General features: G+C 72.3%; 96 protein-coding genes and 2 pseudogenes (2 of these 98 running past the window's edge). 58 read left to right on the forward strand and 40 right to left on the reverse strand.

Going from position 1 to position 115,343, the window contains the following annotated elements; genetic code table 11:
- A protein-coding gene (locus ABT154_RS01050; RefSeq protein WP_351852004.1) for an aminotransferase-like domain-containing protein crosses the window boundary here: on the reverse strand, positions 1-43 show its 5' portion. Its footprint begins 1,313 nt before the window's first position; the window shows 43 of its 1,356 coding nt (coding positions 1-43); it begins with the start codon at positions 41-43; the stop codon falls past the left edge of the window.
- A gap of 109 nt (positions 44-152) precedes the next feature.
- Between ABT154_RS01050 and ABT154_RS01055 the strand changes: the two genes are divergently transcribed.
- The 8 genes from ABT154_RS01055 (at position 153) to ABT154_RS01090 (ending at position 8,009) form a co-directional block, all read left to right on the forward strand.
- Positions 153-974: an alpha/beta fold hydrolase gene (locus ABT154_RS01055; protein WP_351851225.1), complete on the forward strand. Its 822-nt coding sequence runs from the start codon at positions 153-155 to the stop codon at positions 972-974.
- Between the two features lie 37 nt (positions 975-1,011).
- On the forward strand, positions 1,012-1,446 hold the full coding sequence (locus tag ABT154_RS01060; RefSeq protein WP_351851226.1) for a DUF7144 family membrane protein: 435 nt from the start codon (positions 1,012-1,014) through the stop codon (positions 1,444-1,446).
- Positions 1,447-1,458: 12 nt separating this feature from the next.
- Entirely contained in the window at positions 1,459-1,890 is a 432-nt protein-coding gene (locus tag ABT154_RS01065; RefSeq protein WP_351851229.1) for a hypothetical protein, read from the forward strand.
- Between the two features lie 34 nt (positions 1,891-1,924).
- Complete coding sequence (locus ABT154_RS01070) at positions 1,925-2,908, forward strand: endonuclease/exonuclease/phosphatase family protein (protein ID WP_502969423.1); 984 nt, start codon at positions 1,925-1,927, stop codon at positions 2,906-2,908.
- Positions 2,909-2,926: 18 nt separating this feature from the next.
- Positions 2,927-3,163, forward strand: coding sequence for a DUF2630 family protein (locus ABT154_RS01075; RefSeq protein WP_317876651.1), 237 nt, complete (start codon positions 2,927-2,929; stop codon positions 3,161-3,163).
- Between the two features lie 131 nt (positions 3,164-3,294).
- The gene (locus ABT154_RS01080; protein ID WP_351851235.1) at positions 3,295-5,256 is read left to right on the forward strand and encodes an FUSC family protein; all 1,962 of its coding nucleotides are present in this window, start codon (positions 3,295-3,297) and stop codon (positions 5,254-5,256) included.
- Positions 5,257-5,452: 196 nt separating this feature from the next.
- On the forward strand, positions 5,453-6,928 hold the full coding sequence (locus ABT154_RS01085) for an APC family permease (protein ID WP_351851238.1): 1,476 nt from the start codon (positions 5,453-5,455) through the stop codon (positions 6,926-6,928).
- Between the two features lie 91 nt (positions 6,929-7,019).
- Positions 7,020-8,009 (forward strand): hypothetical protein, encoded by a 990-nt coding sequence (locus tag ABT154_RS01090; RefSeq protein WP_351851240.1) that lies wholly within the window; start codon positions 7,020-7,022, stop codon positions 8,007-8,009.
- Between the two features lie 65 nt (positions 8,010-8,074).
- On the opposite strand, the gene ABT154_RS01095 is transcribed toward ABT154_RS01090, so the two are convergent.
- On the reverse strand, positions 8,075-10,141 hold the full coding sequence (locus tag ABT154_RS01095; RefSeq protein ID WP_351851243.1) for a PhoX family protein: 2,067 nt from the start codon (positions 10,139-10,141) through the stop codon (positions 8,075-8,077).
- A 946-nt stretch (positions 10,142-11,087) separates the two neighbouring features.
- Between ABT154_RS01095 and ABT154_RS01100 the strand changes: the two genes are divergently transcribed.
- The gene (locus tag ABT154_RS01100; RefSeq protein WP_351851245.1) at positions 11,088-12,326 is read left to right on the forward strand and encodes a VWA domain-containing protein; all 1,239 of its coding nucleotides are present in this window, start codon (positions 11,088-11,090) and stop codon (positions 12,324-12,326) included.
- Here the strand turns inward: ABT154_RS01100 and ABT154_RS01105 are convergent.
- Positions 12,323-13,426, reverse strand: coding sequence for a sensor histidine kinase (locus ABT154_RS01105; protein ID WP_351851248.1), 1,104 nt, complete (start codon positions 13,424-13,426; stop codon positions 12,323-12,325). The two genes, ABT154_RS01100 and ABT154_RS01105, sit on opposite strands and share 4 nt — an antisense overlap.
- Positions 13,423-14,079, reverse strand: a complete 657-nt coding sequence (locus tag ABT154_RS01110; protein ID WP_351851251.1) for a response regulator transcription factor — start codon at positions 14,077-14,079, stop codon at positions 13,423-13,425. The genes ABT154_RS01105 and ABT154_RS01110 overlap by 4 nt, the downstream gene beginning before the upstream one ends.
- Before the next feature lie 88 nt (positions 14,080-14,167).
- Between ABT154_RS01110 and metG the strand changes: the two genes are divergently transcribed.
- Positions 14,168-15,772: a methionine--tRNA ligase gene (gene metG / locus ABT154_RS01115; protein ID WP_351851254.1), complete on the forward strand. Its 1,605-nt coding sequence runs from the start codon at positions 14,168-14,170 to the stop codon at positions 15,770-15,772.
- Between the two features lie 133 nt (positions 15,773-15,905).
- On the opposite strand, the gene ABT154_RS01120 is transcribed toward metG, so the two are convergent.
- Complete coding sequence (locus ABT154_RS01120; RefSeq protein WP_351851257.1) at positions 15,906-16,553, reverse strand: Uma2 family endonuclease; 648 nt, start codon at positions 16,551-16,553, stop codon at positions 15,906-15,908.
- A 117-nt stretch (positions 16,554-16,670) separates the two neighbouring features.
- Here ABT154_RS01120 and ABT154_RS01125 point away from each other — a divergent pair, with 117 nt between their 5' ends.
- On the forward strand, positions 16,671-17,480 hold the full coding sequence (locus ABT154_RS01125) for an alpha/beta fold hydrolase (RefSeq protein ID WP_351851259.1): 810 nt from the start codon (positions 16,671-16,673) through the stop codon (positions 17,478-17,480).
- Positions 17,481-17,513: 33 nt separating this feature from the next.
- Positions 17,514-18,362: a helix-turn-helix domain-containing protein gene (locus tag ABT154_RS01130; RefSeq protein WP_351851261.1), complete on the forward strand. Its 849-nt coding sequence runs from the start codon at positions 17,514-17,516 to the stop codon at positions 18,360-18,362.
- A 64-nt stretch (positions 18,363-18,426) separates the two neighbouring features.
- Here the strand turns inward: ABT154_RS01130 and ABT154_RS01135 are convergent, their stop codons facing one another.
- Together ABT154_RS01135 and ABT154_RS01140 are read right to left on the reverse strand one after the other, a co-directional pair.
- Positions 18,427-18,687 (reverse strand): DUF397 domain-containing protein, encoded by a 261-nt coding sequence (locus tag ABT154_RS01135; protein WP_351851264.1) that lies wholly within the window; start codon positions 18,685-18,687, stop codon positions 18,427-18,429.
- Positions 18,684-19,559: a helix-turn-helix domain-containing protein gene (locus tag ABT154_RS01140; RefSeq protein WP_351851266.1), complete on the reverse strand. Its 876-nt coding sequence runs from the start codon at positions 19,557-19,559 to the stop codon at positions 18,684-18,686. Before ABT154_RS01140 ends, ABT154_RS01135 begins: the two co-directional genes overlap by 4 nt.
- A 152-nt stretch (positions 19,560-19,711) precedes the next feature.
- Between ABT154_RS01140 and ABT154_RS01145 the strand changes: the two genes are divergently transcribed.
- The 6 genes and pseudogenes from ABT154_RS01145 to ABT154_RS01170 all read left to right on the forward strand — a co-directional run bounded on the left by ABT154_RS01145 (position 19,712) and on the right by ABT154_RS01170 (position 25,007).
- Positions 19,712-20,143 carry an ATP-binding protein gene (locus ABT154_RS01145; protein WP_351851269.1) on the forward strand — a complete coding sequence of 144 codons (432 nt, stop codon included), beginning with the start codon at positions 19,712-19,714 and terminating at the stop codon, positions 20,141-20,143.
- Positions 20,144-20,434: 291 nt separating this feature from the next.
- Positions 20,435-21,478 carry a helix-turn-helix domain-containing protein gene (locus ABT154_RS01150; RefSeq protein ID WP_351851272.1) on the forward strand — a complete coding sequence of 348 codons (1,044 nt, stop codon included), beginning with the start codon at positions 20,435-20,437 and terminating at the stop codon, positions 21,476-21,478.
- A gap of 38 nt (positions 21,479-21,516) precedes the next feature.
- Positions 21,517-22,412, forward strand: a pseudogene (locus ABT154_RS01155) (RpnC/YadD family protein).
- A gap of 61 nt (positions 22,413-22,473) precedes the next feature.
- Positions 22,474-22,983 carry a hypothetical protein gene (locus tag ABT154_RS01160; RefSeq protein ID WP_351851274.1) on the forward strand — a complete coding sequence of 170 codons (510 nt, stop codon included), beginning with the start codon at positions 22,474-22,476 and terminating at the stop codon, positions 22,981-22,983.
- 165 nt (positions 22,984-23,148) lie between these two features.
- Positions 23,149-24,669, forward strand: a pseudogene (locus tag ABT154_RS01165) (polymorphic toxin type 30 domain-containing protein); the annotation flags it as partial.
- 17 nt (positions 24,670-24,686) lie between these two features.
- Positions 24,687-25,007 (forward strand): hypothetical protein, encoded by a 321-nt coding sequence (locus tag ABT154_RS01170; protein WP_351851277.1) that lies wholly within the window; start codon positions 24,687-24,689, stop codon positions 25,005-25,007.
- A 62-nt stretch (positions 25,008-25,069) separates the two neighbouring features.
- Here ABT154_RS01170 and aspS read toward each other — a convergent pair whose 3' ends face one another.
- A complete protein-coding gene (gene aspS / locus ABT154_RS01175) occupies positions 25,070-26,896 on the reverse strand; it encodes an aspartate--tRNA ligase (RefSeq protein ID WP_351851280.1) in 1,827 nt (608 codons plus the stop codon).
- 170 nt (positions 26,897-27,066) lie between these two features.
- Here aspS and ABT154_RS01180 point away from each other — a divergent pair, with 170 nt between their 5' ends.
- Positions 27,067-29,187 (forward strand): SpoIIE family protein phosphatase, encoded by a 2,121-nt coding sequence (locus ABT154_RS01180; RefSeq protein ID WP_351851282.1) that lies wholly within the window; start codon positions 27,067-27,069, stop codon positions 29,185-29,187.
- Between the two features lie 316 nt (positions 29,188-29,503).
- A complete protein-coding gene (locus ABT154_RS01185; protein ID WP_351851284.1) occupies positions 29,504-30,322 on the forward strand; it encodes an oxygen-binding di-iron domain-containing protein in 819 nt (272 codons plus the stop codon).
- A 21-nt stretch (positions 30,323-30,343) separates the two neighbouring features.
- Here ABT154_RS01185 and ABT154_RS01190 read toward each other — a convergent pair whose 3' ends face one another.
- The 3 genes from ABT154_RS01190 to ABT154_RS01200 form a co-directional block, all read right to left on the reverse strand.
- The gene (locus tag ABT154_RS01190; protein WP_351851287.1) at positions 30,344-31,423 is read right to left on the reverse strand and encodes an AI-2E family transporter; all 1,080 of its coding nucleotides are present in this window, start codon (positions 31,421-31,423) and stop codon (positions 30,344-30,346) included.
- A gap of 252 nt (positions 31,424-31,675) precedes the next feature.
- The gene (locus ABT154_RS01195; RefSeq protein WP_351851289.1) at positions 31,676-32,638 is read right to left on the reverse strand and encodes a pirin family protein; all 963 of its coding nucleotides are present in this window, start codon (positions 32,636-32,638) and stop codon (positions 31,676-31,678) included.
- Between the two features lie 137 nt (positions 32,639-32,775).
- Positions 32,776-33,318 (reverse strand): SseB family protein, encoded by a 543-nt coding sequence (locus ABT154_RS01200; protein ID WP_351851292.1) that lies wholly within the window; start codon positions 33,316-33,318, stop codon positions 32,776-32,778.
- A 143-nt stretch (positions 33,319-33,461) separates the two neighbouring features.
- Between ABT154_RS01200 and ABT154_RS01205 the strand changes: the two genes are divergently transcribed.
- The 3 genes from ABT154_RS01205 (at position 33,462) to ABT154_RS01215 (ending at position 37,324) form a co-directional block, all read left to right on the forward strand.
- Positions 33,462-35,291 carry an acyl-CoA dehydrogenase gene (locus ABT154_RS01205; RefSeq protein ID WP_351851295.1) on the forward strand — a complete coding sequence of 610 codons (1,830 nt, stop codon included), beginning with the start codon at positions 33,462-33,464 and terminating at the stop codon, positions 35,289-35,291.
- Positions 35,292-35,607: 316 nt separating this feature from the next.
- Positions 35,608-36,915 carry a M18 family aminopeptidase gene (locus ABT154_RS01210; RefSeq protein ID WP_351851298.1) on the forward strand — a complete coding sequence of 436 codons (1,308 nt, stop codon included), beginning with the start codon at positions 35,608-35,610 and terminating at the stop codon, positions 36,913-36,915.
- Positions 36,916-36,979: 64 nt separating this feature from the next.
- Positions 36,980-37,324 (forward strand): hypothetical protein, encoded by a 345-nt coding sequence (locus ABT154_RS01215; protein WP_351851300.1) that lies wholly within the window; start codon positions 36,980-36,982, stop codon positions 37,322-37,324.
- 287 nt (positions 37,325-37,611) lie between these two features.
- Here the strand turns inward: ABT154_RS01215 and ABT154_RS01220 are convergent, their stop codons facing one another.
- Complete coding sequence (locus ABT154_RS01220) at positions 37,612-39,420, reverse strand: NHL domain-containing thioredoxin family protein (RefSeq protein WP_351851302.1); 1,809 nt, start codon at positions 39,418-39,420, stop codon at positions 37,612-37,614.
- A 142-nt stretch (positions 39,421-39,562) separates the two neighbouring features.
- Here ABT154_RS01220 and ABT154_RS01225 point away from each other — a divergent pair, with 142 nt between their 5' ends.
- The 3 genes from ABT154_RS01225 to ABT154_RS01235 are packed head-to-tail and all read left to right on the forward strand — an operon-like array spanning position 39,563 to position 42,441.
- Positions 39,563-41,164 (forward strand): hypothetical protein, encoded by a 1,602-nt coding sequence (locus ABT154_RS01225; protein WP_351851304.1) that lies wholly within the window; start codon positions 39,563-39,565, stop codon positions 41,162-41,164.
- 2 nt (positions 41,165-41,166) lie between these two features.
- Entirely contained in the window at positions 41,167-41,916 is a 750-nt protein-coding gene (locus ABT154_RS01230; protein ID WP_351851306.1) for a bestrophin-like domain, read from the forward strand.
- Positions 41,917-41,946: 30 nt separating this feature from the next.
- A complete protein-coding gene (locus ABT154_RS01235; protein ID WP_351851308.1) occupies positions 41,947-42,441 on the forward strand; it encodes an LURP-one-related/scramblase family protein in 495 nt (164 codons plus the stop codon).
- Positions 42,442-42,458: 17 nt separating this feature from the next.
- Here the strand turns inward: ABT154_RS01235 and ABT154_RS01240 are convergent, their stop codons facing one another.
- Positions 42,459-43,703, reverse strand: coding sequence for a trans-sulfuration enzyme family protein (locus ABT154_RS01240; protein ID WP_351851310.1), 1,245 nt, complete (start codon positions 43,701-43,703; stop codon positions 42,459-42,461).
- A 63-nt stretch (positions 43,704-43,766) separates the two neighbouring features.
- Here ABT154_RS01240 and ABT154_RS01245 point away from each other — a divergent pair, with 63 nt between their 5' ends.
- Both ABT154_RS01245 and ABT154_RS01250 read left to right on the forward strand, forming a co-directional pair.
- Positions 43,767-45,320: an aminotransferase-like domain-containing protein gene (locus ABT154_RS01245; protein WP_351851313.1), complete on the forward strand. Its 1,554-nt coding sequence runs from the start codon at positions 43,767-43,769 to the stop codon at positions 45,318-45,320.
- A 60-nt stretch (positions 45,321-45,380) separates the two neighbouring features.
- Entirely contained in the window at positions 45,381-45,989 is a 609-nt protein-coding gene (locus tag ABT154_RS01250; RefSeq protein WP_351851316.1) for a hypothetical protein, read from the forward strand.
- A gap of 141 nt (positions 45,990-46,130) precedes the next feature.
- Here ABT154_RS01250 and ABT154_RS01255 read toward each other — a convergent pair whose 3' ends face one another.
- A complete protein-coding gene (locus ABT154_RS01255) occupies positions 46,131-46,937 on the reverse strand; it encodes a carbon-nitrogen family hydrolase (RefSeq protein ID WP_351851319.1) in 807 nt (268 codons plus the stop codon).
- Between the two features lie 155 nt (positions 46,938-47,092).
- Between ABT154_RS01255 and ABT154_RS01260 the strand changes: the two genes are divergently transcribed.
- Complete coding sequence (locus tag ABT154_RS01260) at positions 47,093-47,920, forward strand: maleylpyruvate isomerase family mycothiol-dependent enzyme (RefSeq protein ID WP_351851321.1); 828 nt, start codon at positions 47,093-47,095, stop codon at positions 47,918-47,920.
- A 20-nt stretch (positions 47,921-47,940) separates the two neighbouring features.
- Here the strand turns inward: ABT154_RS01260 and ABT154_RS01265 are convergent, their stop codons facing one another.
- From ABT154_RS01265 to pdhA (ABT154_RS01290), 6 genes are all read right to left on the reverse strand, one after another.
- Positions 47,941-49,266, reverse strand: a complete 1,326-nt coding sequence (locus ABT154_RS01265; protein WP_351852007.1) for an MFS transporter — start codon at positions 49,264-49,266, stop codon at positions 47,941-47,943.
- A gap of 74 nt (positions 49,267-49,340) precedes the next feature.
- Positions 49,341-50,015, reverse strand: a complete 675-nt coding sequence (locus tag ABT154_RS01270; protein ID WP_351851324.1) for a GntR family transcriptional regulator — start codon at positions 50,013-50,015, stop codon at positions 49,341-49,343.
- A gap of 64 nt (positions 50,016-50,079) precedes the next feature.
- Positions 50,080-50,604: a hypothetical protein gene (locus tag ABT154_RS01275; RefSeq protein ID WP_351851327.1), complete on the reverse strand. Its 525-nt coding sequence runs from the start codon at positions 50,602-50,604 to the stop codon at positions 50,080-50,082.
- Positions 50,605-50,703: 99 nt separating this feature from the next.
- Positions 50,704-52,167, reverse strand: coding sequence for a dihydrolipoamide acetyltransferase family protein (locus ABT154_RS01280; RefSeq protein WP_351852010.1), 1,464 nt, complete (start codon positions 52,165-52,167; stop codon positions 50,704-50,706).
- A gap of 31 nt (positions 52,168-52,198) precedes the next feature.
- Positions 52,199-53,179, reverse strand: coding sequence for an alpha-ketoacid dehydrogenase subunit beta (locus ABT154_RS01285; protein WP_351851328.1), 981 nt, complete (start codon positions 53,177-53,179; stop codon positions 52,199-52,201).
- Positions 53,180-53,181: 2 nt separating this feature from the next.
- Positions 53,182-54,375, reverse strand: a complete 1,194-nt coding sequence (gene pdhA, locus ABT154_RS01290; protein WP_351851331.1) for a pyruvate dehydrogenase (acetyl-transferring) E1 component subunit alpha — start codon at positions 54,373-54,375, stop codon at positions 53,182-53,184.
- Positions 54,376-54,719: 344 nt separating this feature from the next.
- Here pdhA (ABT154_RS01290) and ABT154_RS01295 point away from each other — a divergent pair, with 344 nt between their 5' ends.
- The 3 genes from ABT154_RS01295 to ABT154_RS01305 all read left to right on the forward strand — a co-directional run bounded on the left by ABT154_RS01295 (position 54,720) and on the right by ABT154_RS01305 (position 57,160).
- Positions 54,720-55,379 carry a response regulator gene (locus tag ABT154_RS01295; RefSeq protein WP_351851334.1) on the forward strand — a complete coding sequence of 220 codons (660 nt, stop codon included), beginning with the start codon at positions 54,720-54,722 and terminating at the stop codon, positions 55,377-55,379.
- Positions 55,380-55,513: 134 nt separating this feature from the next.
- Positions 55,514-55,966, forward strand: coding sequence for a pyridoxamine 5'-phosphate oxidase family protein (locus ABT154_RS01300; RefSeq protein ID WP_351851337.1), 453 nt, complete (start codon positions 55,514-55,516; stop codon positions 55,964-55,966).
- A 171-nt stretch (positions 55,967-56,137) separates the two neighbouring features.
- Positions 56,138-57,160 (forward strand): phosphotransferase, encoded by a 1,023-nt coding sequence (locus ABT154_RS01305; protein ID WP_351851340.1) that lies wholly within the window; start codon positions 56,138-56,140, stop codon positions 57,158-57,160.
- Between the two features lie 57 nt (positions 57,161-57,217).
- Here the strand turns inward: ABT154_RS01305 and ABT154_RS01310 are convergent, their stop codons facing one another.
- Entirely contained in the window at positions 57,218-58,834 is a 1,617-nt protein-coding gene (locus ABT154_RS01310) for a protein kinase domain-containing protein (RefSeq protein ID WP_351851342.1), read from the reverse strand.
- 299 nt (positions 58,835-59,133) lie between these two features.
- On the opposite strand from ABT154_RS01310, the gene ABT154_RS01315 reads away from it, so the two are divergent.
- The 6 genes from ABT154_RS01315 (at position 59,134) to ABT154_RS01340 (ending at position 67,093) form a co-directional block, all read left to right on the forward strand.
- Complete coding sequence (locus ABT154_RS01315) at positions 59,134-60,792, forward strand: protein kinase domain-containing protein (protein WP_351851345.1); 1,659 nt, start codon at positions 59,134-59,136, stop codon at positions 60,790-60,792.
- Positions 60,793-60,954: 162 nt separating this feature from the next.
- Positions 60,955-61,905, forward strand: coding sequence for a hypothetical protein (locus tag ABT154_RS01320; protein ID WP_351851347.1), 951 nt, complete (start codon positions 60,955-60,957; stop codon positions 61,903-61,905).
- A 95-nt stretch (positions 61,906-62,000) separates the two neighbouring features.
- Complete coding sequence (locus ABT154_RS01325) at positions 62,001-62,753, forward strand: PadR family transcriptional regulator (protein ID WP_351851350.1); 753 nt, start codon at positions 62,001-62,003, stop codon at positions 62,751-62,753.
- 101 nt (positions 62,754-62,854) lie between these two features.
- A complete protein-coding gene (locus ABT154_RS01330; protein WP_317878666.1) occupies positions 62,855-63,589 on the forward strand; it encodes an ABC transporter ATP-binding protein in 735 nt (244 codons plus the stop codon).
- A complete protein-coding gene (locus tag ABT154_RS01335) occupies positions 63,586-66,447 on the forward strand; it encodes an FtsX-like permease family protein (RefSeq protein ID WP_351851354.1) in 2,862 nt (953 codons plus the stop codon). Before ABT154_RS01330 ends, ABT154_RS01335 begins: the two co-directional genes overlap by 4 nt.
- Before the next feature lie 97 nt (positions 66,448-66,544).
- Positions 66,545-67,093 carry a bacterial proteasome activator family protein gene (locus ABT154_RS01340; protein ID WP_332435396.1) on the forward strand — a complete coding sequence of 183 codons (549 nt, stop codon included), beginning with the start codon at positions 66,545-66,547 and terminating at the stop codon, positions 67,091-67,093.
- A gap of 76 nt (positions 67,094-67,169) precedes the next feature.
- Here the strand turns inward: ABT154_RS01340 and ABT154_RS01345 are convergent, their stop codons facing one another.
- The 7 genes from ABT154_RS01345 to pdhA (ABT154_RS01375) form a co-directional block, all read right to left on the reverse strand.
- Entirely contained in the window at positions 67,170-68,156 is a 987-nt protein-coding gene (locus tag ABT154_RS01345) for an NAD(P)H-quinone oxidoreductase (protein WP_351851357.1), read from the reverse strand.
- A 51-nt stretch (positions 68,157-68,207) separates the two neighbouring features.
- Entirely contained in the window at positions 68,208-69,269 is a 1,062-nt protein-coding gene (locus ABT154_RS01350) for a potassium channel family protein (protein ID WP_502969424.1), read from the reverse strand.
- 20 nt (positions 69,270-69,289) lie between these two features.
- Entirely contained in the window at positions 69,290-70,768 is a 1,479-nt protein-coding gene (locus tag ABT154_RS01355) for a molybdopterin molybdotransferase MoeA (RefSeq protein ID WP_502969425.1), read from the reverse strand.
- Positions 70,738-71,592 (reverse strand): NTP transferase domain-containing protein, encoded by an 855-nt coding sequence (locus tag ABT154_RS01360; protein WP_351851365.1) that lies wholly within the window; start codon positions 71,590-71,592, stop codon positions 70,738-70,740. The genes ABT154_RS01355 and ABT154_RS01360 overlap by 31 nt, the downstream gene beginning before the upstream one ends.
- Before the next feature lie 103 nt (positions 71,593-71,695).
- A complete protein-coding gene (locus tag ABT154_RS01365) occupies positions 71,696-73,138 on the reverse strand; it encodes a dihydrolipoamide acetyltransferase family protein (RefSeq protein WP_351851368.1) in 1,443 nt (480 codons plus the stop codon).
- On the reverse strand, positions 73,138-74,184 hold the full coding sequence (locus ABT154_RS01370) for an alpha-ketoacid dehydrogenase subunit beta (RefSeq protein ID WP_351851371.1): 1,047 nt from the start codon (positions 74,182-74,184) through the stop codon (positions 73,138-73,140). Before ABT154_RS01370 ends, ABT154_RS01365 begins: the two co-directional genes overlap by 1 nt.
- Positions 74,184-75,344 (reverse strand): pyruvate dehydrogenase (acetyl-transferring) E1 component subunit alpha, encoded by a 1,161-nt coding sequence (gene pdhA / locus ABT154_RS01375; RefSeq protein WP_317878663.1) that lies wholly within the window; start codon positions 75,342-75,344, stop codon positions 74,184-74,186. The genes ABT154_RS01370 and pdhA (ABT154_RS01375) overlap by 1 nt, the downstream gene beginning before the upstream one ends.
- 177 nt (positions 75,345-75,521) lie before the next feature.
- Between pdhA (ABT154_RS01375) and ABT154_RS01380 the strand changes: the two genes are divergently transcribed.
- Positions 75,522-76,124, forward strand: coding sequence for an Lrp/AsnC family transcriptional regulator (locus ABT154_RS01380; RefSeq protein ID WP_351851375.1), 603 nt, complete (start codon positions 75,522-75,524; stop codon positions 76,122-76,124).
- A 191-nt stretch (positions 76,125-76,315) separates the two neighbouring features.
- On the opposite strand, the gene ABT154_RS01385 is transcribed toward ABT154_RS01380, so the two are convergent.
- Together ABT154_RS01385 and ABT154_RS01390 are read right to left on the reverse strand one after the other, a co-directional pair.
- Positions 76,316-76,909, reverse strand: a complete 594-nt coding sequence (locus ABT154_RS01385; protein ID WP_351851378.1) for a TetR/AcrR family transcriptional regulator — start codon at positions 76,907-76,909, stop codon at positions 76,316-76,318.
- Complete coding sequence (locus tag ABT154_RS01390; protein WP_351851381.1) at positions 76,906-78,555, reverse strand: 3-hydroxyacyl-CoA dehydrogenase; 1,650 nt, start codon at positions 78,553-78,555, stop codon at positions 76,906-76,908. The genes ABT154_RS01385 and ABT154_RS01390 overlap by 4 nt, the downstream gene beginning before the upstream one ends.
- Positions 78,556-78,678: 123 nt before the next feature.
- Between ABT154_RS01390 and paaN the strand changes: the two genes are divergently transcribed.
- The gene (paaN, locus tag ABT154_RS01395) at positions 78,679-80,376 is read left to right on the forward strand and encodes a phenylacetic acid degradation protein PaaN (protein WP_351851384.1); all 1,698 of its coding nucleotides are present in this window, start codon (positions 78,679-78,681) and stop codon (positions 80,374-80,376) included.
- A gap of 40 nt (positions 80,377-80,416) precedes the next feature.
- Here the strand turns inward: paaN and ABT154_RS01400 are convergent, their stop codons facing one another.
- From ABT154_RS01400 to ABT154_RS01410, 3 genes are read right to left on the reverse strand one after another with little or no spacing between them, the layout of a single operon-like run.
- Positions 80,417-81,094: a TrmH family RNA methyltransferase gene (locus ABT154_RS01400; RefSeq protein WP_351851387.1), complete on the reverse strand. Its 678-nt coding sequence runs from the start codon at positions 81,092-81,094 to the stop codon at positions 80,417-80,419.
- Positions 81,091-82,377 (reverse strand): HTTM domain-containing protein, encoded by a 1,287-nt coding sequence (locus ABT154_RS01405; RefSeq protein WP_502969415.1) that lies wholly within the window; start codon positions 82,375-82,377, stop codon positions 81,091-81,093. The genes ABT154_RS01400 and ABT154_RS01405 overlap by 4 nt, the downstream gene beginning before the upstream one ends.
- Positions 82,374-83,162, reverse strand: coding sequence for a DUF5819 family protein (locus ABT154_RS01410; protein WP_351851389.1), 789 nt, complete (start codon positions 83,160-83,162; stop codon positions 82,374-82,376). Before ABT154_RS01410 ends, ABT154_RS01405 begins: the two co-directional genes overlap by 4 nt.
- Before the next feature lie 112 nt (positions 83,163-83,274).
- On the opposite strand from ABT154_RS01410, the gene paaA reads away from it, so the two are divergent.
- From paaA to ABT154_RS01440, 6 genes are all read left to right on the forward strand, one after another.
- On the forward strand, positions 83,275-84,297 hold the full coding sequence (gene paaA, locus ABT154_RS01415; protein ID WP_351851392.1) for a 1,2-phenylacetyl-CoA epoxidase subunit PaaA: 1,023 nt from the start codon (positions 83,275-83,277) through the stop codon (positions 84,295-84,297).
- Positions 84,294-84,581, forward strand: coding sequence for a 1,2-phenylacetyl-CoA epoxidase subunit PaaB (gene paaB, locus ABT154_RS01420; RefSeq protein ID WP_024760355.1), 288 nt, complete (start codon positions 84,294-84,296; stop codon positions 84,579-84,581). The genes paaA and paaB overlap by 4 nt, the downstream gene beginning before the upstream one ends.
- Entirely contained in the window at positions 84,578-85,345 is a 768-nt protein-coding gene (gene paaC, locus ABT154_RS01425) for a 1,2-phenylacetyl-CoA epoxidase subunit PaaC (protein WP_351851394.1), read from the forward strand. The genes paaB and paaC overlap by 4 nt, the downstream gene beginning before the upstream one ends.
- Positions 85,339-85,836 carry a 1,2-phenylacetyl-CoA epoxidase subunit PaaD gene (gene paaD / locus ABT154_RS01430; RefSeq protein ID WP_351851396.1) on the forward strand — a complete coding sequence of 166 codons (498 nt, stop codon included), beginning with the start codon at positions 85,339-85,341 and terminating at the stop codon, positions 85,834-85,836. The genes paaC and paaD overlap by 7 nt, the downstream gene beginning before the upstream one ends.
- A complete protein-coding gene (locus ABT154_RS01435; protein ID WP_351851399.1) occupies positions 85,837-86,940 on the forward strand; it encodes a 2Fe-2S iron-sulfur cluster-binding protein in 1,104 nt (367 codons plus the stop codon).
- A 95-nt stretch (positions 86,941-87,035) separates the two neighbouring features.
- The gene (locus ABT154_RS01440; protein ID WP_351852015.1) at positions 87,036-88,169 is read left to right on the forward strand and encodes an acyl-CoA dehydrogenase family protein; all 1,134 of its coding nucleotides are present in this window, start codon (positions 87,036-87,038) and stop codon (positions 88,167-88,169) included.
- Between the two features lie 31 nt (positions 88,170-88,200).
- On the opposite strand, the gene ABT154_RS01445 is transcribed toward ABT154_RS01440, so the two are convergent.
- From ABT154_RS01445 to ABT154_RS01460, 4 genes are all read right to left on the reverse strand, one after another.
- A complete protein-coding gene (locus ABT154_RS01445) occupies positions 88,201-88,545 on the reverse strand; it encodes a rhodanese-like domain-containing protein (protein ID WP_351851401.1) in 345 nt (114 codons plus the stop codon).
- 56 nt (positions 88,546-88,601) lie between these two features.
- A complete protein-coding gene (locus tag ABT154_RS01450) occupies positions 88,602-89,387 on the reverse strand; it encodes a hypothetical protein (RefSeq protein ID WP_351852018.1) in 786 nt (261 codons plus the stop codon).
- Between the two features lie 403 nt (positions 89,388-89,790).
- Positions 89,791-91,296 (reverse strand): DUF2252 domain-containing protein, encoded by a 1,506-nt coding sequence (locus tag ABT154_RS01455; RefSeq protein WP_351851403.1) that lies wholly within the window; start codon positions 91,294-91,296, stop codon positions 89,791-89,793.
- 127 nt (positions 91,297-91,423) lie between these two features.
- Entirely contained in the window at positions 91,424-92,536 is a 1,113-nt protein-coding gene (locus tag ABT154_RS01460) for an ABC-2 transporter permease (protein WP_351851405.1), read from the reverse strand.
- A 104-nt stretch (positions 92,537-92,640) separates the two neighbouring features.
- Here ABT154_RS01460 and ABT154_RS01465 point away from each other — a divergent pair, with 104 nt between their 5' ends.
- A complete protein-coding gene (locus ABT154_RS01465) occupies positions 92,641-93,201 on the forward strand; it encodes a MarR family winged helix-turn-helix transcriptional regulator (RefSeq protein WP_351851408.1) in 561 nt (186 codons plus the stop codon).
- A gap of 42 nt (positions 93,202-93,243) precedes the next feature.
- Here ABT154_RS01465 and ABT154_RS01470 read toward each other — a convergent pair whose 3' ends face one another.
- Complete coding sequence (locus tag ABT154_RS01470) at positions 93,244-93,903, reverse strand: response regulator transcription factor (protein ID WP_351851411.1); 660 nt, start codon at positions 93,901-93,903, stop codon at positions 93,244-93,246.
- Between the two features lie 37 nt (positions 93,904-93,940).
- Entirely contained in the window at positions 93,941-95,692 is a 1,752-nt protein-coding gene (locus ABT154_RS01475; protein WP_351851413.1) for a sensor histidine kinase, read from the reverse strand.
- A gap of 370 nt (positions 95,693-96,062) precedes the next feature.
- Here ABT154_RS01475 and ABT154_RS01480 point away from each other — a divergent pair, with 370 nt between their 5' ends.
- Positions 96,063-99,368 carry a right-handed parallel beta-helix repeat-containing protein gene (locus ABT154_RS01480; RefSeq protein ID WP_351851415.1) on the forward strand — a complete coding sequence of 1,102 codons (3,306 nt, stop codon included), beginning with the start codon at positions 96,063-96,065 and terminating at the stop codon, positions 99,366-99,368.
- A 150-nt stretch (positions 99,369-99,518) separates the two neighbouring features.
- Positions 99,519-100,739 carry a S8 family serine peptidase gene (locus tag ABT154_RS01485; protein ID WP_351851417.1) on the forward strand — a complete coding sequence of 407 codons (1,221 nt, stop codon included), beginning with the start codon at positions 99,519-99,521 and terminating at the stop codon, positions 100,737-100,739.
- A gap of 37 nt (positions 100,740-100,776) precedes the next feature.
- On the opposite strand, the gene eccCa is transcribed toward ABT154_RS01485, so the two are convergent.
- Positions 100,777-104,889: a type VII secretion protein EccCa gene (gene eccCa, locus ABT154_RS01490; protein WP_351851420.1), complete on the reverse strand. Its 4,113-nt coding sequence runs from the start codon at positions 104,887-104,889 to the stop codon at positions 100,777-100,779.
- 259 nt (positions 104,890-105,148) lie between these two features.
- Between eccCa and eccD the strand changes: the two genes are divergently transcribed.
- The 9 genes from eccD to ABT154_RS01535 form a co-directional block, all read left to right on the forward strand.
- Positions 105,149-106,555, forward strand: coding sequence for a type VII secretion integral membrane protein EccD (gene eccD, locus ABT154_RS01495; RefSeq protein WP_351851422.1), 1,407 nt, complete (start codon positions 105,149-105,151; stop codon positions 106,553-106,555).
- Between the two features lie 15 nt (positions 106,556-106,570).
- Positions 106,571-108,103 (forward strand): type VII secretion protein EccB, encoded by a 1,533-nt coding sequence (gene eccB, locus ABT154_RS01500; RefSeq protein WP_351851425.1) that lies wholly within the window; start codon positions 106,571-106,573, stop codon positions 108,101-108,103.
- A gap of 254 nt (positions 108,104-108,357) precedes the next feature.
- Positions 108,358-108,717 (forward strand): hypothetical protein, encoded by a 360-nt coding sequence (locus ABT154_RS01505; RefSeq protein WP_351851427.1) that lies wholly within the window; start codon positions 108,358-108,360, stop codon positions 108,715-108,717.
- A 49-nt stretch (positions 108,718-108,766) separates the two neighbouring features.
- Positions 108,767-109,096, forward strand: a complete 330-nt coding sequence (locus tag ABT154_RS01510) for a WXG100 family type VII secretion target (RefSeq protein WP_056565278.1) — start codon at positions 108,767-108,769, stop codon at positions 109,094-109,096.
- A gap of 107 nt (positions 109,097-109,203) precedes the next feature.
- Positions 109,204-109,677: a type VII secretion system-associated protein gene (locus tag ABT154_RS01515; protein ID WP_351851430.1), complete on the forward strand. Its 474-nt coding sequence runs from the start codon at positions 109,204-109,206 to the stop codon at positions 109,675-109,677.
- A gap of 96 nt (positions 109,678-109,773) precedes the next feature.
- Positions 109,774-112,710, forward strand: a complete 2,937-nt coding sequence (locus ABT154_RS01520; RefSeq protein WP_351851432.1) for an AAWKG family protein — start codon at positions 109,774-109,776, stop codon at positions 112,708-112,710.
- 124 nt (positions 112,711-112,834) lie between these two features.
- Positions 112,835-113,335 (forward strand): YbaB/EbfC family nucleoid-associated protein, encoded by a 501-nt coding sequence (locus ABT154_RS01525; protein ID WP_351851434.1) that lies wholly within the window; start codon positions 112,835-112,837, stop codon positions 113,333-113,335.
- Entirely contained in the window at positions 113,332-113,652 is a 321-nt protein-coding gene (locus ABT154_RS01530; protein WP_351851436.1) for a hypothetical protein, read from the forward strand. The genes ABT154_RS01525 and ABT154_RS01530 overlap by 4 nt, the downstream gene beginning before the upstream one ends.
- A gap of 6 nt (positions 113,653-113,658) precedes the next feature.
- Positions 113,659-115,343 carry the 5' end (the start) of a WXG100-like domain-containing protein gene (locus ABT154_RS01535; protein WP_351851439.1) on the forward strand. The gene runs 11,929 nt beyond the window's last position, so the window shows 1,685 of its 13,614 coding nt (coding positions 1-1,685); it begins with the start codon at positions 113,659-113,661; its stop codon lies off the right edge, out of view.

Raw genomic sequence — 115,343 nt, forward strand, 5'->3', positions numbered from 1 at the left:
CGGCCGCCTCGACCCGGTCGGCGATCCTCCGGTACTCCTCCACCACGCACCCCTCTCCCTCGCACCGAGATCCCCGATGACCGAGATCCGTCATTGCACCGAGAGCAAAGATCTTATTGCACCGAGCAGTTGCGGCTGCCTAGCCTGCGGTCATGTTCACCGCCCGCACCGCCGACGCCGAGACCGCCTACGAGGACCGGGGCGAGGGCCCCGCCCTGCTCCTCGTCCACGGCCACCCCTTCGACCACACCATGTGGCAGCCGCAGACCGACCGCTTCTCCCGCACCCACCGGGTGATCGCCCCCGACCTGCGCGGCTACGGCCGCACGCCCCTCGGCGCGAAGCCGGAGGCGGCCACCCCCGACCGCACCCTCCTCGGGGACTTCGCCGAGGACCTCGTCGCCCTCCTCGACGAGCTGGACATCGACGAGTGCGTCCTCGCCGGACTCTCCATGGGCGGCCAGATCGCCATGGAGCTGTACCGCAGCCACCCCGGGCGCGTCCGTGGCCTCGTCCTCGCCGACACCTTCCCCGCCGCCGAGACCGAGGGCGGCAGGACCGCCCGCAACGCCATGGCCGACCGGCTGCTCGCCGGCGGCGCGGAGGCCATGCGGGAGTACGCCGACGAGGTACTGGACCGGATGGTCGCCCCGTACAACACCCACGCCGCCCCGCACGTCCACCGCATGATGCGCTCCACCGACCCGGCCGGCGCCGCCGCCGCCCTGCGCGGCCGGGCCGAACGCCCCGACTACCGCGAGCTGCTCACCACCGTCGCCGTGCCCGCGCTCGTCGTCGTCGGCCGGGACGACTCCTACACCCCCGTCACGGACGCCGAGGACATGCACGCGCTGCTCCCCGACTCCACGCTCGCCGTGATCGAGCGGGCCGCGCACCTGCCCAACCTGGAGCGGCCGGAGGAGTTCAACGATGTACTGGAGCGCTATCTCCACTCACTCGTCCGGCCCAACTGAAAGTTCGCAACCGTACGAACGCTCCGACGATGGGGGCATGAGCCAGAACACGGCACCACCGCGCAAACCGGCCCCCTCCACCTCCGGCGCCTGGGCCTCCGGCGGCACCCTCTTCGCCGGTGTCCTCATGCTCGTCACCGGCTGCATGGACGTCTTCCAGGGCATCGCCGGCATCGCCAAGGACGACGTCTACACCCGCATCGGCGACTACGTCTTCAAGTTCAACCTCACCACCTGGGGATGGATCCACCTGATCCTCGGCGTCGTGGTCGCCATCGCGGGCTTCGGCATCCTCAGGGGCGCCGAGTGGGGCCGGATCGCCGGTATCTGCCTCGCCTCCCTGAACCTCCTCGTCCAGTTCCTCTTCCTGCCGTACCAGCCCTGGTGGGCGCTCTTCTCGATGGCCATCTCGGTGTTCGTGATCTGGGCCCTGGCCACCGACGAGGCGTACGGCCCCGACAAGAAGTACTGAGGGGGCGGCCCCATGAGACGCCTCGCGGGCATCGCCCTGGGACTCACCGCCACCACGGCGCTCGCCCTCACCGGATGCGACCAGGTCAAGCAGAAGACGGGCGACGTCATCTCCTCCGCCACGGCCGCCGCCGCGTCGGCCGCCCAGGAGAAGATGAAGGAGGTCAAGGACGGGGTGAACGCCACCGGCGACGTCACCGCCGGACCGACCAGCACCGACGGCGACCGCACGGTCGCCCGGATCACCGCCACCAACCCCCAGGACAAGGAAGCCTCCTACACCGTCCTGGTCACCTTCCGGGACACCCAGGGGAACTTCCTCGACTCGGTCGTCCTGAACATCGACGGCGTCCCCGCCGGAAAGTCCAAGACCGGTACCGCCCGCAGCAACCGCACCCTCTCCGGCGATACCAAGGCGGAGATCGGACAGGCCCTGCGACACTGACGGCGTGGACCGAGCCCCCGCCGCCGAGCGCGTGATGAGCCCCGCCCCACCCCGCCCCACGCCGCCCCTCCGACCCAGGCGCCGCGTCACCGTCTGGGTCGCCGGGCTGCTCCTGGCCGCACCGGCGGTGCTCACCGCCTGCCGCCTGCTGGACACCGACGCGGTGACCCCGGTCCCCCAACTGCTCTCCTTCCTCCCCTGGTTCGCGGTCCCCGCCGCCCTCGGGCTGCTGCTCGCCACCCTCGCCCGCCGGCGGATCCTCGCGGCGGTCGCCGCCGTGGTCCTCGCGGCCACCGTCTGGACGGTGCTGCCGTACGGGCCCGACCGCACCACCGCACGCGGCCCGGTGGTGGCCAGGCTCCGGGTCCTCGCCTCGAACGTCGAGTTCAGCGGGGCGACCGGCTCGCTCGTCACCGCCGTCCGGCGGGAGCGGCCCCAGCTCGTGTTCGTCTCGGAGTGCGACCGCGCCTGCGGGCGCGCCGTCACCCGGGCCTTCGCCGCCGAACTCCCCCACTACGCCTCCGTCGAGGAGGACGGCTCGGCCGGCTCCGTGATCCTCAGCGCCTACCCGCTCCGCGACTGGCACATGATCCCGGCGACCATGGGCATGCCGGGCGCCACGGCGGAGATCGGCGGCCGGACCGTACGGCTCCAGCTCGCGCACCCGATGCCGCCGCTGCCGGGACAGGTGCACCTGTGGAAGCGGGAACTGGGACGGGTACGGGACGCCACCGCGCCCGACGGCCCCCAGATCGTCGCCGGGGACTTCAACGCCTCCCAGGACCACGCCGCCTTCCGCGCCGTCCTCGACGGCGGCGGGCTCCACGACGCGGCCCGTCTCTCGGGCGCGAGCCGCACCCCCAGCTGGCCCATGGAGGGCCCCCTCCCGCCGTACGTCCAGATCGACCACGTCCTGGTCACCGACGACTTCACCGTCAGGGGCACCCGCTTCCTCGACCTCGCGGGCACGGACCACCGGGCGCTCCTGGCCGATCTCGACCTGCACGCCGGGCGCTGATCGGCCACGCTTGAGGACATGGACAACGAGGAGATCCTTGACGACATCGGCGCCCTCGTCGAAGAGGAACGCGCCCTGAGACAGCGCACGGGCGGCCTCCTCCCCGAGGAACGGGCCCGCCTCTCCGACCTGGAGGTCCGCCTGGACCAGTGCTGGGACCTGCTGCGCCAGCGACGCGCGAAAGCAGAGTTCGGCGAGGACCCGGACACGGCGGCGGTCCGCCCGGCGACGGAGGTCGAGTCCTACCGCAACTGAGCCGCCGTGACCGAACCGCCGCGAAGGGAAGCGCCGCGACGGACCGGTGCCGGAAGTGCGGGCGGCCGGGCCACGACGGACCCGGCAGCCGCGCCCCGTCTCCCCCCTCCACCGGCCAGTACGTTAGGGACATGGCACGACCCGCAGGCCCCGGTACCGTTCGGCTCAATCCGCCCGCCTGGCTCACCGCCGGGCTCCGGCCCGCCCCCGCGCCGATCCCCCGGGCCGCCGTCCTCCGCGCGTCCGTCGCCCTGTCCACACCGCTCGCCGTCGGCCTCGCCGCCGGACAGCCCGCCTACGGCGCCCTCGTCTCCATGGGCGCCCTCTCCGGGGTCATCGGCGACACCGCCGACGCCTACCGGATGCGGATCCTCAACATCGCCGTGCCGCAGCTCTTCGGGGCCGTCGGCGTCACCCTCGGCACCCTCGTCTTCGGTCAGGGCTGGCTCACCGTCGGCGTCCTCACCCTCGTCGCGCTGGTCTCCGGGATGATCTCCTCGATCGGCGCCGTCGCCTCCGTCTCCGGGCTGCTCCTGCTCCTCAACGCCGTCGTCGGCGCCGGACTCCCCATGCCCGACCCCTGGTGGAAGGCGCCCCTGCTCCTCACCCTCGGCGGGCTCTTCGTCCTCCTCCTCACCCTGCTCGGCTGGCCGCTGCGCCGCGCCGCCCCCGAACGCGCCGCCGTCGCCGCCACCTACCGGGCCGTCGCCGAGCTGTACGAGGCCACCGGGACCGCCGCGTACGACGAGAAGCGGCACGCCGTCACCGCCTCCCTCAACCAGTCCTACGACCTCGTCCTCGCCCGCCGCGCCCGCCAGCACGGCCGCGCGCCCTCCCTGGTCCGGCTGCTCGCCCAGCTCAACGTCGTCATCCCGCTCGTCGAGGCCGCCCCCGCCGCCCAACTGCGCGCCCAGCTCTACGGCCCGCTGCCGCCCTCGGTCGCGGCGGCCGTCCGGGAGCTCGCCGACGCCGTCGAGGAAGGCCGCACCGGGGACCCCGTACTGGAGCTGCCGACCCCCGAACGTCCCGCCGAGAAGGCCGTCGACCACGCCCTGCGGTACGCCGCCGCCGTCGTCCACAAACCCGAGCCCGACCCCTACAACGTGGACGACCGCCTCGGCCGCCCCGCCGCGCTCCGGGTCCGCGCCCGCCGCACCTCCCGCGCCGTCCTGCTCTCCGAGGCCTCCTGGCGGTACGGACTCCGCCTCGCCCTCTGCGTCGGCCTCGCCCAGGCACTGGTCTCGCTGATCGCCGTACCCCGTTCGTACTGGGTCGCGCTGACCGTCACCTTCGTCATGAAGCCCGACTTCGGCTCGGTGTTCTCCCGCGCCGTGCTCCGCGCCCTCGGCACCGCCGCGGGGCTCCTCCTCGCCGCCCTGGTCCTCGCCGAAGTCCCCCGCGGCTGGTGGGACGTGCCCGTGATGTGCGTGCTCGCCGCCCTCATCCCGGCCTTCTCCGCGAAGGGGTACGCCTTCCAGACCGCGGCCATCACCCCGGTCATCCTGCTGCTCTCCGACACCCTCAACCAGCAGGGCTTCGACCTGGTCATGCCCCGCCTGTACGACTCCCTCATCGGCTGCGGCATCGCCCTGATCGCCGGCTATCTGCTCTGGCCCGAGTCCTGGCACACCCGCGTCGGGGACCGGCTCGCGGACGCCGTCGCCGACACCGCCGCCTATGTGGCCAGGGCCTTCGCCGGAGACCCCGCCGACCAGAGCGGACGGCTCCGGGCCCGACGGAAGCTCTACCGGGACCTGTCCACCGTCCGCAGCGAGTTCCAGCGCGCCCTGACCGAACCACCGCCCACCGGCCCCCGCGCCGCCGCCTGGTGGCCACTGGTCGTCGCCGTCGAACGGATCGTGGACGCCACCACCGCCGCCCGCATCCGCGTCGACCACGGCGCACCCGCCCCCGACCCGGCGGAGGTCGGCGCCGTCGAGCGGGAGCTGCGCGAACTCGGCGACGGACTCCGCGGCGCCGACACCCTCGTGGAGGTCCGCACCGAGCTGCCCGGCGACGAGAACGGAGTCCTCGCACCGCTCCGTCAGGAGGTCCGCGCCGCACGCGCCATCGCCGGTCCCGACCTGCGGTAAACCTTCCCCGGGGGGCGTACGGGAGGACTTACCGGCGGTCACTGAACGGAACCCTCCCCACCGCCGTTACCGCGGCCCACCCGGGCGACTACGATGCGCTCGATTCACCCTGATCCGTGCCGACCGCCGCCCGGCAACCGGCCCGGCGGACGGGCCACTTCGCCCTGCCTCACCCCCGCGCCCCGAGGACCCCGCCATGCGCACCACGACGAACAGAGGGCTCCAGCCCAATGTGCTCGGTACCTTCGACACGATCGTCATGGCCGTCGCCGGCAGCGCGCCCGCCTACTCGCTCGCCGCGACCACCGCCGTCCTCTTCGGCGCCGTCGGCCTCGCGGGGCCCGCCGCACTGCTCTACTGCGCGATACCGATGCTCGGCATCGGTATCGCCTACGCCCGCCTCGGGCGGATCGACGTCAACGCCGGGGCCGGCTACTCCTGGGTGGGCCGCACCCTCCACCCCTTCCTCGGCTTCCTCTCCGGCTGGGCGCTCGTCTTCGCCGCCACCGTCTTCATGGTGGCAGGATCGCTGCCCGCCGGATCGCTCACGCTCTCCCTGATCGACCCGGAGCTGGCGGAGCACACCCCGCTCGCGGCGGCCGTCGGCGCCGGCTGGTTCCTGATGATGCTGCTGGTCGTCCTGGGCGGCGCCCGGCTCACCGTCCGGGCCCAACTGATCATGTCCGGCGCCGAGATGCTGATCCTCGTCGGCTTCGTCCTCGCCGCCGTGGCCCACCGGGGCCGGGCCACCGCCTTCGACTGGTCCTGGTTCGGGATCGACGGCTTCGACGGCAGCCACGGCTTCGCCGCCGGGGCCCTCATCGCCGCCTTCTACTACTGGGGCTGGGACGTCACCAGCAACCTCAGCGAGGAGACCCGCGACAGCCGGCGCACCGCCGGGCTCGCCGCGCTCATCGGCGTCGGCTTCGTCTTCCTCCTCTTCGAGGCCTTCACCGTCGCCGTGAACGTGCTGCTCACCGCCGAGGAGATCCGTACCGCCGGACCCAACGTCCTCGCCGTACTCGGCCAGGAGATCTGGCCCGGCGTCGGCGGGAAACTCCTGGTCGTCGCCGTCGTCCTGTCCACCGTCGCCACCCTGGAGACCACCCTCCTCCAGGTCACCCGCTCGCTCTTCGCGATGGGCCGCGACCGGACCCTGCCCGCCGCGCTCGGCCTGGTGCACCGCCGCTGGAACACTCCCTGGGTCGCCGTCGTCACCGTCGGCGGCGCCGCCCTCGTCATGTTCGGCGCCGCGGCTGCCGCCGGGTCCGTGCAGCAGATCCTCAGGGACGCCGTCTCCGCGATCGGACTCCAGATCGCCTTCTACTACGGCCTCGCCGGCATCGCCGCCGTCGTCGCGTACAAGTCGCTCCTCTTCCGCTCCGTTCGGAACCTGCTGCTCGGCGGCGTCTGGCCACTGCTCGGCTCCGCGTTCATGCTGTGGGCCTTCGTCCAATCGCTCGGCGAACTCTCCACGACCGCCCTCACCATCGGCCTCGGCGGCCTGCTCCTCGGCGTCGTCCCGCTGATCGTGTACTGGCGGAAGGGCAGCGACTACTACCGCCCGGCCCGGCTGGACGCGGTCGCCGCGATGGCGGCGGCGGAGGGCTCGGGCCCGGCCACGCGCGCGCGTTCGGCGACACGGGACAAGAACTACGCGACGGACTTCTGACGACCACCCGCCCCCGACCCCCGGACAGCGCGGACAGCACGGACAGCGCGACTCGACTTCTGACGGCAGCCGACCCCGAAGGAGGCCCCCGATGGCCGTACGCCGCCGCTCCACGCGCCCGGCGCGTCCGGGGCGCTTCGCGACCGACTTCGACCCGGACTTCGGGGACCGCGCGCTGACCGACGCCCGCCACGACATCGTCATCGGCCGCTGGCAGGGCGTACGGGACCTGCTCGCCGCCACCGGGGACCGCTGGGCGCGCCGCACCCACCGGCTGCGGCTGCTCTCGCACGCCGCCGCGGGCAGTTCCACCGTGGAGACGTGGCGGGCCGCCGAACCCCGCAACCCCGACGCGGCCGTGCTGCGGGCGGCGACCGAGGTGGTACGGGTCTTCGACGCGGCCATCGCGGCCGGCCGGGGCGCGGCGATCGACCGCGGCCGGATCGACGCCGCCGTCGACGCCTGCCGGGGCGCGGCGGAGGCGGCGCCCGCCGACCCGATGCCGTGGGTGTCGCTGCTCTCGGTCGCGCGCCTCTACGAGGGCGGGGTGGCGCGCCGTGAACTGCGGCAGTGGTTCGACGAGTTGCGGCGCAGGGACCCGTACAACACCGAGGGTCACATCCAGGTGCTGCGCTACTGGTCGGCACGGTGGCACGGGACGCACGGCAGCATGTACGACTTCGCCCGCGACGCGGCGGGCGTGGCGCCGCCCGGCTCCTCGCTGCCGGTGCTCGTGCAGGTGGCGCGGGTGGAGGAGTACCGGTACATCGCGGACGGCGCGCTCGGACGCGGCCCGGTGCGCGGCTTCGACCAGCACTGGAAGCACGAGCTGGCGGTGACCGAACTGCGGCGCACCCACGCGCGCTGGATCGGCGGCCGGGAGCCGGGGGCCCCGGTGACACCGGAGGAGGTCGGAGACATCAACTTCCTCGCGCACGCGGCGTGTTACGCGGGCCAGCTGGAGATCGCGCGGGAGCTGATGGGGATGCTGGGAACGCGGGCCGCGTGGGTGCCGTGGGCGTACACGGGGGACCCGGAGGAGCAGTTCGTACGGTTCAGGGAGGGCCTGGGGGTGGAGTGAGGCCCGGGGGCCGCCGGTGCGGCCCGGGGGTGGAGTGAGGCTCTCCACCCCCGGGCGCTGCCGGATCAGACGCCGATGTCCTCGCCGTCCGTACGCCAGACCGCGACGACCGACGGGCGGACGATGCGGCCGGGTCCGTCGGGCCAGACCGAGGCGGGCTTCTCGACGGAGGCGCCGTCGATCTCGCCCGGGTGCTGCACGGCGACCAGGACGCGGCGGTCCTGGACGATCGGGCCGCAGGTCTCGGCGCCGGTCGGGACGGTCAGGAACTGCTTGAGCTCACCGCGCCGCTCGCCGCGGGTGGCGACACCGAACAGGCCGTCGTGCGAGCCGAGCTGGTTGCCGTCCGTGGAGATCCACAGGTTGCCGTGCGGGTCGAAGGCGACGTTGTCCGGGCAGGAGATCGGGGAGACCTTCTCCTTGGGGAAGCCGGCGAAGTAGGTGGCCGGGTCGTTCGGGTCGCCCGCGACGAGGAAGAGCCGCCAGGCGAAACCGTCCGAGGACGGGTCGTCCCAGTGCTCGGCCAGTTCGAGGATCTGCCCGTGCTTGTTGAGGTTGCGCGGGTTGGCCTCGTCCGCGGGGGCCTTGCCGGCCTTGCCGCGGTCGGAGTTGTTGGTGAGCGCGACGTAGACGCGGCCCGAACGGGGGCTCGGCTCGACGTCCTCGGGGCGGTCCATCTTCGTGGCCCCGACCTTGTCACCGGCGAGGCGGGTGAAGACGTACACCTCCTCGGCGGTCATGCCGGGGACGTGCGAGACGGCGCCGTCGGGGCCGGCCGTGGCGAGCGGGAGCCACACGCCTGAGCCGTCGAACTCGCCGTCGTTCGGGAGCTTGCCGGTGCCGTCGATCTCGGCGGCCGGGGAGTCGCCGGTGAGCTTGGCGACGTACAGCGTGCCCTCGTCGAGCAGCGTGAGGTTGTGCTCGTGGGCGGACCGCGAGCCGCCCTTCCTCATCCGCTTGCCCGACACGAACTTGTAGAAGTAGTCGAAGCGCTCGTCGTCGCCCATGTAGACGACCGGACGGCCGTCCTCGGTGAGCCGGGGCTGCGCGGCCTCGTGCTTGAAGCGGCCGAGCGCGGTGCGCTTGCGGGGGGTGGAGTCGGGGTCGTACGGGTCGAGCTCGACGACCCAGCCGAAGCGGTGCGCCTCGTTCGGCTCCTGCTTCAGGTCGAAGCGCTTGTCGAAGCGCTCCCACTTGCGCTCGGTGGCGCCGGTGCCGATGCCGTAGCGCTTGTCGGTGGCGCTGGAGCCGTTGGCGAAGTACTGGTTGAAGTTCTCCTCGCCGTGGAGGGTGGTGCCCCACGGAGTGGTGCCGCCGGCGCAGTTGTTGAGCGTGCCGAGGACCTTGCGGCCGGTCGGGTCGGCGGAGGTCTTCAGCAGGGCGCTGCCCGCCGCGGGCCCGGTGACCTCGAACTCGCTCGTCGTGTGCAGACGGCGGTTGAGGTGGTGGCGGGTGACCGGCGTCAGCTTGCCGGTGCGGCGCTCCTCCTGGACGACGACGACCGAGAGGCCGTGCGCGGCCCAGGCGGTCTCGACCTGCTCGCGGGTCGGGTTCGCGGGGTCGTAGCCGCGGAACATCAGGACCTCGTCGGTGTACTCGTGGTTGGCCACGAGCACCTGACGGCCGTGCTCCCCGCGCAGCGGCAGCAGAGAGAGGAAGTCGTTGTTGTAACCGAACTGGCCGGCCTGGGCCTTCGCCGACTGCTTCTCGGAGTCGAAGGCGGGGGCGCCGCGCAGGATGGGCTCGCCCCAGCGGATGACGACGTTCTGGGAGTAGCCGGCGGGCACGGTGACCTGGTCGGCGTTGTTGGGCGCGACGGGGGCGAAGCGGAGGCCGCGGGCGCCGTCGGTCTTGCCGTTGCCGTGGCCGGGCTTCGGGGAGTGGGCCTCGGCGGCGGGGGCGTTGCCGAGGGTGAGGGCCCCGCCGGCGGCGGAGGCGACCGTCACGACGGCGGCGGCGCGGAGGGCGGAACGGCGCGAGAGGACACCGGCTATGACGTCGCCGACGTACTCGTTGTCGCTGGTGTTGGGCACCTCGTGGAAGCAGGCGTCACCACAGCGGTAGCGGCAGGTGAGAGCGGAACGGCCGCCTCCGTGGGGGTTGGTGCTCAGCAGCGGCAACAGTTTGCGCACTTCGTCCTCCTCCGGCGCACACTGCGCCGACATGGTGTCGGGATGGCTTCGGCCGCGACGCTATGTGCGCACCTCTGCACAGGGACGGCGACGGAGTGAACGCCGAATGAATGCACGGCATCCGTGGGCGACCGGGTCACCGAGGAGGGAGGGGGTGGCCGCTAACCTTACGTGTCCGCCCTGGCCAGGGATGAAAGTCCCGAAACGCCCAGCACGGACATTCACACGCACCCCACTCATGCGAAAGGGTTCGCTCATGGGTATTCGGAGCATGCTGCGCAAGGTGTTCGGCCGAGACCGCGAGGACTCCCCGGCGACCTCCGTCCCGTCCCAGACGCGTGAGACCACGTCCCCGGAACCCCCGGAGGCCGCGGAATCGGCGGCCCGCCGGGCGGCGGACGACCTGGTGGCGGCGTCGTTCGACAACCCGCAGATCCCTCGGGCGCGGGCGGGAGCGGTTGCGCCTGCGGAGGCGCCTGCGGCTGGGGCTGAGGTTGTTGCGGCTGAGGCGGAGGCGCCTGCGGCCGAGACGGAGGCTGTTGCCGTCGAGGCGGAGGCGCCTGCGGCCGAGACGGAGGCTGTTGACGCTGACGCGGAGACGCCTGCCGTTGTGGCTGAGGTTGCCGCTGAGACGGAGGCTGTTGACGCTGACGCGGAGACGCCCGCGGCCGAGGCTGAGGTTGCCGCTGAGGCGGAAGCGCCTGCGGCCGAGACGGAGGCTGTTGACGCTGACGCGGAGACGCCCGCGGCCGAGGCTGAGGTTGCCGCTGACGCGGAGACGCCTGCGGCCGAGACGGAGGCTGTTGCCGCTGAGGCGGAGGAGACGCCTGCGGAGGCGGTTGCCGTTGAGGCGGAGGTCGTTGCCGCTGACGCGGAGACGCCTGCCGCCGACGCGGAGGTTGCCGCTGAGGCCGACGCGCCTTCGGAGCCGTCGGTTACGGAGCCGGTGGAGGCGCCGGTTACGGATGCGGCGGAGCCGGAGGCCGAGGCGTCGGTGGTGACGCCGGAGGCCGAGGCCGCCACGGCGGAGACGCCGGACGCCACTGGCGCTGTGGCGGAGGAGCCGGCCACCGAGCCCGAGGCCGCCGAGGCGGCGGAAGCCGCGACGGCTGCCGTCACGGACGCGCCCGCGTCCGAACCCGCTCCGGAGGAGCAGGAGGAGGAGGAGGCGGCGGCGGAGCCCGCCGCCGAGGCCGCCGAGGCCGCCGACACGACGGTGACGCCGCAGGCGGACGCCGTCGCGGACGACGCGACCGACGTCGAAGCCGCTCCGGAGGAGCAGGACATCGCCCCCGCCGCCGTCGCGGCGGAGCCCGAGGCCGAGCCGGAGGCCGAGGCCGCCGCCACCGAGCCGGAGGCCGAGACGCAGCCCGAGGCTCAGGAGGCCGCCGAGGCCCCGGCCGAGCCCGAGCCGCTGGCCGCCGAGGCCGACGCCGAGACGCAGCCCGAGGCCCCGGCCGACACCGAGCCGGAAGCCGAGCCGCTGGCCGCCGAGGCCCCGGCCGACTCCGAGCCGGAGGCCGAGGCACAGCCCGAGCCGCTGGCCGCCGAGGCCCCGGCCGCCCACCTCTCCGACGCCCACGACGCCGCTGGTGCGCAGCTCCGGGCGCAGGGGCTGGGTGGGAGTCGGGCCGCCGTGTACCTGGTGGTCGACCGTTCCGGGTCGATGCGCGGGTACTTCAAGGACGGCTCCGTGCAGCGGCTCGCCGAGCAGGTCACCGCGCTCGCGGCGCACCTCGACGAGGACGCCACCGTCACGACCGTGTTCTTCTCCACGGACATCGACGGCACGGTCGAGCTGACCCCGGCCACCCTCACGCCCACCCGCATCGAGGAGGTCAACGCCACCCTCGGCAGGCTGGGCCGTACCAACTACCACCGCGCCGTGGAGGAGGTCCTCGCCCACCACGGGAAGGCGGACCCGGCCCGCCCCGCGCTGGTCGTGTTCCAGACGGACGGCGCGCCGGAGTCGAAGACGGCCGCCACGCAGGCCCTGGCCGAGGCGGCGGAGCGCCCGCTGCACTGGCGGTTCGTGGCCTGGGGCGAGGAGGACAACAAGGCCTTCGACTTCGTCCGGAAGCTCGACGGCACCCCTCGTACCGGCACGTACTTCGCGGGTGCGACCCCCGTGGAGACGGAGCACGCCGCGTTCTACCGGGGCCTGCTCGCCGGCCTGGAGCTCTAGGAACGGGAGGCGGTGGCGGTGACCGGCAGGGTCACCGCCACCGCCAGCCCGCCGCCCTCCGCCGCGCCGCGCGCCACGGCCCGTACCCCACCCCCGTGCGCGACGGCGATCGACCGCACGATGGAGAGTCCGAGCCCCGCGCCGGGCCCCGTGCGGTCCCGGCCCTCGCCCCGCCGGAAGGGCTCGAAGAGCGCTTCGACCTGGTCGGCGGGGACGACCGGCCCGGTGTTGACCACGGTCAGCACCCCGCCGTCGACCCGTACGTCCACGGTCCCGCCGGGCACGTTGTACGCGACCGCGTTCGCGACGAGGTTCCGTACGAGCTGCCCGAGCAGCACCCGGCTCCCCCGGACGACCCCGCCGCCGTCGATCACGCACGCGCGCGCGTACTCCTCCGTGACGACCTCTCCCAGCCGTACGTCGTCCCGCTCCGCGAGCCCCCGTTCGCTGCGGGCGAGGAGCAGCAGCCCGTCGATGAGGCGTTCGCTGCGCCGGTTGGCGTCGAGGAGCACCTGCCGTACGTCGCAGTCCTCGTCGAGGCCCACCTGGATCGCGACGCGCTGGGTGGCGAGCGGGGTGCGCAGCTCGTGGGAGGCGTTGGCGATGAAGCGGCGCTGGCTGTCGAAGGCGGTCTCCAGACGGCCGAGGAGCGCGTCGATGGTGTCGCCGAGTTCCTTGAGCTCGTCGTCGGGCCCGCGTACGGCGATCCGGTCGTGCAGGGTGCGCTCGGAGAGGCGGCGCGCGCGGGCGGTCATCTCGTGGACGGGCCTCAGCACGCGCCCGGCGGTCCACCAGCCGACGACGACGGCGCAGCAGGCCATGACGAGCAGTGCGAGCCCGGACCAGATGAGCATCTGTTCGCCGGCGGCGCGGCTGATGTCGTCGCCCAGCCGGTACGCCTCCACGACGGCGGCGCCGTTCGCCGCCCCGTTCGCGCGGGCCACGATCGCGTCGGTCTCGTCGTCCGTACCGGCGAGGACGAGCAGGTTCACCACGAGCAGCAGCACCGTGCCGAGCACCAGGAAGGCACCCCCGTAGACGAGTGCGATCCGCGTGCGGATGGTGGACCCGGAGCCCAGATATCCCTGGTCCGGCGTCACAGCTGGTACCCCACGCCCTGCACGGTCCGGATCAGCCCCGGCTCGCCGATCTTCGCGCGGAGTTTGCTCATGCAGACGCGGACGGCGCCGGTGAAGGGGTCGGTGTGGGCGTCCCAGGCGCGGTCGAGGAGGGTTTCGGCGGAGACGGCCGCGCCTTCGGCCTCCAGGAGGATCTGGAGGACGGAGAACTCCTTCGGGGAGAGGTCGAGGTCCTGCCCGTCGCGGGTGGCGGTCCGCCGGACGGTGTCGACGCGGAGCCCGTACCGCTCCAGGAGCGGGGGCAGCGGCGGGCGGGCGGAGCGCCGGCGCAGGGCCCGGACGCGGGAGACCAGCTCGGGGAACTCGAAGGGCTTGCCGAGGTAGTCGTCGGCGCCGAGGTCGAGGCCGTCGACCCGGTCCTCGACGGAGGTGGCGGCGGTCAGCATGAGGATCCGCGTACGGGATCCGGCGGCGACGAGCCGGCGGGCGACGTCGTCGCCGTGGACGCGCGGCAGGTCGCGGTCGAGGACGAGCACGTCGTACGGATGGAGGGCCAGGTGGTCCAGGGCGGCGTCGCCGCTGTGGACGGTGTCGACGGCGAATCCGGCCCGCCGCAGGCCGGTGGCGACGAGCGCGGCGAGGTCCCGCTCGTCCTCGGCTACCAGTACGCGCATGGGTCCATCCTCCCCACCTGGTCCCCGCCGCCGGCCCCGGGGTTTATCGATGTGAGTGGATCTTCGTACGACGGTTAGGATTTCGACCATGGCGGCCACTGGATCCGAGAAGCAGGGGGCGAAGGCGTTCTACGTCACGACCCCCATTTACTACGTCAACGACGCTCCTCACCTGGGCCACGCCTATACGACCGTCGCAGGCGACGTGCTCACGCGCTGGCACCGTCAGCGCGGCGAGAAGGTGTGGTTCCTCACCGGCACGGACGAGCACGGTCAGAAGATCATGCGTACGGCCGAGGCGAACGACGTCACGCCCCAGGCCTGGTGCGACAAGCTCGTGGAAGAGGCGTGGAAGCCCCTCTGGGAGCACCTGAACATCGCGAACGACGACTTCATCCGTACGACGCAGAAGCGCCACACGGATCGCGTCCAGGAGTTCGTGCAGGACCTGTACGACAAGGACGAGATCTACAAGGGCGGGTACGAAGGCCCGTACTGCGTGGGCTGTGAGGAGTACAAGCTCCCCGGCGACCTCATCGAGGCCGAGGACGGCACGAAGCTGTGCGCCGTCCACAAGAAGCCGGTGGAGATCCTCAAGGAGGAGAACTACTTCTTCAAGCTGAGCGAGTACGGCCCGAAGCTCCTGGAGTTCTACGAGGCGAACCCGGGCTTCATCCAGCCGGAGTCGGCCCGCAACGAGGTCGTGAACTTCGTCAAGCAGGGTCTTGAGGACCTTTCGATCTCCCGCTCGACCTTCGACTGGGGCGTCCCGGTGCCGTGGGACGAGAAGCACGTCATCTACGTGTGGATCGACGCGCTGCTCAACTACGCGACGGCCGTCGGCTACAACGAGAACCCGGCGAAGTTCGACGAGACCTTCCCGGCGAACGTCCACCTCATCGGCAAGGACATCCTGCGCTTCCACGCGGTGATCTGGCCGGCGATGCTGATGGCGCAGGGCCTGCCGGTCCCCGGCCGGGTCGCGGCCAACGGCTGGCTGATGGTCGGCGGCGAGAAGATGTCGAAGTCGAACCTGACCGGCATCAAGCCGCAGGACCTGACCTCGCACTTCGGCGTGGACGCGTACCGCTGGTACTTCCTGCGGGCGATCGCCTTCGGCCAGGACGGCTCGTTCTCGTGGGAGGACTTCTCCGCCCGCTACACCTCCGAGCTGGCCAACGACTACGGCAACCTCGCCTCGCGCGTGGCGGCCATGGTCGGCAAGTACTTCGGCGGCGAGCTGCCGGCCTCGGCGGCCGACGGCGACGCGGAGAAGGCGATCCAGGACGGCCTGGCCAAGGCGGCCCTGACGGCCGACGCGAAGATCGGCGAGGAGCTGGACTTCCAGGCCGGCATCCTGGCGATCTTCGACTTCGTGAAGCAGGTCAACGGCTACATCACGGAGCAGGAGCCGTGGAAGGTGGCCAAGGACGAGTCGGAGGAGGGCCGGGCCCGCCTGGCGACGATCCTCTACACGGCCGCCGAGTCCCTCCGCGCGGTCGCGGTGCTGCTGAACCCGATCATGCCGGAGACCTCGCAGGCTCTCTGGGAGTCCCTGGGCGCCGAACCGTCCCTGGGCGCCCTGGCGGCCCAGCCGGTCCAGACCTCGGCGACGTGGGGCCGGCTCCCGGCGGGCGCGACGGTGACGAAGGGCGCGGTGCTGTTCCCCCGCCTGGAGGAGAAGAAGGACTGACGTACGGCCTCTCGCGTACGAAGAAGGCCGCCGCCCCCGGTACGACTCCGGGGCGGCGGCCTTCTCCGTACGGTCGTCACCAGGTGTGACGGCCCGCGCGGATGAACTCCCGTGCCCCCCGTTCTCCAGGACCTCAGTGAACCCAGTTCTTCAGCGGCTCCGTGTCCAGCTCCATCCCCACCGGCTCCGGCAGCGACACCGTCTTGCCGAAGGAAACGGTCGCCACCATCTCGTACCGGTCCCCGTCCGGCTGCGAATGGACCTTGACCTCACCCATGGTCCTGTCGATCAGCAGGTACACGGGGATACCGGTCTCGGCGTAGGCCCGCGGCTTCTCGACGCGGTCGCGGTGGCCGGTGTCGGAGTCGCCGGAGGTGACTTCGACGACCATCAGGACACCGTCGGCACTCGCCCACTCACCTTGGCCGACGAACGTGCCGCTCGGTGCGAGACAGCCGTCGGGACGGGCGTTGCCCTTGCGGTACTTCTCGATCCTCAGGCCCTGATCGGGGTAGAGCCACCAGTCCGTGTCAGCCTGAATGCACAGTCGAGTCAGCCACTCGATGATCCGCCCGTGGTCGCCGTCCGGCACTGCCTTCTCCCAGATCGTCCCGTCGATGAACTCAAGGCGCAGAGATTCGTCCACGCGTTCGCCGGCACGAGCGAGCTCTTCGAACCCCTCCTGGGTCAGAACGCTCACGGCAGACTCCTCCCGGATCGGTGGTGCCTTCCACGGTACGGGTTTCCCGGCCCGCGTGGCCGGGTTCGTCGCTGTCGCCATGCCAGACACGCTGGCATATGCCAGCGTCCTGGGATCGGGGAATTCTCGTGCTTCGCCCGCGCGGGTGACGACATTCGTACAAGACCGAAGGTCGGCACCCCCCACATCATCACTCGCATGAATGCGTACGACGTAGAGCACGCACAGGGAATGCATGTGGTCCACGACGGCCCCCGGCAGGCGTCACCGCTGCTGCTCATCCACGGATCGGGGGCCTCCGGTGCCTCCTGGAGCCCGGTCGTCCCGGCACTCGCCGGCCGCCATCACGTCCTCCGGGTCGATCTCCCCGGCTGCGGCCAGTCACCGCCCGCGGCCTCCTCCGACGTGCCCGAGCAGGCGGTCCGGGTAGCGGCACACCTCGACCGCCTCGGCCTCGGCCCCCTCACCGTGGCCGGACACTCCAGTGGCGGCTACGTCGCCACCGCGCTCGCCGAACAGCGCCCCGACCTGGTGCGGTCGATCGCGCTGATCAGCACCGGCCCGAGCCTCGGCGCGCTGCTCCCGCAGCCGCTCGTCCTTCGCGTCCTGCTGGGCCCGCCGCTTGGCCCTCTCCTGTGGCCGAGGCGTTCGGACGCGATGATCCGCAAAGGGCTCAGGGCGACGGCCGCGCGTCCGGTGGACATCCCGGACGACATGGTCGCCGAGATGCGGGGCACCACGTACCGCGCGTTCAGGACGGCGCTGCGCCGGAGCACGGAGTACCTCGCCGAGCGGAGCGTGCCCGAGCGTCTCACCTCCCTCGACCTGCCCGTACTGGCCGTCTTCGGCGCCGCCGACCCCCGATGGGAGCCGTCGTCGGTGCACCAGTACGACGTCGTGCCGAACGCGCGGGTCGAGCAACTGCCCGGCGTCGGGCACCTGCCCATGCTCGAAGCTCCCGAGGCGACCGGCAGACTGCTCCTCGACTTCGCGGCGGCAGACCGCTGACGTACCACCCTCGACGAGGCCTAGGCTGGGCACATGCTGCCGACAGGGGCACCACTCGACTGGTCGCTCGTGGACATCGCCGTCCCCCGCCCGTCAGGTCGACTCCCGGGGATCAGCATGGCCGGGTTCAGTCACCGCGCTCCGGAATCCGTGGACATCGCGATGGTCGCGCATCCCTCCGTCACCCTGCTCATCGACCTGAGCGGAGGGGAAGGCCTGGTCCACCGCACCCATGGCCGGGAAGTCCTCGGCAGCGCCGTCGTCGGCCTCCTGCCCGGCGGTCTCCGGGCAGGAGGCCGAGCGAGCGAGTGCCTCCAGATCCGGCTGGATCCGGCCGCGGCGGCCGAGGTGCTCGGGATGACGACCGAGCTCACCGGGGACGTGGTGTCCCTCGCGGACATCTGGAGCCGCGACGCCGCACGAACCGAGGACAGGCTGCGCGCCGCCGCGTCATGGGACGAACGGTTCACGATCGCGGCGGACCTCCTCGCCCGACGGCTGGGCACCCGCCGGCCGGTCGCCCCGGAGGTCGCCTTCGCCTGGCGGCAGATGCGCACCAGCCAGGGGCTGGCACGGGTCGAAAGCCTTGCGGACGAGGTCGGCTGGAGCCGGAAGCACCTGTCGGCCCGCTTCCGTTCCCAACTCGGCATCACACCCAAACGCGCCGCACAACTGGTGCGGTTCGACCATGCCGCGCGCCTTCTCGCGGCGGGTCACGCCGTCGCAGGCGTCGCCGCCGAGAGCGGCTACGCCGACCAGTCCCACCTTCACCGCGAGGTCAGGTCGTTCACCGGGCTCACTCCCACGGCGGTGGCCGCCGCACCGTGGCTGGCGATCGACGACATCGCGTGGCCGGCCTCGTCGCCGCCGCGGTTCCTGTGACGGGTGGCGGACCCGTCCCCGCCCTTCGCTGAACAGCCTGCCCCCGACCGACCGCCTCCCGCTCTCAGTTGCGGACGGCGTACGAGACGAAGCCCGCCCAGGCGGTGGGCGTGAGCGCGAGCTGGGGGCCGCCGACGCACTTGGAGTCGCGGACGTGGACGGTGCCCGGGGCGGTGGCGATCTCGATGCAGGAGTCGCCCTCGTTGCCGTCGCTGCTCTTGCGCCAGGCGACCTCGATGCAGGACTCGCCGTTGTTGCCGCTGCTGTAGCTGCTCTTGAACCATGCCAGTTCGGAGGCGTCCCCGGCGGAGATGTTGCGGATCATGTCTCTCCCAGCAATTGCTCGATGAGGGCGAACGACTCCCGTGGAGGGAGTGCCTGCGCTCGGATGGTGCCATATTGCAGCTCAAGGATGCGGAGCTGTTTCGGGTCGGAGACAGGCCGACCGTTGAACGCGCCCTCGGAGCGTCCCACCGCCGTACCGTCCGCGAACTTCAGCAGCTCGATCCTGCCGTCCAGACCGGAATGGACCTCGCTGTGCGTCGGCATCACCTGAAGCGTGACGTGACGCATGCGGCCCACCACCAGAAGGCGTTCGAGCTGGCTCCGCCACACCATTGTGCCCCCGAGGGGGCGCCTCAGCGCAGCCTCTTCCAGCACGAAACCGAGCGCGGGTGCGGGGTCCCGCTCAAAGATGGACTGCCGCGACACACGACCGGCCACCATCCGCTCCACATCACTCTGCGAGTACGGAGGTTGTGCCGCCTCGATGGCGGCTCGGGCGTGCTCCGGGGTCTGCAACAGCCCGTGGATGCTGTTGCACTCGTACACCCCGATCTCAACCGCCCGCTCCTCCATCTTCGCCAAGGCCCGCACCTTCTTCGGGTACCGGACCTTCGCCACGTCCTCCTTCATCGCCGAGATCAGCCCACCCGCCCCAAGCACCTCGTCCGCCTTGTCCAGGAACTCGGGACGGGGAATCCGCTTCCCGCCCTCGATCTTGTAGACCATGTCCTCGCCGTAGCCTGTGGCCGTCCCGAGCTCGGCGGCCCGCATCCCCACCGCTTCTCTCCTCAGCCGCAACTGCCGCCCCACGGTGGCGACGACGGCCACACCCCAGTCATCATCCGGGTCGGCCTCCCACCCCGGCTCGTCCGCTTCGGTCTTGAGCCGCTGCGCCCCGCCGTCCACCGACATACCCGCACCCTTCCCTCGCCCCTCAGTGGCGCGACACCTCCCCCGGAAGCACTCTGGACAGCCCGGACAGCAGTGGACAAGCCCCGGACAGTCACCCTACGCATCGGCATCGTCACTATTCACGGTAAGCGAGGACGGCCACGCTCGGTGACGTGAATCTGAAGAGCACCACCCAAGTACCAGTACCGGGCCACGACTTCCGGGTACTGCTGTCGCCCACCCCGCGCGGCGCGCGGCTCGCCCGGCTCCTCGCCGTCGAGTGGATGCGGGATCACGAGGTGCCGTACGGCGTGACGGAGGCGGCCACGCAACTCGTCGCCGAACTCGCCACGAACGCGGCGACGCACGGCCGGGTGGCCGGCCGGAGCTTCCGGCTCGCGCTCCTCGACCGGGAGGGGGTTCTGCGGATCGAGGTCACCGACACCCGGGGCGAGCGACTGCCGCGAGCCCAACCGGCCTCCTCCGAGGGCGAGTCCGGGCGCGGGCTGCTCCTGGTCGAGGTGCTGGCCGACCGCTGGGGCGTCGAACTGGGACCCGTACCGGGGAAGACCGTATGGGCGGAACTCGATCTTCCGCGCCCCTGACCTGCGAAAACGACTCAGGCACCGGATTCCAGGAACGTGGACTTCGGTGAGGTGGACGGTCTCCCAAGACAACAACGAAAGAGAAAGAAACCCACCAAGCCCCACCCCTCCCCCCGCTCGGGCAGGCACTCACTCACTCGGGTGAAAAACACCAACACAGCTGGCTTTTGGGTGGGTTGCCTGTCTTACGCTCCGCCTGACTGGCATATGCCCACAGACATACGTCGGCCCTCGCCGGGACGGCAATCCCAAAAGGCGAGGGCCTGACCACCAAGGAATCAGCACTTCCCGATGGATACCCAGCACACTAACGCGCACCCGTACGCCCCGTCCCGTAACGACGGGAAACTTCGCCCTTCTCGGCGAGCCGGAACGGCCACGCGCTGCGGCGGCGTCACCCACGACAACGCCCGCCACACCACCCGCTTCACGGTGATCGGCAACCACCTCGCGCAGCACGCCGAGCTGTCGCTGCTGGCCATCGGCCTGGCCGTGCACATCCAGTCGCTCCCCAGCGGCGCCGCCATCGGCATCCGAAGCATCGCCGCCCGCTTCCCCGAGGGGACGACGCGGATCGCCGCCGGCCTGCGCGAGCTGGAGGTCCACGGCTATCTGCGCCGTACTCGTGAACGCACCGAGGACGGGCACATCGTCACCCGCACGGTGTCCTGCAACCAGCCGGGCCGGACCGGCGCCATGGAGGACGAGCCCGCCACAACGGACGACGAGCCCTGCCCCATGGACGACTGGACCACCGCCGCGAACGACGAGCCCCACCTCACCGACGACCCGATGCCCCCGGCGCAGCCGAAGTCCCGGACGCAGCCGACGCCCCCGGCGCGACCGACGCAGCCGACATCCCCGGCGCAGCCCAATCAGCCCGCACAACCCCAGCGGCCCGCACAGCCCCAGCGGCCCGCCCGTCAGGAGAACAAGCCGCCGCGACGCGCCCTGCCCGCCGTACCGCAGCCCTCGTATCCCTACCCCGACCTGCTCCAGACCGCCCTCGGGGTCCTTTCCGGCCTCCGCCGTACGGACCCCCGGCTCCTGATCTCCGCCACGGACGCCGAACACCTCGTCCCGGGCGTCGCCGCCTGGCTGGAGCGGGACCTCACCCCCGAGGCCGTACACCGCGCCCTGACCGCAGACCTCCCCCGGGACCCCCTGCGTCGCCCGGCCGCCCTCCTGGCCCACCGCCTGGACGCCCGGCTCCCGCCCCTGCCGCCGTTCCGCCCGGAGAAGCCGACGCCGACCCACCCCCTCCAGAACTGCGACACCTGCGACCGCGCCCACCGCGCCCCCGAACCCGGAGCCTGCGGCAGCTGCCGCAGCTGACCAACCCCCGGACCCGGCCCAGCACCCCTAGGAACCCCATGGTCAACCCACCACATGAAGCGATGCACCACATCTTCCGACACGACCTCCACCTCTTCAGCCGCCTGAAAGACGTGCTGGAGCTCCCGCTCCCGGCCGTCGTCGAGGCGGTCGTCCTACCCAACGACCTCACCGAGACGAGGCCCGTCGAGCGCCGCGTCGACACCCTCCTGCGGCTCGACAGCGCCAAGGACGGCTCCCTCCTCCTCGCCATCGAGGCGCAGGGCAAGAAGGACCCGGCCAAGCCGGCGAGCTGGGCGTACTACGTCTCGTACCTGTGGACGAAGTACGGACTGCCGACCGCCCCGCTTGTCGCCTGCCAGGACCGCGCCACGGCGGAATGGGCCGCACGGCCCGTGGCCAGCGGACCGCCTACATGCCCACCCTCAGCATCCGGCCGATCGTCGTGGGCCCGCACAACATGCCCGTCATCACCGACCCGGCCAAGGCCGCCGAGGACCTGGGGTCGGCCGCCCTGGCGGCCATCACACACGCAAGCGATCCGGACATCGGCGCCATCCTGAAAGCACTGTCCACCGCGCTGCAGGACGTTCCCGAGAACGTCGCCGACCCGATCATCGAATTCACCGCACAGGGGCTGGGCAAGCGTCCGGCCCAAGACATCTGGAGGACTCTGGTGGCCGTGGACCTCTCCTTCTACAAGTCGTACCTCTCCGAAGAGCTCCGGGAGGAAGGCCGCTCCAAGGGCAAGGCCGAAGGACGCGCCCAGGCCAGCGCCGACGCCATACTGGTCGTCCTGGAGCAGCGCGGCCTCGACGTGCCGGACGCCGTCCGCGCCCGCGTCACCGGCTGCGACGACCCCGAGCTGCTGCACCGCTGGCTCACTCGTGCCGTCACGGCGGCCTCCGCCGAGGACATCTTCACGGACGAGTAGTCCCCGCCACACATGCCGAAGGGGCCCGGACCGTATTGATCGACAAGCTGGAGAACTGGCCGTGACCGGCGCCGAATTCCTCGCCTCGTTCATCACCACCGGAGAGCTGCATGGCCTCCGCATCGGCTCGACGCTCGACGGGGTCGACCGGGCATTCCGTCATCCCTTCGTCGATGTCCTCGGCGAGGAAAGGGCGTGGCTGCGGCGGGACTACGGACTCGTCGAGTTCGCCTTCAACCCGGAGCCGGAGCCGGAGTGGGTCATGGCCACCGCGACGATCCAGCTGCACCGCCTCGCATCCGACGACGGCCTGGCTCGGGCCTGGGCAGGGAGCATGGGCGTCGAGTTTCCCCGGTACACCTCCTGGGAGGAGTTGCGCGACAAGCTCTCCCGGACGCAAGGCGTCCCCGAACTGAAGATCACCGACCAGGGTGGATTCCTCCAGTACCGGGCCGCCTCCTCGAACGTCTCCGTGCTCGTCGTGGACGCTGAGGACGAGGAGCGCGGATACCGCGTCGGCAACGGCGACGTGTGGAGTCTCGATCTGTGGGCGCCGTTCCGGGCGGGCTGATGAGAAGGGCACCCGGACGGCAGAAAGCGAAAGGGCCCGGAACCTTCGTCAGGTTCCGGGCCCCTCTCAGTCAGCCGTAAGGCTTAGCGTGCCGCGTCCGGGTGGACCGACTCCGTCACCGGGCGGTCCTCCGACGGCTTCGGGGCCGACTTCTCGACCGGCTTTCGGCGAACGGGGCGGACGACGCCGGGCGGTACGCCGAGCACGTGGTCGTACGACGCGGCGGGCCGCCGTACGGAACTGACGTCCTCGGGCCGGACACTTTCCTTCACCCACGACGCCCTGGGCCATGAAACCACCCGTCACGTATCCGATTTCGCCGTCTTGAGCTCCTCGTTCGACGCGATGGGCCGCGTCACCGCGCAGGAGGTCAGCGCCGGTTCGGGTCGCCGCCTTCAGCACCGGGCGTACACCTATCGCGCGGACGGCGGACTCATCGGCGTCACCGACGCGCTCTCCGGCACACGCCGCTTCGACCTGGACGTGGCGGGACGGGTGACGGCGGTCCACGCCGACGACTGGACCGAGCGGTACGCCTACGACGACGCCGGCAACCAGACGGAGGCCTTCTGGCCGTCCACGCACCCGGCCCAGTCCTCGACGGGCACACGCGCCTACGAGGGCACACGCATCACCAGCGCGGGGTCCGTCCGCTACGAACACGACGGCCAGGGCCGCATGGTCCTACGCCAGAAGACCCGCCTCTCCCGCAAACCCGACACCTGGCGCTACGAGTGGGACGCGGAAGACCGCCTGACGTCGGTGACGACGCCGGACGGCACGGTGTGGCGGTACGCGTATGACCCCCTGGGCCGCCGCACATCGAAGCAGTCCCCGCTGGAGACAGTCCACTTCACCTGGGACGGGGCCACGCTCTGCGAGCAGACGACTGAGGACATCACCCTCACCTGGGACCACGCGGGCCTGCGCCCCCTGGCCCAGACGGAACGCCGCACGGACACGGACTCCACCGACGAGCGCTTCTTCGCCATCGTCACCGACCTGATCGGGACCCCGACGGAACTCGTCGACGAGTCGGGCGACGTGGCCTGGCGCACCCGGACCACCCTCTGGGGCACCACCACGTGGATCCGCGACGCCACCGCCTACACCCCGCTCCGCTTCCCGGGCCAGTACTTCGACCCCGAAACGGGCCTTCACTACAACTACTTCCGCTATTACGACCCGGAATGCGCCCGCTACCTCTCCCCGGACCCCTTGGGCCTCGCCCCGGCCCCCAACCCGGCGACCTACGTCCACAATCCGCATACGTGGGGTGACCCTGTTGGGCTTGCGCCGGAGGGGTGTCCCTCCCGCGTGGACGGCGGCGGGTGGGATCTGCGGGATCGAAATCCGCTGGACATCGTTCCGGACGGCGCCGAAATGCGCCATTTGACCCCAGATGCCAATGGCGGGGCTCAAAAGGGTGTCGAGTACAAGTGGACAGACCCTGTTACGGGAAACGTTGCCCGACTTCGCGTGCACGACGCTGACGGAACCGCACCCCCCGGATCCAACGCCGCCAACGGTGATGTGTACCGGATCTCGATCGGCGGCCGATACCAGGACGAGTCAGGAACGCTCTATCATCGCAATGTTCACAAACCGGCGAGTCCCCATTACGACCCCGATGCCGCGAACGACACACATATCCCGTGGCCAAGCGCCTATCCACTGCCCTATTGACCCGAGAGGTGATCTCCATGCAGATTTCCGCTCCTCAACTCCTTGAATTCGTACGGAACATCGCGGCCCCCGATCCAAAGGTCCGAGAATTGGCGGCGGACCAGGTGACTGACCTGGTATCCAGCTATTCGCTGGCTGACGGGCGAATCCTTACTGGTGTGCTCGCCGCAGCCGCAGTGTGTGAAAGCGACCCCGGCGCGTTGGAAGCCCAGTTGAACGCGATCATCCAGCTCGGTTCGCTGGCCGAGCCGGAAATGGTTGCGATCCTGCGAACCCTCGACGTCGAGAAGCTTCCCGGAGGGCTCGGCGAATACGTGACGGACATCCTCGAAGGCTGAGAAAACTGAAGGGGCCCGGAACCTTCGTCAGGTTCCGGGCCCCTCTCAGCCAGCCGTGAGGCTTAGCGTGCCGCGTCCGGGTGGACCGACTCCGTCACCGGGCGGTCCTCCGACGGCTTCGGGGCCGTCTTCTCGACCGGCTTGCGGAGCTGGATGTTCAGTTCGCGCAGGCGGGACTCGTCGAGTTCCGTCGGGGCGCCCATCAGGAGGTCCTGGGCGTTGCCGTTGAGCGGGAAGGCGATCGTCTCGCGGATGTTGGGCTCGTCCGCGAGGAGCATCACGATGCGGTCGACGCCCGGGGCGATGCCGCCGTGCGGCGGGGCGCCGTACTCGAAGGCGCGGAGCATGCCCGCGAACTCGTGCTCGACCGTCTCGCGCGAGTAGCCCGCGATCTCGAAGGCCTTGAACATGATCTCGGGCTCGTGGTTCCGGATCGCGCCCGAGGACAGCTCGATGCCGTTGCAGACGATGTCGTACTGCCAGCCGAGGACGTCCAGCGGGTCCTGGGTCTCCAGGGCCTCAAGGCCGCCCTGCGGCATCGAGAAGGGGTTGTGCGAGAAGTCGATCTTGCCGGTCTCCTCGTCCTTCTCGTACATCGGGAAGTCGACGATCCACGCGAAGCGGAAGACGTTCTCCTCGAACTGGCCGGCGCGCTTGGCGGCCTCGACCCGGACCGGGCCCATGATCTTGGAGACCTCGTCGAACTCGCCCGCGCCGAAGAAGATCGCGTGGCCGGGCTCCAGACCGAGGCGCTCGGTCAGGACCTTGACGTTCTCCTCGGTGAGGAACTTGGCGATGGGGCCGGTCAGGGCGTTCCCTTCGCCGACGCGGACCCAGGCCAGGCCCTTCGCGCCGAGGGAGACCGCGAAGTCGCCCAGCTGGTCGAAGAACTTGCGCGGCTGCTCGCCCGTGTTCGGGACGGCGAGCGCGCGGACGTGCTTGCCGGCGAAGGCCTTGAACTCCGAGTTCTCGAAGACGTCGGAGATGTCGACGAGTTCGAGGGCGGTGCGCAGGTCGGGCTTGTCGTTGCCGTACTTGAGCATCGACTCGCGGAACGGGATCCGCGGGAACGGGGACGTGACGTGGCGTCCGTTGCCGAACTCCTCGAAGATCTCCGTCATCAGCTTCTCGATCGGCTGGAAGACGTCTTCCTGCTCGACGAAGCTCATCTCGACGTCGAGCTGGTAGAACTCGCCCGGCGAGCGGTCCGCACGGGCGTCCTCGTCGCGGAAGCAGGGCGCGATCTGGAAGTACCGGTCGAAGCCGGAGATCATCAGCAGCTGCTTGAACTGCTGCGGCGCCTGCGGCAGCGCGTAGAACTTGCCCGGGTTCAGACGGGACGGGACGACGAAGTCGCGGGCGCCCTCGGGGGAGGTCGCGGCGAGGATCGGCGTCGCCATCTCGTTGAAGCCGAGGGCCACCATCTTGGAGCGGATGGAGGCGATGACGGCGGACCGCAGCATGATGTTGCGGTGCATGCGCTCGCGGCGCAGGTCGAGGAAGCGGTACTCCAGGCGCCGCTCCTCGTTGACGCCGTCGTCGGCGTTGATGGTGAAGGGGATCTGCTTCGCGGCGCCCAGGACCTCGACCTCGGCGGCCTCGATCTCGATCTCGCCGGTCGACAGCTCGGGGTTGACGTTCTCCGCGCCACGCGAGACGACCTTGCCGTCGACGCGGACGACGGTCTCCTTCGTCAGCTTGTCGAGGACCTCCGCGGCGGCGGTGCCGGGCCGGGCGACGAGCTGCGTGATGCCGTAGTGGTCGCGCAGATCGATGAAGAGGATGCCGCCCAGGTCGCGCCGATTGTGCAGCCAGCCGCTGAGCCGGACGTCGGTGCCGACGTCAGAGGCGCGGAGCTCGCCGCAGGTGTGGGACCTGTACCGATGCATCGTCGTTTCATCCAGTCTTAGGGATCTTGGGGTCGGCGGCTGCCTTGTGGCCCCTGTCACGGATGTCACAGGACACGAGGGCAGACCCACCCAGAGTACCGGCCGGGCCAAGATCGCTTTTCGAATACTCTCAGTGGCGATCTGGTGTCCGATATTCATAAAGTGGGGCAATGCGCACCGAGGACGTCCTGGCCGCGATCGCGACCGGCCTGTGGCGCTGGGACAACGCGTCCGGGATCGTCTCGCTCGACGCCGAGGCCGCCCGGCTGCTCGGGCTGCCCGCCGACTCCGTCCAGCTCACCGAGGCGGCCGTACGGTCCCGTTTCCACCCGGTCGACTGGAACGAGATCGACGGCGTCGTCAACCTCGCCGTCGCCGAGGGCACCCTCGCCGAGGCCCGGCTGCGGATCATGGACGAGCACGGGCGGGTGATCCGTACCGTACGGAGCCGGTCGAAGCCGCTCATCGAGGGCACGGACTACCTGCTGGTCGGCACCCTCCAGGAGGTCGCCGAGCAGCAGCCGGGGACCGCCGCCCGCACCCCCGTCACCGGCGACTGGCGCCGCTCCCGCGAGGCGTTCCTGCTCGACGCGGGACGCGCGCTCGCCGAGGCGCGCTCGACGGCCGAGGTGCTGCGCGTCGCGGCCTCGCTGTCGATGCCCGGCTTCTCCCCCGACGGGCTCGCCGTCTTCGGCGTGGCGGGCGACCGGCTGACGGTCATCGGCCACCACGGGCACAGCGAGGGCGACGAGGGCCCCTTCTCGTCGATGTCCCTGGACACCGACTACCCGGCGGCGGAGGTCGCCCGCACGGGCCGCGCGATCTACCTCCCGACCCCCGACGAGTACCTGCGCCGCTTCCCGGTGACCTGGCCGCTCGCCCAGCGGTTCGGGCGCCGCTCCTGGGCCTTCGTGCCGCTGGTCGTCGCCGGGCGGACCATGGGCGCCTGGATGGCCGCCTTCAAGCACCCGGTGGCGTTCACCCCCGACGAGCGGTCGGTCCTGACGACGGTGGCCCGGATGCTCGCCCAGGCCCTGGCACGCGCGGGCGTGGCCGAGTCCGAGCGCGAGCTGTCCCTCGGCCTCCAGCGGACGATGATGCCGGTCCTCGGGCCCGGCATCCCAGGCATCCAGGTCGCCGCCCGGTACGTGCCCACCGGCGGCGGGCTCCAGGTCGGCGGCGACTGGTACGACATGATCCGGCTGCCCGGCGGCACCTCCCGGACCGGTGGGCACGGCTCCGGCCGCATCGCACTCGTCATCGGGGACGTCCAGGGGCACGACGTACGGGCCGCGGGCCTGATGGGGCAGCTGCGGATCGCCCTGCGCGCGTACGCCTCCGAGGGGCACCGACCCGACGCGGTCCTCGCCCGCGCCTCCCGCTTCCTCTACGGGATCACCGACGGCGACGACGGCGAGGGCGACGCCGGTCCGCGCTTCGCGACCTGCCTCTACCTGGAGGTCGACCTGGAGACCGGGACGGTCGACATCGCCCGTGCCGGGCATCCGGACCCGGCGGTACGGATGAACGACGGAACGGTTCTTCTGAGGCCCACCGCCGGCGGCCTGCCCCTCGGCATCGACCCCGACACCGACTACCCCACCACCCGGCTCACCCTTGACCCCGGCGAGACCCTGATGATCTGCACCGACGGTCTCCTGGAGACCGGCGGGCACGACCTGGACAGCGGCTGGGAGCGGGTCCGCGCGCTCCTGGAGTCCCACGACGGCCAGGACCTGGAACAGCTCGCCGACGGGCTCGTCGAGGCCGTCCACGGGCCGGGCTCGCACCACACGACCGGGCCGCTCGCCGACCGCCGCGAGGACGACATCGCCGTCCTGCTGCTCTCCCGCCGCCCCGCCGGAGCGCTGCCGGAGGCCCCGCGCCGCACCCTGATGACGATCGCCCAGGCCGAACCGGAGCGGATCGCCGAGGCGCGGGAGCAGGTGCGGCAGCTGCTGCACGACTGGGCGGACGGGGAGCAGCTCGACTCGGCCGTCCTCATGGTCTCCGAGATGGTCACCAACGTCCTCGTCCACACGGACGGCGACGCGCTCCTCATCGCCGAGGTGGCCTGCGCGGAGAAGTCCCGGCGGCTGCGCGTCGAGGTCTCCGACACCAGCGACGAGCTGCCGCACAAGCGGCACCCGGGCGAGATGGCGTCGAGCGGGCGCGGTCTCGTCCTGATGGAGATGCTGGCCGACGCGTGGGGCGTCGACCCGCGCGGCGAGGGCAAGGCGATCTGGTTCGAACTGAACGAACCGGAGTCGGGACGGGGCTGCTGCGGGTAGCCCTGGCGGGCGGCGGGGCGGGACCTCGGCCGGGCGGGACCCGTACGGCGTCGGTCGCCGCCGGTCCGTGAGCAGCGAGCGGGACCGCACGCCCCCGGTCACTCCCGGTCCGTGAGCAGCGAGCGGGACCGCACGCCCCCGGTCGCCGCCGAACCGGGGGCACGCGCGCGTCGGCGGCTCCGAACGGCATGGCACCCGCCCGTGGTTCCCCCGCCCGTCGGCGGCTCCCGCCCGCCCTTGGTTCCCCCGCGCGGGCCTCACCCGTACGGCGCAGACTGGTGTCGTACGGCCGCCCAGGGGGACCACGGAGTTCGCCATGGACATCCACAAGGTCGGCAGCGACACCACCGTGCTGGCCGACAGCCTCGAAGTGCCCGGGATCGGGCACGTCCCGGCCAACGCGTACGTCCTCACCGCCGCCGAACCCGTCGTCGTCGACACCGGGCTCTCCCTGGCCGACCGGAACTTCGTCGACACCCTCCGCTCCGTCGTCGAACCCGCCGACATCCTCTGGATCTGGCTCACCCACCCCGACCGCGACCACACCGGCGGCATCTTCGACCTGCTCGTGGCCGCGCCCCGGGCGAAGGTCGTCACCACCTTCATCGGCGCCGGGATCATGACCACGGAACGCCCGCTGCCGATGGACCGGGTGTACTTCCTCAACCCCGGCCAGTCCCTCGACGTGGGCGACCGCGAGCTCCACGCCTTCAGGCCCCCGCTGTTCGACAACCCCGCCACGGTCGGCTTCTACGACGACAAGTCCCGGATCTGCTTCAGCTCCGACTGCTTCGGCGGGCCCATGCCGACCGCCGAACTCGCGGAGAGCGGCCACGCGAACGACCTCAAGCCCGAGGAACTGCGGCAGGCCCAGCTGCTGTGGGCGAGCGTGGACAGCCCGTGGGTGCAGATGGTGGACCCGGCCAAGTACCGGGCGACGATCGACCCGCTGCGGGAGATGGCCCCGGAGATCGTGCTCTCCAGCCATCTGCCGCCCGCCGTACAGATGACGGCCTCGATGATCGACACGATCACGATGGCCCCGCACTCGGACCCCTTCGTCGGTCCCGACCAGGCCGCCCTGGAACAGATGCTGGCCTCCTTCGAACCGGGCGGGCAGCCGGCGGCGACCTGAGAGGGCCCGAAGGACGGAAGCTCACCCGCCCGGCGCGGCGTCCGGCCCCTCCGCGCCTCCCCTCGGCGCGTACCGCCTCCGCAGCTCGCTGAGGACCCCCGTCGCCGCGGCCGTCAGCGGTACGGCGAGCAGCATCCCCAGGATGCCCGCGACGGACGCCCCCGCCGTGATCGCCAGCAGCACCGCCGCCGGGTGCATCTGCACGGTCCGGCTCTGCACCATCGGCTGGAGCACGTTCCCCTCGATGACCTGGACGGCCAGGACGATGCCGAGCACCCACAGGGCGATGACGAAGCCCCGGTCGGCGAGGGCGACCAGGACGGCGATGGCCCCGGAGAGGAAGGCGCCGAGGTACGGGATGTAGGCGGTGACGAAGACCAGCGCGGCGAGCCCCACCGCGCCGGGCACGTCGAGGACGACGAGCCCGATGCCGATGAGGACGGCGTCGACGAAGGCGACGAGGGTGGTGCCGCGCATGAAGCCCTCGACGGCCTCGAAGGCGCGGCGGGCCATCGCCTCGGTCATGTCGCCGGTGGCGCGGGGGGCGAGCGAGCGCAGGGCACCCGCGGCCCGGTCGGAGTCCTTCAGGAAGAAGAAGATGAGGAGCAGCGCGAGGGCGGCGGTGGTGAGCATCTGGCCGACGACGCTGATGCCGCTGATGACCCCGGAGGCGGCGGTGCCGCCGAACTTCTCCAGGAGGCTCTTGGCGTTCTTGGCCAGGTCGTCGAGGGAGGTCCCGGCCGCGCCGAAGTGCTTGGCGATGTCGTTGGCGGCCTGCCGCAGCGAGTCGATGATCTGGTCGCCGGTGTCGATGAGCGCGGCGACGACGATGTACGTGGCTCCGCCGACGACGACGAGTACGGCGACGACGGTGAGCGCGGCGGCGAGCGACTTGCGGACCTTCATCAGGAGCAGGCGCCGGTAGAGCGGCCCGAGGAGGGCGGTGCCGAGGATCGCGAGCAGGACGGGGGTGACGGCCGTCTTGAAGACGATGCAGAGCCAGATGAAGACGGCGACGACCCCGGCGGCCAGCAGGAAGACGACGCACCAGGCGGCGAACCGGCGGGCGGGTTCGGGAAGGAGCGCTCTCGTCGTCTGCACCCGACCACCGGACCACGCCCGTCGGCGTGTCGTCGCGCGCTGACGGCCGTACGGGTGACGGGCCGTCAGCACGACAGGGCTCGCGCATACGGGTACGGGTACGGGGCAGAGCTCGCGCCCCGCCCCGTACCCGTACTGGGACCCGTACTGGAACCCGTACTGGAACCCGTACTGGGACCCGTACTGGGACCCGTACTGGAACCCGTACTGGAACCCGTGCCCGTGCCCCAGCTGGGACCCGTACGGTCTCCCCTACTCGCCCATCCCGTGCACCGCCGGGATCGTCCCCAGCCGGCCCGCCTGGAAGTCCTCGAAGGCCTGGCGGAGTTCGGCCTGGGTGTTCATGACGAACGGGCCGTAGTGGGCCATCGGCTCGCGGATCGGCTGGCCGCCGAGGAGGGCGATCTCCAGGTCGGGGGTGTTCCCGTCCTGCTTCTCGTCGGCGCGGATGGTGAGGGAGCCGCCCTTGCCGAAGACGGCGGTCTGGCCCATGTGGACCGGTCGCCGTTCGACGCCGACGCTGCCGCGCCCGGCGAGCACGTACGCGAGGCCGTTGAAGTCCTCGCGCCACGGCAGGGTGATCTCGGCGCCCGGCCGCAGGGTCGCGTGGAGCATCGTGATCGGGGTGTGGGTGATGCCGGGACCCTCGTGCCCGTCCAGCTCTCCGGCGATGACGCGGAGCAGCGCGCCGCCGTCGGGGGAGGTGAGCAGCTGGACCTGGCCGCCGCGGATGTCCTGGTAGCGGGGGGCCATCATCTTGTCGGCGGCGGGCAGGTTCACCCACAGCTGGAGGCCGTGGAAGAGGCCGCCGCTGACGACGAGGGACTCCGGCGGGGCCTCGATGTGGAGGAGGCCGGCACCGGCGGTCATCCACTGGGTGTCGCCGTTGGTGATGGTGCCGCCGCCGCCGTTGGAGTCCTGGTGGTCGAAGACGCCGTCGATGATGTAGGTGACGGTCTCGAAGCCCCGGTGGGGGTGCCAGGGGGTGCCCTTGGGCTCGCCCGGCGCGTACTCCACCTCACCCATCTGGTCCATCATGATGAACGGGTCGAGGTACTGGTAGTTGATCCCGGCGAACGCGCGGCGTACCGGGAAGCCTTCGCCCTCGAACCCCGAGGGTGCCGTGGTGACGGCGAGCACGGGACGCGGGACGGCGTCGGCCGGAGCCGCGACGCGCGGCAGGGTGAGCGGGTTCTCGACAGTCACGGCGGGCATGACGGGACCTCCTAGTGCGGCGGCCTGATTCGACCTCGTGGCGTCCACTTTAGTTGAACAGTGAACTTCTTGCCACCCAGAACGCGGAACGCCCGGGAGGAATTCCTCCCGGGCGCTCTCCCTGTCTCCAGGCTGCGTCAGCCGTACATCCGCCGCATCGCGAAATCGACCATCTGCTCCACGGCCTTCGCGTCGAAGACCATCCGGTGGTCACCCTCCATGTCGAGCACGAAGCCGTAGCCGGTGGGCAGCAGGTCGATCACCTCGGCGCCGGTGATGACGAAGTACTTCGACTCCTTGCCCGCGTACCGCCGCAGCTCCTTGAGCGAGGTGAACATCGGGATGACCGGCTGCTGGGTGTTGTGCAGCGCCAGGAAGCCGGGGTTGTCGCCGCGCGGGCAGTAGACCTTGGAGGTCGCGAAGATCTGCTGGAAGTCCTCGGGCGCGAGCGTGCCCGTGGTGAAGGCGCGCACGGCGTCGGCGAGGGAGGGCGGCGAGGGCTCCGGGTAGAGCGGGGGCTGCTGCCCGTAACCGCCCTGCATGCCGTCCTGCATGCCGGCACCCGGCATCCCACCGGGCATCCCACCGGGCATTCCAGCCTGCATACCGCCCGGCATCCCGCCCTGCTGGGGCGGCGCGTACTGCTGCTGGGCACCCGGATTCTGCTCGTAGCCGTACATGGACCATGAGCCTACTGCGTCACAGATGGCCCGAGAGGGGTTGCTCTTATTACCGGTGGGTAGCATCATCGGAGAGAACGCTTTGCTACTTGCTGGTACGTGTACGAGGAACCTGCCTCCCCGAGCCTTACGGAGCCGTCGCCATGGGGCACTACAAGTCGAATCTCCGCGACATCGAGTTCAACCTCTTCGAGGTCCTCGGCCGCGACAAGGTGTACGGCTCCGGGCCGTTCGAGGAGATGGACGTCGAGACCGCCAAGAGCATCCTCGACGAGATCCGCCGTCTCGCCGAGAACGAGCTCGCGGAGTCCTTCGCCGACGCCGACCGCAACCCGCCGGTCTTCGACCCGGAGACCAACACCGCCCCGCTCCCGGCCACCTTCAAGAAGTCGTACAACGCCTTCATGGAGTCCGAGTACTGGCGCCTCGGCATCCCCGAGGAGATCGGCGGCACCGTCTCCCCGCGCTCCCTGATCTGGGCGTACGCGGAGCTGCTCCTCGGCGCGAACCCGGCCATCTGGATGTACTCCTCCGGCCCGGCCTTCGCCGGCATCCTCTACAACGAGGGCAACGACGCGCAGAAGAAGGTCGCGCGGATCGCCGTCGAGCGCCGCTGGGGCTCCACGATGGTCCTGACCGAGCCCGACGCCGGCTCGGACGTCGGCGCCGGCCGCACCAAGGCCACCCAGCAGGAGGACGGCTCCTGGCACATCGAGGGCGTGAAGCGCTTCATCACGTCCGGTGAGCACGACATGGAGGAGAACATCCTCCACTACGTCCTCGCCCGCCCCGAGGGTGCCGGCCCCGGCACCAAGGGCCTCTCCCTCTTCCTCGTCCCGAAGTACGAGTTCGACTGGGAGACCGGCGAGCTGGGCGAGCGCAACGGCGTCTACGCCACCAACGTCGAGCACAAGATGGGCCTCAAGGCCTCCAACACGTGCGAGATGACCTTCGGCGACCAGCACCCCGCCAAGGGCTGGCTGATCGGCGACAAGCACGACGGCATCCGCCAGATGTTCCTCATCATCGAGTTCGCCCGCATGATGGTCGGCACGAAGGCGATCTCCACCCTCTCCACGGGCTACCTCAACGCCCTGGAGTACGCCAAGGAGCGCGTCCAGGGCACCGACCTGGCCAACTTCATGGACAAGGCCGCGCCCAAGGTCACCATCACCCACCACCCCGACGTCCGCCGCTCGCTGATGACGCAGAAGGCGTACGCCGAGGGCATGCGCACCCTCGTCCTCTACACGGCCTCCGTGCAGGACGAGATCGCGGTCAAGGAAGCGGCCGGCGAGGACGCCAAGGCGCTGCACGGCCTGAACGACCTGCTGCTCCCGATCGTCAAGGGCTACGGCTCCGAGAAGGGCTACGAGCAGCTCGCGCAGTCGCTCCAGACCTTCGGCGGCTCCGGGTTCCTCCAGGAGTACCCGATCGAGCAGTACATCCGCGACGCCAAGATCGACACCCTCTACGAGGGCACCACGGCCATCCAGGGCCAGGACTTCTTCTTCCGCAAGATCGTCCGCGACCAGGGCGCGTCCCTGAACGCCCTCGCCGAGGAGATCAAGAAGTTCCTCGCGGTCGGCACCGGCGGCGAGGACCTGGCCGGCGCCCGCGACGCGCTCGCCAAGGCCGCGGTCGACCTGGAGGGCATCGTCGGCGTCATGCTGACCGACCTCACCGCGACCGGCGAGGACGTCAAGAACATCTACAAGGTGGGCCTCAACACCACCCGCCTGCTCCTCGCCTCCGGCGACGTCGTCGTCGGCTACCTGCTGATCCGCGGCGCGGCCGTCGCCGCGGAGAAGCTGGCCGCCGGCGCGACCGGCAAGGACGTCGCCTTCTACCAGGGCAAGATCGCGGCCGCGAAGTTCTTCGCCGCCAACGTCCTGCCGGGCGTCACCGCCGAGCGCACGCTCGCCGAGGCGGTCGACGGCTCGCTGATGGACCTGGACGAGGCCGCGTTCTAAGACGCGCTTCGTCCTGAGGAACGGCCCGTCCCCGGGGAGGGGGGCGGGCCGTTCCGTCTTTTCAGGGGCTCGGTTCTCCCCCTCGCTCCGCCGGGGGGACCCCCACCGGGGGCGCCGGAGCCGGGCTCACGGACCCGACCGTGCTCGGGTCCCTGGTTCCTCGGGAGGCTCCGCGCGCTCGGGTCCGTTCCCCCGGCGCGCCCCTTCGGCTCACTCACCGGTCCCGGGCGGTCCCGAGGCGCCCCTTCCCCGCCCCATCCCCCGTCCCGTCCCGGGGCCCCGGATCCCTTCTCGCGGCCCTGCGTAAGGTGAACCCATGAGCAGCGCAGCTTCCCGTCCCACCGCCGGCCCCTTCGACCGCGGACACACCGACGACCTGATGGCCTTCCTGACGGCCTCGCCCTCGCCGTACCACGCGGTCGCGACGGCCGCCGAGCGGCTGGAGAAGGCGGGCTTCCGGCAGGTGGAGGAGACCGCGTCCTGGGACGGGACCAGCGGCGGCAAGTACGTCATCCGCGGCGGCGCGATCATCGCCTGGTACGTGCCGGAGGGTGCCTCCGCCCACACCCCGTTCCGCATCGTCGGCGCCCACACCGACTCCCCCAACCTGCGCGTGAAGCCGCAGCCCGATCTCGGCTCGCAGGGCTGGCGGCAGGTCGCCGTGGAGGTCTACGGCGGCACCCTCCTCAACACCTGGCTCGACCGCGACCTCGGCCTCGCCGGCCGCCTCACGCTCCGCGACGGCAGCCACCGCCTCGTCAACGTCGACCGGCCGCTGCTGCGCGTCCCGCAGCTCGCCATCCACCTCGACCGGGGCGTCAACGACGGCCTCAAGCTCGACCGCCAGCGGCACATGCAGCCCGTCTGGGGCATCGGCGAGGTCCACGAGGGCGACCTGATCTCCTTCGTCGCCGCCGAGGCCGGCGTGGACGCCGAGGACGTGAGCGGCTGGGACCTGATGGTCCACGCCGTGGAGGCCCCCGCCTACCTGGGCCGCGACCGCGAACTGCTCGCCGGACCCCGTATGGACAACCTGATCTCCGTGCACGCCTCCGTCGCCGCGCTCGCCTCCCTCGCGGGCCGCGAGGACCTCACGTACATCCCGGTCCTCGCCGCCTTCGACCACGAGGAGAACGGCTCCGAGGCCGACACCGGCGCCCAGGGCCCGCTGCTCGGGAACGTCCTCGAACGTTCCGTGTACGCGCGCGGCGGCTCCTACGAGGACCGGGCCCGCGCCTTCGCCGGCACCGTCTGCCTGTCCTCGGACACCGGCCACGCCGTCCACCCGAACTACGCGGAGCGCCACGACCCGACGCACCACCCGCGCGTCAACGGCGGCCCGATCCTCAAGGTGAACGTCAACCAGCGGTACGCCACCGACGGCAGCGGCCGTGCGGTCTTCGCCGCCGCGTGCGAGAAGGCGGGCGTGCCCTGGCAGTCCTTCGTCTCCAACAACGACATGCCCTGCGGCACGACGATCGGCCCGATCACCGCCGCCCGCCACGGCATCAAGACCGTCGACATCGGCGTCGCGATCCTCTCCATGCACAGCGCCCGCGAGCTGTGCGGCGCGAAGGACCCGTACCTCCTCGCCAACGCGCTGGTCGCGTTCCTGGAGGGCTGACCCCACCAGGGGCCCGCGGACCGCGAAACATCCGCGAAAGGCCCCGCCTGGCAGCGTCGCCCCCATGCATCGTCATGAGGGCCCCTCACGGGGGAAGTTCGCCGCCGGTACCGCCGCCGCCGTCGTGCTCGCCACGGCGGCGGCGGCGATTCTGATCGGCGAGTACAACGAACGGCCGCCGTGGGGCACGGACATCGCCTACGAGGGCGGCTTCGTCCAGGCCTCCCGCATCCGCGGCTACGACGTGGACGGCTCGCGCACGAAGGCCCTGCTCGACGGGGAGTGCGCGAGCATGGAACGGCAGGGGATGGGCGGCGACCGGGCCGTCCACGACCCGGCGGCCTGGGTGGCCGGATGCCTGGACGCGGCTGCGGGGCGGCCGTCCAGGAACCAGGGGATCGTGCGTTAGGCCGCCGGGCGCGCCGGATCCCGGGTGCGTCAGTGACCGGGGGACGACCGGGTGACCGGGGTACGGGGTACGGGGTTCGGCATCGGAGCCGGGGCCGTTGCCGGGGCCGGCCGCCGGGCTGATCGAGCGGCTCTTGACGATCACGAGGACGATCAGGACGACCTGGAGCAGGATCGGCAGCGCCACGCCCGGGGACGACTCGGGGTCTGCGGACACCGGGGGCTCCTTCGGCGCGGCGGACGACGACAGCGCCCGCCGGCGCGGATGGGACACCCGCCCACAGGCCGTCAGCCGTCCATGCCCGCCAGGATCAGCGGGAGGCGGGCCGTGCCGTCCGCCGTGATCTTCACCGGGACGCCCCAGTCCTGCTGGTGGACGTGGCAGGCCGGGTACTCGTTGGCGGGGTCGTCGTCGCAGGAGGCCGCCATCGCGGAGACGTGCAGGACGCCTTCGGTCAGCTCCGGGTTGAGGTTCAGGTCACGGAACAGGTCCGTGCCCTTGCCCTCGCCGCCGAGCAGCAGTTCCGGCGGGGTCGAGGAGACCAGGAGGCGGGTCGACGGACCGTACCGCTCGTCGAGCTTCTGGCCCGTGGGGGCCCGGAACACCACGTCGAGCCGGAGCAGGCCGGGGGCGACCTCGGTGGCCTCGCGGCGCGTGCGGTGGGCGACCGCCTCGACCTGGACTGCCTCCTCGGGGAGCCGGAGCCGGGTGAGCCGGTGCCGGGCGGACTCGACGACCACGATGTCCCCGTCGACGAGGACCGCGTCGCTGGGCTCGCGCAGGTCGGTGGCGAGGGTGGTGACCTCACCGCTCGCCGGGTCGTAGCGGCGCAGGGCGTGGTTGTACGTGTCGCTGACGGCGACCGAGCCGTCGGGCAGGGCGGTGACGCCCAGCGGGTGCTGGAGGAGGGCCTGCCCGGCCGCGCCGTCGCGGTGCCCGAAGTCGAAGAGGCCGGTGCCGACGGCGGTGCGGACGGCGTAACCGTCGGCCTCCCGCTCCACCCAGCGCAGGGAGCTGGTCTCGGAGTCGGCGACCCAGAGGCGGTCCTCGGTGGCGGCGAGCCCGGAGGGCTGCGCGAACCAGGCCTCGGCGGCGGGGCCGTCGACGAGCCCCTCGTTGGTGGTGCCGGCCGCGACCTCGACGGTCCCGGTGGCCGGGTCGTACGTCCACAGCTGGTGGACACCGGCCATGGCGATCCACACCTTGCCCTGCCACCAGGCCACGTCCCACGGCGAGGACAGGTCGACGTCCAGGGCGGGCCCGGAGGTCGGGGAGCCCTGCCACCACTGCGTGCCGGTGCCGGCGATCCGCTCGATCGCGCCGGTCTCCGGGTCGTACGCGCGCAGGGCGTGGTTCACGGTGTCGGCGACGACGATCCTGCCGTCCGGGAGCCGCACGAGACCCTGCGGCTCCCGGAAGACACCCTCGCCGATGCGGCGGACGACGGTCTCGCCGTCGGCCGCCAGCTCGACGAGCTGGTGCCGGGTGGTGTCGGAGACCAGGAGGTTCCCGGAGGGCAGCAGGATCGCCTTGCCGGGGAAGCGGAGGTCGGTGGCGACGGGCTCGGGGGCCACGTAGGGGCCGTCGCCGCGCCGCAGCGTGCCCTTGGCGCCGTGCTCGGCCTCCAGTTCCTCGACGAGCGTACGGAGCGCGTTGGCGTGCCCCTCGCCGGCGTGCTGGGCGACGACGTACCCCTCGGGGTCGATCACGACGAGCGTCGGCCAGGCCCGCACGGCGTACTGCTTCCAGGTGGCCAGCTCGGGGTCGTCCAGTACGGGGTGGTGCACCTGGTACCGCTCCACGGCGTCGACGACGGCCTGATGCTCGGCCTCGTGCACGAACTTCGGTGAGTGCACCCCGACGATCACCAGGGTGTCCCGATGCTTCTCCTCCAGCTCACGCAGCTCATCGAGCACGTGCAGGCAGTTCACACAGCAAAATGTCCAAAAATCAACTACTACACACTTGCCTCGGAGGTCGGCGAGGGTGAGCTCCTTGCCTCCGGTGTTGAGCCAGCCGCCCTTGCCGATCAGCTCGGGGGCGCGGACACGGGCACGGCGGGGCGCGGGCGCGGCGGTGGGCACGGAGTCGTTCATGGTTCAAGGGTGCCGTACGGGTGGAAAGTCAGGGCCGGGTGGGGGGTGGGGGCGTGTCCCGGGCGGGGGGCGCTCCCGGGCGGGCGGTGGCATGGGGCTCATGACGCGCGTGGGCAGATCATCGGACTATTGCCACCGTCGGGTGAGGGGCGGGCTTCTGGTGGTGGTGCTCGCGCTGACCGGGGCGGTGGTGCCCGGAGCCGTGCTGCCCGGGTCCGTCGCCCGGGCCGGTGGCGTCGGGGAGGGGGCCCTGACCGTGAGCGTGCGCGTGAACGGGCGGGACCACAGCGGCGTCCGGCCGCCGGACCTGCGGGCCGGCGGGCCGGTCGTCAAACGGTACCGGCTCGTGAACCGAAGCGAGGCCCACCTCTACGGGGTGCGGATCGCCGACCCCGAGGTCCCCTCCGGGTCCGTGCGCTGCCCCGCCCGCCCGCTCCCCGCGCTCGGGGAGCTGGAGTGCGTCGCCCGCTTCAGCGCCGCGTCCGGGACACATCGGGGCACCGTACGGGCGGAAGGCTCCGTCCCCTCGCTGGGCCGGGTGCTGACGGCCACCGCCCGCGCCGGGTACACCGGGGTCGCAGGCGCCCTCCGCCTCACCGAACGGATCGCGGTCGGGCCCCCCGGCCTCGGCACGGCCACCGTCACGTACACCGTGACCAACCACGGCAACAGGCCCCTGCACACCGTCCGGATCAGCGACACCGCGCTCGGCCTGCCCGCCGTCCAGGCCGGGGTCACCGGGCCCGGTCGGCGTGCGGGCGCCGTGGACTGCGCGGGGCGGCCCGGGAACGTGCCCCTGCTCGCCCCGGGCGCCTCGGCCCGCTGCACGGGCACCGTACGACGGCCCCCCGGCACCCACCGGAGCACCGGCCTCGCCTCCGGGAGCGACCGGGTGACCACCTACGGGCCCGGGGGCGGCCGGGTCCCCGCGCCGACGCTCGTCGCCCGGTCCGCCGGCGTCTTCACGGTGCCGGGTCCTGCGGCGCGGGGGGCCGCGCGACCGGGAGCGGGGATGCCGTCGACCGCCGGGCGGGAGCCCGTACGGAATCCGGTGGGCAATCCGGTGGGCAGTCCCGTAGGTCCCCCAGGTCCCGTACAGGGTCCCGGCCGGGATTCCCTGGGGAATCCCCTAGGAGGGAACCGTGGGGCGCCCCGCGCTCCCGGGGGGCCCTTGGCCGGGGGCGGGGTGCCCGTTCCGGGGGCCGCCGGGGCCGGGGCCGTACCCGTACCCGGGGCCGGGGCCGGGGCCGTACCCGAGTCCGGGGCCGGAGCTGGGGCCGTACCCGTACCCGTACCCGTACCCGGGTCCGGAGCCGGAGCCGGAGCCGGACTCGGACCCGGACCCGAACCCGGACCCGAACCCGAACCCGGACCCGAACCCGGACCCGGACTCGGACTCGGACCGGTCAACCCGCCCGGAGCCGCGCCCGGCGACGGGGGCGGCTCCGGGGTCGGTGAAGGGGTCGGCGCCGGTGCCGGTGACGCGGGCGCCGTGGGCCCCGCCCCGGAGGGCGTACCCCCGGGCTCCGTACCGACCGCCCCCGACGCCGTACCCGTTCCCGTACCCCGCGACGAGGCCTCCGTCCCCGCCCGCCGTGCCGCCGCCCTCGGCCACGAAGGGTTCCTCGGGCGGCTGCGGCGCCGGAGCCGGGAGGCGGACGAGCTCGGGGTCGTCTCGATGCTGCTGCTCCTCCTGATCCCGGCGGCCGTCGCCGCCGCCCTCCTCGGCAACCGGAGAAGCTGACCGTGGCCCTGTTCGAAACGCTCGTCGTCGTCCTCGGCGTCGCGCTCGTCGCCGCCCTCGCCGTCGTCGCCAAGACCAGGCTCTTCCCGGTCGGCGAGGACGAGGAGCCGCGCGAGGACGTCGCCGAGTACATCGCCATGATGGTCTCGGTGCTCTACGCGATCGTGCTCGGCCTGTGCCTGGTGTCCGTCTGGGACACCCGGTCCGCCGCCGCCGACAACGTCCAGGCCGAGGCCAGCGCCCTGCACCAGACGTATCTGCTCGCGGACGCCCTCCCCGCCGACCGCCGGGAGCCGCTGCGCGACGCGGCCCGGACGTACGCCGATCACGTCGTCGGCGTCGAATGGCCCGTGATGGAGGCGCGCGAACCGCTCGACACCTCCGGCTGGCGGCTGCTCGAACAGCTGCGGAAGGCCGGCGAGGTGTCGGACTCCGCGAAGGTCCCCGAGCAGATCGCCGCCCAGGAGGTACTGGCCCAGCTCAGCTACGTCGACGACGCCCGCCGGGGCCGGGAGGCGGCGGCGCAGGAACGTCTCTCCCCCGTCCTGTGGGCGGGACTCCTCATCGGCGGCACGCTCACCCTCGCCTTCATGTTCCTCTTCGGGATCAGACGGAGCACCACCCATGTGGTGATGGTGATGGGCCTGGCCGGCTTCATCGCCTTCACGGTGCTGCTGATCCATCAGCTCGACTCGCCCTTCGGCGAGATGTTCGGGGCGACCCCGGACGCGTTCGTCCGCTACTTCGGGTGAACCCGCCCCCCACGGGGCAGGCATAGCGCCATGAAATATCTCGTACGGGACAAGATCTTCGCGATCGGCGACGACTACTGGATCGAGGACGAGCAGGGCCGCCACGCCTTCCTCGTCGACGGCAAGGCGCTGCGGCTGCGCGACACCCTGGAGCTGAAGGACCCCGACGGGCAGGTCCTCGTGACCCTGCGGCAGAAGATGTTCAGCCTGCGGGACGCCATGACGATCGAGCGGGACGAGCGCCCGCTCGCGACCGTCCGCCGCAAACGGCTCTCGCTGCTCCGCAACCACTACCGGGTGACCCTCGTCGAGGGCACCGAACTGGACGTCAGCGGCCGGATCCTGGACCGGGAGTTCACCGTCGAGTACGAGGGCGAACTCCTGGCCCACATCTCCCGGCGGTGGTTCCACGTCCGCGAGACCTACGCGGTCGACGTGGTCCGCGAGGACGCCGACGCGGCGCTCCAGATCGCGGTGGCGGTGTGCGTGATCCGGATGGCCGAGCGGGAGCGGGGGGACGACTAGCGGAAGCGCGGGCGGGGCTAGTGGGTGCCGGCCTTGCCCAGCGCCTGTTCCAGGTCCTCCCACAGGTCCTCCACGTGCTCGATGCCCACCGAGATCCTGACCGTGCCGGGACCGATCCCCGCCGCCGCCAGGGCCGCCGCGTCGAGCTGGTGGTGCGAGGTGGAGGCCGGGTGCATCACCAGGGTCTTCACATCGCCGAGGGAGACGCTGAGGGACGCGAGCCGTACCGCCTCGACGAAGGCACGGCCCGCCTCCCGGCCGCCCGCGAGATCCACCGAGATCACCCCGCCGCCCCCGGCGGGCAGCAGCCGGGCCGCGACGGCCCGGTCCGGGTGGCTCGCCAGGGCCGGGTGGCGGACGGCCGCGACCGCCGGGTGCGCGGACAGCCGGGCCGCGAGGTCTGCGGCGCTCGCGCACTGGCGCTCCATCCGCAGGGACAGGGTCTGCATCCCGCGCAGGGTCAGCCAGGCGGCGAACGGGTCGGTGGACGCGCCCTGTTCGACGGAGTGGTGGCGGACCCGGTGGTACAGCTCGGCGTCCTTGAAGACGACGACGCCGCCGAGGACGTCCGCGTGCCCGGACAGGTACTTCGTCGCGGAGTGCACGACGATGTCCGCGCCGTGGTCGATCGGGCGGCAGAGCAGCGGCGAGGCGAAGGTGTTGTCGACGGCGACGGGCACCCCCGCCTCGGCGGCGACGGCGGCGAGCGCGGGCAGGTCGGAGACCCGGGTGGTGGGGTTGGCGACGGTCTCCAGGTGGAGGAGCCGGGTCTCCGGGCGCAGGGCCGCCCGCACCTCCTCCGGGTCGGTGCCGGAGACGTAGGTGACGTCGACGCCCCAGCGGGTGGCGAGGTCGGTCAGGACCGCGTACGTACCGCCGTACAGGCAGGTCTGGGCGATGACGTGATCGCCGGAGCCGAGCAGACCGAGGAGGACGGCGTTCACCGCGCCCATGCCGGAGGCGAAGGAGAGGCCGGCGGCGCCGCCTTCGAGGCGGGCTACGGCGTCCTCAAGGGTGCGGACGGTGGGGTTGCCGTGACGGCTGTACATGAACGCGTCGGTGGTGGTGAAGGCGGCGGCGAGCGCGTCGGCCGAGTCGAAGGCGAAGACGTGCCCCTGGTGGAGAGGGACGCCGAGCGGCCTGCTGCCGGTGATCTCGACGTGCGGCGGATGGACGGCGAGGGTCCCGGGACGGGGGGAGGCGGAGCCTCCCAGGGGCGAGGCGGCGGGTTCGGCGGGCGGCGCGGAGTCGGCAGGGCTCATGGGCCCAGTCTGTGGACCGGCGGTTTGCCTTCCCAGGTCCAATCCCGGCAGATTGGTTCGGCGATGGAGCCAATCGAACGCCTTCCCCACCCGGCCGACGACCTGGTCGCCCGGCTCGGCCGCTGGTCGGCCGGGCGCGGGCCGCTGTACCTGCTGCTCGCGGCCCGGCTGCGCCGGCTGATCGACGAGGGCGCGCTGCCGCCGGGCACGCCGCTGCCGCCGGACCGGCGGCTGGCGCGGGCCCTGGCCGTGGGCCGGACGACGGTGGTCGCCGCGTACGACGTACTGCGGCAGGAGGGCCGGCTGGTACGGCGGCAGGGCAGCGGGACCCGGGTGACACGGGCGGCGCTGGCGCCCGAGCCCGAGGAGGAGACCCGGACGGGCCCGGGGGCGCCGCCCCGGGTGGCCGAGACCTCGAACCCGCTGTTCCTGCACCTCCTGGAGGCGCCGGACGACGTGCTCCTGCTGAGCTGCGCCGCCCCCACCGGGCCGCCGCCCGAGCTGGCGGAGGCGTACCGCTCGCTGGTCCTGCCCGACGGCGACCTCGGCTACCACCCGGCCGGCCTCGGGGCGCTGCGGACGGCCGTCGCGGCCCGCTACTCGGCACGCGGAGTGCCGACCGGGCCCGGCCAGATCCTGGTCACGACCGGCGCCCAGCAGGGACTTTCGCTGCTCACCCGGCTGCTGCTCGCGCCCGGCGACGGGGTGCTCATCGAAGCGCCGACGTACCCGGGGGCGCTCGACCTGGTCCGGGAGGCCGCCGCCATGCCGCTGCCGGTGGCGGTCGGGCCCGACGGACTGGACGTGGCGGAGGCGATCCGTGTGATGGAACGCCACCGTCCTGCCCTGGCCTATGTGGTGGCCCGCTTCCAGAACCCGACGGGCACGGTCCTGCCGCCGCTCGCCGGGCGGCGTCTCGTGGAGGCGGCGAACGCGCTCGGAGTGCCGCTGGTGGACGACGAGGTACTGGGCGACCTGGCGTTCGCCCCGCACCCGGAGGACCGTTCCCTCTCCTCGTACGGCGAGGTCGTCTCGGTCGGCTCGCTCTCCAAGGTCGTGTGGGGCGGCCTCCGGATCGGCTGGGTGCGCGGCCCCGCGCCCCTGATCGCCCGGCTCGCCCGGCTGAAGGCCCTGCACGACCTGGGCTGCGACGTGCCGTCCCAACTCGCGGCGGCCCGGCTCCTCGACGACTTCGCACCGGTCCTCGCCGCCCGCCTGGACACGATCCGTGCGGGCCACGCGCATCTGCGCGGCGAGCTGGCCCGGCTGCTCCCGTCCTGGTCCTGCGCCCCGGCGACCGGCGGCCAGACGCTGTGGGTACGCCTCCCGCACGGCGACGGCGTCTCGTTCGCGCAGCTCGCCCTGCGCCACGGGGTGGCGGTCCTGCCGGGCGTGACGACCGACGCCCTCGGCGGCAGCGTCCGCCATCTGCGGCTGCACTTCCTGCTGCCTCCGGAGCAGTTGTCGGAGGCGGTACGGAGACTGGCGGCGGCGTGGGAGGAGTACGGGCGCGGGCCGGGGATCCCGTACGAGCCGGGGTCGGGGATCCCGTACGAGCCGGGGTCGGGGATCCCGTACGGGCCCGTCCGGGCCTCCCTGCGCGCGGTCACCCTCTGACCTCAGGTCCCTCCCCGACCGACGCCGAGCCCCTCGACCCCTCTCCCGAGAAGGAGCGACATGCACACCGCCGTCTCCCCCTTCGTCCTCCAGCCGTGGCAGGAGGGCGACCGGCACGCGCGCCGGGCCGGTTGGCGGGGCGTCTCGCGGGAGTTCGGCGAGATCACGCTGACCTGCCCGCTGCCCCGTACCGCGCCGGAGACCGTCGTCTCGGAGGCGCGCGGCGGGCTGATACCCGTCGTCACCTTCGAGGCCCGGGGCGTCCACACCGACGGCATCCGGCTGCCGACCCTGAACCGGTCCACGCTCCGGGTCGGCGACCGCATGGTGTGCATGACGCGGAACCGCTGGGGCGCCACGGCGGCGCGGCGCGCCCTCGCGCTGCGGTACGCGGGCGACCGCTACCGGCTCTCGGCGCTCGACAAGCGGGCGTACGTCCTGACCCGCGAGCCCGACGAGGAGGACCCCGGCCTCACGGTCACCGTCCGCGCTTCGGGGCGCGGCAGGAAGCGGCAGCTGGCCGTGCGGGTCGGCGGCCGGGCGGAGGGCGGCGATCTGGCGCTCGCGCTGGTCTTCGCGGGTGTCGACCGCTCGGCCCTCACCCGGATGGGGGCGGTCCGCGCGGGCGTCTCGCGGATCACCGACCTGTGGGCGGAGAGCCAGTACTAGAGCGGGACCGGGGCCCCGGAGCGGCGCTCAGCCCCCGGCGGCCCGGCGGCCCGGCGGTCGGGTGGGGGTCGGTCGGGCAGTCGGGTGGGGGTCGGCCGGGCGGGCGACCCCCAGCCCCGGCCACCGCGCCCCGGACCCCCCTCAGCCCCGGCGCCCGGCCTCCGGCGCCGCGATGCCGAGCACCCGGTCCTTCAGCGCCGGGAACTGTTCGCGGGTCGTCGTGACCTTCGCCGGGTCGAGGACGACCCGCAGGATCTCCTCGTCGGGGCCCGCCTCGGCGAGGGTCTCCCCCCAGGGGTCGACGACGATCGAGTGGCCGGCCTGCTCCACGCCGGCGTGCGTGCCCGCCGTACCGCAGGCGAGGACGTACGCCTGGTTCTCGACGGCGCGGGCGCGGGCGAGCAGGCTCCAATGGGCGCGGCGGAGGGCGGGCCAGCCGGCCGGGACGACGAAGGCCTGCGCGCCGGCGTCGACGAGACCGCGGAAGAGTTCCGGGAAGCGCAGGTCGTAGCAGGTGCCGACGCCGACGGTGAGGTGCGGAAGGTCGACGGTGACGAGGTCCTCCCCTGCGGCCATCATCACCGCCTCGCCCTTGTCGAAGCCGAAGCGGTGGATCTTGCGGTAGGAGGCGGCGAGTTCGCCGTCGGGGGAGAGGACGAGCGAGGTGTTGTAGAGGGCGCCGCCCTCCGCCTCGACGAAGGAGCCGGCGTGCAGCCAGACCCCGGCCTCGCGGGCGGCGTCCGCCATCGCCCGCTGCGTCGGGCCGTTCAGCGGCTCGGACTCGGCGGCGAAGAGGTCGGAGGCGAAGGCTCCGACGGTCCACAGTTCGGGCAGGACGACAAGGTCGGCGTGGCCGGATTCCGCCCTTACGAGGCGGCCCACGCGGGCACGACGGGCGTCGACCGGTTCGTCCGGGTCTACCGCGATCTGGATCAGCGAGGCGCGCACACTACCACCGTCCTGGCATTCGAGCCGTCAACACCGGCCTACGATCGTCACACGAAAGCACTGCCGGGGTGCCTTCGGGCAGCGTAACTTAGCGTCCGAGCCTCCCACCCAGTCGTGTTTTGAGCCCGCGCACCGAAGAACCGCCGAGGGGTCCCGTGACCGTCCATCCCAGCCTCCAGAACTACGCCGACGCCTGGACCCATTCCATCGAGGCGATAGCCGAGCTGGTGCAGCCGCTCATGGAGGGCGATTGGAACCGGCCGACCCCGTGCCCCGGCTGGTCGGTGCGGGACATCGTGTCCCATGTCATCGGCATGGAGACCGAGATACTCGGCGACCCGCGGCCGATCCACTCCCTGCCCCGCGACCTGTACCACGTACGCAGTGACTTCGCGCGCTACATGGAGGTCCAGGTCGATGTGCGGCGGCACCACACCGCGCCGGAGATGACCTCGGAGCTGGAGTACATCCTGATCCGCCGGGCCCGGCAGCTGCGCAACGAGAACCGCTCCCCCGACCGCCTGATCCGCGCCCCCCTGGGCGCCGAGCAGTCCCTGGAACTGGCTTACCGGATGCGCGCCTTCGACGTGTGGGTGCACGAGCAGGACCTGCGGGTCGCGCTCGGCAAGCCGGGCAACCTGGACTCGGCGGGTGCGCACGTCACGCGGGACGTGCTGCTGGAGGCGCTGCCGAAGGTGGTCGCCAAGGACGCCGGGGCGCCCGCGCCCTCGGCGGTGGTGATCGACGTGAGCGGCCCGGTGGAGTTCCTGCGGACCGTACGGGTCGACGCGGAGGGCCGGGGTTCGATCGACGGCGCGCCCTCGCTGGGCCCCGCGGTGACGCTCGCGACGGACTGGGAGACGTTCGTACGGCTCGCCTGCGGCCGGGTCCGGCCGGCCGAGGTGGCCGACCGGGTCAAGACGGAGGGTGACGAGGAGCTGGCGCAGGCCATCCTCGACAACTTCGCGGTGACGCCCCGGTAGTGCTCCCGTGGTCCCGACCTCTAGACCGGGACGTGCACGGCCTCGACACGGCTGGCGACGAGCCGTTCCCGTTCCCTGCGGTGGGTGCGGGCCTTGAGGCGCAGGATCTGCACGATTCCCAGGGCCTCCAGGACGAAGACCGAGGAGAACGCGATCCGGTAGTTGCCGCCGGTCGCGTCGAGCAGCACGCCCACGGCGAGCAGCGTGGTCATCGAGGCCACGAAACCACCCATGTTGACGATGCCGGAGGCGGTGCCCTGACGCTCCGGCGGGTTGGCCGGACGGGCGAAGTCGAAGCCGATCATCGAGGCCGGCCCGCAGGCGCCCAGGACCAGACAGAGGGTGACGAGCAGCCACATCGGGGCGTGGTCGCCGGGGTAGGCGAGGGTGGTCGCCCACATCAGCGCGGTGGCGGCGACGGTCCCGAGGGCCAGCGGGGCGCGGGCCGCGTGGTGGCGGGCGATGATCTGCCCGTACGCGAGGCCGACGGCCATGTTCGACAGGACGACCAGGGTGAGCAGGGTTCCGGCGGTCGACCGGGACAGGCCCTGCGCCTCGACGAGGTACGGCAGCCCCCACAGGAGCAGGAAGACCATCGCGGGGAACTGGGTGGTGAAGTGCACCCACATGCCGAGCCGGGTGCCGGGTTCCCGCCAGGACTCGGCGATCTGCCGGCGCACGAACGCGGCGCCCGCGTGGGTGGAGGGCTGGGGTTCGTAGCCCTCGGGGTGGTCCTTGAGGAAGAGCAGCAGCAGGACGAGGACGACGACGCCGGCCAGCGAGCTGCCGACGAAGGTGGTCGTCCAGCCGAGGCCGTGCAGGGCGCGGGCGATGAAGACGGTGGAGACGAGGTTGCCGGCCATGCCGAAGAGGGCGGCGACCTGGCCGATGAGCGGGCCGCGCCGGGCGGGGAACCAGCGGCTGCCGAGCCGCAGGACGCTGATGAAGGTCATGGCGTCGCCGCAGCCCAGGAGGGCGCGGGAGGCGAGCGCCGTGCCGTACGACGGAGAGAGCGCGAAACCCAGCTGGCCGAGGGTGAAGAGGACGACGCCGAGGGCGAGGACCTTCTTGGTGCCGAGCCGGTCGACCATCAGGCCGACGGGTATCTGCATGCCGGCGTAGACGAGCAGCTGGAGTATAGAGAAGGTGGAGAGCGCGGAGGCGTTGACGTGGAAGCGGTCGGCGGCGTCGAGTCCGGCGACGCCGAGGGACGTGCGGAAGATGACGGCGACGAAGTAGACGGCGACGCCGACGCCCCAGACGAGGGCGGCGCGACGGCCGCCGGGCGGGTCGCCGGGGAGGGTGACGGCGGAGCCGTATCCGTTGCGGCTGCGGTCACGGCGGATGCGGTCGCGGTCCCGGCCGTCACGGCGGTTGGGGTCACGGTCCCGGCCGTCACGGTCGCGGTTGCGGCGGTCGCTCACCGGTCGTCACCCCGGACCAGGACCTTGACCCAGCTGAGGTGCTGGCGGACGCAGGCGGCGGCGCCCTCGGCGTCCCCGGCCTTGATCCGGTCGAGGATCTCGGCGTGCTCGGTGATGTTCTTGGCGACGCGGTCGGGCTGGGACTGCATCACGGCGACGCCCATGCGGAGCTGGCGGTCGCGGAGCTGGTCGTAGAGGCGGGAGAGGATCTGGTTGCCCGCGTGGCGGACGATCTCGGCGTGGAAGCACCGGTCGGTGACCGCGACCTCCGCCAGGTCGCCGGCCTCGGCGCGCCGCTGCTGCTCGTCGAGGAGTTCTTCGAGGCGGGCGATCAGCGGGGCGGGGGCGGGGACGGCCCGCCGGACGGCGAACTCCTCGACGAGCAGCCGGGTCTCGACGACATCGGCGATCTCCTGCGCGGAGACGGCGAGAACGAGGGCGCCCTTCTTCGGGTAGAGCTTGAGCAGCCCTTCCATCTCCAGCTTGAGCAGCGCCTCGCGCACCGGCGTCCTGGACACTCCGACGGCCGTGGCGAGTTCGCCCTCGGTGAGGAGGGTGCCTCCCTCGTAGCGCCGGTCGAGTACGGCCTGCTTGACGTGCGTGTAGACGCGGTCGGCGGCGGGGGGCTGCTTGGTGGGCAGCGGGGCCGGACCGGTGGGCGCTGATGGCATGCGCACAGCATAGATACAACAGAGGTGCAACAGGCGGGCCCGTCCGCGATACGGACGGGCCGGGTCAGACGTCCGCGGCCCCGACGATCTCGCGGACCCTCCGTGCCGACGCCCGCCGGTTCGGCAGGGGCGCCACCTGCTCGACGACCGCGCCGAGCCATCGCGGATCGCCCAGCCGGTGCATCAGCTTCGCCTCGGAGACCGCCTCGAAGAGATGGCCGACCAGGTACACGTGCGCCCCCGTGTACGCGCGCCGATGGTGGCTGTAGCGCGCGAACCAGTCGTCGTACGGATGGCGCACGAGCGCGTGTACGGAGCAGGCATCGCGGCCCATGTCGACGGCGTTCGACTGGCCGGCCCAGCTGAGCGCGGTCCCCCCGCGCGTGGCCATCCAGGCCCGGTAGGTCGTACGGATGCCCAGCTCCATGACCCTGGACCACGGCACGACCTCAAGCGGCTCCGAGGTCCCGTTCGCACAGTGCTCCAAGCCTTCGGCCGTCAGGACCAGGCACGTTCCGCCCGGCCGCTTGACATCACCGATCACCCACCGGTCCCCGACCGGCTCCAGCGGCCCCAGATACGCGCTCACGATCCCCCTCTACGGCACGACGACGAAAACACCCGGCCGAGGAGGGGTGTTCCCCCCTCCTCGGCCGGGTGTTTCACGTGAAACATGGCAACTCGGGCGTCACGCCCAGGTGATGAGCCGCTTCGGCTGCTCCAGGATCGCGGCGACGTCCGCCAGGAACTTGGAGCCGAGCTCGCCGTCGATCAGCCGGTGATCGAAGGAGAGGGCCAGCGTCGTGACCTGGCGCGGCTTCACCTTGCCCTTGTGGACCCACGGCTGGAGCTTGATCGAGCCGACCGCGAGGATCGCGGACTCGCCGAGGTTCAGGATGGGCGTACCGGTGTCGACGCCGAAGACGCCCACGTTGGTGATGGTGAAGGTGCCGCCCTGCATTGCCGCCGGGGTCGTCTTCCCCTCGCGCGCGGTGGAGACCAGCTCGCTCAGGGAGGCCGACAGCTCGGGCAGGGTCTGGGCGTGCGCGTCCTTGATGTTGGGGACGAGCAGACCGCGCGGGGTGGCCGCGGCGATGCCCAGGTTCACATAGTGCTTGACGACGATCTCCTGCGCCGCCTCGTCCCAGGCCGCGTTGATCTCCGGGTTGCGCCGGACGGCGACCAGGACGGCCTTGGCGATGAGGAGGAGCGAGTTGACCCGCAGGCCCGCCATGTCCGTACCGGACCTGAGCTCGTCGACCAGCTTCATCGTGCGCGTGATGTCGAAGGTCACGAACTCGGTGACGTGCGGCGCGGTGAAGGCCGAGCCGACCATCGCCGCCGCCGTGGCCTTCCGTACGCCCTTGACGGGGACACGGGTCTCCCGGGCGTCGGCCGGCACGACGGACACGGGCGCCACGGCCGGGGCCGGGGCGGCCACGGGCGCCGGGGCCGGAGCCTCGACGGCCGGCGCGGACACCGGAGCGGCAGCCGCGTGGACGTCCTCACGGGTGATGACGCCGTCCGGACCGGTCGGGGTGACCGTGGCCAGGTCGACACCGAGGTCCTTGGCGAGCTTCCGGACCGGCGGCTTGGCCAGCGGCCGGGCACCGGCCGGCGCGTGCCCGTTGAGCTGCTCCGGTACGGAGACGGCGACGGGCGCCGCCGGGACCGGGGCGGCCGGTGCCACCGGGGCGGCCTGGACCGCACCAGGGGCCGCCTTGCGGGCGCGGCGCTTGGTGGAGCTGACGGCCACGCCGTAGCCGACGAGGACCGGCTGACGGACCTGCGGCTCGTCCTCCTCCTCGTCCGCGACGGGCGCGGGAGCGGCGGGCGCGGGAGCGGCGGGCGCGGGAGCGGCGGGCGCGGGAGCGGCGGGCGCGGGAGCGGCCTCGGCCACCGGGGCCGCCGGGGCCTCGGGTGCCGCACCGCCGCCGACGTTCACCGAGATGATGACCTGGCCGACATCGACCGTGGTCCCCTCGGGGAAGCACAGCTCGTGGACCGTGCCGTCGAAGGGGATCGGCAGCTCGACGGCGGCCTTGGCCGTCTCGACCTCGCACACGATCTGGCCGTCCTCGACCGTGTCACCGGCCTTGACGTACCACTTGAGGATCTCGGCCTCGGTCAGGCCCTCGCCCACGTCGGGCATCTTGAATTCGCGGATCGTCACGGTGCTCTCCTCAGTACGCCAGCGAGCGGTCGACGGCGTCGAGCACGCGATCGAGGCCCGGCAGGTACTCCTCCTCCAGGCGCGCCGGCGGATACGGCGCGTGGTAGCCGCCGACCCGCAGGACGGGGGCTTCCAGGTGGTAGAAGCAGCGCTCGGTGATCCGGGCGGCGATCTCCGCACCGGAGCCGTAGAACACCGGGGCCTCGTGGACGACGACGAGGTGACGGGTCTTCTCGACGGACCGCTGGATCGCGTCGAAATCGATCGGGGACATCGACCGCAGGTCCAGGACCTCGACCGACTTGCCCTCCTCCTGGGCGGCCGCGGCGGCCTCCAGGCAGACCTTCACCATCGGGCCGTACGCGGCGAGCGTGAGGTCACTGCCCTCGCGCGCCACCCGGGCCTTGTGGAGCTCGCCCGGGATGGCCTCGGTGTCGACCTCGCCCTTGTCCCAGTAGCGGCGCTTGGGCTCGAAGAAGATGACCGGGTCGTCGCTCTGGATGGCCTGCTGGAGCATCCAGTAGGCGTCCGAGGAGTTGGACGGCGAGACGACCTTGAGGCCCGCGACGTGCGCGAAGAGCGCCTCGGGGGACTCGGAGTGGTGCTCGACCGCGCCGATGCCGCCGCCGTACGGGATGCGGATGACGACCGGCATCTTGACCTTGCCGAGCGCACGGGCGTGCATCTTGGCGAGCTGCGTGACGATCTGGTCGTACGCGGGGAAGACGAAGCCGTCGAACTGGATCTCCACGACCGGCCGGTAGCCGCGCAGGGCCAGGCCGATCGCGGTGCCGACGATGCCCGACTCGGCGAGCGGCGAGTCGATGACCCGGTCCTCGCCGAAGTCCTTCTGCAGACCGTCGGTGACCCGGAAGACACCGCCGAGCTTGCCGACGTCCTCGCCCATGATCAGGACCTTGGGGTCGGTCTCCAGCGCCTTGCGGAGCGACTCGTTGAGCGCCTTGGCGAGGGGGAGCTTCTGTACAGCCATGATTACTTGACCTCGCCATCCGCGAAGGACGCCTGGTAGGCGGCGAACTGCGCGCGCTCCTCGTCGACGAGCGCGTGCCCGTCCGCGTAGACATTCTCGAAGATCGCCATGTGGTCCGGGTCGGGCATGTTGCGGACGCCCTCGCGGACACGCTTGCCGAGCGCCTCGCTCTCCGCCTCCAGGGCCTCGAAGAAGGCCTCGTCGGCGTTGCCCTCGCGCTCCAGGTACGCCTTGAGGCGCAGGATCGGGTCCTTGGCCTCCCAGGCCTCCCGCTCCTCGTCGGCCCGGTACTTCGTCGGGTCGTCGGAGGTGGTGTGGGCGCCCATGCGGTAGGTGAAGGCCTCCACGAGGGTGGGGCCCTCGCCGCGGCGGGCGCGCTCCAGGGCGGACTTCGTCACGGCCAGGCAGGCCAGGACGTCGTTGCCGTCGACGCGGACGCCGGGGAAGCCGAAGCCGCGGGCGCGCTGGTAGAGCGGGACGCGGGTCTGCTTCTCGGTGGGCTCGGAGATCGCCCACTGGTTGTTCTGGCAGAAGAACACCACGGGCGCGTTGTAGACCGCGGAGAAGGTGAAGGCCTCGTTGACGTCGCCCTGGCTGGAGGCGCCGTCACCGAAGTACGCGATCACGGCGGAATCCGCGCCGTCCTTGGTGATGCCCATCGCATAACCGGTGGCGTGCAGGGTCTGCGAGCCGATGACGATCGTGTACAGGTGGAAATTGTTGCTGTTGGGATCCCAGCCACCGTGGTTCACACCGCGGAACATTCCCAGCAGATTCGTCGGGTCGACACCACGGACCCAGGCCACACCGTGCTCACGGTAGGTCGGGAAGACGTAGTCGTCGTCCCGCAGCGCACGGCCGGAACCGATCTGCGCCGCCTCCTGGCCGAGCAGCGAGGCCCACAGGCCCAGCTCGCCCTGACGCTGGAGCGAGGTGGCCTCGGCGTCGAAGCGACGGGTGAGGACCATGTCGCGATAGAGACCGCGCAGTTCCTCGGCGCTGAGGTCGATGTCGTAATCGGGGTGCTGGACGCGCTCTCCCTCGGGCGTCAGCAGCTGGACGAGCTCGGGCTCCACAGCCCCCGCCTCGGCGCGCGTGCTCGTCTTCTTGGTGGTGCTCGTGCTCGCGCTTGCGGTGCGCTTGGTGCCGCTGCTGCGTCGCGTCGTCTTGCGCGCGGCAGTGCTCTCCACGGTCACGTGCGTGCTCCTCCGTCGGTCCGGCCCCCGGGTTCGCCGGGCAAGGCCAGTGCGGCTCTCCGCCTTATCCGTACCCTTCGCACGGGGTGGGTGCGACGCGGCCGGGGTCGGGCGTGACAGGTGCCCCGGCGAGCGCCCTGTCATAGGCACGTTACCCACAGCGCGGCATTCCCGCGAAACCCCACTTGACCTGCGATTTTGCTTGGATTTCCAAGTAAATCGAGAAAACGGGGAACAGCGGCTGGTCAGCGCGTCGGCAGCGGCTTCGAAGGGCCGCCGGAACATCCGGCACGTTATCCCGCGCACCCCGGGCGCGGGAAGAGCCAATATGTGAGACTGGCTGCGTGCGCGAAGAAGGAAAAATCCGGGTATTTCTGCTGGACGACCACGAAGTCGTCCGGCGCGGCGTCCACGAGCTGCTCTCCGTGGAGGACGACATCGAGGTGGTCGGGGAGGCCGGGACGGCTGCGGACGCGCTGGTCAGGATCCCCGCGACCCGCCCCGACGTCGCGGTGCTCGACGTCCGGCTGCCGGACGGCAGCGGCGTCGAGGTGTGCCGTGAGATCCGCTCCCAGGACGAGGGCATCAATTGTCTGATGCTGACCTCGTACGCGGACGACGAGGCACTCTTCGACGCCATCATGGCCGGGGCCTCGGGTTACGTCCTGAAGGCCATCCGCGGCAACGAGCTGCTGAACGCGGTGCGGGACGTGGCGGCCGGCAAGTCGCTGCTCGACCCGGTGGCGACGGCGCGTGTCCTGGAGCGGCTGCGCGACGGCAACAACCCGAAGCGTGACGACAAGCTCGCCAACCTGACGGACCAGGAGCGCAAGATCCTGGACCTGATCGGCGAGGGCCTGACCAACCGGGTCATCGGCGAGCGGCTCCACCTCGCCGAGAAGACCATCAAGAACTACGTCTCCAGCCTGCTGTCGAAGCTGGGCATGGAGCGGCGCTCGCAGGCCGCGGCGTACGTGGCGCGGCTGCAGGCCGAGCGTCACTGACGTACCGGCGGGCCCCGCTCTCACCCGTACGGATGAGAGCGGGGCCGACGGCGCCGTTTCGGGACCTACGTCCTCGTGAAAGCGGGGCAGGGGCCCCTTTTCCGACCCGGTGCCGGTGGCGGAGAGTGGAAGCCATGTCCACCGACGAGATCCGTGCCATCGAGTTGCTCAGCCGTGTGTCCTACGGCCGGGTGGCGACGAGCATGCGGGCGATGCCGTTCGTCGCCCCCGCCCGGCACATCGTGTCCGACGGCCGTGTCCTGCTCCGGATGCACCGGGGGCTCGGCTACCACCGCGCCTGCAACGGCAGCGTCGTCGCCTACGGCGCGGACAACTTCCACTCGGGCTCCGAGCATCTGTGGTCCGTGCAGTTCACCGGCACCGCCGAGATCGTCGAGCCGACCGAGGAGGAGCTCGCGGCCTTCGGGCCGGAGCCGGAGGCCGTGGACGACGAGGCCTTCACCCCGGTCTTCATGCGGATCGAACCGCAGTTCGTGACGGTGCACGCGCTCGACTACGCGAGCGAGACCCCGGGGACCCGCCCCACCCCCCGTTCCGTACGGCGACACCTCCACCACGTAGCGTGATCTAACATCTGGCGAGTGCCGCGCTCATCTGAAACGCTCACTCCGCCGGGTACGTCGCCGACGGCCCGGCCCGGCGCATCCCCGGGCAGGCCCGGAGCATCCCCCGGCAGGCCTTCCCCCGGCAGACCCGGGGCATCCCCCGGCAGGCCCGGAGCATCCCCCGGCAGGCCCGTGGGCGCGCCGCCCGTCGGGGCGCTGCTGCGCCGCCACCGTCACGCCGGCGAGCCGCTCTCCTGCGTGCCCGTCGCCGAAGGGCTGCTCAACCGCGGCTTCCGCCTCTCCACCACCCGGGGCACCTACTTCCTCAAGCAGCACCTGGACGCCCCCACCGCCGACCGCGCCACCATCACCCGCCAGCACCGTGCCACCCAGCGGCTGCACGCCCTCGGCCTGCCCGTCGCCCCGCCGCTCGCCGACGCCGCCGGCCGCACGGTCGCCGTCGTCGACGGCCGCTGCTACGCCCTGCACCCCTGGATCGACGGCCGCCACCGCGACGGCGCCCAGCTCTCCACCGGCTGTTCCAGGCGCCTCGGCACCCTGCTCGGGCAGGTCCACACCGCCCTGGACCGTGTGATGGGCCCCGCCGGAACCGACGGGACCCCGGGCGCCCCCGACGACGGCGTCTGCGCGAGCGCCGACCTCCTGGACACCTTCCGGGCCATCGAGGAACTGATCCGCCTCGCCCGCGCCCACCGCCCCCGCGACAGCTTCGACGCGCTCGCCGAGCACCGGCTGAGGGAACGGCGCCGGCTCCTCGCCCAGCACGCGCACCACCGCCCGCCGCCCGCCGCGGCGGCCGGCTGGGTGCACGGCGACTTCCACCCGCTGAACCTGCTCTACCGGGGCGCCGAGCCCGCCGCGATCGTCGACTGGGACCGGCTCGGGGTGCGCCCCCGGGCCGAGGAGGCGGTCAGGGCTGCGGCGATCTTCTTCGTACGGCCGGAAGGAGAGCTGGCTCTGGAGAAGGTGCGGGCGTACGCGCGCGCGTACCGGCGGGCGACGGGCGCCGACCGGGCCGAGCTGGCGGCGGCTGCGCACCGGGTGTGGTGGGAGCGGCTCAACGACTTCTGGACCCTGCGCTGGCGCTACCAGCTGCACGACCGAAGGGCCGACCCGCAGTTTCCCGCGGTGTCGGCCCTGGCGGTCTGGTGGACGCGCGAGTACGAGGCGGTACGCGACGCGTTCACGGGGTGACGGCGGTGACGGCGACGCGGGCGATGACGCCCGAGGTGGCCGCTGCCGCCGGCGGGGTCAGCCCGTCTCGGCGCCGTTGCCCGTCGGGGGCGTGTCCGTGTTGCCCCCGGTGGGGTCGGGCGAGGAGGTCGTCGGCTCGCCGGTGGCCTGCGTCGGCGGGGCCGTCGTCTTCGTCGGCTCACCGGAGGGATCGGTCGGTGGCGCCGTCGTCTTCGTCGGCTCGTCCGTGGGCTCCAGCGTCTTCGACGGCTCGTCCGTCGGCTGCCGCGTGGTCGGCGGCGGCCACGGCTGCTGCGTCGAGCCGCCGCCCGAGCCGCCCTGGTCCTGCGAGGGCTCCTGGGAGGGCTCCTCCGTGGGCGGGGGCTCCGAGGTGGCCGAGGACGGCGAATCGGTGACGGTCGGCTTGGGGCCGCTCGTGGGATTGTCCTTCTGGGCCGCCTGGATCGCGAAGACGACACCGGTCACGACCGCGATCACCGCGAGCGCGGCGAACAGCCACACCTTGCCCCGGCGGCCGTTGCCGCCGCCCTGCGGACCGTAGCCGCCGTCCTGGCCGTAGCCCCCGGTGCCGCCCGTACCGCCGTCGTAGCCGCCGTACCCGCCGACACCGCCGTCCTCCGGGTTCCGCGGGGGAAGGATCGGGCCCTGCGCGGTCTCGCCGTGCATCGGGTGACCCATCGCGGTCGTCGCGGCCATGCCGCCGACCGGGGTGTGACCGCCCTCGTGCATCTCGACCGGGCCGGTGTTCCACGTGCCGGTGTGGCCGCCCTGCTGCTGGAGCATCTGCAGGCCGTACTGGATGAGGCCGCGCATCTCCTCGGCGCTCTGGAACCGGTCGTCCGGGTCCTTCGCGAGCGAGCGCATCACCAGGCCGTCGAGCTCCGGCGGCACGGAGTGCGTGACGTCGGACGGCGGGACCGGGATGTCCTGCACGTGCTGGTACACCACGGACAGCGGGGTCTCGCCGGTGAACGGGGGCCGCAGCGCGAGAAGTTCGTAGAGCAGGCAGCCCGTCGCGTACAGGTCGGAGCGGTGGTCCACCGCCTTGCCGAGCGCCTGCTCGGGGGAGAGGTACTGGGGGGTGCCCATGACCATGCCGGTCTGCGTCATCGTCGACTGCGCGCCGTGCAGGGCGCGGGCGATGCCGAAGTCCATGACCTTCACGGCGCCACCGTGGGTGATGATCACGTTGGCCGGCTTGATGTCGCGGTGCACGATGCCGTGCTGGTGCGAATAGGCCAGCGCCTCCAGGACTCCGGAGACGATGATCAGAGCCTGCTCGGGACCCGGCGCCTCGGCGCTGAGCAGCAGGTCACGGATGGTGCGGCCCTCGACCAGCTCCATCACGATGTACGGCACGGGCCGGCCGGCCACCAGGTCCTCGCCGGAGTCGTACACGGCGACGATGGCGTGGTGGTTGAGCCCGGCGACGGACTGCGCCTCGCGGGTGAAACGGGCCTTGGAGACCGGGTCCTCGGCGAGATCGGCGCGGAGCAGCTTGACGGCGACGGTACGGCCGAGCCGTACGTCCTCTGCGGCGAAGACCTCCGCCATGCCGCCGCGGCCCAGACGGTGCGTCAGGCGGTAGCGCCCGTCACCGACGACTCCGCCGACGCCCCAGGACTCCGCTGCCGCGTCCGGCACACCGCCACCTGATCCGGATTCGGGTGCCATCAGTCCTCGCCGTCGTCTGTCGTGCCGTGTCCAGTCGTCACGCTACAGGCTCCGTACGACATCACGGTTCGAGATGGACCGGCCATCCAACCCCTTCCACGTACACCTGTGCAAATTCGCCGGGTTTCCCCCACCCGTGCGGAAACCGTTCCCCGGGCCTCTTCCGGAACCCGCCGGGGGACCTTCCTGTGCGGAGGGTCACGGAACGGGCACCTGGCTTGACGTGTCACTGCCCTCGGGCAGACTTGGCCAGGAAAATCCGGATCGACGCCGCCTCGTGCGCGTAGGGGGAAGCACAGATGAGCCAGGACGGCGCACAGGGCCGCTATGCGGGCGGTTCGGTCGCGGGCGGCCGGTACCAGCTGCGCGACCTTCTCGGCGAGGGTGGCATGGCGTCGGTCTACCTGGCCTACGACAGCGCGCTCGACCGGCAGGTCGCCATCAAGACGCTGCACACCGAGCTGGGCCGGGAGCAGTCGTTCCGCGAGCGGTTCCGGCGCGAGGCGCAGGCGGTCGCGAAGCTGTCGCACACGAACATCGTCTCGGTCTTCGACACCGGCGAGGACACCCTCGACGGCGCCGTCATGCCGTACATCGTCATGGAGTACGTGGAGGGGCAGCCGCTCGGCTCGGTCCTCGCCGCCGACGTCCAGCAGTACGGCGCGATGCCCGCCGACAAGGCGCTCAAGGTCACGGCCGACGTGCTCGCCGCCCTCGAGGTCAGCCACGAGATGGGCCTGGTCCACCGCGACATCAAGCCCGGCAACGTGATGACGACCAAGCGCGGCGTCGTCAAGGTCATGGACTTCGGCATCGCGCGGGCCATGCAGTCCGGGGTCACCTCGATGACCCAGACCGGCATGGTCGTCGGCACCCCCCAGTACCTCTCCCCCGAGCAGGCCCTCGGGCGCGCGGTCGACGCCCGCTCCGACCTCTACTCGGTCGGCATCATGCTCTTCCAGCTCCTCACCGGCCGGCTGCCCTTCGACGCCGACTCCCCGCTCGCCATCGCGTACGCGCACGTGCAGGAGGAGCCGGTCGCCCCGTCCACCGTCAACCGTTCGGTGACGCCCGCGATGGACGCACTCGTCGCCCGCGCGCTGCGAAAGAACCCGAACGAGCGGTTCCCGAGCGCGGCGGCCATGCGCGACGAGTGCCTGCGGGTGCTCTCGGCGGGTCAGACGGGCGCGCCGATGATCGTCCAGGGCGGTCCGGTCACCAGCGGCGCGGGCGTCGGCTCGGCGGTCTTCCCGCCCATCGGCCAGACCCCGCCGCCCGGCCCCCACTCCGGGCCGCACGGCGTACAGCAGCCCTACCTGCCGCCGACGCCGCAGCCCGGCCCGTACGGCCCCGCGACCCCGGCGCCCGCCCCCTCGTACGGCTACCCGCAGCAGGCGCCGACGCCCGCCCCGGTGTACCAGCACCAGCAGGCGCCGACGCCCGCGCCCTACGCGCCGGCGCACACGCCGGCCCCGGCGGGCGGCGGCTCCCGGCGGAACACTCCGGTGATCGTGGGCGCGGTCGTCGTCGCCCTGCTCGCGGTCGGCGGCCTGGTCTTCGCGCTCAGCCAGAAGGACGACCCGGGCAACCAGGCGGCCGACGGCGGCACCAGCAGCAGCGCCGGCGGCACCGGGGGCACGGAGCAGCCGACGGTCGCGCCCGGCCACAAGGGTCCGGACCTGACCAAGAGCATCGACCCGAAGAAGTGCCTGCAGCCGACCGAGTCGAGCGACGACCCCGAGAAGTTCGAGGTCCCCAACTTCACCTACAAGAACATCCAGTCGGTGAAGGACTGCGTCCAGGCCGCCGGGTGGAAGATCATGGTCCAGACCCCGGTCGACGAGTCGACCTACGGCGAGGGAACGGTCCTGGAGCAGTACCCGCCGGCCGGCGAGGACATCGCCGACAAGGACGCCGAGTTCACCCTCAAGATCTCGACGGGCAACCCGCCGCAATAAGGGCGAGCGTCAGCTTCGACGCCCCTCATGGCCGCTGACGCCCTCTCAGAGGTCCTGACGGCCCCCTACGCCCACTGACCCTGTCCCGGATGCCGGAAATGTTCCGACATGCCTACGCTGAGTCGACCATCTCGGCGGCTCGGTACGGGAGGGGGTCACCCGGTGACTCCAGCACTCCGCAGGACACGCGTGCGGGCCCTCGGCCCCGCACTCACCTGCGCGTTCGCCTGCGCGTGCACGGTGTACGCGGCACCGGCGGGGCACGGGGCGAGCTCTGGATACGGGGCGGGCCTCGGGTACGGGGCGGGCCTCGGGTACGGGGCCGCCTCCGCGCACGGGGGGTTCGTCGCGCGCGGGGCTCCCGCCGGGCACCGGGCCTTCGCCGGGCACGGCGCCTTCGTCGGGGACGGGGCCTTCGCCGGGCACGGCGCCTTCATCGGGGCCTTCGTCCCGCCCTGGGCGCCCGGCGTCATGGTGGAGGCCGCCGGTCCGGGCACCCCCGTGGTGCCGCCCCCGGCCGGCACCACCCCCGCCGCGCCCCCTTCTTCCACCGCGCTCCCCTCATCCGCCGCGCCCCCCTCATCCCCGGCCGCCACGGTCTCGCCGGGGCGCACCGGGGGCGCCGGTACGCCCGCGCCCCCCGCGCCCGCGCCGAGCGGGACCGGGGCGCCCGGCACCGGGGGACCCGCCACGGGGGCGCCCGCCGCCTCCGGAACCGCCGTCGCCGAGCCCAGCGACGCCCCCGCGCCCAGCGGCTCCGCGTCCCTCGCCGGGCGCCCCGCCGGGGAAGGGCGGCCCCGGCCGGGCCGGTCCCTGGGCCCGAGCGCGTCGGCGGGCGCCGCGAGACCGTCGCCCGGCCCTTCCCGTACCGAAACCGCTACAGAGCCGCAGGACCCCGGGGACGTGGGGGCGGAGGACGAGGCGGTACGCGAGGAGGACGCGACCCTCCCGCCCACGCCGCCCGCCAGCCGGCGGGCCGCCGCGCCCCGTCTCGCGTCGGAAGGCGCGTCATCCCTCGCTGACCAGCGGGTTCCCGTCCTCACACTGGGGGTGGGGCTCGCCCTGATGGGGCTCGGGATCGGTTTTCTCGGGCTGCGGATGCGCCGCCGCTGAGCCGTCCAAAGCGCCCGGGTCCCCCTTGAGGCGGACCACCCGCTTCCCCCTCAGGACGGTTGTCGTCCTCGGCATACCCGGTATACATACTGAGTATGTCGATCCGCCACGGGCTCCTCGCCCTTCTCGAACGCGGCCCTCGCTACGGCTCCCAGCTCCGTACGGAGTTCGAGTCCCGCACCGGCTCCACCTGGCCGCTCAACGTCGGCCAGGTCTACACGACCCTCAGCCGTCTCGAGCGCGACGGCATGGTCGCCCAGGACGGCGAGGACACGGCCGGGCACGCGCTCTACGCGATCACCGACAGCGGTCGCGCCGAGCTGAGGACCTGGTTCGCGAGGCCGGTGGACCGCACCAGCCCGGCCCGTGACGAGCTGGCCATCAAGCTCGCCATGGCGGTGGGCGCCCCCGGCGTCGACATCCGCCACGTCATCCAGTCCCAGCGCCGGCACACCGTGCAGGCGATGCAGGACTACACCCGGCTCAAGGCCCAGGCACTCGTCGCCGTCGAGAGCGGCGGAGCACGGGAACGGGACGACGTGGCCTGGCTGCTCGTCCTGGAGCAGCTGATCTTCCAGACCGAGGCCGAGGCGCGCTGGCTGGACCACTGCGAGGCCCGGCTGATCCGCCTGTCGACGCTCGACGGGCACACGGCCACGGACACGGCCCTGGGCTCGGACACGGACACAGGCACAGGCACAGGCCTGGGCACGAACGCCGGTGGTCGCGCAGACCTCGGCACCGGCACCGGTACGACCACCGGTGCCACCGGATCGGCCGCCCCCGTGTCCGCCGTGTCCCCACCGCCCGTCGCCGCGGCCGCCCCACCCATGGGCGGGGCGCGCTGACCGCACCTCGCGCCTCACCCCGTACTTCTTCCGCACCACCTTCCACCGCTCGCTCCCGTACCCGGCAGCCCGCCGCGTACGCCCAAGGGGGGACCCCTTTCATGTCCGCACAGCAGCCCGTGCTGCAACTCAAGAACCTGACCCGCGTCCATGGCGCGGGTGCCACCGAGGTGCATGCCCTGCGCGGCATCGACCTCGCCGTGTACCCGGGTGAACTCGTCGCCGTCATGGGCCCGTCCGGCTCCGGCAAGTCCACGCTGCTCACCATCGCGGGCGGCCTCGACACCCCCACCTCGGGCCAGGTGATCGTCGAGGACACCGACATCACCACCGCGAGCGTCAAGCAGCTCGCCGCCCTGCGCCGCCGCAGCATCGGCTACGTCTTCCAGGACTACAACCTCATCCCGGCCCTCACCGCCGCCGAGAACGTCGCCCTGCCCCGCGAGCTGGACGGCACCTCCGCCCGCAAGGCCCGCGTCGAGGCCGTGAAGGCCCTGGAGGAGATGGGGCTCGGCCACCTCGCCGACCGCTTCCCCGACGAGATGTCCGGCGGTCAGCAGCAGCGCGTCGCCATCGCCCGCGCCCTGGTCGGCGACCGCCGCCTGGTGCTCGCCGACGAGCCGACCGGCGCCCTGGACTCCGAGACCGGCGAGTCCGTGCTCGCCCTCCTCCGCACCCGCTGCGACGCGGGCGCCGCCGGCGTCCTCGTCACCCACGAGCCGCGGTTCGCCGCCTGGGCGGACCGGGTCGTGTTCCTGCGGGACGGCGCCATCGTCGACCAGACCGTGCGCAGCGAAGCCGATTCCCTGCTGTCGGGCCAGGTGGCCGAAGCGTGAAGACCTGGTTCCACTCCTGGCGGGCCGCGATCCGCATCGCCCGTCGTGACGCCTGGCGTTCCAAGGGCCGCAGCGCCCTCGTCCTCGCCATGATCGCCCTGCCCATCCTGGGCGTCAGCGCCCTCGATCTGACCTACCGCAGCTCCGAGCTGTCCCCCACCGAGCGCGCGGACCGCCTGATCGGTGCGGCCGACGCCCTGTTCAAGGACCCCGAGTACGACGGGGTGCCGATCTTCCAGGACCCGCTCGGCGAGATGAGCACGCCGGCCAAGGACTACGGCGACATGGCCTGGCCCAGCGGCCCGACCGATATCACCAAGACCTTCCCCGCGGGTTCCACCGTCCTCACGGACCGCACCGGTTCCGCCAAGCTGACGACGACCCACGGTCTGCTCGTGACCGAGGTCCGTGAGCTCAAGGCGGGCGACCCGATCGCCCGCGGCATCACGACCCTCCTCGAAGGACGGTTCCCGGAGAAGAACGACGAGGTCATGGCGACCTCGCACTTCCTGGAGGCCAGCGGCCTGTCGGTCGGCTCGACCGTTTCCGCCCGCAACTTCGACCACCCGTACCGGATCGTCGGCTCCTACGAAATTCCGGACGCGCTCAAGACGGACCAGATCAACGCGCTGCCCGGCGCCTTCCTCGCGCCGTACACGAAGGCCGCCGAGAAGGCCGGTCTGTCCGCTCCCGGGGGCTCCACCAGCTATCTGGTGCACAAGCCCGGTGGTTTCACGTGGAACATGGTCAAGGAGATCAACACCAAGGGTGTGACCGTCGCCTCGCGCGCCGTGCTCCTCGACCCGCCGGCCGACTCCGAGGTCCCGCTCTACCAGAAGGACGACTGGGGTTTCCGCGACGGTTCGACGGGCGGCGCCGCCGAACTCGCCTCCGTCGTCACCGTCGTCGCCCTGGCGATGCTGGAGATCTGCCTGCTCGCCGGGCCCGCCTTCGCGGTCGGCGCCCGCCGCTCGCGCCGCCAGCTCGGGCTCGTCGGCGCCAACGGCGGTGCCCGTAGCCACATCCGGGCCATCGTGCTGAGCGGCGGTCTGGTCATCGGTGTCGCCGCGGCGGTCACCGGCACGGTCCTCGCCGTCATCCTCACCCTGCTGCTCCAGCCGGTCCTCGAGCAGACCATGGGCCAGCGGTTCGGCGCCTTCGACGTCCGGCCGCTCGAACTCCTCGGCATCGCGCTGCTCGCCGTCCTGACCGGTCTGCTCGCCGCGATCGTCCCGGCGATCACGGCCTCCCGGCAGACCGTCCTCGCCTCGCTCACCGGCCGGCGCGGAGTCCGCCGCTCCAGCCGGGTCCTGCCGCTGATCGGCCTCGGGGCCGTTCTTCTCGGCGGTGCCATCGCCCTCTTCGGCTCGCTGGTCAGCGGGCAGGTCGCCATCGTCGCGGGCGGCTCGGCCCTCGCCGAGCTGGGCGTCGTCGCCATGACCCCGGCCCTGGTCGGCCTGTTCGGGCGCACCGGGCGCTGGCTGCCCCTGTCGCCGCGGCTCGCGCTGCGGGACGCCGTACGCAACCGGGGCCGTACGGCACCGGCCGTGGCCGCCGTCCTCGCCGCCGTCGCGGGCACGGTCGCCGTCTCCACGTACATGGCCAGCCGTGAGGCCGAGAGCAAGGCCTCGTACGAGGCGCGACTGCCGTACGGCGCGGTCTCCGCCGTCGTCATGGAGGAGGGCGGCCGGGACGTCCCCGCGGTCCGCGACGCACTCCAGCGCTACCTGCCGGTCGACGTCCGCGCCGATGTCGAGCGGGTCTCCGTCGGCAAGCCCAGCTGTGACCCCTGGGGCCGCGGCGCGGGCTGCGGCCGCTACGAGGTCGTCGTCCCCCCGGCGAACGAGTGCCCGCTGTACAAGGCGATCCCGGGCGGCGGTGACCCGTCGGAGAAGTTCACCCCCGAACAGCGCCGGAAGCTGCTCGCCGACGACTGGCGCTGCGACCAGTCCTCCGGCGGCGGCTGGAGCTACACCGAGGGCGGTCTCCTCGTCGGAGACGCCAAGCTCCTCCAGGTCCTCGGCATCAAGGACGCCGGAGCCGTGAAGGCCCTCGACGAGGGGAAGATCGTCAGCTTCTCCCGCGCGCAGATCGACAAGAACGGCACCGTCGGGATCAAGCAGATCACCGACCTCGCCGCCGCCGACAAGGCGCTCGACGCGAACCGTCCCGCACCGGGGAAGGTCAGCTCCGTCCCCGCCTACCGCGTGCCCGGCAACCCGGAGACCTACGGCCTCCAGGGCCTGATCACCCCGGCCACCGCCAAGGCCGCCGGACTGTCGACCGTGCCGCTCGGCACGTACGTCACCACCGACCGGATGCCCGACACCGAGGCCCGCCAGAAGCTCGACGGCGAACTCGCCGAGCTCGGCAGCAACGTCGAACTCCACCTGGAGGAAGGCTTCGTCAACGGCAACAGCCTCATCCTCCTGTCGCTGTCCATCTTCGCGGGCCTCGTCACCATCGGCGCCGCGGGCATCGCGACCGGGCTCGCCCAGGCCGACGCCGAGGCCGACCTGAAGACGCTCGCCGCCGTCGGCGCCCCGCCCCGTGTCCGCCGCACCCTCAGCGGATTCCAGTGCGGAGTCGTCGCCGCGATGGGCGTGATACTCGGCTCGGCGGCCGGAATGCTGCCGGCCATGGGGCTCAGGCTCACCGAGGAGCGCGACCAGATCGCCATGTACAAGCAGAGCCTGGCCGAGGGCTGGGGCGGCGACATGTCCGAGCCGTTCGTCCCGATCGTCATCCCCTGGGAGACGCTCGGCGGCCTGCTCGTCGCCGTACCGCTCGGCGCCGCCCTGCTCGCCGCCCTCGTGACCCGCTCGCGCGGCGCGGTGGCCCGGCGCGCGGCGACCTGACGGTCTTCGTTGCCGTCCTGTGCCCCTGTACGAGGGTGGATCACCCTCGTACAGGGGCACACCCCGTGGTGACGCTTGGGTACGAGAGAATGGCGGCATGGAGATGCCGAGGAATGACAGGTCGCAGGAGAGCCCCCAGGTCCTCATCGTGGGACAGGACGGGATGGCGCTCGGCGGCACTCAGGGCGACGACGAACCCCGCGAGGTCCCGGTGACGGAAATGGTCGAGCAGCCTGCCAAGGTCATGCGGATCGGCAGCATGATCAAGCAGCTCCTGGAGGAAGTACGTGCGGCACCTCTCGACGAGGCCAGCCGGGTCAGGCTCAAGGACATCCATGCCAGCTCCGTGAAGGAGCTGGAGGACGGGCTCGCGCCCGAGCTGGTGGAAGAACTGGAGCGTCTCTCCCTGCCGTTCACGGACGAGGCGATCCCCTCCGAGGCCGAGCTGCGGATCGCGCAGGCCCAGCTGGTGGGCTGGCTGGAGGGCCTCTTCCACGGCATCCAGACGGCGCTGTTCGCCCAGCAGATGGCGGCGCGTGCCCAGCTGGAGCAGATGCGCAGGGCGCTCCCGCCGGGTGCGGGTCACGACGATGACGACGACGACCGCGGCCACGGCCACGCGGTCCGCTCAGGCCCGTACCTGTAGGGGTCTCCCGGAGACCTTGACCGTACGGAGGAGGGGCCCGGCACCTTGTGTGCCGGGCCCCTCCCGCGTCCGCGCCTCAGCCCTGGGGCGAGAGCAGCAGCACCTTGCCCACGTGGCCGCCGGCCTCCAGCACGCGGTGCCCCTCGGCGGCCTCCGCCAGCGGCAGCGCCCGGTCGACGACCGGCCGGACCGTACCCGCGGCGATCAGCGGCCAGACGTGCTCCCGGACGGCGGCGACGATCGCCGCCTTCTCGTCCGCGGGACGGGCCCGCAGTGTGGTCGCCATCACCGCGGCGCGCTTCGCGAGCAGCGCACCGAGGTTCAGCTCGGCCTTCACCCCGCCCTGGAGACCGATGACGACGAGGCGGCCGTTGACGGCCAGCGCCTTCACGTTCCGGTCCAGGTACTTGGCCCCCACGATGTCCAGGACGACGTCCGCGCCCGCCCCGTCCGTCGCCTTCGCCAGTTCCTCGACGAAGTCCTGCTCCCGGTAGTCGATGAGGATGTCCGCGCCGAGTTCGGCGCAGCGCGCCAGCTTCTCGGGGCCTCCGGCGGTCACCGCGACCCGCGCCCCGACCGCCTTCGCCAGCTGGATCGCCATCGTGCCGATCCCGCTCGCGCCACCGTGCACGAGCAGCGTCTCACCCGGCCGCAGGTGCGCGATCATGAAGATGTTGGACCAGACGGTGCAGGCGACCTCGGGGAGCGCGGCGGCCGTGGCCAGGTCGACGCCCTCCGGTACGGGAAGCAGCTGCCCGGCCGGTACGACGACCTTCTGGGCGTAACCGCCGCCGGCGAGCAGCGCGCACACCTCGTCGCCGACGGCCCAGCCGGCCACACCGGAACCGAGCGCGACGATCCGGCCCGAGCACTCCAGACCGGGATACGGGGACGTGCCCGGCGGCGGGTCGTAGAAGCCCTGCCGCTGGAGCAGATCGGCACGGTTGACGGCGCTCGCCACCACCTCGACGAGCACCTCACCCTCGCCGGGTACGGGATCGGGCACCTCGGCCCAGACGAGGGCCTCGGGACCGCCGGGTTCCGGAATCGTGATCGCATACATGGCGGCGAGGCTACTCCCGCCGCCGCCGCACCGGGGCCCGGTGCCGCGTGCTCAGTCCTCCGGCGGCGTGCTGAGCGGGGTGACCGCCGTGGCACGCACGATGGTGATCACCCGGTCGGTGAGCTGGAGCGGGCTGGCGGCGGGGTCGTCGTAACCGAGCAGCCGGTGGCCACGCAGCACGCTCACCACCAGGTCGCCCGTCTCCCGCACGCTCTTGCCGACCTCGCTCTTGGTCACCGGGCGTTCCACCAGGTCGAGGCCCGAGCCCTGCTGGATCAGGTCCTCCATGACGGTGCCCGCGCTGGGGCTCAGCACGGAGAGGCCGAGCAGCCGCCCGGCGGCGCTGGCGCTGGTGATGACCGCGTCCGCACCGGACTGGCGCAGCAGCGGCGCGTTCTCCTCCTCGCGGACCGCAGCGACGATCTTCGCGCCCCGGTTGAGCTGGCGTGCCGTGAGGGTGACCAGGACGGCCGTGTCGTCGCGCTGGGTGGCGATGACGATCTGGCGCGCCCGCTGCACCTCGGCACGGAGCAGCACGTCACTGCGGGTCGCGTCGCCGACGACCCCGACGAACCCGTCCGCGTTGGCCGTCTCGATGACCTTGCTGGAAGGATCGACGATGACGATCTGGTCCTTGCGGAGGCCGGTCGCGCAGAGGGTCTGGATCGCGGACCGCCCCTTGGTGCCGAAGCCGACGATGACGGTGTGGTCGCGCAAGGTGGACCTCCAGCGGTTCAGCCGGAACTCCTCGCGGGTCCGCTCGGTGAGGACTTCGAGGGTGGTGCCGACCAGGATGATCAGAAACAGCACGCGCAGGGGCGTGACGAGCAGGATGTTGGCGAGCCGCGCCGAGTCGCTGTACGGCACGATGTCGCCGTAGCCGGTGGTGGAGAGGGTCACGGTCGCGTAGTAGGCGCAGTCGAGGAAGTCGAGCGTGCCGTTGGCGTTGTCGTGGTAGCCGGCCCGGTCGACGTAGACGATGAGGATGGTCACGGCGAGCACGGCCATCGCCATGAGCAGTCGCTTGCCGACCTGGCGCAGCGGACGCTCGACGACCCGGCGGGGGAGCCGGATGCTCGGGCTCGCGATCCGCTCGTCCGCCTGGCGGGCCATCACGTCGCGGCTGGGAAGTTTCACGTGAAACACGCTCCTTGGGCCGGTACGGCCCCCTCGGCCGTGGGCCAGGGAAGATCGAGGATGTCGAGCTCCTGGCCGGGGCGCGCGCCGCCGGGCGGAACGACGGCCAGACCGTCGGCGGCGGCGATGCCACGGAGCATGGCCGGTCCGTTGTAGTGCAGCGGCAGGACCCGTCCGCCCCGGCGGACGACCGGGACGAGACGCGTGTCGTACGGGTGCCCCTGCACTTCGCCCTGCAGGGCGAGGCGGGCTTCCCCGGCTGCGCCGGGGGCGGGCTCGGGAGCGTCGGCGCGGGTCCTGACGTCTGCCTCGGCGTCGGCGTCGGCCTCGGTGTCGGTGTCGGCTTCCGCTTCCGCTTCCGCTTCCGCGAGGGCCCTGAGGAGCGGCTCCGCGAGGGTGATCAGGCCCGAGACGGCCGCGAGCGGGTTGCCGGGGAGCCCGACGAGATGGCGGACGTGCTCCGGACGGCCGGGATCGGCCGCGAGGCGGGCAAGCAGCATCGGGTGGCCGGGCCGGACCTTCACGCCGTCGACGAGGAGGGTGGCGCCCGCCTTGTCGAGCACGCCGTGGACGTGGTCCACGGGCCCGGCGGCCGTGCCGCCGGTCGTCACGATCAGGTCGGCGGTGGAACCGGTGACGGCGGTGCCCAGCTCCTCGGCGTCGTCACCGATGCGGCGGGTGGCGAGGACGTCGGCGCCGAGCGCCGTCAGCCAGGGGCCGAGCATCGGGCCGAGGGCGTCGCGGATGAGCCCCTCGTGCGGGAGTCCGGCCGTGAGCAGTTCGTCGCCGAGGACCAGGATCTCCACCCGGGGGCGGGGCGGTACGGGGAGCGCGTCGTAGCCGGCGGCGGCGGCGAGACCGAGGACGGCGGGGGTCACGAGGGTGCCCGCGGGGAGGAGTTCGTCGCCGGAGCGGCACTCCTGGCCCCGGGGGCGGATGTCCTGACCGGGCACGACCTCGCGGAGCGCGTGCAGCAGAAGGGCGTCGGGGCCGGCGGCGGCAGCGGGGTCGCCGGCCGGGCGCTCGGTACGCGCGTGCTCGGTGCGGACGACGGCGGTGGTGCCGGCGGGTACGCGCGCGCCGGTGGCGATCCGTACCGCCTCACCGTCGGCCGGCTGCCGCTCCGTCCCGGTCGCGGGCGCGTGACCGGCGAGGACGGCGCCCTCCTCGATCACCGTCCAGGGTCCGGGACCCGTGACCGCCCAGCCGTCCATGGCGGAGGTGTCGAAGGACGGCAGGTCGGTGAGGGCCGTCAGCGGCTCCGTCAGGACCCGGCCGAGCGCCTGCCCCAGCGGTACGCTGGACGCCGCCCGGCCGGCCCGGGCGGAGGCCCCGGCGCGGACGGCGGCGGCCCGTGCCTCGGGCCAGGCGGTGGCACGGTGCGGGCGCTCCGCGTGCGCACCGCCGTCGGTTCCCGGGGCCACCGGGACGGTCTCCCTCAGACTCATCCGGCCTCGTCCTGCTCGGCGGCCCAGCGCTGCGCCAGCGCGGCGGCCTTCCTGGCGGCCTCGGCGACCGCCTCGGGCCCGCCGTCGGTACCCGCGCGCGCCGCCGCGTAGCCCACCAGGAAGGTGGTCAGGGGCGCGGCGGGACGGGCCACCCCGTGGGCGGCGTCGCGGGCCAGGTCCAGCAGTACGCCGGTGTCGACGTCCAGCTCGATACCCAGTTCGTCCTTGACTGCGGTGATCCATTCATCCAGCACGCCCCCATGCTCCCTGATCCGCGCCCGCGCCGTGGCGATGTCCTCCCAGGTGTCGCAGTCGAAGGAGGCCAGCGGCCCCGCGGCGACCCGGGTGAGCTTCAACGCCCCGGTGAGCAGGCGCAGCGGGCCGCCCGCGAGGGTGCCGCGGTATTCGGCGGCGAGTACCAGTTCGCGGCGGAGCGGGGCGGCCCGGTAGGCGGCGACGAGCGGCTGGTCCCGCCCCTCGGCGTCGGTGAGGAGCGCGGCTTCGGCGGCGGGGTCCTCGGCGAGTGCGCCGAGCAGCAGCCGGACGGTGTCCTCGTCGAGGAAGGGCAGGTCGGCGGAGAGCACGAGCAGGACTTCGGCCCGGGTCTCCCGTACCCCCGCGTCGAGGGCGGCCAGCGGGCCCCCGCCGGGCGGGTCCTCGCGGGTCCAGCGGACGGGGCGGACGGTCGGGCGGGGACCGCCGACGACCACGGTCCGGTCCGCGCCGGCGCAGGCCGTGAGGACCCGGTCGAGGAGGGCCCGGCCTCCGACCCGTACTCCGGGCTTGTCGGCGCCGCCGAGGCGCGTGGCGGCGCCTCCGGCGAGCACGACGGCGTCATGTGCTGTGGTCACCCCAGCAGTATGGGCCGCCGACGGCCGCCGCCGTCCGGCGCGTCTCCAGGTTGAGACGGCACGGACGGCGGGAACGGCACGGGCCCCTTGCGGAGGCCGGTCGTCAGAGCGTGCGGAGCAGGACCGCGGGCTGCTCGACGCAGTCAGCCACGTACCGCAGGAAGCCGCCCGCCGTACCGCCGTCGCAGACGCGGTGGTCGAAGGTGAACGACAGCTGCACGACCTGACGGACGGCCAGTTCGCCCTGGTGCACCCAGGGTTTCGGGATGATCCGGCCGACGCCGAGCATCGCGGCCTCGGGGTGGTTGATGATCGGTGTGGACCCGTCGACCCCGAACACCCCGTAGTTGTTCAGGGTGAACGTGCCGCCGGTGAGGTCGGCCGGGGTCAGCGCGGACTGCCGGGCGGCCTCTGTCAGCCGGGCGAACTCGGCCGCGAGCGACTCCGCCGTGCGGGACCCGGCGTCCTTGACCACGGGTACGACCAGGCCGCGCGGGGTCTGGGCGGCGAAGCCGAGGTGCACGGCCGGCAACCGGACGATCTCCCGGGCTGTGGTGTCCACGGTTGAGTTGAGCTCGGGGAACCGGCTCAGGGCGTGGACGCAGATCCGGGCGAGGAGCGCGAGCAGGGAGATCTTCGGCCCGCCCGCCGCGTTCATCGCGGTCCGCGCGGCCATCAGCTCGGTCGCGTCGGCGTCGACCCAGCAGGTCGCGTCCGGGATCTCCGTACGGCTGCGGGACAGCTTGTCCGCGACGGCGCCGCGCACCCCGCGCAGCGGAATCCGCTCGGCGACGGCGGACGTTCCCACCGACGCGGGCGCGGTGACGGCGGGCGCGGTGACGGCCGGCGCGGGCGTCTCTCCGGCGGTCGGCCGCTCCAGGGCCGCGAGGGCGAACTCCACGTCGGCCCGCAGGATCAGCCCCTCGGGCCCCGATCCGCGCACCTCCCGCAGGTCGAGCCCCCGGTCCCTGGCCAGCTTCCGTACGAGCGGCGAGATGACCGGCACCGGCCCCCCGTGCCCGGCGACCGCCACGGCGACCGGAGCCGGAGCCGGAGCCGGAGCCGGGGCAGCGACGACCGGCGCCGGAGCGGCGACAGGGGCGGGAGCCGCTACGCGGGACTGCGCCACGGCCGGGTTCTCGTGCCGTACCCGGCGGCGGCGGGCGGCGGGCCCCGCCGTGCCGTAGCCGACGAGCACATTGCCCGAGTACTCCGAGGACACAGCCGACTCGGCGGCGGACCCGCCCGCCGTGGGAGCGGCTCCGGGAGCCGCCTCCGCGAGCTCCTCCGGAGCGCCCGTGCCGCCCACCGCGACCGTCAGGAGCGGTGCTCCGACGGGCAGTTCGGTGCCCTCCTCGCCGAACCGGGCGGTCACCACACCGCCGTACGGGCAGGGCACCTCGACCATCGCCTTGGCCGTCTCGACCTCGACGACCGGCTGGTCGATCGCGACGACGTCGCCGACGGCGACCAGCCAGCGGACGATCTCCGCCTCGGTGAGTCCCTCACCGAGGTCGGGCAGCTTGAACTCCAGCACCTGGGCCATCAGCGCCCCGCCTCCCACTGCAGTCGCGCCACCGCGTCCAGGACCCGGTCCACGCCCGGCAGATGGTGCCGCTCCAGCATCGGCGGCGGATACGGGATGTCGAAGCCCGCGACCCGCAGCACCGGCGCCTCCAGATGGTGGAAGCAGCGCTCGGTCACGCGCGCGGCGATCTCCGCGCCGGGCCCGCCGAAGCCGGCCGACTCGTGCACGACGACCGCGCGGCCGGTGCGCCGCACCGAGGCGCAGACGGTCTCGTCGTCGAACGGCACGAGCGAGCGCAGGTCGACGACCTCCAGGTCCCAGCCTTCGGCCTGGGCGGCCTCGGCCGCCTCCAGACAGACCGGCACCGAGGGGCCGTAGGTGATCAGGGTGGCCCCGGTGCCGCGCCGGCGGACGACGGCCTTGCCGATCGGCTCGACGGGCGCGGGGGCCTCGGGGGACCAGTCGGACTTGGACCAGTAGAGCCGCTTGGGCTCCAGGAAGACCACCGGGTCGTCGGAGGCGATGGCCGCGCGCAGCAGCCCGTAGGCGTCCTCGACCGTGGCCGGGGTGACGACATGGATTCCGGGGGTGGCCATGTAGTAGGCCTCGGAGGAGTCGCTGTGGTGCTCGACGCCGCCGATCCCGCCGCCGTACGGGACACGGATGACGATCGGCATCGGCATCGCGCCGCGCGTCCGGTTCCGCATCTTCGCGACGTGGGAGATCAGCTGCTCGAACGCCGGGTACGCGAACGCGTCGAACTGCATCTCGACGACCGGCCGCAGCCCGTACATGGCCATGCCGACGGCCGCGCCGAGAATGCCCGCCTCGGCCAGCGGCGTGTCCGTGCAGCGGTCCTCGCCAAACTCCTTGGCGAGTCCGTCGGTGACCCGGAAGACCCCGCCCAGGGTGCCGACGTCCTCCCCCATCACATGGACGGTCGGGTCCTCGGCCATCGCGTCGCGCATGGCGCGCTGGAGCGCCTGCGCCATCGTGGCCGGCTTGGGCTTGCCGGCCTTCGCGGCGGTCCTGTCCGCCGCGGGTCCGGTCGTCGCCGTCGTCATCACGCCTCACCCTCGGCTTCGAGCTCGGCGCGCAGCTGCGCCGCCTGTTCGCGCAGCTGCGCCGTCTGCTCCGCGTACACGTGGGAGAAGAGGTCCATCGGGTCGAGCACCGGGTCGGCGTTCATCCGTTCCCGCAGGTCGGCGGCCATCGTCTCGGCGGCCTCCGCCGCCGCCCGCTTGCCGTCCTCGTCGAGCAGACCGCGCTCGGTGAGTTCCCTTTCGAGGATGAGGATCGGGTCGTGCGCCCGCCAGGTCTCGACCTCGCCGGCCGCGCGGTAGCGGGTGGCGTCGTCGGCGTTGGTGTGGGCGTCGATCCGGTAGGTGATGGCCTCGACGAGAGTGGGGCCGCCGCCGCGCCGGGCGCGGGCCACGGCCTCGGTCAGCACCTGGTGGACGGCGACCGCGTCGTTGCCGTCGACGAGCCGGCCGGGCATCCCGTATCCGACGGCCTTGTGGGCGAGGGAGGGGGCGGCGGTCTGCTTGGCCAGCGGTACGGAGATCGCGAAGCCGTTGTTCTGCACGAGGAAGACCACGGGGGCCTGCCAGACGGCCGCGAAGTTCAGCGCCTCGTGGAAGTCGCCCTCGCTGGTGCCGCCGTCGCCGACCATGGCGAGCGCGACCACGTCGTCGCCCTTGAGGCGGGCGGCGTGGGCGAGGCCCACCGCGTGCGGCAGCTGGGTCGCGAGCGGGGTGCAGAGCGGCGCTATGCGGTGCTCGCGCGGGTCGTACCCGGTGTGCCAGTCGCCGCGCAGCAGGGTCAGCGCCTGTACGGGGTCGAGGCCGCGGGCGACCGCCGCGAGCGTGTCGCGGTACGAGGGGAAGAGCCAGTCCCGGTCCTCCAGCGCGAGGGCGGCGGCGATCTCGCTCGCCTCCTGGCCGGTGGTGGACGGGTACACGGCGAGCCGGCCCTGCTTGGTGAGGGCGGTGGCCTGCGTGTTGTACCGGCGGCCTCGGACCAGCTCCGCGTAGAGCCGGAGCAGCAGCGCGGGGTCGGCGTCGGCCACGGCGTCCGTGCCGAGCACGCGCAGCGGCTCGGTCTCGGGCAGCAGCGGGGCGGGGTCGGTGCGCGGCTGCCACGCCGGCGGCGGGGTCGGCCGGTAGGCGGGGACGGCACCGGGCGGCTCTTGGACTGTCGAACTGCGCTGTTGCAACGAGTCCACCTCCTCGTGGGAGCGGGCATAAGACCCGAAGGCGGGTGGCGCGAGTGTGGTGCGCCTCACCTACCGATTGTTCGGTCGTGGAGGCATTTTGGCTACAGGCACCTTCAGCCTGTGGACAAACGGTTCTCCACAGCCTGGGATGTGTGCAGGTCGTCCACCGGAGAGAGGCGGGGGGACATGGCGGATGAACAAATGGCCGTCGACCGGAGCGAGGCTCCGGGCGGTGACTCGGGCGATGACACGGGAGGCGCCCTCGGCGGGGCCGGGAGCGAGGTTCCCGGCGAGGTGCTGAGCGCCCCGATCGGGGCGCCGACGGGCGTGCTTCCGGCGCGCCCGCTGGACGCGATCGACCGCGACATCCTGCGGTTGCTGCAAACGGACGGCCGCGCGTCGGTGCGCTCCGTGGCCGAGCGGGTGCACGTCTCGCGGGCCAACGCGTACGCGCGCATCAACCGGCTCATCGACGACGGGGTGATCCGAGGCTTCAGTGCCCGCGTCAACCACGAGCGGGCGGGGCACGGAGCCTCCGCCTACATCACGCTCAAGATCGTCCAGAACTCCTGGCGCACGGTCCGCGAGCAGCTCAGAGCGCTGCCGGGCGCCACGCACATCGCGCTGGTCAGCGGGGATTTCGACGTCCTGCTGCTGGTCCACACCCCGGACAACCGGACGCTGCGCGAGCTGGTCCTCACCCGGCTCCAGGCGATCCCGGAGGTGCTGTCCACGCGCACGCTGCTGGTCTTCGAGGAGACGGACCTGAACGCGGACCCACGCGGCTGAGGGGGCGCCGCCGGCCCCGGGGGTGATGCCCGGGGGCGGGGGCGGCCCTGGGGCCCTGCCCGGGGGCTCAGAGTCCTGTGGCCCGGCCCGGGGGCTCAGACGGGGGCCCGCCCGGGACCGCAGGCGGGCGCGGCCCGGTCCTGCGGCGGCGGGCTCCGGGCACGGGCCCCCAGCGCGGCCTCAGCAGCCCCTCAGCGCGCCGCCCGCAGCCCGTCGAACGCCAGGTGCGCGACGGTCTCGGCGAGCTGCTCCTGCTCCGCCGTCGCGTCCGGATGCGGCCGGTACCACTCCACCAACGAGTTGATCATGCCGAAGAGCAGTCGGGTCGCGAGCCGGATGTCGACATCGGCCCGCAGGTCGCCCTCCTCCGCGGCGGCCCTCAGCAGCTCGGCCACCCGGTGGTCGAACTCCCGCCGCCGCTCCATCGCCCACCGCTCGGTGCCCGTGTTGCCCCGCACCCGCAGCAGCAGCGTCACATACGGAAGCTCCGCTATCAGCACCTCGACCGTGCGGCGGGTGACGTACTCGACCCGCTCGACGGCCCGGCCGCGCACCGCGCCCGGCTCGTCGAGGATCACGAAGAGCCCGTCGAGCGCCCGGCTGACCGCCCGCCGCAGCAGCTCCTCCTTGCCGGACACATGGTGGTAGATCGACGACTTGGAGATCCCGGCCGCCTTGGAAAGGTGCTCCATCGAGGTGCCGTCGTAACCGCGCTCGTTGAAGACCCGGACGGCCACGGAGAGCAGCGTCTCGGGCGTGTACGTGTCGCGCTTGGCGGTGGTCATCGTGCGTCCTCCCCGTCCCGGCCGTCCCGGGCGTCTTCGACGAAGGCCCGGCGCGCCGTGGCAAGGCTGGGCGCGTACCGCCCCGACGGGCAGCGCTCGTGCATCGCGTCCAGAAGCTCCCGTACGCGCGCGTGGCCCACCTTCCCGGCCCACTCCAGCGGTCCCGCCGGGTAGTTGACCCCGAGCCGCATCGCGGTGTCCACGTCCTCGGCGGTGGCCACGCCCCGGTCGACGGCGTCGGCGGCCAGATCGGCCAGCATCGCGACCGTACGGGCCACGATCATGCCGGGCACGTCCCCGATCACGGACACCTGCTTGCCGAGTGCCTGGAAGAGCCCGACCGCCTCGGCGAGGACATCGGGCTCGACGCCCTCGCGGGTCGACAGCACGATCCGGCTCGCGGCCTCGTAGTCGAGCGCGAGGTCGAAGTAGACGATGTCGTCCTTCTGGTACTCGAAGGACGTCTCGCCGTCCGCGAGGTTGAGCTCGCCGCCGCTCGGCAGCTCGATGCAACCGGGGCCCTTCTTGCGCCGGACCGTGATCCCGGCCGCCTCGAACAGGCCGACCAGCGGTTCCGCCGACCCGAGGTCGCCCCGGACGACGATGCTCGCCGGGGCCTCCGCCGGCGCCGCCGTGTGCGGTTCGGGACGCTCGGCGCCCTCCTCGTACGAGAACCAGCCCCGTCCCGTCTTCCGGCCGAGCCGCCCCGACTCCACGAGCCGCCGCTGCGCGAGCGAGGGCGTGAACTTGGGGTCCTGGTGGAAGGACTCCCAGACGGAGCGGGTGACGGCCTCGTTCACGTCCTGGCCGATGAGGTCGGTCAGCTCGAAGGGGCCCATGCGGAAACCACCGCACTCGCGCAGGGCCGCGTCGATGGTGGCCGGGTCCGCCGCGCCCTCCTCGAACACCCGCAGCGCCTCGGCATAGAAGGGGCGGGCGATCCGGTTCACGATGAAGCCGGGGGTGTCGGCGCAGCGCACCGGCGTCTTGCCCCAGCCCTTCACCGTCCCGTACGCGCGCGTGGCGACGTCCGGGTCGGTGGCGAAGCCGCTGACGACCTCGACGAGCGGGAGCAGCGGCGCCGGGTTGAAGAAGTGCAGTCCGACGAAGCGGCCGGGCAGCCGGAGCCCGCCCGCGATGGCGGTGACGGAGAGGGAGGAGGTGTTGGTGGCGAGGACGGTGTCGTCGCCGACGATCTTCTCCAGGTCGGCGAAGAGCCGCTGCTTGACGGAGAGGTCCTCGACGATCGCCTCGATCACGAGGGCGGCGTCGGCGAGCTCGGCGGGGTCCTCGGCCGCGTACAGCCGGCCGACGGCGGCCTCCCGGGCGGCGGCGTCCAGGCGCCCCTTCTCCACGAGCCGGTCCAGACGGGCGGTGAGGGCGGCGACGGCCTCGGCGGCCCGGCCCGGGGCGCTGTCGTAGAGGCGCACGGGGTGACCGGCGACCAGCGCGACCTGGGCGATCCCCTGGCCCATGGTCCCGGTGCCGACGACGGCGACGGTACGGTCCCGCCCGACGGCGCCCCCGACGGCTCCCACGGCCCCTGCGACCACGGCTTCCACGGCGGCTGCGCGGTCCTGTCCCTCTGCGGCGGTCTCACTGGCGGTCACGTCGTCGCTCCCCCTGACGGTCACGTTGGCGCTCATGGAGTGATCCTCCCCGATGGGTTTTCCACAGGATCGACAGGCCCCCTTGTCCCGACCGATCGTTCGGTTACTCTAACTCCGTACGCGTCTCCCTGCCCAGCTCGACGAGGAGTTGGTCCATCCATGGCCACCGCTCAGCTGACCACCGACCGTCTGGCCGAGAAGCACCGGTCCACGCTCGACCAGGCGCTCGCCACCATCCGGACCCGTGCCTACTGGTCGCCGTACCCCGAGCACCCGAAGGCCTACGGCGCGGACGGCTCGCTCGACGCCGCCGCAGGCCTCGCCGCCCACCGGTCCGCGCTGAACACCCGCTTCGAGCTGGACCAGCCCGGCACGGACGGCTGGACCGGCGGCGAGATCTCTCCGTACGGCCCGGCGCTCGGCATCGAGTACCCGCACGCCGACATGGACGTCCTGCTCCCCGCGATGCGCGCGGGCACGGGCGCGTGGCGGGACGCCGGGGCGGAGACCCGCGCCCTGGTCTGCCTGGAGATCCTCGCCCGGATCTCCGCCCGCACCCATGAGTTCGCGCACGCCGTCATGCACACCAGCGGGCAGGCGTTCATGATGGCGTTCCAGGCCGGCGGCCCGCACGCTCAGGACCGCGGCCTCGAAGCCGTGACGTACGCGTACGTGGAGCAGACGCGCACCCCCGCGGGCCGCGCCGAGTGGTCCAAGCCCCAGGGCAAGCGCGACCCCCTGGAACTGACCAAGGAGTTCACCCCGGTCGGCCGCGGCATCGCCCTGATGATCGGCTGCAACACCTTCCCCACGTGGAACGGCTACCCGGGCCTGTTCGCCTCCCTCGCCACCGGCAACCCCGTCCTGGTCAAGCCGCACCCCCGCGCGGTCCTGCCGCTCGCGCTCACCGTCAAGATCGCCCGCGAGGTGCTGGCCGAGACCGGCTTCGATCCGAACCTGGTGGCGCTCGCCGTCGAGCGGCCGGGCGAGGGCATCGCCAAGACCCTGGCCGTGCGCCCCGAGATCCGGATCATCGACTACACCGGCTCCACCGCCTTCGGCGACTGGCTGGAGACCAACGCCCGCCAGGCGCAGGTCTACACCGAGAAGGCCGGCGTCAACACAGTCGTGATCGACTCCACCGACGACTACAAGGGGATGCTCGCCAACCTGGCGTTCTCGCTCTCCCTGTACAGCGGCCAGATGTGCACCACCCCGCAGAACCTGCTGATCCCCCGCGAGGGCATCACCACCGACCAGGGCCCCAGGTCGTACGACGAGGTCGTCGCCGACCTCGCGGCGGCGGTCGGCGGTCTCCTGGGCGACGACGCGCGGGCGAACGGACTGCTCGGCGCCCTGGTCAACCCGGACGTGAAGGCCCGCCTCGAAGCCGCCGCCGGTCTCGGCGAGGTGGCGCTCGCCTCCCGCGAGGTGGCCAACCCGGAGTACCCCGACGCCGTGGTCCGCACTCCCGTCATCGTGAAGCTGGACGGCTCGAAGCCCGACGCCCAGGCCGCGTACTTCTCGGAGTGCTTCGGCCCGGTCTCCTTCGCCGTCTCGGTGGACTCCACCGAGGACGCCCTGGAGCTGCTGCGGCGCACGGTCCGCGAGAAGGGCGCGATGACCGTCGGGGCGTACACGACCTCGGCGGACACCGAGCGCGCGGTGGAGGAGGTCTGCCTGGAGGAGTCGGCCCAGCTCTCGCTGAACCTCACGGGCGGGGTCTACGTGAACCAGACGGCCGCGTTCTCCGACTTCCACGGCTCCGGCGGAAACCCGGCGGCGAACGCCGCGCTGTGCGACGGCGCCTTCGTCTCCAACCGCTTCCGGGTGGTGGAGGTCCGCCGCCAGGCCTGATCCACGGTCTCGTGGAGGCCCTCCGGGGCCTCCACGGCGCCTACGGCGCCTCGATCTCCGCGTACCGCTGCACCCATGCGTGCATGGCGATCGCGGCGGCGGCCCCCGCGTTGATCGACCGGGTCGAACCGAACTGGGCGATCGAGCAGACCATCTCCACGTGGGCGCGGGCCTCCTCGGTGAGCCCCGGGCCCTCCTGCCCGAACAGCAGCACACAGCGCCGGGGCAGCACAGTCCGCTCCAGCGGCACCGCGCCCGGCAGGTTGTCGATGCCGATCACGGGCAGCCCCTCGGCCGCCGCCCACGAGGTCAGCGACTCGGTGTCGGGGTGGTGCCGGACGTGCTGGTAGCGGTCGGTGACCATGGCGCCGCGCCGGTTCCAGCGCCGCCGACCCACGATGTGGACCTCCTTCGCGAGGAAGGCGTTGGCGGTCCGCACCACCGAACCGATGTTGAAGTCGTGGCCCCAGTTCTCCACGGCCACGTGGAAGTCGTGCCGACGCGTGTCGAGGTCGGCGACGACCGCCTCCCGCGTCCAGTACCGGTAGCGGTCGACGACATTGCGCCGGTCGCCACCAGCCAGCAGCTCGGGGTCGTACCGCTCGCTCTCGGGCCACGGCTCCGGATGCGGTCCGACGCCGATCTCGGGGCCGAAACCCTCGTCGTACTGGACCGGCTCGGTCGCCTCGGCCGCTGGCTTCTCCTCGGTGGTGCTCACCCGACGAGGGTACGGGGACCCTGCTCCTCACCCGTACGGCGCTGCTCGGGCAGCGCCTCGGTGCCCGTCCGCCGCCGCAGCAGCCGGTCCCGGCCCCGTACCGCCCGGACGCCGAGCGCCAGCAGGAACGGCGTCGGCAGGAACACGGCGTCGGCGGAGATCATCGCGAGCGAGAAGACCGGCAGCCCGAGGAGGACCGCGATCCCCGCGTGCTCCAGCATCATCGCGACCAGCAGGACGTTCTTGACCTTGCGGTGGAAGAGCGTGAAGGGGAACGCGACCTGCACGATCACCGTGCCGTAGGTCAGCAGCATCACCATGATCCCGCTGGTCCCGAGCAGCCCGGAGAGCGCCGGCCAGGGCGTGAAGTAGTCGAGGTGGAGCGGGTAGAACAGCGCCGTGCCGTCCTGCCAGCGCGAGCCCTGGATCTTGTACCAGCCGGCCGTCGCGTAGATCAGACAGACCTCCGCCATGATCACGACGAGAGCGGCGTTGTGGGCGAGGTGGGCGAGGGCGTCGAGCAGGGTACGCGGCTCCTCCGGCGCGTACCGGCAGACCAGCCACCACAGGCCGTTCCCCAGCCACAGCACCCACAGCAGCACCGGCAGCCACCACTCGCCGCTGACCTCGCTGAACCAGGTCGTGACGAGCAGGAAGCCGCCGAGCACGACCCACAGGAGCGGGCCGACCCGGTCCTGTCGCGGCGGCTCCCCGGCGCTCGCGGCGCGGGCCTCACGGGCCGCCCGCCGGGCGTCGAGGGACCAGACCTGCGCGCAGCGCGTGAACACGAGATAGATCGCGGCGAGGTGGAGGACGTTGTCGCCGCCGTCGCTCACGAAGACGGAGCGGTTCAGCAGCGAGAGCACCCCGGCCATGAACACCACGGAGACGGCCCGGGTGCGCCAGCCCACCAGGAGCAGCACGGCGGAGAGCACCGCGAGCGCGTAGACGCACTCGAACCAGATCCGGCCGTCCGACCACATGAGGACGGTGAAGGCCCGGTTGTCGGCGATCAGCCGGTGGGCCATCTCCCAGGACCAGGGGCCGTCGGGGCCGTACAGCTCGTGGCGGTGGGGCAGCTCGCGGAGCAGGAAGGCCAGCCAGGTCAGCGAGAAGCCGATCCGGACGATCGCGGTCTGGTACGGGCCGAGGGAGCGGCCGGTGACGGTCTGGACAGCACGGGCGAGCCGGCGGTCGAAGGACTCCTTCACCCGCGTACGCGCGCGCGTGGCGGTGTCGGGGCCACCAGAGGTGGGGACGGGGGTCGGGTCGGGGGTGCTCATCGGCCCGCCTCCGTACGGCTTCGGTCGGCTGCGGCGGGCCGGTCCTCGTCGGTGACCGGCCACCAGGGGAAGTCGCGGTACGAGGGGGCGGTGTCGGTCTTCTCGGTGCTCCACGCGGGCGCGGGGACGGGCCGGGTGACGGCGCGGAGCTGGACGCGCAGCACCTCGCCGCCGAGCGCCCGTCCGTCGGTGCCCCGGAGGGCGGGGAGGGCGTCGAGGCGGAGCATCGCGATCCGGCGCATGTACTGCTCCGAGAGCTCACCGCGGAGCCCGTTGGGGCGGTTGTCGTCGGAGTGGGTGCTCAGGTAGAAGTCGACGGCCCTGCGCAGCTCGTTCTGCTGGGCGTGGCTGGGCATCGGGTTGTGGCGGATCGCCGCGGTGTCCTGGGCGGTGAGGTCGGTCCAGCCGGTGGAGCGGCGGCCGCCGTCGGCGGCGGCGACCTCGGCGCGGACCTCGACGGAGACGTTCTGCTGGAGCGGGTTGGGCGCGAAGAGCTTCCAGTTCTGTTCGAACTCGGGATAGATCCAGTCGTCGACGGCCTGGCCGTGCCGCTTGGTCAGCGTGTTGGACGGCGCGACGTGCAGGAACACCATCGCGAGGTGGACGCAGGCGAACACTCCGGTGACGGCGAGCGCCACCGCCAGGACGACCTGGTAGGGCAGCGACAGGGCCATGATTCCGCTGGTCGCGCGGGCCGCCGGGGGCTCCGGTTCCAGGCCGTCGGCGGGGGGTGCCGGACGGTCGCCGTCCACTCCGGCCGCGTCCTTCTCGACGTACGCGTCCATCCCGCCCCGATCCCGATCGGCCCACCTCGGTTATCCACAGGGTTGACACCATACGGGCCGTCGACTCACCATTGAAGTCATTCAACCGAACGATCGGTCGGTAGGGGGTCCGATGACCGCAGTGACGGCAGGGACGGCAGAGACCACGGGCGTGCCCAGTGTGTCGGACGCGGCCGTGGCGGCGGAGCAGGCCGCCCACGAGGCCGTGTTCGACGCAGCAGTGGCCGCCGACGAGCGGATCGAGCCGCGCGACTGGATGCCCGAGGCGTACCGCGCCTCGCTCGTCCGGCAGATCGCGCAGCACGCCCACTCAGAGATCATCGGCATGCAGCCGGAGGCCAACTGGATCACCCGCGCGCCCTCGCTGCGGCGCAAGGCGATCCTCATGGCCAAGGTGCAGGACGAGGCCGGCCACGGCCTCTACCTGTACAGCGCGGCCGAGACTCTCGGCACCAGCCGCGACGAGCTGCTCGACAAGCTCCACTCGGGCCGCCAGAAGTACTCCTCGATCTTCAACTACCCCACGCTGACCTGGGCCGACGTCGGCGCGATCGGCTGGCTGGTGGACGGCGCCGCGATCACCAACCAGGTCCCGCTGTGCCGCTGCTCGTACGGGCCGTACGCCCGGGCGATGGTCCGCGTCTGCAAGGAGGAGTCGTTCCACCAGCGCCAGGGGTACGAGGCGCTGCTCGCCCTCTCCCGTGGCACCGAGGCCCAGCACGCCATGGCGCAGGACGCCGTGGACCGCTGGTGGTGGCCCTCGCTGATGATGTTCGGCCCGCCCGACGACGAGTCGACCCACACGGCCCAGGCGATGGCCTGGAAGATCAAGCGCCACACCAACGACGAACTGCGCCAGCGTTTCGTCGACATCGCCGTGCCGCAGGCCGAGGCGCTCGGCCTCACCCTCCCCGACCCCGACCTCCGGTGGAACGAGGAGCGCGGGCACTACGACTTCGGGCCGATCGACTGGACCGAGTTCTGGGACGTGCTCAAGGGCAACGGCCCGTGCAACGACCAGCGACTGAGCAGACGGCGCCAGGCCCACGAGGACGGCGCCTGGGTCAGGGAAGCCGCCGCGGCCCACGCGGAGAAGCACAAGCACACCGGCAAGCACGGGGAGGCACAGGGATGACGAGCGACGGTTGGCCGCTGTGGGAGGTGTTCGTGCGCTCCCGCCGCGGGCTGTCCCACACCCACGCGGGCAGTCTCCACGCACCCGACGCGGAGATGGCCCTGCGCAACGCCCGCGACCTGTACACCCGCAGGAGCGAGGGCGTGTCGATCTGGGTCGTCCCGTCCACGGAGATCACCGCCTCCTCGCCCGACGAGAAGGACCCGTTCTTCGAGCCGTCGGCGGACAAGCCCTACCGTCACCCGACGTTCTACGAGATCCCGGAGGGGGTGAAGCACCTGTGAGCACCACGGACACCCACGAGCACACCCCGTCCGGCGGAGCCGCACCCGCCGACGCGGCCCTCACCGGAGCCGCACTCGCCCTCGGTGACGACGCCCTCGTCCTCTCCCACCGCCTGGGGGAATGGGCGGGCTCCGCCCCCGTCCTGGAGGAGGAGGTCGCCCTGGCCAACATCGCGCTCGACCTCCTCGGCCAGGCCCGCGTCCTGCTCTCCCTCGTCGGCGACGAGGACGAACTGGCCTACCTGCGCGAGGAGCGTTCCTTCCGGAACGTCCAGCTCGTCGAGCAGCCCAACGGCGACTTCGCCCACACCATCGCCCGGCAGCTCTACTTCTCCACCTACCAGCGCCTCCTGTACGCCCGGCTCGCGACCGGCGACGGCCCCTTCGCCGCCCTCGCGGCCAAGGCCGTCAAGGAGGTCGCCTACCACCAGGACCACGCCGAGCACTGGACCCTCCGCCTCGGCGACGGCACCGCCGAGAGCCGCGAGCGGATGCAGCGGGCCTGCGACGCCCTGTGGCGGTACACGGGCGAACTGTTCCTGCCCGTCGACGGGCTCGACGTGGACCACTCGGCCATGGAGAGCGCCTGGCTGGCCTCCGTCACCGACATCCTCGGCAGGGCCACCCTCACCGTGCCCTCCGGGCCGCGCACCGGCGCCTGGGCCGCGGGCGCCGGACGGCAGGGCCTCCACACCGAGTCCTTCGGCCGGATGATCGCCGAGATGCAGCACCTGCACCGCAGCCACCCGGGGGCGACATGGTGACCCTGACCGCCCTGGAAGAGGAACTGAGCCGCGTCGCCGGCGCCGTCCTCGACCCCGAGCTGCCCGTCCTCACCCTGGCCGAGCTGGGCGTGCTCCGCGGAGTCCACGTCACCGGCCCCGGCCGGGTCGAGGTCTCTCTCACCCCCACATACACGGGCTGCCCCGCCGTCGAGGCCATGTCCTCGGACATCGAGCGCGCCCTCCACGCGCACGGCGTCCCCGACGTCTCCGTCGTCACCGTCCTCGCACCCGCCTGGTCCACCGACGACATCAGCGAGGAAGGGCGGCGCAAGCTCGCCGAGTTCGGCGTCGCCCCGCCGCGCCCGCAGGGCCCGGCCGACGGCCCCGTGCCGCTGACCCTCGCGATCCGCTGCCCCCACTGCGGCTCCACCGACACCGAACTCCTCAGCCGCTTCTCCTCGACCGCGTGCAAGGCACTGCGCCGCTGCACCGCCTGCCTCGAACCGTTCGACCACTTCAAGGAGCTGTAGATGGAGTCCTCAGGCGTGGGCGACCCGGTCGCCGGGCGAGCCGGATTCCACTCCCTCACGGTGAGCGAGGTCGAGCGGCTCACCGACGACTCCGTGGCCGTCACCTTCGCGGTCCCACCCGAACTCCACGAGACGTACCGGCACCACCCCGGCCAGCACCTCGCCCTGCGCCGCACGGGCGAGCAGGGCGAGGAGATCCGCCGCACGTACTCGATCTGCGCCCCCGCCTCCCCGGCCGGCGAGGCCCCCGTCCTCCGCGTCGGGATCCGGCTCGTCGACGGCGGCTCGTTCTCGACGTACGCGCTGAAGGAACTGGCCGTCGGCGACCTCGTCGAGGTCATGGAGCCCAGAGGCCGCTTCTCGCTCACCCCGCGCCCCGGCCACTTCGCGGCCGTCGTCGGCGGCAGCGGCATCACCCCGGTCCTGTCCATCGCGGCCACCCTGCTCGCCCGCGAGCCCAAGGCCCGGTTCTGCCTGATCCGGAGCGACCGCACCGCCGCGTCCACGATGTTCCTCGACGAGGTCGCCGACCTCAAGGACCGCTACCCCGACCGCTTCCAGCTGGTCACCGTCCTCTCCCGGGAGGAGCAGCAGGCCGGTCTGCCGTCCGGCCGGCTCGACCGCGAGCGGCTCGCCGGACTGCTGCCCGCGCTGCTGCCGGTCGACACGATCGACGGCTGGTTCCTCTGCGGCCCCTTCGGACTCGTCCAGGGCGCCGAGCAGGCGCTGCGCGGACTCGGCGTCGACCGCGGCCGCATCCACCAGGAGATCTTCCACGTCGACGACGGCTCCGCGCCCGCCCCGGTCCCGACCGCCGACACCCCCGCGCACGCCACCCTGACCGCGACCCTGCACGGCCGCTCCGGCACCTGGCCGGTGGACAGAGGCGAGACGCTCCTCGACACGGTGCTCCGCGCCCGCGCGGACGCGCCGTACGCCTGCAAGGGCGGGGTGTGCGGCACCTGCCGCGCGTTCCTCGTCGGCGGAGAGGTGCGGATGGACCGCAACTTCGCGCTCGAACCGGAGGAGACGGAGGCCGGATACGTCCTGGCCTGTCAGTCCCACCCGGTGACCCCGGACGTGGAGCTGGACTTCGACCGCTGACGAAGACCGGGAGGCGCCGCCCATTCCCTTCCACTAGAACCTGTTCTATGTTGACGGACCGTCAGCAGGAGCAGGGGCAACGGGAGGGCAGGGCAGTGGACTTCACCTTCACCGAAGAGCAGCAGGCGGCCGTCGAGGCGGCCAAGGCGGTCTTCTCGGGCGTCGCACCCGACGCCGTACCGAGCCCCGCCCTCACCCCGGGGGCGGTGTCCGAGGACCTCGACCGACCGCTCTGGTCCCGGCTCGCCGCCGCCGACCTGCTCACCCTCACGGTCTCCTCCGAGCACGGCGGCGCCGGGCTCGACCCCGTCGCCCTCTGCCTCGTCCTCCGCGAATCGGCCCGCGTCCTCGCCCGCGTGCCGCTCCTGGAGACCAGCGCCGTCGCGACGACCGTCGACCGGTACGCCCCCCGGGAGACCGCGGCCCGGATCCTGCCCCGCGTCGGCCGCGGCGAGCTCGTCCTCACCACCGCCTCCCAGGGACGCACCGGCCACGACCCCGCCGAACTGGCGGTCACCGCGCACCGCGACAACGAGGGCTGGACCCTCGACGGAGTACAGACCGCCGTCCCCTGGGCGCACGGCGCAGACCTCATCGCCGTACCCGCGCACACCGCCGACGGCGGTACCGTCCTCGCCCTGGTACCCCGTACGCACGAAGGCCTCGGCCTCACCGCGCAGTACTCCACCAACGGCGAACTCCTCGCCGAACTGCACCTCGACTCCGTGCACCTCGACGCCGCCGACGTCATCGACGCCGAGGACGCCTGGGAGCAGCTGCGCGGACTCCTCACCACCGGCACCTGCGCGCTCGCCCTCGGTCTCGGCGAGGCCGTCCTCACCATGACGAGCGAGTACACCGGGAAGCGCGAGCAGTTCGGCCACCCCGTGGCCACCTTCCAGGCGGTCGCCGTCCAGGCCGCCGACCGCTACATCGACCTGCGGGCCATGGAGGCCACCCTCTGGCAGGCCGCCTGGCGGCTCTCCAGCGGGGCCGAGGCGCCGCTGCCGGCCCTCGGCGACATCGCCGTCGCGAAGATCTGGGCCTCGGAAGGGGTACGCCGGGTGGTGCAGACCGCGCAGCACCTGCACGGGGGCTTCGGCGCCGACACCGACTACCCGCTGCACCGCTACCACGCCTGGGCCAAGCACCTGGAACTGTCGCTCGGCCCCGCCGCCGCCCACGAGGAGGCCCTCGGCGACCTTCTGGCCGCCCACCCCCTCGGCTGACGCCGACGAAAGACCGAGAACCTCAGAGATCTCAGAGGACGAAGGCCGGGCTGCCGTTCCCCGTCACCATCGGACGCCCGGCACCGTCCCAGGCGAGCATGCCGCCCTCGACGTTCACCGCGTCGAAGCCCTGCTGCACCAGATACTGCGTGACCTGCGCCGACCGGCCGCCCACCCGGCACATCACAAAGGCGCGACCGCGCTCGGCCACGGCCTCCGTCACCTCACCGAAGCGGGCGACGAAGTCGCTCATCGGCACATGCAGCGCGCCCTCGACGTGCCCGGCCGCCCACTCGTCGTCCTCCCTGACGTCCAGCACCAGCGCATCGGCCGGCACGGAAGCCGCGTCCACCGAGGGCAGCGGGGAGAAATTCATGGGACCGGCCTTCTCTCGTCAGTACCGCCCGAAGGAGACCGGGCGCACGGAAAAACCTACTGCACCAGCCCCGCCAGCTCGGTCTCACGCTCGGTGACCTGCGCGAGCAACTGCTCCGCGATCTCCTCGAGGAGCTGGTCCGGGTCCTCCGGCGCCATCCGCAGCATCGCGCCGATCGCGCTCTCCTCCAGCTCACGCGCCACCGCCGACAGCATGTCCTTGCGCTGCGCCAGCCACTCCAGACGCGCGTACAACTCCTCGCTCTCGCTGAGCCGCTCGGGCGGCACAGGACCGGCCTCCCACTCGGCGGACAGCTCCCGGAGCAGGGCCTCGTCGCCGCGGGCGTAGGCGGCGTTGACCCGGGTGATGAACTCCTCGCGGCGCTTGCGCTCGTCCTCCTCGCGTGCGAGGTCGGGGTGGGCCTTGCGGGCCAGCTCCCGGTAGAGCCTGCGGGCCTCCTCGCCGGGCCGGACCCGCTTGGGCGGCTGCACCGGGCGGTCGGTGAGCATCGCCGCGGCCTCGGGGGACAGGCCGTCGGAGTCGATCCAGTCGTGGAACAGCTCGTCCACCCCGGGCATCGGCAGGACCGCAGCCCGCGCCTCCTCGGCCCTCCGCAGATCCTCGGGGTCGCCGGTACGCGCCGCCCGGGCCTCCGCGATCCTTGCGTCGAGTTCGTCGAGCCGCGCGTACATCGGCCCGAGCTTCTGGTGGTGCAACCGCGAGAAGTTGTCCACCTCGACACGGAAGGTCTCGACGGCGATCTCGAACTCGATCAACGCCTGCTCGGCCACCCGCACAGCCCGCTCAAGCCGAGCCTCGGGCCGCTCGTCACCACCCGCCACACACGGCGACTCCTGAGACTGCTGGTCCCCGGACTGCTGGTCCCCGGACTGCTGGTCCCCGGACTGCTCGTCCTGAGGCGGCTCGCCCTCGGAACCCTCGTTCGCACCCTGGTGCACGCTCACGTCCACGCCCGCCTACGTCCTCGTTCCGGCTCGTCCCAACCAGCCTACGGTCCCAACAGGGGGCCTCCCCCCTCCCCTCCCCCCTCCCCTCCCTCCCCCTCTGTGGGCATCAGCCCCACCCAAGCCGTGACGTGGGCGCCAGTCCCGCCGTCGTGGCCACCGGCCCTGGGCGTCGGCCCACCGTCGTGGGCACCGACCCGGGCCTCGCGGCCCCCACCAGCCGGGGCGCGGGCCGCCACCTGTGTGGGTGGCGGACCCGGCCCCTGGGCTTCGGGTTCGTTCAGACGCCCTGTTCCGCGGGTATGCGGCCTGCTCGGACGGCGGTGAGCAGGGCGGCGTGGTCGGCGGTGGTGCGGTCCGCGTACGAGACGGCGAAGGCGGCCACGGCCTCGTCGAACTCGTCGTTCTTGCCGCAGTAGCCGGCTATCAGGCGCGGGTCGGCGCTGTGGGCGTGGGCGCGGGCCAGCAGGGCCCCGGTCATCCGGCCGTAGTCGTCGACCTCGTCGGTGGTGAGCGCGGCGGGGTCGACGCTGCCCTTGCGGTTGCGGAACTGGCGCACCTGGAAGGGGCGCCCCTCGACCGTGGTCCAACCGAGCAGGATGTCGCTGACGACCTGCATCCGCTTCTGCCCCAGCACCACCCGCTGCCCTTCGTGGCCGGGCTCGGGCACGGTGAAGCCCGCGGTCGGCAGGTGGGGCAGCAGGGCGGACGGTCTGGCTTCCTTCACCTGGAGCACCAGCGGCTCGCCCCGGTGGTCCAGGAGCAGCACGACATAGGAACGGGTGCCGACGCTGCCGGTGCCGACGACCCGGAAGGCCACGTCGTGGACGGCGTACCGCGCGAGGAGCGGCAGCCGGTCCTCCGACACGGTCTCCAGGTACTCGCCGAGGGAGACGGCGACGGCCGCCGCCTCCGCGTCGGGGACCCTGCGCAGCACCGGGGGAGCGTCCACGAATCTGCGGCCGCCGCCCTCGGTGTCGGTCACCGCTTCGGTCGAGCGGGCGGCGAACCGTGCGCTGGTGTTGTTGCGGGCCTTGGCGGAGACCCGTTCCAGGGTGCCGAGGAGGTCACGCGCGTCGGTGTGTGAGACGAGTTCCTCGTCGGGTATCGCGTTCCACGCGTCGAGCGCGGGAAGCCGGGCGAGCAGTCGCATGGTGCGCCGGTAGGCGCCGACGGTGTCGAACGCGGCGGCCCGGCACACCTCCTCGCTCGCCCCGACCTCCCGGCCCGCGAGGACGAGGGAGGTGGCGAGCCGCTTGAGGTCCCATTCCCAGGGGCCGACGATCGTCTCGTCGAAGTCGTTGAGGTCCATGACGAGCCGGCCGCGGGCGTCGCCGTAGAGGCCGAAGTTCGCCGCGTGGGCGTCACCGCACAGCTGGGCCGAGATCCCGGTGACGGGGGTGCCGGCGAGGTCCTGGGCCATCAGGCCCGCGGAGCCGCGCAGGAAGGCGAAGGGGCCGGCGGCCATCCGGCCGACCCTGATCGGTGCCAGCTCGGGGACCCGGCCGCGGTTCGACTCCTCCACGGCCCGCACGGCGTCCGGGCGGTCGGCGGCGAGGGCCGGTCGACGGTGCTCGGAGCGCGGGACCCGCTCGCGCAGTTCCTTGCCCCGCGCACTGGGAGAGGCGCCCGCGGACCCGTTCCCGTCAGAAGAGATTCCGTCGGGGGAGGTTCCGGGGCCTCCGGCGGCGCGGCGCGCGAAGCCCGGTACGTGCGGCACCCGTCCGCCGTCCGGCCCTCCGTCCGTACCGCGCTGTCCCGGCACCACGGCCTGGATCTCGTCCATGGCACGTCCTCCCCCGATGCGAATTCCAACATCATCCGGCTCCGACGGTACCGCCGGGGCCGAGAGGCCGTCTCCCCCTGTGGACAACCTCCGCCGGGCCCTGTGGACAACTCCCGGAGAGGCGTCCTCAGACCGCCACCGTCTCCTCCATCTCCTCCTCCGTCTCCGCCTCGGCCTCGGCCTTCGCCCGCGCCCGCGCCGGTGCCCGCGCCGGTGCCGGTGCCGGTGCCGGTGCCCCCGGCGCTTGTCCCCTCGGCTGCCCCGTCGCCTTCGCCCGCCTGAACTCCGTGAGTCCGGCGGCGACGACCAGGGCCGCACCCACGAGGAACCAGAAGGAGAGGACCAGAACATGGCCGCCCACGGCGTGCCCGTCGAAGTACACATGACCGCGTACGCCCTCGACGAAGCCCGCGCCGTTCCAGAAGGAGTGCAACGCGCCGAAGAAGCCGGGCTGGAGTTCCGGCCGGTAGATGCCGCCGGAGCTCGTGAAGTTGAGCATCACGAAGAGCACCATCACGCCGAGCGTGGTCCAGCGGCGCAGGAAGGTGTGGAGGCCGACTCCCACGAGCAGGATGCCCGCCGCGTACAGCCAGGACATCGCCCACACCCCGCCGAGTCCCTGGTCGACCAGATGGAACACCGGCCCGGCGAACGCCGTGCCGATCAGGCTGACGACGAGCGACATGCCGGCCGCGAGCAGGACCCTGATCCGCATGGGGAGTACGGCTCCGGCTCCGCCGATGACGGCGACCGAGGCGTACGCGCCGATGCTCAGCGCGACCAGCAGGAAGAAGACGCCCTGGCCCGTGGGGTCGCCGGAGGCCACGGGGACGACGTCGGTGACCTTGAGCGGGGCGTCCTGCGCGGCGGCGACCTTCGTGAACACCTTCTCCACGGCGATGGCGCTGGTGTCGGAGGAGGCCGAGGCCACCAGCAGTTCGGGCTTCTCGCCGGGTACGTAGGCACCGAAGCTGTCCTGCTCGCGGAGCGCGGTGACGGCGGTGGCCCGGTCGGCGACGGTGCGGACGTCCAGGGCACCGTCGCCCTTGTCATGGAGCGTCTGCGCGAGGACCTGGGCGGCGGGCCCCGAGCCCACGACGTCGACACGCAGATCGTGGGGTGCGGGCGCGTGGAAGGCGCCGAGGTAGGCGAGTCCCATGCCGACGCACATCAGCAACGGGGTGAGCAGATGCCCCAGGACATGCCGCAACGCACCGGTGGTGTTCGGCCCTGCTGACACCGAGGCCTCCTTGGTTGGCTTTTACAACTAAAGAACCGTTGTACTATACAACCGAAAGCGCGTGACGGACGAACGGTGTCCGCACGACGACGAGGGAGCCCACCATGACCGGCGGCGCACAGCCACCCCGCGAGGCGTCCGTGGATGTCATCCAGCGCGAACTGACGGCCTTCGCCCGCCGCGCCCGCGCGGCGGCGGCCCGGGTCCACCCCGAACTCCCGCTGGTCTCCTACACCCTGCTCGCCCACATCGAGGCGCAGCGCGGCTGCCGCGCCACCGATCTCGCCGCCCACTACCTGCTGGACAAGTCGACGGTCAGCCGCCAGGTCGCCGCTCTGGAGAAGCTGGGCCTGGTCGAGCGCCGGCCCGCGCCCGACGACCACCGGGTGCACGTCCTGCACCCCACCGAAGCGGGCACCGCCGCCCTCGCCACGGCCCAGACGAGCCGCCTCGCGGCCTACCAGGAGCGTCTGAAGGACTGGTCGGCCGACGACCTCGCCCGCTTCGCCACGTACCTCCTCCGCTACAACGCGGACAACACGGCGGGCACGGCGGGCACGGCAGGCACGGCGGGCACGGCGGGCACGGCAGGCACGCAGTGGAACCCGCTGGGCGCTGGCGACGTGCAGGACGCGGGCGACCCTCCGGGCCCCACCCCCCGCTGACCCGCCGCCGACGTCGACGCCGGGGTGGCCCCCGCCCCGCCCCTACAGCCCCGCGTCCCTCGCGAGCAGTGCCGCCTGCACCCTGTTCTCGCAGTCCAGCTTGGACAGGATCCGGCTCACATACGTCTTCACCGTGGCCTCGCTCATGTGCAGTCGTCTTCCCGCGTCCGCGTTGGAGAGGCCCTCCCCCAGCAGCGCCAGCACATCGCGTTCCTTCTCGCTGAGGCCCGCCACCCGACCGCGTGCCGCCTCCGCGCGGGCCGCCTCCCGGCCCGAGGCGAGCCGCTCCACCACGTGCCGGGTCGCCGCGGGAGACAGATACGCGTCCCCCGCCGCGGCGGCCCGCACCGCCCGGATCAGCTCCGCCGGTGCCGTGTCCTTGAGCAGGAACCCCGCCCCGCCGTGCTCCAGCGCCCGCAGGACGTTCTCCCGCTCACCGAACGTCGTCAGGATGATCACCCGGGCCGCCGGGGCCGCCCTGCGCAGCTCCGGCAGCGCGGAGAGACCGTCCAGCACCGGCATCTGGATGTCCAGCAGCACCACGTCCGCCGCGTGCGCGCGGGCCGCCTCGACCGCCTCCCGCCCGTCGGCCGCCTCGCCGACCACCGCGATCTCCTGGTCCGAGTTGAGGATCATCCTGATCCCCGCCCTGATCAGAGGCTCGTCGTCGGCGATCACGACCCTGATGGGCTGCCCTGCCACAGCTGTTCCCCCACGCTCCGGTACGAGCCGCCGGGCGCTACCGCGCCTCGACCTCGTACGCCTTCTTCTCGATCAGCTTGCCGTCCTTGAAGCAGAACCGGAAGACGGGCTCCTTGTTCATGTCCTCGCTGAACTGCGTGGACATCAGCACCAGGCACTCCGCCCCCGTCGGCCACGCCGGTCCCTTGCCGCTGAGGCCCGCCGTGGCGATGGTGTCACCCGAGGGAAGCAGATCGCGAACCTCCTTCTCCGCCATCCCGACGTCCACCGCGTCGTACTGCTCGGGCTCGATCATCCCCTTCTCCACCGCACCCATGAGGAAGAAGAGGCCGAAGCCCGCCGCGACCACGAGCAGGACGAGCGCCGCGAACGCGATCCCACACCCCAGGGCGACCGAGCCACCCGTGCTCCTGCTCCTGCCCCCACGCACCGCCATAGCGAGCTCCCGCTCCGTGAACGTCCAGTCGGTCGGTCCGACCACGACCGGACGACCATCGCCCACCAGCGGCTTCGTGGACTGCTGCCGGAAGTCGTCGGCGGCATCGACCAAAGGTGCCGCCTCGGCGACGGGCGCAGCCCCGTACGGCAGCATCCCGGCGACCCGGAACCCGCCGCCGTCGGCCGGGCCCGCGTGGCACATGCCGCCCACCAGGCGGGCCCGCTCGGCGAGGCCGGTCAGTCCCTGACCACCGCTCACCACGTCCTTCGACGGGCCTTCCGTGGGCTGCTCGTTGACGACCTCCACGACGAAGGTGTCCGGTTCGTAGCGCAGTTCGACGCCGATCGGTGTCCCCGGCGCGTACTTGTAGGCGTTGGTCAGGGCCTCCTGCACGATCCGGTACGCGGCGTGGTCGGCGGCCGGCGCCAACGGCCGCTCCGCCCCCGACCGCCGGAGCCCCACCGCGGTGCCGGCCGCCCGCGCCGACTCCACGAGCCCTTCGATGCCCGCGATGCCCCGTGCGGCGCGGCCCGTCTCGTCCCCGGCCCGCGCGGGCCCCCCGGCCGCCGCCGATCCGTCGACGGCCTCGACGCCGTCCCGGAGTATCCCGACGACCTCCCGCAGCTCGTGCATCGCCGTCACCGACGCGTTCCGCAGGACGCCCACCACCTCGCGCTGCCGCTCGCTCAGCTCACGGTCCACCTCAAGGGCGCCCGTGTGCACGGCTATCAGAGCCAGCTGGTGCCCGAGGCTGTCGTGCATGTCCTGGGCGATGCGCTGCCGCTCCCGCAGCCGCGCCTGCCAGACCACCATGGTCCGCTCCCGCATCAGCTGCGCGTTGCGCTCCTGGAGCGCGTGCAGCAGGGTCCGCCGCTGGGTCCAGTACCGGTGCGCCAGCCCCGGCGCCAGGGTGGTGCCCAGGTAGTAGAGGGTCGCCATGACCGAGACGGAAAGCATCCGCTGCGGTTCCCAGACGCCCAGGAGCGTCCCTCCGACGTTCAGGACGAAGGCCGCGATGAACGCGGTGAGCGCCCGCCCGACGCCCGCGATGTACCGCCCCGACGACCAGCCGACCACGAGCAGCAACGGTCCGAGGCCGGACAGGAAGGGCGCGAGCCCGGCGGTCAGGACGAGCACGCTCGCGGGCAGTCGGCGCCGCGCCAGGGACAGCACGGCCGAGGCAGCGGCGATCCCGGCGAGACGCCAGCCCTCGCCGCCGAGGAGGTCCTCGGTCCCGGCGCCGAGCAGCGCGAGGACGGAGGCGAGCGCCAGCTCACCCGTGGTCCTGCGCCCCGACCACTGCCCCGGCACGGCGAACCAGGTCCACGCAGCGACGACCGCGTCCCTCATCCCGGCGACCCGCCCCCGGGCCCCGGACCCACGCCCACGCCCGACCCCGACCCCGAGCCCGAGCCCACGGCTCTCCGGTTCCGGCCTCGGCTCCGGACCCGGCTCCAGCCCCGGACCCGGTTTCGTCTTCGTTCCCGACTTCGACATAGCGTCCACGCTCGCACCCTAGGCACCCGCCCCACCGCCCGGCTTCCCCCTTTCGTCGCGCCCCGCGGCGACAAAAGTCGCAGCGGAGCGGCACCCCGGGCACCCGAAGGCGCTGGCGGGCCGTCCGCCCCGACAGGCATGATGGGCACATCAGTTCCACACGTCCCGAAGCGATCGGACGCTGCACGGCGGAACGACATCGGGGCGCCCTGGAGGTCAGAACGTGTCACGCCAGCTGCTCACCGTCGCCCAGGACGGGACGGGCGACTGCCGCACCATCGCCGAGGCCCTCCGGGTGGCCCGTACCGGTGCCGTCATCAGCGTCGCTCCCGGACGTTACGAGGAGAGCCTGACCCTCGCGACCTCCCTGACGCTGACCACCACGGAGGGCCGGGGCACCGTGGAGCTCGCGCCCCGGCGCGGCTCCGCGCTGACCCTGGCCTGCGACTCCGCCATGGTGAACTCCCTGGTGCTGCGCGGCCACGACGAGGAACTCCCCGTGGTGGACGTACCGCGCGGGCAGCTCCTGCTCGACCGGTGCGACGTGTACGGGGCCTCCTGGGCCGCGCTGTTCGCCCGTGGTTCCGGTTCGCTCGCGGTGCGCCAGTGCCGGGTCGAGAACCCCAAGGGCGCCGGAGTGGTGACCACTTCGGCGACCGAGAGCCTGCTCGAGGAGTGCGTCGTCGAGCACCTCGGCACCTCCGCCGTCGTCGCCGGCGAGCAGGGCCGGGTGTCGGTGCGCTCGGGGCGCCTCCGTGACGCGCGCGGCAACGGCGTCCTGGCCAACGGGCGCGCGGACGTGCGCGTGGAGGAGTGCGAGATCTCGGCCACGGACAAGCCGGGGGTCGCCGCCGAGGAGGAGAGCAGCGTCACCGTGACGCGTTCGACGGTGGCGGACTCCGTGGTGGGCGTCTTCGTGAACACCACGGGCACGACCCTGATCGAGGACGTGACCGTACGGAACACCACCGGGCACGGTTTCGTCGTCGGTTCCGGTTCCGCGCCCACCCTGCGCCGCTGCCGTACGGACCGGACCGCGGGGCACGGGCTGCTGGTGACGGAGCGGAGCCGCGGCCTGTTCGAGGAGTGCGTGTTCGGCTCCGCCCGGGACGCGGCGATCCGGGTGACCGACTTCTCGTCCCCGGTGCTCACCGGGACCACCGTCCGCGACCCGGAGCGGATCGGGGTGCTCCTGGAGGAGAACTCCGTCGCGGAGGTCGACCGCCTGGAGGTGAGCGGCAGCGGCGGCAGTGGGGTACTGGTCCGGGCGAGCGCGAATCCGCTGCTGCGCCGCGTCACAGTGACGCGTTCGGCGGGGCACGGGGTGGAGGTCGTCGCGGACGGCCGCGGCAGGCTTGAGGAGTGCCGGGTCGAGGAGTGCGAGGGCGCGGGTCTGCATGTGTCGGGGCACGCGAGCCTGTACGTCGGCCAGGGCCGGGTGCGGGCCGCGAAGGGCTCCGGTGTGGTGGTGGGCGCGCTCGGCGCGGTGACCCTCCGCGACACCGAGGTGAGCGAGTGCCCGGCCGTGGGTGTGCGGGTCGAGGAGCAGGGGGATCTGACGGCCGCCCGGTCGCGGGTGTGGGACTCGGGCGAGTACGGGGTGCTGGTCGCGGCGGGCGCGAGGGCCTCGCTCAACTCCTGCGAGGTGACCGGGTCCGGAGCCGACGGGGTACGGGTGGAGGGCCCCGATCCGGTGTCGGTGATCGGCTGTGTCGTACGGGACAACACGGGCAGCGGGCTGCGTCAGGCGGTGGCCGGGGACCGGCTCGCGGTGGAGCAGCTGACGAGCGTCGACAACGGCGCGCCGGACGCCTGGGGCAGTGTCGCCGACGCGGAGGCGGCGGGTGACGGGCGGCTTCCCGGCGGGGCGGTCGTGGCGGGCGGCGGCGAGGACGGGGAGGGCGGCGCGGTCGCCGAACTCCAGTCGCTGATCGGCCTCGACGACGTCAAGGACCAGGTCCTGACGCTGATCAACCTGAACCGGATGGCGCAGCGCAGGGCCGGTCTGGGGATGCCCGCGCCGCCGATGAGCCGGCATCTGGTCTTCGCGGGCCCGCCGGGTACCGGCAAGACGACGGTGGCGCGGCTGTACGGGTCGATCCTGGCGTCGCTCGGTGTGCTGCGCTCGGGTCATCTGGTGGAGGTGTCGCGGGCGGATCTGGTCGCGCAGATCGTCGGTGGTACGGCGATCAAGACGACGGAGACGTTCAAGAAGGCGCTCGGCGGGGTGCTGTTCGTCGACGAGGCGTACACGCTGCTGTCCGACTCGGCCGGTTCGGGCGCGGACTTCGGCCGTGAGGCGATCGACACGCTGGTGAAGCTGATGGAGGACCACCGCGAGGACGTCGTGGTGGTGGCGGCCGGATATCCGAAGGAGATGACGGACTTCCTGGCCTCCAACCCCGGTCTGGCCTCGCGTTTCACCCGCAGTGTGGAGTTCTCCGACTACACGTCGGGGGAGCTGGTCACGATCGTGGAGCGGATGTGTTCCGCGCACCGCTACGAGCTGGACGGCGAGGCCCGTTCGACGCTGCACGCCCACTTCGAGCGGATGCCGCGCGACGCCGGGTTCGGAAACGGCCGTACCGCGCGGAAGGTCTTCGAGGAGATGGTGGACCGGCAGGCGTCCCGGCTCGCCGCGCGCGGGGACGTCGACGAGCGGGATCTGACGCTGCTGACCGCCGAGGACGTCGGCCTCCCGCCGGCCCCGGCGGCGTCCGGCGACGACCAGGACCCGCTGCTGCGGCTGGACGCGCTGACCGGTCTGACGGCGGTCAAGCGCGAGGTGAGCGACCTCGTCAACCTGCTCGCGACGGCCCGCCGCCGGGCGGCGGCGGGGCTTCCCGCGCCGCGCATCAGCAACCACCTGGTCTTCGCCGGTCCGCCCGGCACCGGAAAGACCACGGTGGCCCGGCTGTACGGCGAGCTCCTGGCGTCGCTCGGGGTGCTGCCGCGCGGGCAGCTCGTCGAGGTGGCGCGGGCGGATCTCGTCGGGCGGTACGTGGGGCACACGGCGCAGCTGACCAAGGAGGTGTTCCAGCGGGCGCTCGGCGGGGTGCTGTTCGTCGACGAGGCGTACACGCTGACGCCCGGCGGCGGTGCCTCCTCCGACTTCGGCCAGGAGGCGGTGGACACGCTCCTGAAGCTGATGGAGGACCACCGCGACGAGGTGGTGGTGATCGTGGCGGGTTACACGGAGGAGATGGACCGTTTCCTCAACTCCAACCCCGGTCTGGCCTCCCGTTTCACCCGGCATGTCGAGTTCCCGAACTACTCCTCGGACGAGCTCGTCACGATCGTCCGCCGGCACGCGGTCGACAACGGGTACGAGTGCGCTCCGGGTACGGCGTCGGAGCTGCGGGACCACTTCGAGGCGATCCCGCGCGGCCGTACCTTCGGCAACGCCCGTCTGGCCCGCCAGACCCTTGAGGCGATGATGACCCGGCAGGCCCGCCGGCTCAGCTCGGTGGCGGCGCCGAGCCTGGACGACCTGCGGCTGCTGCTGCCGCAGGACCTCAGGGAACCCTGACCGGGGTGAGTCCGCCCCGGGGAGACCCGACCAGGGAACCCTGACCCGGGGCCGGTTGGCCTCAGGGGTACGCGCGGTCGCCCGCGCCCCCCGTCGCACGCGACCAGTCCCACCCCTAGGGGTGGCCCGAACCGAGGACCGAGGACGTCCATGCGTCGCCGTACGAGTCTGCGCACCGGCCTGTTCCTGTGCACCGCCCTCCTCGCCGCCGGTCCGGCTCCCCTCGCCGTGGCGGCCGGGGCGGACGGTGGTGGCACCGCGCTCCCCGGCGTGCCCGAGCGGCTCGCCCCGGACCAGGCCTGCACGAAGGTACGGGGCACGGTCACGGCGGCGGCCCCCTGGACGCGCGATCTGCTGGGCCTCGACCAGGTCTGGCGTCTGTCCCGGGGGCGCGGGGTGACGGTGGCGGTCGTCGGCACGGGCGTGAGCGACGACGCGGCCGTGCTGCGGGGCCGGGTCGAGGCGCTGGGCGCGGCCGGGAAGGACTGTGTGGGCCGGGGGACGTTCCAGGCCGGGCTGGCGGCCGGGGCGGCCCTTCCCGGTCAGGGTTTCTCGGGGGTGGCCCCGGAGGCCCGCGTCCTGGCCGTACGGGGTACCGGTGAGCGCGGTGAGCCCGACCCCGCCCGGCTGGCCGCCGGAATTCGGGAGGCGGCCGAGGCCGGGGCCGATGTCATCACGGTGACGGCGCCCCTGGACGGCTCGGACCGGCGGGTGCGCGAGGCGATGGCCGCCGCACGCGCGCGTGACGCCCTGGTGGTCGTCCCCGCGGCGGCGGACAGTGTCCCGCGGGGCTCCTCGTCCGCCCCGCCGCCCGCGCCGGTGGCCCCGGCCGACGCCCTCGCGGTGCTCGACACCGGGCCGCAGGGCACGCGTCCGGCAGCGGCGCCGCCGTTCCGGCACGCCGATCTGTCCGCCCCCGGCGGCGCCCTGATGGGCCCGGGGCCGGTGGGCGACGGCAAGTGGACGGCTTCGGGGTCGTCCCTGGCCGCCGCGGTCACCGCGGGCACGGCGGCGCTGGTCAGGGCGTACCACCCCGAGCTGAACGCCGCCGAGGTACGCGTACGGCTGCTCAAGGGCGCGTATCCGGGCGACCTGCCCGCGCTCGACCCGTACGGGGCCGTCTCGGGGGTCTCCGCCGGAGCCCACCCGCCCCGGACGGACGGGGCGGCGGGAGCGTCCGGGCGCCCGGCCCCGGTCCGGCTGCCGGAGCCGCCGGAGACGGCGGGCGCCCGTTCCACCGCCTATCTGGTGACGGGGGTGGCGGCGGGAACGATCCTGCTCGTGGCCTTCCTCGCGGTCGTCCTGCCCAGGGGCCGCAAGCGCCGCTGGCAGCCGGGCCGCCTGGACGCCGAGGGCCGCCCGGCCGAGTGAGAACGGGCGATCCCCCGTAGATCGCCCACCCCTGCCCCTACTCCTCCCCCTCCTCCGGGACCGGTTCCGGCAGGGCCAGGTGGACCAGGCGGGTCTTGCGGCGGACGACGCTCTGGGCGCGGCCCGGGGGCAGGATGCGGGGCTTGACGTTGTCGAGGAGGTAGCCCTCCGACGGCGGGCAGGACAGCAGCAGCGCCGAGGAGTTGACCTCGCCCATCTTGCGGACGAGGGGGTCGGCCCGGCCCGCGCCCGTGGAGGCCCGGGCGACGATCATGTGCAGGCCGATCTCGTAACCGAGCGGCAGGTGCGGCACCAGCGGTTCGAAGGGGCCGTCGAAGGGCGAGCCGACCATCTCGTAGTCGTCGACGAGGACGAAGAGCCGGGGCCCGTTCCACCAGTCGGCGCGGCGCATCCGGGCCGGGGAGATGTCCTCCCCGGGCAGCCGGGCGGCCATGGCGCGGGCGGCGCCGTCGACGTACTCGCGCAGCGGGTCGGCGGAGACGGCGTGCCCGAGCCGGTACTCCTCCGGGATGGCCTCGATCAGTTCGCGGCGGTAGTCGGCGACGAGGAAGCTGGCCTCGTCCGGGCCGTGGGACGCCATGATCTGCTGGGCGATGAGCTTGAGCGCGCTGGTCTTGCCACTCTCGGTGTCGCCGACGAGGTAGAGGTGCGGGCTCTGGGAGAAGTCGTGCCAGACGGGTGCGAGTTCGGCCTCGTCGAGTCCGATCGCGATCCGCAGCGGGTGCTCGGAGACGGGGAGCTCGGACGAGGGCAGTTCGGTGGGCAGCATGCGTACGGCGGGGGCGGGCGGCGCGTCCCAGCTCTCGGCGACGGCTTCGACGAGGTCGGCGAGCGCCTCCGCCAGGTCCTCGGCTCGTTCCTGCCCGTCGATGCGGGGGAGGGCGGTGAGGAAGTGCATCTTGTCGGGGCTGAGGCCCCGGCCGGGGGAGACGGGGACGGTGGCGGCCTTGCGGACGTCGACTGCGGAGTCCATGGGGTCGCCCATGCGGAGTTCGAGGCGGGTGCCGATCTGGTCGCGGAGGGCGGCGGAGACCTCCACCCAGCGGGAGGTGGCGATGACGAGGTGGACGCCGTAGTTGAGGCCCCGGGAGGCGATCTCGGAGAAGACGCCCATGTCGTCGAAGAAGTCGCTGCGGACGGTGGACCAGCCGTCCACCACGAGGAAGACGTCCCCGAACGGCTCGTCGGGGAACTCGCCCGCCGCCCGCCGCTTCCGGTAGGTGGTCATCGAGTCGATGGCCTGCTCCTGGAAGAAGAGTTCGCGGCGGTTGAGCAGCGAGACGACCTCGGCGAAGGTGCGGGCGATCCGCTCCCGGTCGAGCCGTCCCGCGACCCCTCCGACGTGCGGCAGCCCGGCGAGCGCGGCGAGTGCGCCGCCGCCGAAGTCCAGGCAGTAGAACTGCACTTCGCGGGGCGAGTGGGTGAGGGCGAGGGAGCAGATCAGGGTACGGAGCAGGGTGCTCTTGCCGCTCTGCGGGCCGCCCGCGACGGCGACGTGGCCGCCGGCGGCGGAGAGGTCGACCGTGAGCAGGTCGCGTACCTGCTCGAAGGGACGGTCCACCAGGCCGACGGGGACGCGCAGCCGCCCGCGGTCGCCGGGTCCGGCCGAGGTGAGGCCGAGGTCGGGGTCCGGGGTCAGCGGCGGCAGCAGGGCGTCGAGGCTGGGCGCGGTGTCGAGCGGCGGCAGCCACACCTGGTGGGCGGGGGGACCGCTGTCGCGCAGCCGCTCCAGGGCGAGGCCGAGCAGGCTCTCCTCCATGGCGGAGCCGGAACCGGAGCCTGAGCCCGAACCGGCCTCTGTCTCCGCTTCGAGTTCGGCCGCCTCCTCCGGATCGGGCGCCGCCGGCAGCGTGTGGGGCACGACCCATTCGGTGCCCCAGGGGACCACCTGGCGGGCGATCTGCTCCCGCCGGGCGCCGCGGCGGGGCGCCTTGTACGTCCCGGACACATAGGCGGCGCGGAACCGGGTCAGGGCCTCGACGCCGCTCTTCAGATAGCCGCTGCCGGGCTGCGAGGGCAGGTGGTAGGCGTCGGGGACGCCGAGGACCCCCCGGCTCTCGATGGCCGAGAACGTGCGCAGGCCGATGCGGTACGAGAGGTGTCCCTCCAGGGCGCTCATCCGGCCCTCCTCCAGCCGCTGGGAGGCGAGGAGGAGATGGACGCCGAGCGAGCGGCCGAGGCGGCCGATCATGACGAACAGCTCCATGAAGTCGCGGTGCGCGGCGAGCAGTTCGCTGAACTCGTCGACGACGACGAACAGGCTGGGCAGCGGCGCGAGCGGGACGCCGGCGGCGCGGGCGCGCTCGTACTCCAGGACCGAGGCGTAGTTCCCGGCCTTGCGCAGCAGTTCCTGGCGGCGGATGAGTTCGCCGTGCAGCGCGTCCTGCATGCGGCCGACGAGCGCGACCTCGTCGGCGAGGTTGGTGATGACGGCGGAGGTGTGCGGCAGCTCGTCCATGCCGAGGAAGGTCGCGCCGCCCTTGAAGTCCACGAGGACGAGGTTGAGCGTCTCGGAGGAGTGGGTGAGCGCCAGGCCGAGGACGAGGGTGCGCAGCAGCTCGCTCTTGCCGGAGCCGGTGGCGCCGATGAGCATGCCGTGCGGTCCCATGCCGCCCTGGGCGGACTCCTTGATGTCGAGCTCGACGGGGGTGCCGTCCTCGCCGACGGCGATGGGCACGCGGAGCCGGCCGCGGCCCTCGACGGGGTGCTTCCAGAGCCGGGCGGGTTCGTGGCGCCGCAGGTCGGGGATGCCGAGGAGGCTGGTCAGTTCGGTGTCGGTGACGAAGGGCTCGGACGCGGTGGCGCCGCCGCCGAGCCGGTACGGGGAGAGGCGGGCGGCCAGGGCGCGGGCTGCGGCCGGTCCGAGCACGTCCGGGCGCCCCAGGAAGGTGGCCTGTTCTCGTCGTTCGCGGTCGGTACGGACGAGGTGCAGGCCCGCCGTGTCGAGGCGGAGCCGGAGGGTGCCGCGGGCGGCCTTCCAGGCGAGCGCACCGCCGAGGTCGACGAGCACGGTGTTGCGGTAGCCGGCGCCGGTGACGCGGTGGCCGGCCGGCACGGTGCCGCCGTCCACCACGACGAGGGTGAAGGGCTCGTCGCGGCCCGGCGGGGTCTCCGGGTCGAAGGGCGGACGCTGGGTGAAGTCGACGCCGAGGAGTTCTTCGAGGGACTGGAAGTCGGCGGCGGCGAGCCGGACCTGGCCGGCGCCGTCGCGCTGGTAGCCGTGCTGGGCGTGGGGGAGCCATTTCAGCCATTCCCAGGCGGCACGGCGCTCGTCGCTCACGCAGAGCGCGATGTTGAGTTCCTCGGGGGCGTGGAAGGTGACGAGCTGGGCGACGAGGGACCGCAGCAGGGCGCGGGAGCGCTCGCCGCCCGAACCGCCCGCACCACCCGTATCGCCCGGATCACCCGTAACACCCGGACCGCCCGGACCGCCCGGACCTCCCGGACCGCCCGGGTCCTGCTCCGCCCCCTCCTCGCGGATCACCACGCGCGACCACGCCCGCAGATACAGCGCGATCGGCTGCTCGGGGACGGTGCCGTACGCGCGGATGAAGCTGCGCAGGGCGTGCGCGGCCAGCGGTTCGAGGTCCTCGACCGGCTTGGTGGAGAGGGGTGCGAGCCGTACGGCGAGTTTCTGGTCGCCGACGGCCACCCGTACCTCGGCGAAGTCCTCGTCGGAGGGCCGCCGTTCCCACTGGCGGCTGGTGCCGACCAGGGCCCACAGGGCGTCCGGGTCGGGGTGGCGCCAGGACAGGGCCTTCTGCTGGGCGCCGACGGTGACCCTGATGCGGCGGCGCATCTGGGTCAGGTAGCGCAGGTAGTCGCGCCGCTCGCCCTTGAGTTTGCGCTTGCGTTCGCCGGCGGTGCGGATCAGCTGGGCGAGGATCATCGCGACGGACGAGAACAGCATGAGTCCGATGGCGATGTAGCTGAAGGCGGTGGCCTGGCCGGGCCGCAGGAACATCATGAGCATCGCGAGCGAGGTGAGACCCATCGGCAGATAGGTCCACATCGCCGAGGTGTTGGGTTCCGCTTCCGGGAGCGTCGGCGGTTCCTGGAGCGCGAGTTCGCCCTCGGGCATGTCGGGACCGCGCCGTCGGGCGGGCCTGCGGAAGAGGACGGTGCTCACGCTGGATGTCTCCTCGGGCTGATCGCGTCCGGGGGCGTTCGGGGGCGTCGGGATCCGTTCGCCGGCTCGTTCCGTTCCGTTTCCGGAGGCGTACGGTTCCGTTTCCGTGCCCCGCGCGGGGCCGGGACCGTCCGGCCGCCGGGGGCGCGGCGCTGGCGTCAACTGGCCCGGGGGCCCTGTGACCTGACGTGTTGACCAAGGTAATGTGCGCTACCCAGCTTCGGTACCCCGGCCCCTCGGAGAGGTGCGGCCACCCGTCATGACAGAAACATCGGGCATATCGAGCCCCGGTCTGTGCCGGCTCGCGGTCAGGGCCCCCCGGCGTCTCCTCGACCTCGCGGTCCCCGTGGACGTGCCGCTGGCGGATCTTCTGCCGACCCTCCTCGACCACGCGGGCGAGGAGCTGGCGGAGCAGGGGATCGAGCACGGGGGCTGGGTCCTCCAGCGGCTCGGCGAAGAGCCGCTGGACGAGGAGGGGACGCCCGAGTCGCTGTCCCTCCGCGATGGAGAAACGCTTCATCTGCGGCCTCGTGTCGAGGCCCTGCCCGCGCTCCACTTCGACGACCTCGTCGACGGCGTCGCGGGCAGCATGCGGGACCGCCCGCACGGCTGGACCGCCCGCACCGGCCGCTGGACGCTGCGCGCGACGGCCGTCCTGCTGCTCGCCGCCGCCTGGGTGGTCTGCGCCCTGCCCGGCGGCGACGCCCCGACCAGGGCCGCCATCGCCGGCGCCGTCGGTCTGCTCGTGCTGTTCGGCGCCGCCGCGGCCTCCCGGGCGGTCGGCGACTCGGCCGCCGGGGCCGCCCTCGGCGTGTTCGTGGCGCCCTTCCTGGCCCTGGCCGGAGCCCTGCTCCCGGCCGGTGAGGCCGACGGCGGCGGGCAGCTGACCGGTGCCCGCGTCCTCGCCGCGTCCGCCGCCGCCGCGGGCGGCGCCGTGCTGTCGGTCGCCGCGGTCGCCGCGTTCGTCCCGCTGCTGCTCTCGGTCGCGGTGATCGCCCTGGCCGGTGCGGTCGGCGGAGCCCTGATGCTGACCCTGGACCTGACCCCCGGGCCCGCCGCCGCCGTGGTGGCCGTGCTCGCGGTCGCCGTCGGCGGTCTCGTCCCCGGCATCTCCTTCCGGCTGTCCGGTCTGCGGCTGCCCGCGCTGCCCTCCAACGCGGAGGAGCTGCAGGAGGGCATCGACCCGCATCCGCACGCGCACGTCGTGAGCCGCACCGCGCACGCCGAGCAGTGGATGACCGCGCTGTACGCGGCCGTCGGCCTGGTCTGCGCCGCCGTGCTCACCGCGCTGCTCCTGGACGACCCGGGCACCCCTGCGCTCGTCACGGCGGGAACGCTCTGCCTGCTCCTGCTGCTGCACTCCCGCACCATCGGCAATGTCTGGCAGCGCCCGGCGGTCTTCCTCCCCGGCCTCTACGGGCTGCTGCTCGCCGCGCTCACCGTGGGAGCCGGAATCGCCCCCGGCGACCGGCCGGTGCTGCTCGCCGTCCTGCTCACCCTGGCCGGCACCACGGCCGTCGCGTCCTGGACGGTGCCGGGCCGCCGGGTCCTGCCGCACTGGGGGCGGGCCGGGGACATCCTGCACACCTGCGCGGCGGTGGCGCTGATCCCGCTGGTGCTCTGGGTGCTCGGCGTCTACGGCGCCCTGCGCACCGTGTCCGGCTGACCGAGGGGGACCGCCATGCAGTCCAGGAAAGACCAGGTCCAGGCCCATATGTTCGTCATGGGCCGACTCGTCAGCGGGATGCTGCGGCAGGATCCGGACGCGCCGGAGAGCCCCGTCGGACGCACCAACCGGGGCCTCGCCTGGGGCATCGGTCTCGGCGTGGTCCTCGTCGTCGGCTTCCTGCTGTTCGGGATGATCTCGCCGGCCGGCACCAAGTCGTGGCGGACGACGAACGCCCTGATCGTGCAGAAGGAGACGGGCACCCGCTACCTGTACCTCGACGGCCGGCTCCGCCCGGTCCTCAACTACGCCTCGGCCCGGCTGGTCTCCCGTACGGCTCCGGCCCCCGTCATCGTGTCCACGGAGTCCCTGCGCGGCGAGCCCCACGGCACCCCCGTCGGCATCCCCGGAGCCCCGGACACCCTGCCGGGCCCCGGCGACCTGGAGCAGGGCGCCTGGCAGGTCTGCGCCGACCCGCCGCTGGCCACCGGCCCTGACGGCAGCGGCCGGACGGCCCGCACCTCGCTGCGGATCGGCTTCGCGACCGGCGGCGCGTTCCCCGGGAAGCGGGAGGGCGTGCTCGTCGCGGGCCCCGACGGCAACACGTACCTGCTGTGGGGCGACCACCGGATGCGGATCGGCGGACACGGCGCGCTCCAGGCCCTCGGCTGGTCCGGCACCGCCACCGTCCCCGTGACCGCCGCACTCCTGGACAGCCTGCCGGCGGGCGCCGACCTGGTGGCCCCCGAGGTCGACGGCAGGGGTACGGAGTCGGGGCGGATCGGCGGTGCGGCGGCCCGGGTGGGCCAGGTCTTCGCCCTGTCGTCGCCGGGTACGGACCGGCAGTACTTCCTGCTGGAGAAGGCCGGGCTGCGGCCGCTCACCCCGCTGGCGGCGGCGCTCGTCCTCGGCGACGACCGCACCGGCCGCCAGGCGTACCGGGGCGGCGCCCCGACGGCCCTCACCCTGACCGCCGACGAACTGACCCGCAGGCAGGCCCCGGGCGGGAAGCCCCCGGCCGGGGCCACGGCTGCCGCCGGGTCCTCGACCGCGTCCCCGACGGATTCCTCCGCCGTCCCCGCGGACTGGCCCGCCACCCCTCCGCCCGCGCGGTCCGCCGCCGGGTCGGCGCTGTGCGCGCAGATCCAGCCCGAGGGTCTCGTGCCCCTGGTCCGGCTCGCGCTGGTCAGCGAGTCGGGGAGCCTCCCGGAACCGGCCTCCGGCCCCGGGATCGCGTCGGCCTGCCTGCCGGTGAACGGCATCGCGGTACGCCCCGGCGGCGGCGCCCTCGTCCAGGCGCTCGGCGCCGGCGGCGGGGTGCGCGGCACCACGACCTATCTGGTCACGGACATCGGCGTGAAGTACCGCCTGACGGACGCCACTTCGGTGGAGCGGCTGGGGCTGAAGGGCGGCCACGCCCAGGCCGTACCGTCACGGCTCCTGGACATGCTGCCCACCGGGCCGCGGCTCGACGTGACGGCGGCGCTGGCCGGCGGTCCGGCGGCCGGGACGGACGGCTCGTCGTCCTCGGATGCGAACTGCCGGTGAACCTCGGGTGGTTGTCCGGCATCTTCCCGGAGGAACGCCCGGTCGAATCCGGTCACGAACATCAGAAGAAGCTCAGAAGACGCCGGAAGTCGTTGCACACGTCACAAAAGTCTCCCTAGCATCGGGGATTGCCTAGACGAGTGTTCGACTCACCTTTCTCGTCAGACGACTTCAGCACCTCAGAGCAACGCCCGCTCCACCGTCCGCTCCACTGACCCCGCTTCACTGTCCGCGCCTCAGACAAGGACTCCATCATGGCGACTCCCCCGCCCCCCGGCAGCACCCAGACTTCGAGCCAGAGCGAGAACCAGCGGGGCTACAACGCCCTCTTCCAGGCCAAGGAGGGCGTGCGGCGGGCCCAGGAGGACGTCAAGACCGTCATGGGCGGCCTGATCAGGGCCTACGGCGGCAGCGACGGCAGCGCCTTCCAGGGCCTGCTGAACGAGTGGAGCGGCCAGGTGGACGTCATCACCCGCAGCATGAGCGAGATGATGCAGACGCTGACCGAGACCGGCCAGGCACAGTCGCGTACACAGGGCGAGATCAACGACTTCATCGAGGCCGCCCGCCGCTCCTCGATCTCCACGGGCACCGAGAGCAAGCTCAACCCCTGAGCCCGCCACCGCCGTCCCCTCTCCCCTCCACCCCGTCGAGGAGCCTTTGATGTCCAACTTCTACGCCGACAAGTCCGACGGTGTCATCCACGTCGAATACCAGCACGTCGACCGCGCCGCCGAGGACATGCGGATGCAGACGAAGGCGATCCAGAACACCGTCCAGGCGCTCAACGAGGAACTCGCCGGACTCCGCGTCGCCTGGCAGGGCTCGGACGCCGCCACGTACGGCGGGAAGCAGGACGCGTGGAACGCGGCCTCGCAGGAGCTCGGCCGCATCCTGGACCGCCACAGCGCGCTGCTGAACCAGATCAGCGAGATCTACAAGAAGCACGAGAACCGCAGCGCGGACCAGTGGGCGAACGTCCGGGTCCCCTAACTCCTGACCCGCCCCACCCCAGCGGCGCCGCCGGCCCAGTGCCCGCGGCGCCGTGACCGTCGGCACCGCCGCGGTGACCGCTTCGCACCGACCGAGGGAGAGAGAGCATGGCCGAGGGTACGGATCTGTCCCACCTCGACAAGGAGAGCCTGACCAGGTTCCTCAACGTCGAGGGCCAGGGCATCCCGATGTTCCTCAAGAAGCTGGAGGAGATCGCGAGCACCTCGCCGACCAGCCCCAGTCCGACGATGCCCCTGCTCGCCCGGAAGCTGAAGAACCCCGGCGAGAACATCACCTCGCACGGGCCGAAGCTGGGCAAGCTGACCCTGGACGACGCCAAGCCCGAGTCCCCGGCCATGGGAAACCTCTTCGTCACGTACATGCAGACGAACTCCGAGAAGCTCGGCGAGATCCTCACGAACCAGCTGAAGCTGTTCAAGGAGATCAAGCAGGAACTCGGCTTCACCATCGCGGACATGGCGACGGCCGAGGAGGACAACCTCGACAGCATCGAGGGGTCGAAGATCCTGGACGACTGGAAGGACATCTCGGACCTGATGGCGCCCAGGCCCGCGGCGTAACCGGCCCGTTCACTCCTTCCTCTCCCCTCTCCCCTCTCCCCGCTCCCCTCTCCCCCTCTCTCTCCCGCTCGTCCTCCCGAAGGAATCGACTTCCGTATGGCCGCGTCCGAAGAAGACAAGAAGAAGTGGGCCGAATACCTCGCCACTCAGCTGACCGGATTCGTCGGCCCGACGCGCGAGGAAGTGGGGAAGATCGGCGGCACGGCGGACCAGGCGGGTGAGGGCGCCGGATGGCTGCGGGCCTCCATCAAGAAGAAGGGCGGTACCAACGCGGCGGACAACGTCACGCCGGGACCGCTGGAGAGAATCATCCGGTTCTACGACTTCAACAAAGAAGTCACCGAGGTGACCGGATACTTCGAGGTCACGCTCACCGTCCCCTGGAACGAGGGCGGGAACGACTTCAGCGACAACGGAAAGGCCGGCGCGTTCGACGGCGGCTACCGTGACGCCCTCTACGCCCTCACGACGAATCACACGACGGAGGGATTCACCCACCAGTTCGCGACCGTGCCGCAGATCGTGTCGACGGACGTGGTCGATCTGAAGAGCCTGATCACCACGGGGAAGGCCTTCGACGAGGTCCGGACGTTCTTCACGGACTACGGCGCGGAACTCGAGAAGTGGGTCAAGGACCTCGGGGGCGAGGACGCCGCCTGGCAGGGCTCGGCCGCCGACGTGTTCCGCATGCTGCTCGACGGCCTGGCCTACGGGTACAAGGACCTCAAGAAGGACCTGACCCCGACCGGCACGCCCGTCTCCCTGTCCTTCGGCGAGACCTACAACCCGACATCCTCCATCGGCCAGGAGATCGCCCGGTGCGCGAAGGCGATCCACGACGCCGCCGACGCCCTCATGAAGGCCTGGAACACCTGGCTCGAGACCAAGGTGACCATCGACGCGGCGACGCCGGGGGAGCAGTTGACGTACAACACGTATCTCCCCACCTATCACCTCAACGCAGAGGTGAACAAGGTCGCCCTTTATCTCAACGAAAACAATCTCGACAGAGTCTTCATGATCACCGGGAGCAAGAAGCTCTACATCGGTGGGGGCTTCACGATCTACCACCCGCTCTACGGTGACCTCACTCAGACACCGGCCTGGCAGAAGGTCGCCCAGGAGGCCTACAAGCACTGGGTCGAAACCATCGTGGCGACGATCGACACGGCGGCCAACACCCAGACTCAGCTGCTCAACGAGGTCTTCAACAACCTGGCGAACGCGACCGGGAACCTCAGCTTCAGTACGGGCTTCAGCGACCTGAAGGCCAAATTCCTCGAGGAATCGACGAAGAAGCAGAAAGAGGACCTCGACAAGGAAAAGAAGGACCTGGAGGACGAGGCCAACAAGAAGAAGGACGAGCTGGAGGACAAACTCGGCGGAAATGGCGACAAGCCGCCGCCGACGCTCGACCCCAACTCCAGCGGCGGCAACCTCGGCGGCGACGGCGGGCTCGGCGGGAAGAAGCCGCCCGGCCTCGACACCGGTACGCCCCCGCCCCTCCTGAACCCCAACGCACCGAACGGGGGCAACGGCGGCAACGTCGTCCGCACCCCGGACGGCACCACCATCGTCCGCAACCCCGACGGCTCGTACACCACGACCTACCCCGACGGGCGGAAGGAGATCACTCCGCCCGGCGTGACCCCGCCGCTGCTCGGCCCGAACCCGCCGCCCGGCCTCGGCGGCACCCCGACCAAGCCCGTCCCGCTCAAGACCACCAAGGGCCCGGACGGCTCCACCACCTCGTACAACCAGGACGGCTCCCGCACCACCACCCACAAGGACGGGACCACCACCACCGTCGCCCGCGACGGCACGACCACCACGGTCAACCCCGACGGCTCCACCACCGTGCTGCACAGGGACGGCAGCGAGACGATCACCTATCCGGACGGTACGAGGACGACGATCCGCCCGGACGGCAGCAGCGTCACGCAGTACAAGGACGGCACGGTCCAGAGCCGCGCCGCCGACGGCACCCTCACCACGACCGACCCCGACGGCAACAAGAAGGTCACCCACCCCCAGCCGGGCTCCACCGTCCACAACCCGGACCGCTCGACGACCACCTTCAACAAGGACGGCTCGACGACGACGGTCCACGCCAACGGCACCAGGACCACCGTGAGCCCCCAGGGGACCGTCACCACGATCGACCCGGACGGCACCAAGACCGTGTCCCAGCTGGGGAAGAACACCTCGACGATCGAGTACGCCGACGGGTCGGTGGCCAAGGTCGACAAGGACGGCACCGTCGTCACCACGTACAAGGACGGCTCCTCCACCCGGCTCGCCCCGGACGGCACGTACACCACCACCGAGGCCGACGGGCAGAAGAAGACCGAGCACCTCAACCCGCTCGGCGGGAACGCGGGCGCGGAGACCAAGCACAACCCGGACGGCTCCACCACCACCCGCTACCCGGACGGCACCATCGACCAGAAGCTCAAGGACGGCGGTCACAAGATCACCTTCCCGGACGGGCGGACGGTCACCACGGACGCCGACGGCCGCACCCTCTCCGTGACCGGCGGCCCCTCCTCCCTCAACCGCAACAACAACACCGGACGTTTCGGGGACCACGACTACTACGACTACCCGGACGAGAAGAAGAAGACCAACAGCCTGGCCAACAGCGGGTACGGGGGCTACGGCGGCTCCGGTCAGGGCGGCGGCCCCCGCATCCCCCTGCTCTCCAACAACCCCCTCGGGCACGGCTTCGGCGCACCCGGCGCTCCCAGCGGGGGCGGCGCGGCGGGGGCCGAGCGCCTCCGGGCCACCGCCACCGGCGAGACCACGGCCGGCCGCGCCCGCGCCGCCCAGCTGGCCGCCGAGGAGGCAGCCGCACTGCGCCGCCCCGCGACCTCCTCCGGCGGCATGCCGATGATGCCGCCCATGGGCGGCGGCGGCATGGGCGGCGGCCAGGGCACGCAGAGCGACGAGCGCGAGCGTTCCACCTGGGTCAGCGAGGACGAGGACGTCTGGGGCACGGACGAGGGCGGCGTCGCCGGCGTGATCGGCCGGTGAGCCCGGTGAGCCCCGTACTCCCCCGCGAACGGCGGCGGGCGACGGACGGAAGCCGAGACGTACGAAGAGACGTACAGCGGAACGCACGACGAATGGGACCACGGAGAGGGAGAGGTGCCGGGCGATGAACAATCCCCTGGAGGAACGGCTCGCGGAAGCACTGGCGGAGTTCGAGGAGACCCGGGCCCGCCTCGACGAGGCCGCCGCCGAGGCCGCGCGGATCTCCGTGACGGTCACGGCCAAGGACCGCACGGTCGAGGCGACCGTCGGGGCACAGGGCGAGCTGACCCAGCTGCGCTTCCCCACGAACCGCTACCGCACGATGGCCCCCGCCGAGCTGGCGAACGTCGTGATGGGCACGATCGCCTCCGCCCGCGCCCAGGCGGCATCCCAACTCCTTGACGTATACCGGCCGTTCGGGCCGATCCCGGGTCTCGACAAGGACGCCGAGGGCGGCTTCGCCCCCGTCGAGTGGGACGAGCTGTTCGCGCCGCTGCGCCAGGACCCGGACCTCGTGGTGCCGTCCTCCCGCTCCACCGCCACCTCCGGCGGCGCCCTCCTCGACGAGCTGGTGGACGACGAGGAAGGCACCGCCGGCGGTACGGGGGAGGGGGTCGCGCGATGAGCGAACTCGACGTCGACAGCGAGGGCCTCGACCGGGGCGGCGAGGCCGTGACGAACGTGGGCCATGAGCTCAAGGTCGCCCGCGACGAGTACGTGGACAAGATCACCAGCTATCGCGGCTGCTGGGGCACGGGGGAGTTCGGCGAGGCCTTCGCCAAGAAGTACTACCAGGGCCTCGGCTACGTCGTGGACGGGAGCGAGGCGCTGGTCAAGGCCCTCGAATCCAGCGGGCAGAGCCTCGGCGACACCTCCGGCAAGTTCAAGAAGACGCAGCAGGACATCATCGACAACGTCAACACCCACACGAAGAAGCGCTGACCGGCCATGTCCCTGCACTTTCCGCCCGAATGCGCCTGGCTGTTCGCGGCCCTGACCGGCGAGATACCGCCGGACGGCGACGAGGACAAGATGTTCGCCCTCGCCGAGGCGCACAAGGGGCTGCACGGAAAGCTCAAGGGGGACATCCAGAAGCAGGTCGCGGACGCCCTCGGGTACACGAGGAAGAACTTCGACGGCACCGCCGCCGAGATGTACCAGGAGGCGATGAAGGCCTTCCTCGGCGGGCAGGAGGGCCTCGACTACTTCAACTCGGTCACCGACCAGGCCGAGTTGATCGCGAACTTCACCCGCAAGAGCGCCACCCAGCTCCAGTACACCAAGTACATGATCATCGCCCAGCTGGTGGAGCTCCTCGTGGAGGCCGCCGTGGCGGCGGCGCTCTCCTTCTTCTTCGGCGCCTCGATCGCCGCGTACCTCCAGAAGCAGGCCATCGTCCGGCTGATCATCCGCACCCGGCTCGGCCGGCTGCTGGTGGCCCTGCTCATGCACGAGATCATCAACGTCGGCATGGGCGTCGTCATGGACAGCCTCAGCCAGTGGATCCAGCTCAACCAGGGCACCCGCGACGAGTGGGACCACGACCTCACGAAGGCGGCGGCGCTCTCCGGAGCGATCCAGGGCCTCCTGGCCGGCCCCTTCCAGGCACTGGGCAAGGTCTTCAACAAGTTCCTCTCGAACCTGTTCGGCAAGGACGCGGGCAAGCTCCTCGGCAAGGGTCTCGACGACGCGCTGCCCCCGCCGAAGAAGCTCGGCGACGACGTCGCCCCCGTCCCGCCGCCGAAGAACAAGGTGGGCGACGACCTGGCCCCCACCCCGCCGCCGAAGACCAAGCCGGGCGACGACCTCGGTCCGACGCCCCCGCCGAAGACCAAGCCGGGCGACGACGTCGGTCCCACCCCGCCGCCGAAGTCCAAGCCCGGCGACGAACTCGGCCCGACGCCCCCGCCCAAGGGCAAGCCCGGCGACGGCGAGACCCCTCCGCCGTCCAAGGGCAGCGGCGACGGTCCGAAGACGAAGGGCGGCGACACCCCGCCGCCGCCGAAGTCCTTCGGCCAGGACATGAGCGACATCTTCCGGAAGCACCTCCCCGGCACGGCGGGCCCCCACCCGGAGAAGGCCGCCCGCGACTTCATCAAGGAGGTCGGGGACGCCTTCGAGCGCCGGTTCGGCGGCGCCGAGGCCCGCGACGCCGGCCGGAACTGGGCGCAGACCCTGCTCTCGGAGACCGGCCGCAAGGGCCTGCCCGACGCGCTCGGCGACGCCCTGAAGCCCCTGGCCGGCCAGCTCGACGACAAGGCGATGGACGTCCTGACCAAGGGCACCGCCGACGCGATGGGCTCCAGCATCCTCAAGTCGATGCGCGAGTTCGGCGTCAAGGGCCTGTTCGAGGGCGCCCACGCGGCCGTCTCGGAGGGCACGTACAACCTGATCTTCTCGGAAGAGCACACCTTCAAGACCTCCGGCCTCACCTTCGGCTCCGGCATCGTCGAGGGCCGGCTCGGCCACATCCTGGAGACCGGCGGCGACAAGCTCGGCCTGGGCCTGCGCGGGCAACTGGGCCTGGGTGCACCGAACTTCGGCACCCCTGGGGACGGGAGCACCGGGGACGGCGGTTCGCCCTCCAGTACGCCGGAGAGCGGCGGCCTCACGTCCGACATGCCCGACCTCGG

The organism is Streptomyces sp. NPDC001728 (genome assembly GCF_040297565.1).
Taxonomy (GTDB): Bacteria; Actinomycetota; Actinomycetes; order Streptomycetales; family Streptomycetaceae; genus Streptomyces.

Coding starts and splice junctions, on each gene's coding strand:
- ABT154_RS01055 (WP_351851225.1), top strand. CDS start 153: ATGTTCACCGCCCGCACCGCCGACGCCGAGACCGCCTACGAGGACCGG.
- ABT154_RS01060 (WP_351851226.1), top strand. CDS start 1,012: ATGAGCCAGAACACGGCACCACCGCGCAAACCGGCCCCCTCCACCTCC.
- ABT154_RS01065 (WP_351851229.1), top strand. CDS start 1,459: ATGAGACGCCTCGCGGGCATCGCCCTGGGACTCACCGCCACCACGGCG.
- ABT154_RS01070 (WP_502969423.1), top strand. CDS start 1,925: ATGAGCCCCGCCCCACCCCGCCCCACGCCGCCCCTCCGACCCAGGCGC.
- ABT154_RS01075 (WP_317876651.1), top strand. CDS start 2,927: ATGGACAACGAGGAGATCCTTGACGACATCGGCGCCCTCGTCGAAGAG.
- ABT154_RS01080 (WP_351851235.1), top strand. CDS start 3,295: ATGGCACGACCCGCAGGCCCCGGTACCGTTCGGCTCAATCCGCCCGCC.
- ABT154_RS01085 (WP_351851238.1), top strand. CDS start 5,453: ATGCGCACCACGACGAACAGAGGGCTCCAGCCCAATGTGCTCGGTACC.
- ABT154_RS01090 (WP_351851240.1), top strand. CDS start 7,020: ATGGCCGTACGCCGCCGCTCCACGCGCCCGGCGCGTCCGGGGCGCTTC.
- ABT154_RS01110 (WP_351851251.1), bottom strand. CDS start 14,079: ATGCGCGTACTGGTAGCCGAGGACGAGCGGGACCTCGCCGCGCTCGTC.
- metG (WP_351851254.1), top strand. CDS start 14,168: ATGGCGGCCACTGGATCCGAGAAGCAGGGGGCGAAGGCGTTCTACGTC.
- ABT154_RS01120 (WP_351851257.1), bottom strand. CDS start 16,553: ATGGCGACAGCGACGAACCCGGCCACGCGGGCCGGGAAACCCGTACCG.
- ABT154_RS01125 (WP_351851259.1), top strand. CDS start 16,671: ATGAATGCGTACGACGTAGAGCACGCACAGGGAATGCATGTGGTCCAC.
- ABT154_RS01130 (WP_351851261.1), top strand. CDS start 17,514: ATGCTGCCGACAGGGGCACCACTCGACTGGTCGCTCGTGGACATCGCC.
- ABT154_RS01135 (WP_351851264.1), bottom strand. CDS start 18,687: ATGATCCGCAACATCTCCGCCGGGGACGCCTCCGAACTGGCATGGTTC.
- ABT154_RS01140 (WP_351851266.1), bottom strand. CDS start 19,559: ATGTCGGTGGACGGCGGGGCGCAGCGGCTCAAGACCGAAGCGGACGAG.
- ABT154_RS01150 (WP_351851272.1), top strand. CDS start 20,435: ATGGATACCCAGCACACTAACGCGCACCCGTACGCCCCGTCCCGTAAC.
- ABT154_RS01170 (WP_351851277.1), top strand. CDS start 24,687: ATGCAGATTTCCGCTCCTCAACTCCTTGAATTCGTACGGAACATCGCG.
- aspS (WP_351851280.1), bottom strand. CDS start 26,896: ATGCATCGGTACAGGTCCCACACCTGCGGCGAGCTCCGCGCCTCTGAC.
- ABT154_RS01180 (WP_351851282.1), top strand. CDS start 27,067: ATGCGCACCGAGGACGTCCTGGCCGCGATCGCGACCGGCCTGTGGCGC.
- ABT154_RS01185 (WP_351851284.1), top strand. CDS start 29,504: ATGGACATCCACAAGGTCGGCAGCGACACCACCGTGCTGGCCGACAGC.
- ABT154_RS01195 (WP_351851289.1), bottom strand. CDS start 32,638: ATGCCCGCCGTGACTGTCGAGAACCCGCTCACCCTGCCGCGCGTCGCG.
- ABT154_RS01200 (WP_351851292.1), bottom strand. CDS start 33,318: ATGTACGGCTACGAGCAGAATCCGGGTGCCCAGCAGCAGTACGCGCCG.
- ABT154_RS01205 (WP_351851295.1), top strand. CDS start 33,462: ATGGGGCACTACAAGTCGAATCTCCGCGACATCGAGTTCAACCTCTTC.
- ABT154_RS01210 (WP_351851298.1), top strand. CDS start 35,608: ATGAGCAGCGCAGCTTCCCGTCCCACCGCCGGCCCCTTCGACCGCGGA.
- ABT154_RS01215 (WP_351851300.1), top strand. CDS start 36,980: ATGCATCGTCATGAGGGCCCCTCACGGGGGAAGTTCGCCGCCGGTACC.
- ABT154_RS01220 (WP_351851302.1), bottom strand. CDS start 39,420: ATGAACGACTCCGTGCCCACCGCCGCGCCCGCGCCCCGCCGTGCCCGT.
- ABT154_RS01235 (WP_351851308.1), top strand. CDS start 41,947: ATGAAATATCTCGTACGGGACAAGATCTTCGCGATCGGCGACGACTAC.
- ABT154_RS01240 (WP_351851310.1), bottom strand. CDS start 43,703: ATGAGCCCTGCCGACTCCGCGCCGCCCGCCGAACCCGCCGCCTCGCCC.
- ABT154_RS01245 (WP_351851313.1), top strand. CDS start 43,767: ATGGAGCCAATCGAACGCCTTCCCCACCCGGCCGACGACCTGGTCGCC.
- ABT154_RS01250 (WP_351851316.1), top strand. CDS start 45,381: ATGCACACCGCCGTCTCCCCCTTCGTCCTCCAGCCGTGGCAGGAGGGC.
- ABT154_RS01270 (WP_351851324.1), bottom strand. CDS start 50,015: ATGCCATCAGCGCCCACCGGTCCGGCCCCGCTGCCCACCAAGCAGCCC.
- ABT154_RS01280 (WP_351852010.1), bottom strand. CDS start 52,167: ATGCCCGACGTGGGCGAGGGCCTGACCGAGGCCGAGATCCTCAAGTGG.
- ABT154_RS01285 (WP_351851328.1), bottom strand. CDS start 53,179: ATGGCTGTACAGAAGCTCCCCCTCGCCAAGGCGCTCAACGAGTCGCTC.
- ABT154_RS01300 (WP_351851337.1), top strand. CDS start 55,514: ATGTCCACCGACGAGATCCGTGCCATCGAGTTGCTCAGCCGTGTGTCC.
- ABT154_RS01310 (WP_351851342.1), bottom strand. CDS start 58,834: ATGGCACCCGAATCCGGATCAGGTGGCGGTGTGCCGGACGCGGCAGCG.
- ABT154_RS01315 (WP_351851345.1), top strand. CDS start 59,134: ATGAGCCAGGACGGCGCACAGGGCCGCTATGCGGGCGGTTCGGTCGCG.
- ABT154_RS01325 (WP_351851350.1), top strand. CDS start 62,001: ATGTCGATCCGCCACGGGCTCCTCGCCCTTCTCGAACGCGGCCCTCGC.
- ABT154_RS01330 (WP_317878666.1), top strand. CDS start 62,855: ATGTCCGCACAGCAGCCCGTGCTGCAACTCAAGAACCTGACCCGCGTC.
- ABT154_RS01340 (WP_332435396.1), top strand. CDS start 66,545: ATGGAGATGCCGAGGAATGACAGGTCGCAGGAGAGCCCCCAGGTCCTC.
- ABT154_RS01345 (WP_351851357.1), bottom strand. CDS start 68,156: ATGTATGCGATCACGATTCCGGAACCCGGCGGTCCCGAGGCCCTCGTC.
- ABT154_RS01350 (WP_502969424.1), bottom strand. CDS start 69,269: ATGGCCCGCCAGGCGGACGAGCGGATCGCGAGCCCGAGCATCCGGCTC.
- ABT154_RS01365 (WP_351851368.1), bottom strand. CDS start 73,138: ATGGCCCAGGTGCTGGAGTTCAAGCTGCCCGACCTCGGTGAGGGACTC.
- ABT154_RS01370 (WP_351851371.1), bottom strand. CDS start 74,184: ATGACGACGGCGACGACCGGACCCGCGGCGGACAGGACCGCCGCGAAG.
- ABT154_RS01380 (WP_351851375.1), top strand. CDS start 75,522: ATGGCGGATGAACAAATGGCCGTCGACCGGAGCGAGGCTCCGGGCGGT.
- ABT154_RS01385 (WP_351851378.1), bottom strand. CDS start 76,909: ATGACCACCGCCAAGCGCGACACGTACACGCCCGAGACGCTGCTCTCC.
- ABT154_RS01390 (WP_351851381.1), bottom strand. CDS start 78,555: ATGAGCGCCAACGTGACCGTCAGGGGGAGCGACGACGTGACCGCCAGT.
- paaN (WP_351851384.1), top strand. CDS start 78,679: ATGGCCACCGCTCAGCTGACCACCGACCGTCTGGCCGAGAAGCACCGG.
- ABT154_RS01405 (WP_502969415.1), bottom strand. CDS start 82,377: ATGAGCACCCCCGACCCGACCCCCGTCCCCACCTCTGGTGGCCCCGAC.
- ABT154_RS01410 (WP_351851389.1), bottom strand. CDS start 83,162: ATGGACGCGTACGTCGAGAAGGACGCGGCCGGAGTGGACGGCGACCGT.
- paaA (WP_351851392.1), top strand. CDS start 83,275: ATGACCGCAGTGACGGCAGGGACGGCAGAGACCACGGGCGTGCCCAGT.
- paaB (WP_024760355.1), top strand. CDS start 84,294: ATGACGAGCGACGGTTGGCCGCTGTGGGAGGTGTTCGTGCGCTCCCGC.
- paaD (WP_351851396.1), top strand. CDS start 85,339: ATGGTGACCCTGACCGCCCTGGAAGAGGAACTGAGCCGCGTCGCCGGC.
- ABT154_RS01435 (WP_351851399.1), top strand. CDS start 85,837: ATGGAGTCCTCAGGCGTGGGCGACCCGGTCGCCGGGCGAGCCGGATTC.
- ABT154_RS01445 (WP_351851401.1), bottom strand. CDS start 88,545: ATGAATTTCTCCCCGCTGCCCTCGGTGGACGCGGCTTCCGTGCCGGCC.
- ABT154_RS01455 (WP_351851403.1), bottom strand. CDS start 91,296: ATGGACGAGATCCAGGCCGTGGTGCCGGGACAGCGCGGTACGGACGGA.
- ABT154_RS01465 (WP_351851408.1), top strand. CDS start 92,641: ATGACCGGCGGCGCACAGCCACCCCGCGAGGCGTCCGTGGATGTCATC.
- ABT154_RS01475 (WP_351851413.1), bottom strand. CDS start 95,692: ATGAGGGACGCGGTCGTCGCTGCGTGGACCTGGTTCGCCGTGCCGGGG.
- ABT154_RS01485 (WP_351851417.1), top strand. CDS start 99,519: ATGCGTCGCCGTACGAGTCTGCGCACCGGCCTGTTCCTGTGCACCGCC.
- eccD (WP_351851422.1), top strand. CDS start 105,149: ATGACAGAAACATCGGGCATATCGAGCCCCGGTCTGTGCCGGCTCGCG.
- eccB (WP_351851425.1), top strand. CDS start 106,571: ATGCAGTCCAGGAAAGACCAGGTCCAGGCCCATATGTTCGTCATGGGC.
- ABT154_RS01505 (WP_351851427.1), top strand. CDS start 108,358: ATGGCGACTCCCCCGCCCCCCGGCAGCACCCAGACTTCGAGCCAGAGC.
- ABT154_RS01510 (WP_056565278.1), top strand. CDS start 108,767: ATGTCCAACTTCTACGCCGACAAGTCCGACGGTGTCATCCACGTCGAA.
- ABT154_RS01515 (WP_351851430.1), top strand. CDS start 109,204: ATGGCCGAGGGTACGGATCTGTCCCACCTCGACAAGGAGAGCCTGACC.
- ABT154_RS01520 (WP_351851432.1), top strand. CDS start 109,774: ATGGCCGCGTCCGAAGAAGACAAGAAGAAGTGGGCCGAATACCTCGCC.
- ABT154_RS01525 (WP_351851434.1), top strand. CDS start 112,835: ATGAACAATCCCCTGGAGGAACGGCTCGCGGAAGCACTGGCGGAGTTC.
- ABT154_RS01530 (WP_351851436.1), top strand. CDS start 113,332: ATGAGCGAACTCGACGTCGACAGCGAGGGCCTCGACCGGGGCGGCGAG.